Annotated in this window: 72 protein-coding genes, 1 tRNA gene and 2 pseudogenes; 43 read left to right on the forward strand and 32 right to left on the reverse strand. The window is 55.4% G+C overall.

All coding sequences use genetic code 11. The annotated features are described in order from the left end of the window. The first annotated feature begins 649 nt into the window (after positions 1 to 649). Positions 650 to 1,957, forward strand: a complete 1,308-nt coding sequence (locus QPL96_RS15385) for an acetyl-CoA carboxylase biotin carboxylase subunit family protein (protein ID WP_303288193.1) — start codon at positions 650 to 652, stop codon at positions 1,955 to 1,957. Positions 1,958 to 2,122: 165 nt separating this feature from the next. Beyond that, on the forward strand, positions 2,123 to 2,962 hold the full coding sequence (locus QPL96_RS15390) for an ABC transporter substrate-binding protein (protein WP_303288194.1): 840 nt from the start codon (positions 2,123 to 2,125) through the stop codon (positions 2,960 to 2,962). A gap of 37 nt (positions 2,963 to 2,999) precedes the next feature. Here QPL96_RS15390 and QPL96_RS15395 read toward each other — a convergent pair whose 3' ends face one another. The 3 genes from QPL96_RS15395 to QPL96_RS15405 are packed head-to-tail and all read right to left on the reverse strand — an operon-like array spanning position 3,000 to position 4,743. After that, the gene (locus tag QPL96_RS15395) at positions 3,000 to 3,617 is read right to left on the reverse strand and encodes an ATP-dependent zinc protease (RefSeq protein ID WP_303288195.1); all 618 of its coding nucleotides are present in this window, start codon (positions 3,615 to 3,617) and stop codon (positions 3,000 to 3,002) included. Then, the gene (locus tag QPL96_RS15400; protein ID WP_303288196.1) at positions 3,614 to 4,189 is read right to left on the reverse strand and encodes an ACP phosphodiesterase; all 576 of its coding nucleotides are present in this window, start codon (positions 4,187 to 4,189) and stop codon (positions 3,614 to 3,616) included. Before QPL96_RS15400 ends, QPL96_RS15395 begins: the two co-directional genes overlap by 4 nt. 23 nt (positions 4,190 to 4,212) lie before the next feature. Further along, positions 4,213 to 4,743 carry an outer membrane beta-barrel protein gene (locus tag QPL96_RS15405; RefSeq protein WP_303288197.1) on the reverse strand — a complete coding sequence of 177 codons (531 nt, stop codon included), beginning with the start codon at positions 4,741 to 4,743 and terminating at the stop codon, positions 4,213 to 4,215. A 252-nt stretch (positions 4,744 to 4,995) separates the two neighbouring features. On the opposite strand from QPL96_RS15405, the gene QPL96_RS15410 reads away from it, so the two are divergent. After that, the gene (locus QPL96_RS15410; RefSeq protein WP_303288260.1) at positions 4,996 to 6,408 is read left to right on the forward strand and encodes a TrkH family potassium uptake protein; all 1,413 of its coding nucleotides are present in this window, start codon (positions 4,996 to 4,998) and stop codon (positions 6,406 to 6,408) included. Between the two features lie 87 nt (positions 6,409 to 6,495). Here QPL96_RS15410 and QPL96_RS15415 read toward each other — a convergent pair whose 3' ends face one another. The 4 genes from QPL96_RS15415 to glgC all read right to left on the reverse strand — a co-directional run bounded on the left by QPL96_RS15415 (position 6,496) and on the right by glgC (position 11,434). Next, positions 6,496 to 6,852 carry a PilZ domain-containing protein gene (locus tag QPL96_RS15415; RefSeq protein ID WP_303288198.1) on the reverse strand — a complete coding sequence of 119 codons (357 nt, stop codon included), beginning with the start codon at positions 6,850 to 6,852 and terminating at the stop codon, positions 6,496 to 6,498. A gap of 91 nt (positions 6,853 to 6,943) precedes the next feature. Next, complete coding sequence (malQ, locus tag QPL96_RS15420) at positions 6,944 to 8,455, reverse strand: 4-alpha-glucanotransferase (RefSeq protein ID WP_303288199.1); 1,512 nt, start codon at positions 8,453 to 8,455, stop codon at positions 6,944 to 6,946. Continuing rightward, positions 8,452 to 10,179 (reverse strand): glycoside hydrolase family 57 protein, encoded by a 1,728-nt coding sequence (locus QPL96_RS15425; RefSeq protein ID WP_303288200.1) that lies wholly within the window; start codon positions 10,177 to 10,179, stop codon positions 8,452 to 8,454. The genes malQ and QPL96_RS15425 overlap by 4 nt, the downstream gene beginning before the upstream one ends. Then, positions 10,169 to 11,434, reverse strand: a complete 1,266-nt coding sequence (gene glgC / locus QPL96_RS15430) for a glucose-1-phosphate adenylyltransferase (protein WP_303288201.1) — start codon at positions 11,432 to 11,434, stop codon at positions 10,169 to 10,171. Before glgC ends, QPL96_RS15425 begins: the two co-directional genes overlap by 11 nt. A gap of 189 nt (positions 11,435 to 11,623) precedes the next feature. Between glgC and glgB the strand changes: the two genes are divergently transcribed. From glgB to glgP, 3 genes are read left to right on the forward strand one after another with little or no spacing between them, the layout of a single operon-like run. Beyond that, entirely contained in the window at positions 11,624 to 13,510 is a 1,887-nt protein-coding gene (gene glgB / locus QPL96_RS15435; protein WP_303288202.1) for a 1,4-alpha-glucan branching protein GlgB, read from the forward strand. After that, positions 13,507 to 14,970 carry a glycogen synthase GlgA gene (gene glgA / locus QPL96_RS15440; RefSeq protein WP_303288203.1) on the forward strand — a complete coding sequence of 488 codons (1,464 nt, stop codon included), beginning with the start codon at positions 13,507 to 13,509 and terminating at the stop codon, positions 14,968 to 14,970. The genes glgB and glgA overlap by 4 nt, the downstream gene beginning before the upstream one ends. A gap of 31 nt (positions 14,971 to 15,001) precedes the next feature. Then, a complete protein-coding gene (gene glgP / locus QPL96_RS15445; RefSeq protein WP_303288204.1) occupies positions 15,002 to 17,554 on the forward strand; it encodes an alpha-glucan family phosphorylase in 2,553 nt (850 codons plus the stop codon). 18 nt (positions 17,555 to 17,572) lie between these two features. On the opposite strand, the gene QPL96_RS15450 is transcribed toward glgP, so the two are convergent. Together QPL96_RS15450 and QPL96_RS15455 are read right to left on the reverse strand one after the other, a co-directional pair. After that, complete coding sequence (locus QPL96_RS15450) at positions 17,573 to 18,232, reverse strand: alpha/beta hydrolase (RefSeq protein ID WP_303288205.1); 660 nt, start codon at positions 18,230 to 18,232, stop codon at positions 17,573 to 17,575. A 36-nt stretch (positions 18,233 to 18,268) separates the two neighbouring features. Continuing rightward, complete coding sequence (locus QPL96_RS15455; RefSeq protein ID WP_303288206.1) at positions 18,269 to 19,465, reverse strand: 1-acyl-sn-glycerol-3-phosphate acyltransferase; 1,197 nt, start codon at positions 19,463 to 19,465, stop codon at positions 18,269 to 18,271. 216 nt (positions 19,466 to 19,681) lie between these two features. Here QPL96_RS15455 and recQ point away from each other — a divergent pair, with 216 nt between their 5' ends. The 5 genes from recQ to selD all read left to right on the forward strand — a co-directional run bounded on the left by recQ (position 19,682) and on the right by selD (position 26,854). After that, complete coding sequence (recQ, locus tag QPL96_RS15460; protein ID WP_303288207.1) at positions 19,682 to 21,550, forward strand: DNA helicase RecQ; 1,869 nt, start codon at positions 19,682 to 19,684, stop codon at positions 21,548 to 21,550. A 258-nt stretch (positions 21,551 to 21,808) separates the two neighbouring features. Next, a complete protein-coding gene (locus QPL96_RS15465; protein WP_303288208.1) occupies positions 21,809 to 23,329 on the forward strand; it encodes a bifunctional GNAT family N-acetyltransferase/carbon-nitrogen hydrolase family protein in 1,521 nt (506 codons plus the stop codon). A gap of 173 nt (positions 23,330 to 23,502) precedes the next feature. Beyond that, positions 23,503 to 23,901: a hypothetical protein gene (locus tag QPL96_RS15470; RefSeq protein WP_303288209.1), complete on the forward strand. Its 399-nt coding sequence runs from the start codon at positions 23,503 to 23,505 to the stop codon at positions 23,899 to 23,901. A 41-nt stretch (positions 23,902 to 23,942) separates the two neighbouring features. Beyond that, positions 23,943 to 24,578, forward strand: a complete 636-nt coding sequence (locus tag QPL96_RS15475) for a helix-hairpin-helix domain-containing protein (protein WP_303288210.1) — start codon at positions 23,943 to 23,945, stop codon at positions 24,576 to 24,578. After that, entirely contained in the window at positions 24,578 to 26,854 is a 2,277-nt protein-coding gene (gene selD, locus QPL96_RS15480; protein ID WP_303288211.1) for a selenide, water dikinase SelD, read from the forward strand. The genes QPL96_RS15475 and selD overlap by 1 nt, the downstream gene beginning before the upstream one ends. Here selD and senB read toward each other — a convergent pair. Beyond that, entirely contained in the window at positions 26,851 to 27,837 is a 987-nt protein-coding gene (gene senB, locus QPL96_RS15485) for a selenoneine biosynthesis selenosugar synthase SenB (RefSeq protein ID WP_303288212.1), read from the reverse strand. The genes selD and senB overlap by 4 nt on opposite strands. A gap of 175 nt (positions 27,838 to 28,012) precedes the next feature. On the opposite strand from senB, the gene QPL96_RS15490 reads away from it, so the two are divergent. The 4 genes from QPL96_RS15490 to QPL96_RS15505 all read left to right on the forward strand — a co-directional run bounded on the left by QPL96_RS15490 (position 28,013) and on the right by QPL96_RS15505 (position 31,749). Beyond that, the gene (locus QPL96_RS15490; RefSeq protein ID WP_303288213.1) at positions 28,013 to 28,888 is read left to right on the forward strand and encodes a putative selenate ABC transporter substrate-binding protein; all 876 of its coding nucleotides are present in this window, start codon (positions 28,013 to 28,015) and stop codon (positions 28,886 to 28,888) included. Continuing rightward, positions 28,888 to 29,538, forward strand: coding sequence for a phosphonate ABC transporter ATP-binding protein (locus tag QPL96_RS15495; RefSeq protein WP_303288214.1), 651 nt, complete (start codon positions 28,888 to 28,890; stop codon positions 29,536 to 29,538). The genes QPL96_RS15490 and QPL96_RS15495 overlap by 1 nt, the downstream gene beginning before the upstream one ends. A 16-nt stretch (positions 29,539 to 29,554) precedes the next feature. Continuing rightward, complete coding sequence (locus QPL96_RS15500) at positions 29,555 to 31,021, forward strand: ABC transporter permease (protein WP_303288215.1); 1,467 nt, start codon at positions 29,555 to 29,557, stop codon at positions 31,019 to 31,021. 158 nt (positions 31,022 to 31,179) lie between these two features. Next, entirely contained in the window at positions 31,180 to 31,749 is a 570-nt protein-coding gene (locus tag QPL96_RS15505) for a hypothetical protein (protein WP_303288261.1), read from the forward strand. Here the strand turns inward: QPL96_RS15505 and QPL96_RS15510 are convergent. Next, positions 31,742 to 32,053, reverse strand: coding sequence for a hypothetical protein (locus QPL96_RS15510; protein ID WP_303288216.1), 312 nt, complete (start codon positions 32,051 to 32,053; stop codon positions 31,742 to 31,744). The genes QPL96_RS15505 and QPL96_RS15510 overlap by 8 nt on opposite strands. A gap of 228 nt (positions 32,054 to 32,281) precedes the next feature. Here QPL96_RS15510 and QPL96_RS15515 point away from each other — a divergent pair, with 228 nt between their 5' ends. The 5 genes and pseudogenes from QPL96_RS15515 to QPL96_RS15535 all read left to right on the forward strand — a co-directional run bounded on the left by QPL96_RS15515 (position 32,282) and on the right by QPL96_RS15535 (position 35,518). Continuing rightward, positions 32,282 to 33,202 carry an ABC transporter ATP-binding protein gene (locus QPL96_RS15515; protein WP_303288217.1) on the forward strand — a complete coding sequence of 307 codons (921 nt, stop codon included), beginning with the start codon at positions 32,282 to 32,284 and terminating at the stop codon, positions 33,200 to 33,202. A 26-nt stretch (positions 33,203 to 33,228) separates the two neighbouring features. Continuing rightward, entirely contained in the window at positions 33,229 to 33,990 is a 762-nt protein-coding gene (locus tag QPL96_RS15520; protein ID WP_303288218.1) for an ABC transporter permease, read from the forward strand. A 14-nt stretch (positions 33,991 to 34,004) separates the two neighbouring features. Then, positions 34,005 to 34,505 (forward strand): DUF192 domain-containing protein, encoded by a 501-nt coding sequence (locus tag QPL96_RS15525; RefSeq protein ID WP_303288219.1) that lies wholly within the window; start codon positions 34,005 to 34,007, stop codon positions 34,503 to 34,505. Between the two features lie 264 nt (positions 34,506 to 34,769). Then, positions 34,770 to 34,895: pseudogene (locus tag QPL96_RS15530) on the forward strand (transposase); the annotation flags it as partial. A 317-nt stretch (positions 34,896 to 35,212) separates the two neighbouring features. Beyond that, positions 35,213 to 35,518, forward strand: a complete 306-nt coding sequence (locus tag QPL96_RS15535; protein WP_303288220.1) for a hypothetical protein — start codon at positions 35,213 to 35,215, stop codon at positions 35,516 to 35,518. 105 nt (positions 35,519 to 35,623) lie between these two features. On the opposite strand, the pseudogene QPL96_RS15540 reads toward QPL96_RS15535, so the two are convergent. Then, positions 35,624 to 36,865, reverse strand: a pseudogene (locus QPL96_RS15540) (DUF4158 domain-containing protein); the annotation flags it as partial. 209 nt (positions 36,866 to 37,074) lie between these two features. Here QPL96_RS15540 and QPL96_RS15545 point away from each other — a divergent pair. The 5 genes from QPL96_RS15545 to QPL96_RS15565 all read left to right on the forward strand — a co-directional run bounded on the left by QPL96_RS15545 (position 37,075) and on the right by QPL96_RS15565 (position 38,879). Continuing rightward, a complete protein-coding gene (locus QPL96_RS15545; protein WP_303288221.1) occupies positions 37,075 to 37,623 on the forward strand; it encodes a recombinase family protein in 549 nt (182 codons plus the stop codon). Between the two features lie 61 nt (positions 37,624 to 37,684). Further along, positions 37,685 to 38,005 (forward strand): hypothetical protein, encoded by a 321-nt coding sequence (locus QPL96_RS15550; protein ID WP_303288222.1) that lies wholly within the window; start codon positions 37,685 to 37,687, stop codon positions 38,003 to 38,005. Continuing rightward, a complete protein-coding gene (locus QPL96_RS15555; RefSeq protein ID WP_303288223.1) occupies positions 37,987 to 38,160 on the forward strand; it encodes a hypothetical protein in 174 nt (57 codons plus the stop codon). The genes QPL96_RS15550 and QPL96_RS15555 overlap by 19 nt, the downstream gene beginning before the upstream one ends. Before the next feature lie 9 nt (positions 38,161 to 38,169). Continuing rightward, positions 38,170 to 38,586: a type II toxin-antitoxin system YafO family toxin gene (locus QPL96_RS15560; RefSeq protein WP_303288224.1), complete on the forward strand. Its 417-nt coding sequence runs from the start codon at positions 38,170 to 38,172 to the stop codon at positions 38,584 to 38,586. A 2-nt stretch (positions 38,587 to 38,588) separates the two neighbouring features. Further along, the gene (locus QPL96_RS15565; protein ID WP_303288225.1) at positions 38,589 to 38,879 is read left to right on the forward strand and encodes a hypothetical protein; all 291 of its coding nucleotides are present in this window, start codon (positions 38,589 to 38,591) and stop codon (positions 38,877 to 38,879) included. Positions 38,880 to 39,005: 126 nt separating this feature from the next. On the opposite strand, the gene QPL96_RS15570 is transcribed toward QPL96_RS15565, so the two are convergent. After that, positions 39,006 to 39,797 carry an enoyl-CoA hydratase gene (locus QPL96_RS15570; protein ID WP_303288226.1) on the reverse strand — a complete coding sequence of 264 codons (792 nt, stop codon included), beginning with the start codon at positions 39,795 to 39,797 and terminating at the stop codon, positions 39,006 to 39,008. A gap of 292 nt (positions 39,798 to 40,089) precedes the next feature. On the opposite strand from QPL96_RS15570, the gene QPL96_RS15575 reads away from it, so the two are divergent. Further along, positions 40,090 to 40,233: a hypothetical protein gene (locus tag QPL96_RS15575; protein ID WP_303288227.1), complete on the forward strand. Its 144-nt coding sequence runs from the start codon at positions 40,090 to 40,092 to the stop codon at positions 40,231 to 40,233. Positions 40,234 to 40,267: 34 nt separating this feature from the next. Here QPL96_RS15575 and zwf read toward each other — a convergent pair whose 3' ends face one another. From zwf to QPL96_RS15595, 4 genes are all read right to left on the reverse strand, one after another. Next, on the reverse strand, positions 40,268 to 41,680 hold the full coding sequence (gene zwf / locus QPL96_RS15580) for a glucose-6-phosphate dehydrogenase (RefSeq protein WP_303288228.1): 1,413 nt from the start codon (positions 41,678 to 41,680) through the stop codon (positions 40,268 to 40,270). 1 nt (position 41,681) lies between these two features. Then, entirely contained in the window at positions 41,682 to 42,701 is a 1,020-nt protein-coding gene (gene gnd / locus QPL96_RS15585; protein ID WP_303288262.1) for a phosphogluconate dehydrogenase (NAD(+)-dependent, decarboxylating), read from the reverse strand. Positions 42,702 to 42,812: 111 nt separating this feature from the next. Beyond that, on the reverse strand, positions 42,813 to 44,459 hold the full coding sequence (pgm, locus tag QPL96_RS15590; protein WP_303288229.1) for a phosphoglucomutase (alpha-D-glucose-1,6-bisphosphate-dependent): 1,647 nt from the start codon (positions 44,457 to 44,459) through the stop codon (positions 42,813 to 42,815). Continuing rightward, complete coding sequence (locus tag QPL96_RS15595) at positions 44,456 to 46,558, reverse strand: glycogen-debranching protein (protein WP_303288230.1); 2,103 nt, start codon at positions 46,556 to 46,558, stop codon at positions 44,456 to 44,458. The genes pgm and QPL96_RS15595 overlap by 4 nt, the downstream gene beginning before the upstream one ends. Positions 46,559 to 47,059: 501 nt before the next feature. On the opposite strand from QPL96_RS15595, the gene QPL96_RS15600 reads away from it, so the two are divergent. The 10 genes from QPL96_RS15600 (at position 47,060) to QPL96_RS15645 (ending at position 55,086) form a co-directional block, all read left to right on the forward strand. After that, the gene (locus QPL96_RS15600) at positions 47,060 to 48,391 is read left to right on the forward strand and encodes an integrase family protein (protein WP_303288231.1); all 1,332 of its coding nucleotides are present in this window, start codon (positions 47,060 to 47,062) and stop codon (positions 48,389 to 48,391) included. After that, the gene (locus QPL96_RS15605) at positions 48,388 to 48,987 is read left to right on the forward strand and encodes a hypothetical protein (RefSeq protein ID WP_303288232.1); all 600 of its coding nucleotides are present in this window, start codon (positions 48,388 to 48,390) and stop codon (positions 48,985 to 48,987) included. Before QPL96_RS15600 ends, QPL96_RS15605 begins: the two co-directional genes overlap by 4 nt. A 164-nt stretch (positions 48,988 to 49,151) precedes the next feature. Next, the gene (locus tag QPL96_RS15610) at positions 49,152 to 49,346 is read left to right on the forward strand and encodes an AlpA family transcriptional regulator (protein ID WP_303288263.1); all 195 of its coding nucleotides are present in this window, start codon (positions 49,152 to 49,154) and stop codon (positions 49,344 to 49,346) included. Next, complete coding sequence (locus tag QPL96_RS15615; protein WP_303288233.1) at positions 49,343 to 49,528, forward strand: hypothetical protein; 186 nt, start codon at positions 49,343 to 49,345, stop codon at positions 49,526 to 49,528. The genes QPL96_RS15610 and QPL96_RS15615 overlap by 4 nt, the downstream gene beginning before the upstream one ends. Further along, entirely contained in the window at positions 49,515 to 49,877 is a 363-nt protein-coding gene (locus QPL96_RS15620; RefSeq protein WP_303288234.1) for a hypothetical protein, read from the forward strand. The genes QPL96_RS15615 and QPL96_RS15620 overlap by 14 nt, the downstream gene beginning before the upstream one ends. A gap of 106 nt (positions 49,878 to 49,983) precedes the next feature. Next, positions 49,984 to 52,230, forward strand: coding sequence for a phage/plasmid primase, P4 family (locus tag QPL96_RS15625; protein ID WP_303288235.1), 2,247 nt, complete (start codon positions 49,984 to 49,986; stop codon positions 52,228 to 52,230). Between the two features lie 216 nt (positions 52,231 to 52,446). Then, positions 52,447 to 52,671, forward strand: coding sequence for a hypothetical protein (locus QPL96_RS15630; protein WP_303288236.1), 225 nt, complete (start codon positions 52,447 to 52,449; stop codon positions 52,669 to 52,671). A 133-nt stretch (positions 52,672 to 52,804) separates the two neighbouring features. Next, complete coding sequence (locus QPL96_RS15635; RefSeq protein ID WP_303288237.1) at positions 52,805 to 53,179, forward strand: hypothetical protein; 375 nt, start codon at positions 52,805 to 52,807, stop codon at positions 53,177 to 53,179. Between the two features lie 253 nt (positions 53,180 to 53,432). Beyond that, a complete protein-coding gene (locus QPL96_RS15640; RefSeq protein WP_303288238.1) occupies positions 53,433 to 54,563 on the forward strand; it encodes a phage major capsid protein in 1,131 nt (376 codons plus the stop codon). A 235-nt stretch (positions 54,564 to 54,798) separates the two neighbouring features. Continuing rightward, a complete protein-coding gene (locus QPL96_RS15645; RefSeq protein WP_303288239.1) occupies positions 54,799 to 55,086 on the forward strand; it encodes a hypothetical protein in 288 nt (95 codons plus the stop codon). A 202-nt stretch (positions 55,087 to 55,288) separates the two neighbouring features. On the opposite strand, the gene QPL96_RS15650 is transcribed toward QPL96_RS15645, so the two are convergent. Further along, positions 55,289 to 55,525: a hypothetical protein gene (locus QPL96_RS15650; protein WP_303288240.1), complete on the reverse strand. Its 237-nt coding sequence runs from the start codon at positions 55,523 to 55,525 to the stop codon at positions 55,289 to 55,291. A 251-nt stretch (positions 55,526 to 55,776) separates the two neighbouring features. Here QPL96_RS15650 and QPL96_RS15655 point away from each other — a divergent pair, with 251 nt between their 5' ends. After that, a complete protein-coding gene (locus tag QPL96_RS15655) occupies positions 55,777 to 57,111 on the forward strand; it encodes a site-specific integrase (RefSeq protein ID WP_303288241.1) in 1,335 nt (444 codons plus the stop codon). A 70-nt stretch (positions 57,112 to 57,181) separates the two neighbouring features. Here QPL96_RS15655 and QPL96_RS15660 read toward each other — a convergent pair whose 3' ends face one another. Both QPL96_RS15660 and QPL96_RS15665 read right to left on the reverse strand, forming a co-directional pair. Beyond that, positions 57,182 to 57,514, reverse strand: a complete 333-nt coding sequence (locus QPL96_RS15660; protein ID WP_303288242.1) for a hypothetical protein — start codon at positions 57,512 to 57,514, stop codon at positions 57,182 to 57,184. A 449-nt stretch (positions 57,515 to 57,963) separates the two neighbouring features. After that, a complete protein-coding gene (locus tag QPL96_RS15665; protein WP_303288243.1) occupies positions 57,964 to 58,581 on the reverse strand; it encodes a hypothetical protein in 618 nt (205 codons plus the stop codon). A 336-nt stretch (positions 58,582 to 58,917) separates the two neighbouring features. On the opposite strand from QPL96_RS15665, the gene mobC reads away from it, so the two are divergent. Further along, positions 58,918 to 59,277, forward strand: a complete 360-nt coding sequence (gene mobC / locus QPL96_RS15670; RefSeq protein ID WP_303288244.1) for a plasmid mobilization relaxosome protein MobC — start codon at positions 58,918 to 58,920, stop codon at positions 59,275 to 59,277. Positions 59,278 to 59,290: 13 nt separating this feature from the next. Next, positions 59,291 to 61,084 carry an LPD7 domain-containing protein gene (locus QPL96_RS15675; protein WP_303288245.1) on the forward strand — a complete coding sequence of 598 codons (1,794 nt, stop codon included), beginning with the start codon at positions 59,291 to 59,293 and terminating at the stop codon, positions 61,082 to 61,084. Positions 61,085 to 61,120: 36 nt separating this feature from the next. On the opposite strand, the gene QPL96_RS15680 is transcribed toward QPL96_RS15675, so the two are convergent. The 4 genes from QPL96_RS15680 to QPL96_RS15695 all read right to left on the reverse strand — a co-directional run bounded on the left by QPL96_RS15680 (position 61,121) and on the right by QPL96_RS15695 (position 66,726). Continuing rightward, complete coding sequence (locus tag QPL96_RS15680) at positions 61,121 to 63,586, reverse strand: N-6 DNA methylase (RefSeq protein WP_303288246.1); 2,466 nt, start codon at positions 63,584 to 63,586, stop codon at positions 61,121 to 61,123. Between the two features lie 171 nt (positions 63,587 to 63,757). Beyond that, on the reverse strand, positions 63,758 to 64,579 hold the full coding sequence (locus tag QPL96_RS15685) for a RepB family plasmid replication initiator protein (protein ID WP_303288247.1): 822 nt from the start codon (positions 64,577 to 64,579) through the stop codon (positions 63,758 to 63,760). 1,004 nt (positions 64,580 to 65,583) lie between these two features. Then, a tRNA-Leu gene (locus QPL96_RS15690) sits at positions 65,584 to 65,670 on the reverse strand. Positions 65,671 to 66,105: 435 nt separating this feature from the next. Then, positions 66,106 to 66,726 carry a class I SAM-dependent methyltransferase gene (locus QPL96_RS15695; RefSeq protein ID WP_303288248.1) on the reverse strand — a complete coding sequence of 207 codons (621 nt, stop codon included), beginning with the start codon at positions 66,724 to 66,726 and terminating at the stop codon, positions 66,106 to 66,108. A 465-nt stretch (positions 66,727 to 67,191) separates the two neighbouring features. On the opposite strand from QPL96_RS15695, the gene cydD reads away from it, so the two are divergent. Both cydD and cydC read left to right on the forward strand, forming a co-directional pair. Then, positions 67,192 to 69,030, forward strand: a complete 1,839-nt coding sequence (cydD, locus tag QPL96_RS15700; RefSeq protein ID WP_303288249.1) for a thiol reductant ABC exporter subunit CydD — start codon at positions 67,192 to 67,194, stop codon at positions 69,028 to 69,030. After that, positions 68,954 to 70,510, forward strand: a complete 1,557-nt coding sequence (gene cydC / locus QPL96_RS15705) for a thiol reductant ABC exporter subunit CydC (RefSeq protein WP_303288264.1) — start codon at positions 68,954 to 68,956, stop codon at positions 70,508 to 70,510. The genes cydD and cydC overlap by 77 nt, the downstream gene beginning before the upstream one ends. On the opposite strand, the gene QPL96_RS15710 is transcribed toward cydC, so the two are convergent. After that, complete coding sequence (locus tag QPL96_RS15710) at positions 70,507 to 71,748, reverse strand: trans-acting enoyl reductase family protein (protein ID WP_303288250.1); 1,242 nt, start codon at positions 71,746 to 71,748, stop codon at positions 70,507 to 70,509. The two genes, cydC and QPL96_RS15710, sit on opposite strands and share 4 nt — an antisense overlap. 34 nt (positions 71,749 to 71,782) lie before the next feature. Further along, positions 71,783 to 72,199, reverse strand: a complete 417-nt coding sequence (locus QPL96_RS15715) for a hypothetical protein (RefSeq protein WP_303288251.1) — start codon at positions 72,197 to 72,199, stop codon at positions 71,783 to 71,785. A 206-nt stretch (positions 72,200 to 72,405) separates the two neighbouring features. Here QPL96_RS15715 and QPL96_RS15720 point away from each other — a divergent pair, with 206 nt between their 5' ends. Together QPL96_RS15720 and QPL96_RS15725 are read left to right on the forward strand one after the other, a co-directional pair. Then, a complete protein-coding gene (locus tag QPL96_RS15720; RefSeq protein WP_303288252.1) occupies positions 72,406 to 72,735 on the forward strand; it encodes a hypothetical protein in 330 nt (109 codons plus the stop codon). Between the two features lie 12 nt (positions 72,736 to 72,747). Further along, positions 72,748 to 73,224, forward strand: a complete 477-nt coding sequence (locus QPL96_RS15725; protein ID WP_303288253.1) for a hypothetical protein — start codon at positions 72,748 to 72,750, stop codon at positions 73,222 to 73,224. 10 nt (positions 73,225 to 73,234) lie between these two features. On the opposite strand, the gene QPL96_RS15730 is transcribed toward QPL96_RS15725, so the two are convergent. The 6 genes from QPL96_RS15730 to QPL96_RS15755 form a co-directional block, all read right to left on the reverse strand. Continuing rightward, entirely contained in the window at positions 73,235 to 74,074 is an 840-nt protein-coding gene (locus QPL96_RS15730) for a putative RNA methyltransferase (protein ID WP_303288254.1), read from the reverse strand. Between the two features lie 111 nt (positions 74,075 to 74,185). After that, a complete protein-coding gene (locus QPL96_RS15735) occupies positions 74,186 to 75,259 on the reverse strand; it encodes a hypothetical protein (RefSeq protein ID WP_303288255.1) in 1,074 nt (357 codons plus the stop codon). 135 nt (positions 75,260 to 75,394) lie between these two features. Further along, positions 75,395 to 76,483, reverse strand: coding sequence for a hypothetical protein (locus tag QPL96_RS15740; protein WP_303288256.1), 1,089 nt, complete (start codon positions 76,481 to 76,483; stop codon positions 75,395 to 75,397). Then, the gene (locus tag QPL96_RS15745) at positions 76,480 to 78,930 is read right to left on the reverse strand and encodes a hypothetical protein (protein ID WP_303288257.1); all 2,451 of its coding nucleotides are present in this window, start codon (positions 78,928 to 78,930) and stop codon (positions 76,480 to 76,482) included. The genes QPL96_RS15740 and QPL96_RS15745 overlap by 4 nt, the downstream gene beginning before the upstream one ends. A gap of 381 nt (positions 78,931 to 79,311) precedes the next feature. After that, positions 79,312 to 79,824, reverse strand: a complete 513-nt coding sequence (locus QPL96_RS15750) for a toxin VasX (RefSeq protein WP_303288258.1) — start codon at positions 79,822 to 79,824, stop codon at positions 79,312 to 79,314. Beyond that, positions 79,821 to 81,011, reverse strand: a 1,191-nt coding sequence (locus QPL96_RS15755) for a type VI secretion system Vgr family protein (RefSeq protein WP_303288259.1), incomplete at its 5' end; no start/stop codon positions are given. The genes QPL96_RS15755 and QPL96_RS15750, both read right to left, overlap by 4 nt.

The raw sequence follows: 81,011 nt of genomic DNA on the forward strand, positions 1-81,011 counted from the left end.
GAGTCAGGCAGCCTGCCAGGGTGGCAGCTTTGCCGTGGAATCAGTGGCAGCTTTCGCGTGGAATGGGTGGCAGGCTTCGTCTGGAATCAGTGGCAACCTTGGTCTGGAATACGCAGGCTACAGGCCAATCCAGCAAAAACCCATGAACTAAAAGATACAGTGCGTGACGTTTAACATAATATACATTATGCGCAGTTGTGGGTGTTTCAGCGCCGGCACCGCCCCTGAGTTTGTAGACGTCCACAATTCGCCGGGAACCGTAGCTATCGTCGCTGCTTTGAGCGGACCTCCTTCACGGCAGCAATCATCGCCTCGTGCCTGGAATCCGGCAGCCTGTCGCGTTGACGCTGGCATATCTTTCTCCGCTTTCAGATGCACAGGTGTAGGCGGCTACCAGAACCTGCAGTCCAACAAGCAAATGATTCCGGGGGCTTTCGTTTCTATTTGTAACCAGACCGACTATGTTGATAGGTGGGATACACGTGACCCGCGATATCCCGCCGGGTGAGAAATTCACGAACTTAAGTGTCTCGCCTCGCCCCGGAGTCACTCAATCCCCTGTAAACGACACTGCCTGAAGGCTCCGTTTACCCGGTGCGCTCGAATGTCTGCGCAGTTTTCCCGGGTTAACCAGCAAGGAGAACATCGAATGTCGATAACATCAGAAAAGCAATTACCCCAAGCGGTTGAAGCCTGGCTCGATCCGGACATGGACTCGGTTAAAGGGACTGAAACCCCCAAGAATCCGAACAAAGGCTATATCGCCCTGCTTGGCTGGAGCGTCAATGCTATCAAGGCGGCGCAAAAGTTTGACCGCCGCTACATAGTCGTTGCTCCGGAGTGGGCTACGGATTTCTGTACCGCAAACAAGATACCTTTCATTCCGTGGGATTTTATCCGGTTGAATGATCGGTCCCTGGAGATTGCCGAAAGGCTGAAGGCCGAAGGCGTTGATGTCGCCATACCGTTATTCGAGGAAACCGTCGAGTGGTCAGGGGCGATTAACTCTGTCCTCCTTAACAACCCTCGCATGTACGGGCAGTCCATCCTGTTTCGCGACAAGGCTCTGATGAAGCGGCGTGCCCAGCTTGGCGGCATTCGCGTCGGGATTTTCGAAGAGGCGCACGAGAAAGAGGACATCGTCCGCTTCATGAAGCGCGTCAACCAGACGCTGCTGAAACTTGATGGTGACCCGGATGATCCGATTCACGTCAAGGCCTTCGACAAGGCCGGCTGCCTCGGTCACCGAATGATCCGCACGGTGGAAGAAATTGACAACATTCCTGCGGAAGAATATCCCCTGCTGATGGAAAGTCACCTCAGTGGCTGGGAATTTGCCGTTGAGGCCTGGATCCACGACAGCAAGATCAAGTTTCTCAACATTTCTGAGTATGTAACGCTGGGCTATTCGGTGTTCGTGCCCGCTACCGAGCAACTCGAGAGCTGGCGTAACGCGATCACCAAGCAGATCGAATTGCTGATCAAAACGTTCGATATCCAGTTTGGCCTGATTCACCCCGAGTACTTCGTCACTGCAGACGGCGAAATGTATTTTGGGGAAGTTGCCTATCGCCCGCCCGGGTTCAAGGCTTTCGAGCTTATCGAGCGGGCATACGGGTTCAACGCCTACCAGGCTTCCATGCTGGTATTCGATCCTAAAAGCACCAAAGAGGAAGTGGATGGCTTCTTCCCCCGCGAAGTGGTCGATGCGAAGGGCTACGCAGGTTGCTTCGGTGTGTACCCGCGGCGTCGAGTGGTCAGCAAGCTGGAAATGCCCAAAGAAACGATTGAGCATCCCTATTTCGAGTCACACGAATTGCATGAACCGACAGAAGAGACCGTTCCTGACCGGTCGGCCTTCGGTACTCATTGGGGTCTCGTATTCTTCTTTGGTGACGATCCCATCAAGATGCGGGACCTGCTGAAAGCTCAGGAGGATCTGGACTTTTACGTCTAGAGGCTCGTTGAAGGGTTCAGTTCACTAAGGGCGCATCTGTCAGGATCAGAAATACTCAGACTCCAGATCCTGGTGGGTGCGCCCTGCATTCCTGCCGGCTCGCTCTTCGAAGTAGGCGCTGTAGTCTAAACTTAAGCTTAACCACAGCTTGAGGCACTGCCGATTATGAGGCGCGGATGGTTCTTCGTATTTCTGATTGTGCTTTTTTCCACGGTGCTGCACATTCCGATAACCCGAAGCACGGAAACTGTTCGTATTACGACCGGGGACTGGCCCCCCTATCTGGATAAAGATCTTCCGGGTGGTGGATTTCTTGCACGGATCATCCGGGAGTCTTTTGCGATTGAAGGAATTGAAGTCAGGTTTTCTTACTTCCCCTGGTCCAGAGCGCTGGCCCTGGTTCACTCACCAGATTATGAAACATCTGCGGTGTGGTCCTGTACTGAAGATAGAAGCCGGGAGTTCGTGTTCTCTGCGGCCCTGATTCCTTACGGATGGTATTTTTATTACCGGGCCGGACAACATTTCGACTGGGAAACCTTGACGGATCTTCAAGGTATGACCGTCGGACTTACTCAGGATTACAGCTATGGGGAGACATTGGCCGACGTCATCAAAAGCGGGCTCGTTTACGGTGATGTGACAACCTCCGATCTTGCCAATTTAAAGAAGCTACTCCTGGGAAGAATCGATCTGTTCCCGATGGACCCTGTGGTAGGCGAGACTATGATTATGCAACAATTGGGGCCTGTTGCGGCATCCCGGCTCACTTTTCACCCGAAGCCCGTCAGGACGTCGTTCTTTCGTTTGCCATTTTCAAGGAACGACGACAAATCCGCCCGCCTGATTCAGGCGTTCAACAAGGGCTTGGCATCACTACGAGAGAGTGGTCGATACAAAGCCATCATTGATGAGGCGCTGGAGGCGTTCAGTTCGCCCAAGGCAGAAGCTATTCTTCGGGAAAGGCTCGCAAGCTGGGAAGAGCACCCCGGTCCCTGCGATTGAGATTTCTTCTACTCCGGCCTTCGCACACAGAATCACATCAGTTGAGTTCCTCAAGCACGTTTGCCTGATGCTTTTCGGCCAGCTCTTCCAGCGTCATGTACTCGCACTCCCGTTTGGCAAGAAATGCGTCGGCGGAGTCCACCAGGATGTTGTCATCGCGCATGAAGCGCCGGCCCAGGAGTACCGGGTAGGAAAACTTGCTCCGGTCGGTCAGTGAAAACTGTGTTTCATGGGGGGTGCCTGCAATGCAGAATTCCATACGTACCACGTATCGCCTCTGGGAAGGCGCGCCTTTGCGTTTAATGAGGACCGTTCGTTCTATCGGCCGCTCAAGCTCCAGGGTGATATCCTCATGGTCCAGTTCGCCCTCGGTTGGCTGGTCTTTGTGATCACCCAGTGGAATCTGAAAACTTACCCATTCCTTGCCGTCTTTATCGAACGGTTCGACGTTAACAGCGTGGAGAGACGAGGTTTTCGCGCCGGTATCCAGGCGGGATTTAAGGCGGAGGCTGGTGTCTTGCAGAACCACCCATTCGACATAACCAAGGGCTTCCGGCGGACGGCTGTCGCTGTTTTCGCCCGGATTCGCTGAATACAGAAACGTTGAGAAACAGAGCAGCGCTGTGGTTAGCCCTGCCTTGTTTATAAATCTCATTCAATATCTCCTGCAAATTCCTGTAAATTTGGGAAAAAAGAAAGAAAATGTTGTTCCAGCTCTGTCTCATTCCCCCGGATCTCAATGATGATGCCGGCAAAGTTGTTCGGGAAGCGGATTCGTCCGGCAACCCGATCCAGGGCATAGCCCACACTCTGCAGATCCCTATAGGCCCCGAACCAGTCATGCCAGACCATTCTGCGAGTTACCCGGGCCATGGGTGCAGGCATCAGATGCTCGTGTTGCTGCAACTCCTGGTAGATCCGGTGAATAAAGGGCTCCCGTTCAATATCGCTGAATTGGCTCCAGTGTTTGAGTAGGAAATGGTCATAAAGGATATCAAGGGCAACACCGGCGAAGCGCCTGCGCTGCCGGGAGAAAACCCGTTTGCTGGCAAGTACGTCCGGATGCTGGTCGGTAAAACTGTCGACAGCCCGGTGGTGGCGAACGCCCTGCCTCACCGCGTCCGGGAGTGCCGAGAGATCGACACCCCGGGAAAAGTCGCCGAGGATGCTGCCCACCCGGGCTTCGGGTGAATCAGGCGCAAGAAATACGTGAGCCAGATGGTTCAAGCGGTCTCCCCGGTGATCGGGTCTCAGAAGTTGAACTGAATGCCAACGCCCAGACCATCGATTTCGGTATCGTTATTTTCATAATAACGCATATATTCGAGGTTGCCGGACAGGTTCGGTGCGAACTCCATATTCATCCCGATGCCGTAGGAAACGTCGGTTTCATCCTCGGTTGCCGTGCCAACTTCGATTTCGACCCGGGTGAAGCCAAGAATGGCATAAGGCGTAATCGGAGACTCGTTGACCAGGTTAAACGTGGCATAGCCGCCGAAGAAATTGTCCAGCGAAAAATCCGCTGCGCCAATCCGGTCATCATCCACCCCGAAACCACCCCGGGCTTCGATACCCAGAAATGGCGTGGCCATCACGCCGACCTTGGCTGAAAGCGTGCCCACATTGGCATCGGCGCTACCGCTTTCAAGGTTGATGAAGGTGTAATTCAGGCCGGTATAGAGGCCGCCAACGCCTGATTTGTAGATATCCTGGGCGCCGGCAGTGCCGGCAACTGCCAGGCCAGTCGCAAAAAATATGGCGAGTGAAGGTGCGTGCTTCATTATGGTTTCTCCTTTGCCGGAAAATTCGGTGCAGCAACACTGAACTTGCATCAGGCTCACGACATTTGCCATCGGAAAAATCCGCATTTACCCGATATTTACAATGATTTAATTTGCCGGTAATTCTGCGATCAGCCCGGTGTTACCTTGCGGTAACGCGAAGCCACAGGTATTCTGACGCCGTCTCCCGGTATCAGCTGGCCCGAGCATCCATTGAGAAATCTTTACCCCGTTATTTTTATAGTCAGCGTCATGTTTGTGCTTCTGAGTATTTTCATGACATTGCCTGTTATTTTGCTTGCCGGCTCCGAAACGCCAAACGCCATGGCGTTTGCGGAATCGGCGGCTATTACCTGTGCCCTGGGGATTCTGGGTATGGGCCTCAGCTACCGAAAACCACGGGATCTGAAACCAAGGTACATGTTCGTGCTTACGGTTTCGTCCTGGTTTATTATTGCGCTGCTTTCCTCTCTGCCTTTTTACCTGAGTGCTCTGGATATTTCCGCCGCAGATGCGTTTTTTGAGGGCACATCAGGCATTACCACTACGGGTGCAACAGTGCTCAGTGGTCTGGATGCAATGGATAAGGATCTGCTGATCTGGCGCTCGATCCTGCAGTGGATTGGTGGTATCGGGATCATCGGTATGTTCGTTGCGGTCCTGCCGTTTCTCCGCGTAGGCGGTATGCGTCTGTTCGCCACGGAATCTTCGGAGTGGACGGATAAGGCCTTGCCTAGAATGAAGACACTGAGCCGGGGCCTTCTTTTTGTCTATGTGGTGTTCTCGATTATTGCTGTGGTGACTTACTGGGTTTCCGGCATGACACTGTTCGATGCGTTCAACCATGGGCTTACCAGCATTGCAACGGGCGGTTTTTCTACCTCCGACATGTCCATGGGCAAGTTCAGTGATCTGATCTTGGTGGAAGCCACCTTTTTCATGATCATTGGCAGTCTGCCTTTCTTCCTGTTTGTGCGGGAGCTGCACGGCCAGCACGGCGTACTTTTCCGGGATCAGCAGGTCCGTCTGTTTCTGACGATTCTCTTTCTTGTTCCTTTACTGCTGACCCTGTACCGCTGGACGGTTTCGCCTGTGCCGTTCCATCCGGTCCACGACTATGCAGCCACTCTGTTTAACGTAACCTCTGTCGTAACAACCACCGGCTACGCCTCCGAGGATTATTCCGCCTGGGGCCCACTGGCGTTTGTGCTATTTTTCTTCCTGATGTTCGTGGGCGGCTGCTCAGGTTCCACCGCCGGTGGTATGAAGATTTTCCGGTTCCAGCTGTCGCTGATCATTCTTCGGGAACAGCTGATGCGCCTGCTGCACCCCCGTGCGGTGCTTACCCGGAAGTACAATGGTCGCTCTGTGAGTGATGAAATCATCTCTTCGATGATTGCCTACACCTTTATTTTCCTGCTTTGCCTGCTGCTGATAACGGTTGCCCTGGCGGCCATGCAGCTGGATTTCGTAACGGCGCTGTCCGGTGCCCTGACGTCGCTCACTAATGTTGGCCCGGGCCTCGGTGACATCATTGGTCCGGCAGGGAATTTCGGGCCGCTGCCAGATGCCGCAAAATGGGTGCTATCGGCAGGCATGCTGATGGGCCGCCTGGAAATCCTGAGTGTTATAATAATGCTTGCGCCGGCGTTCTGGCGCACCTGAGGGTCATTTTAGCGAGAGTATAGTTCCACCGCAGGTCCAGTACCAGCTGAAACAAACCGTTCAGGGATTCCGGCAAGGACCGCGGTGTTAGGCTTGCCGGTGAACCGGAAAATAGTTCATTGGCACAGGGTGTTTTTTCAGCCACCAGATTAACGAGGAGACGGTGAAGCTGTTGTTCTCAACGCCCTCAAAATCCACACCGAGCCCCTTATCGGATTTGCGCACAACATGGGCTTTAAGTCTTCGCGCCTGCTTTTCCTGTTTGTCTGGAAACCGAAATTCGAGTTCGACGGTCTGGTTTAACTGCACATCGGTGTAATCTGTCGCAATGAAGAGGCCCCGCTTTGAGGCGTTCCGGACCTGACCGGTTGCCACAGGCATTCCGCGTTTATATACCAGCAGGCTGAGCTTTCCATGTACGCGTTTACTGAGTCTGTGTTCCATGTTCCCTCCCCAAGTGACTGATCAAGACCGCCAATTGTTGAAAACTGCCTGTACTTATATCGGACTCTTGAGGGCGACTCTTTGATGTTGATCAAAACACAGTCAAGCTCATGGGAGGCGCCCATCGTCCATGTTGCCGAACCGAGTCGGCAATAATCCTAGACAGCTCCTTTTTGCAAAGATTCCAGTCCAGTTGCCATATCCAGTTATTCACCACGGTTCCCGGCGTGTTGAACCGGGCCTCTGTTCCAAGGCCCATAAAATCCTGCATGGGAACAATGGCCAGCGAGCACACGGATCGGAAAGCCGCGTCAATAAGGGGCCACGGCATGCCCTCTCCTGTGGTTCCCAGATAATCGTTAACGTACCTGCGGGTATGGTCGTCAAGGCTTTGGTACCACCCAAGGGTGGTGTCGTTATCGTGGGTCCCCGTGTACACGATATCCCGTGCATGATGATTGTGCAGCAGGTGCGGATTATCCGGGCTGCCGTCAAAGCCGAATTGCATCACCGTCATCCCTGGTAATCGGAACCGTTTGCGTAGCCCTTCCACATCGTCACTGATAACGCCAAGGTTTTCGGCGACGAGGGGCAAGTCGGGGAACCGGGTGAAACAGGCGTCGAGAAAAGGGGCGCCGGGGCCGGGTGCCCAGTAGCCATGCCTGGGTTCTGGTGTTGCTGCCGGAATCTCCCAATAGGCCTGCAGGCCACGGAAGTGATCAATTCGGATCAGGTCAAACAGGTGGCGTTGGCTTTCCAGTCGCTCCAGCCACCATTGGTATCCATCGGCCGCCATGGCCTCCCAGTTGTAGAGCGGGTTGCCCCAGTGCTGACCTTCAGATGAGAAATAATCCGGCGGTACGCCGGCAACCACCGTGGATTCACCCCGTTCATCAAGCTTGAACAGGTGTCGGTTAGCCCAGACATCGGCACTGTCATGGGCAACGAAAATGGGGATGTCACCAAACAGTAAAACGCCCTTTTCCCGGGCGTGGTTTCGCAGCGCCTGCCATTGGTAATGGAACAGAAACTGCTCGAACCGGATCCGTGCGAGCCGGGAGCGGTTCTGGTCAACAAAGTCACGCAAGGCTCCCCTATCCCGGTCTTTCAGCGGTTCCGGCCATTGCAGCCAGCCCGGTGAATCCTGAATCTCCCGAATCGCCCAGAACAGGCAGAAATCGTCCAGCCAGTAATCGTTGGCTGCCCGGAAGCGTTGATAGGCAGCCCTGTCGAGTCCATTCCTGCCACCACCATCGCTGCTGAAAAAGCGCTTCGCAGCCAGGGTAAGCAGGTGGTGGCGAACTTCGGGCGCGGGCTGCGACAGTTCCCGGTCTGCCAGAAGACCAGTCTCGACGAGTTCATACAGGTCTATGAAGTCCGGATTGCCGGCATGGGCACTCAATGACTGATAAGGCGAGAGATCCCGATGAGTTGGCCCGATGGGCAGTGTTTGCCAGATGCTCAGGCTGCAGTCCGCCAGGAAATCGGTAAAGGTGCGGGCGCTTGCGCCAAGAACCCCCCAGGATCCTGGCAGGCAGGTTGGATGAAGCAAAACACCGGCCCGCCGGGTACTGAAAAGATCATCGGAGTTGCTCGAAGTCATACCGGCTTATCCGCTTCGTGCCCCGGCCGCATGGTGCCTCCCCGTGCCGGTTCCCCACTGCCCTGGCTTAACTGCTGGAACACCGACGGCGGGGCCGGATAACCGATCATCTCATACAGGTTCACCAGGTGCCGGCGGTACAGGTGTTCAAAGTCACTGACGATCTGGGCCGGGTTATAATCCCCGAACCACCAGAACCAGTCAGAGCCCTCGCAGATCGCCAACTGTTCTTTCGCAGACTCTTTCTGCTCCGCATTGAGACTGCCGTTATCCATTGCCCGATCATAGTGATTTTTTGCCTCGCAGAGCAGATCCCAGGCACGGTTTTTGTCCGGGTCGCCTATCCAGGTGGAAAAGGTGCCGTAAATCCAGCTTCCGGCCACAAGGTGCGGCAGACGAATGGGTTCAGCAATCGGGTGTGCGACCAGTTCGCTGTAGGTGGTCAGTTTCAGTTTTGGGTGATGCGCAAGTACCCGGTAGAGCTCATCCAGAAAATGAAAGCCATTCTCCGGGTAGTATTCCCATGCGTTCTCCCCATCCATGATGACGGAAATAACCGGCCGGGACTTGCCCCGGGCTTGCCCGGCGATGGTTTCCATGTGATAGACCAGGTCGCCAACCGCATCTTTGGCGTGCCAGTCGGCGTAGGTGAAGCCGATCAGATCGGACAGGCCATCGTCCCGGAAGTAAACGGTTACCGGGGAATCACCGAAGGTGTACGGCTGGTGAATGCCGGAATCCGGCAGATCGGGATTCTCTTCCCGTGCCCGGTTGAGGCTGTTGTGAGCCACCGAATCGCCGCTGGCGGTCCAGTGGAATCCCTCGTTACCCAGCAGGCCCAGTGTGGTCTGGCTGAGGCCGCCTTCGGACGCCCAGCAGCCTGTGGGCTCAATGCCAAAAAAGCGCTGGAAAACCGCTTTTGCCTTCTTCAGTTGCCAGCCGGCCCGCTCTTCACCACCCGGGTAGTGGCTGTGTTGGGGTAAAGTGATCTCCGGCATGGCCTCCCTGGCGGATCCCAGGTCCAGCAGCAGCGGCAGCATGGCGTGGGTATAAGGGCTGACAGACAGTTCAACCTGACCTTTCTGGGCCAGGTGCCGGTATCTCGGCCCGATACCGGATAACACATCGAATATCACATTCAGCAGGGCCCGGCGGTCATCCATTGAGAAATGTTGGCCCTTTTCCTGAAGGCTCCGAATGCAATGGTTTTCACGGCGCAGGGTTTCACCCATCCACCCCAGGTGATACCAGACCAGCAGATCCGACAGGAACCGGCTGGAAATATATCGCTGCAGTTCCGGCTTTTTGCGAAAGACATCGGCCAGCTCAGCCAGCCGCGCATACGCTGGGTAGCGTCCGATAATACGATCCGGATTGGCCCGCAGGGATTTCTCCATCAGGCCCAAAAACGCCGGTGTGCCGGTTTCGGGCAGTTCCTCCGCTACCAGTGCCGCGAGCAGTGGGTCACCGATCTCCCCGGCGCCATGGCGCCATCGCTCAATCTGAATGAGGTAGGTTTCAATCTGCTCAAGCAGAACCGGGGCGAAGTTGACCACGGCTTTTGCCTCCGGCTCATGCTCCAGGTGGGCTGCCATATCACTGTAATCCTTGATGGTGTGCAGATACACCCAGGGAAACAGGAACTGGCCTGTGCGCATGTCCTGATAGGAAGGCTGGTGCATGTGCCAGCAAAGCACCACCGGGGTTTTCGTGTCAGAGGCCATGAGGGTAATCCTGCCCGAGCATCTCGGGCGTGATCAGCACAATACCTTTGGAAGAAACATGGAACCGCTTGCGATCCTCTACTTCATCAAAACCGATGCGTGACCCTTCCGGAATGTGGCAGCCACGATCAATCAGGGCATTGCGGATGTGGCAGTGGCGGCCAATCTTTACGTCCGGATAGATTACCGAGTCTGAGATATCACTGTAAGAATGAACCCTAACCTGCGAGAAAAGCAGTGAATGTCTCACCATCGCACCGGAGACAATGCAGCCCCCTGCAACCATGGAATCCACGGCTGTCCCCCGCCGATTCTCATCATCGAAGATGAACTTCGCCGGCGGCAATTGCTCCTGGTACGTCCATATAGGCCAGTGGGAATCGTAGAGGTTCAGTTCAGGACTGATGCCAATCAGCTCCAGGTTGGCCTGCCAGAGGGCGTCAATAGTGCCGACATCCCGCCAGTACGCGGGCTTGTTGCTTACCGGGTCCCGGAACGGAAAAGCCGCCACCCGCAGACGCTTGATCACAGAGGGAATAATATCCTTGCCGAAATCGTGGGATGAGTCGCCGTTCATCTTGTGATCGCGCATCAGCTCATCGAACAGTACCTGGGTACTGAACACATAGATGCCCATGGAAGCCAGCGCCCTGCCAGGCTGGCCGGGCATGGATTTGGGTTGTTCCGGCTTCTCCACGAACTCAGTGACCCTGAGTTCATCGTCGACCGACATCACGCCGAACGCCGAGGCTTCATCAATGGGCACCTCGATACAACCCACGGTGATATCGGCGTTATTCTCAACATGGGCGGCCAGCATGGTGCCATAGTCCATCTTGTAGACATGGTCACCAGCCAGGATTAGCACGTATTCCGGGGCGTGGCTGCGGATGATGTCAAGGTTTTGCAACACGGCGTCGGCCGTTCCCTCGTACCAGGAGGTTTCGATGCGCTGCTGGGCAGGCAGCAGCTCAACGAATTCGTCCAGTTCACCTCGAAGGAATCCCCAGCCGCGCTGGATATGCCGGATCAGGGAGTGAGATTTGTACTGGGTGATCACTCCAACCTGGCCAATGCCTGAGTTGATGCAGTTCGACAGTGGGAAATCGATGATCCGGAACTTTCCGCCGAAGGGAACCGCCGGCTTGGCCCGCCAATTGGTGAGATCATGAAGGCGGGAGCCCCGGCCTCCGGCAAGCACCAACGCGAGAGTTTGGCGAGTAAGGCGACTGACGAAACGCTTGGCCGTTTGCATGGTTGCTTCCCTGAAGAAAAATTTCCTGTGACCGGTCGTTCAACCGCAAGGGGTTTTACGTTTTTGGCGTCTGTAATTATATTAGAACACTATCATGGAATTATGACGTAAACTTGTTTGAGGTCATTTTTTTTAACAGGCTCAATAACGTCAAATGGAAGCTCCATCTGGTTAGGACAAGCACGGTCTATGGATAGTCCAACGCTCAGCGAATTCGATCTTCATCTCTTTGCCGAAGGCAGGCACTGGCACATTTACAATGTACTGGGCGCTCACGTCTGCAAACGCCGGGGCGCTGAGGGAGTCCGGTTTGCGGTGTGGGCTCCCCAGGCCAAAGCGGTCAGCGTTGTCGGAGATTTCAATCACTGGGATGCCAGCACCCACGGCATGAGCCTGCATGAAGGCATGGGGGTATGGTCATGCTTCATTCCCGGTATCGGCACCGGAACCCTCTATAAATTCGCCATAACCACCGATAAGGGTATCCAACTGCTGAAAACCGACCCCTATGGCCAGGCCTTTGAGCTGAGGCCTGCCACCGCCGCCGTGGTGACTGAGCGTGGCCACTTTGGCTGGGGAGACGGAGACTGGATCGCCCGGCGGGGCCAATGGAACTGGCAGGACTCACCGATTTCAATCTACGAGGTACATGCCGCCTCCTGGCGCCACCACGGCTCCGGGCGTTGGCTGACCTACCGCGAGCTTGCCGACCAGCTCATTCCTTACGTGCTGGAATTGGGCTTTACCCACATCGAACTGCTGCCGGTTACCGAGCACCCATTGGATGAGTCCTGGGGCTACCAGACCACCGGCTACTATGCGCCGACCAGCCGGTTCGGCACCCCGGACGACCTGCGCTATCTGGTGGACCAGTGTCATCGCCACAACATCGGCGTTATTCTGGACTGGGTGCCCGGCCATTTTCCCACCGACGAGCATGCCCTCGCCCGTTTTGATGGCAGCGCGCTCTACGAGCACGAAGACCCGCGCAAGGGCCAGCACCAGGACTGGGGCACGCTGATCTATAATTACGGCCGACATGAGGTCCGGAATTTCCTGATCGGCAGCGCCCTGTTCTGGCTCGACGCCTTCCACATCGACGGTTTGCGCGTGGATGCGGTGGCTTCAATGCTGTATCTGAACTACTCCCGCAAGGAAGGCGAATGGTTGCCGAATGTCCATGGTGGCCATGAGAATCTGGAAGCCATCGAGTTTCTGAGGGAACTGAACCGCGTTTGCCAGAGCCGTTTCCCGGGAACCCTGGTCTGTGCCGAGGAATCCACTTCCTGGCCACGGGTTACCCGCCCGCCGGAAATCGGCGGCCTCGGCTTCAACCTGAAATGGAACATGGGCTGGATGCACGACACGCTGGATTACCTCCAGCAGGACCCTGTTTACCGCCAGTACCACCATGACAAACTGACCTTCGGCCTGCTCTACGCGTTCACCGAGAATTTCCTGCTGCCACTGTCCCACGATGAAGTGGTCCATGGTAAAGGCAGCCTGATCAACAAGATGGCGGGAGACGAGTGGCAGCAGCGCGCCTCGTTACGATTACTGTTCACCTACATGTACGCTTATCCCGGTGCCAAGCTGCTGTTTATGGGCGGCGAATTCGGCCAGCGCCGGGAGTGGAGTGAATCACGGGAACTGGACTGGTCGCTGCTGGCCTATCCGGAACATCAGGGCCTCAAACGCCTGGTGCAGGATCTCAACGGCCTCTATCGCCGGGAAGTGTCGCTGCACGGCGAGTGTTTCAGGCCTGAAGGCTTTGAATGGATTGACTGCCACGACTCACCTCAGTCCGTGATCAGTTTCCTGCGCAGCGTCAAAGGCGAAACCTCGGTAATTGTGGTCAATTTCACGCCGATACCCCGGCATTACTACCGCATCGGATTACCCCAGGGTGGGACCTGGCTTGAAATCTTCAGTTCAGATTCCGAGTACTATGGCGGCAGCAACCTGGGCAACCCCTTTCCCATGGCGGCGGACGAACAACCCTGGATGAACCGCAACTGGTCACTGGAACTGACTCTGCCGCCACTGGGCGCGATTGTCCTGAGGCCGGCCTCATGATCCGGGTTCTGTTCGCCACCAGTGAAGTCTACCCGCTGGTGAAAACCGGCGGTCTTGCCGATGTCTCAGCCAGCCTGCCAGAGGCACTCTGCCGGCTCGAATACGATGTCCAGATTCTGTTGCCGGGGTATCCGGATGCCCTGGAAGCCGCCAGAAAAGCCGGTTCCCGAAGAAAGTCCCGGTTCCAGCTCGGGCAATACAATGTCAGCCTCTGGCAGACCCGGCTCCCTGGCACGGCGGTAACGCTCTGGCTGGTGGACTGTCCGGCCCTGTTTGACCGGCTAGGAAACCCCTACAAAAACGATGACGGAAAAGACTGGTGGGACAACGCCCATCGATTCGCGCTGTTTGCCAGAGTCGGCGCCATGATGGCCACGGGCGATGCCGGGGTCACCTGGAAACCGGACCTGGTTCACTGCAATGACTGGCAGACCGGGCTTATTCCGGTCTTTATGGAACCCTGCCAGGATCGGCCGGGCACCGTTTTCACGATCCACAATCTCGCCTACCAAGGCATTTTCTCTCACGAAACCTTCCGGGCCCTGGGGTTGCCGGATTCACTCTGGCGGCTGGACCAACTGGAATTCCACGACCAGTTGTCCTTCATCAAGGGCGGCCTGGTGTTCAGTGATCGCATTACCACCGTCAGCCCCGGTTATGCCCGTGAAATCCAGACCCCGGAATTTGGCTGTGGCCTTGACGGCCTGCTCCGGCACCGGCGGGCGGCGTTAACGGGCATTCTCAACGGCATTGATACCCGCGTATGGAATCCGGAGGAAGATCCCGAGCTTGCCTTTCACTACGGGCGGGAACACCTTAAGAACAAAGCCCAGTGCCAGGCCCGACTTCAGCAGGAACTGGGCCTTGAGGTCAACGGCCGACCGTTGCTGGGGTTTATCGGCCGGCTGGTAGAACAAAAAGGCGTGGACTGGCTGATTGCGGCGATGCCTGAATTGCTGGAACAGGGCTGCCAGTTTGTGGTTCTCGGATCCGGTGAGGCCCGCTACGAGGAAGCCCTGAAACTGATGGCGAGGCAATGGCCAGGGCAGATGTCCCTGACCCTCGGTTACGATGAGGGGCTATCCCACCGAATCACCGGCGGTTGCGATCTGTTCCTGATGCCTTCCCGGTTCGAGCCTTGCGGTCTTAACCAGATGTACAGCATGCGCTACGGCACGGTTCCCGTGGTGCACGGGGTTGGCGGTTTATCAGACACTGTAAACGACCCGCAGGAAGTCGGCATCGACAAGGCCAACGGCTTCCGGTTCAGTGAGGCCAGCGTCCCGGCACTTCTGGGAGCGGTCAACCGTGCACTGGCGTATTTCAGCCAGCGCAAACAGTGGCGCCGGTTGCAGCAAAATGGCATGGCAACGGACTATTCCTGGAAGCGGCGGGCCCTCGATTATGGTGACCTCTACCGGAACATTCTGAAAGAACGTCAACTTCAACCGCAGGATTAGTGGGAGCCTGTGCCCGCTGGAGACAATCAACATGCATAAAGCGACGGAATTCCGACTTGAGGCCCACCCCATTATTCCCGAGGCGCTGGAGCGTCTTGAAGAGCTGGCCAACGATCTGTTTTACAGCTGGGATCACGGCGTTCGCAGCCTGCTCGCCCGGATCGACCTCCGGCTTTGGCTGAAAGTTGAGCATAACCCAAAGCTGTTTCTTCGCCGGGTGGCCCAGGACCGGCTCGATGAGGCTTCGGAGGACCGGGCATTCCTGGCCGAATACCGCCGGGTACTGAGCAGTTACGATGCCTACCTTGAAGCAGGTCCCGGGCCGGAAGTCACCGAAAAGCTGGATCCGGAAAAGACGTTGGTGGCCTACTTCTGTGCCGAATTTGGTTTCCATGAGAGCTTCCCTATTTACTCGGGAGGCCTGGGCATTCTCGCGGGCGATCATTGCAAGGCCGCCAGTGATCTGGCGTTGCCTTTCGTGGCTGTTGGCCTGCTGTACCAGCAGGGGTATTTCATCCAGAGTATCGACGCCCTGGGGCAGCAGATCGCCCGGTACCAGTCCCATTCCAGTGATGAACTGCCGATAACGCCGGTGGAAAAGGACGGCGAAGTGCTCAAGGTGTCCGTGCCTTTCCCCGGCCGCAACGTGGTTGCGCGGGTCTGGGAAGCCCGGGTCGGTCACATCCGTTTGTACCTGTTGGATAGCCACACAGAGGAAAACAGCCCCGAAGACCAGGAACTGACTCTTCAGCTATACGGAGGCGACGAGTCCACCCGGATCAGCCAGGAGATGCTTTTGGGCATCGGTGGAACCCGGATGCTGGAGGCATTGGGCCTGAAACCGACGGTGTGGCACATCAACGAGGGTCATGCTGCGTTCCAGATTCTCGAACGTTGCCGGCACATCATGGCCTCGGGGCTGAATTTTGAAGCCGCACTGGAAGCCGTTGCCGGCGCCACCCTGTTCACCACCCACACGCCTGTAGCAGCCGGCCACGACATCTTCCCCAGGGATCTGGTTCACCACGCCCTCGGGCATTACCTGGAGGAATCGGGGCTGGACTTCGAAACGGTATTTGCCCTGGGGGCCAAAGCGCGCGGTGACACCTTTAACATGACCAGCCTGGGCCTGCGGGGCTCACGTTTCCACAACGGTGTCAGCCGCATCCACGGTGGCGTGGCCTCTCATATGGAGGGGGATATCTGGCCCCAGGTGCCGGCGGAAGAAAACCCGCTTGGCTACATCACCAACGGCGTGCATGTTCCCACCTTTCTGGCGCCGGAATGGTCCAGCCTGTTCGATATCCAGGCCCCCACCTGGAAGAGTGAGCTGAGAAACCAGCAGTTCTGGGAATTTATCGATCAGATTCCGGATTATCACTACTGGAGTGTGCATAAAGCCCTCAAGCAACAGATGGGCGAGTATATTGTCCGCCGCCTGAGACGCCAGCACAAACGCAACGGAACCGGCCATTCGGTTACCGACAGGATGACCCGGCAGCTGATTTCTTCGGAAAAAGACACCCTGGTGATCGGCTTTGCCCGGCGGTTTGCCACCTACAAACGCGCCACTCTGATCTTCTCCGACCTTGACCGGCTGGAGCGAATTCTCACCAATCCGGATCGCCCGGTTGTTCTGGTTTTCGCCGGCAAGGCCCACCCCCGGGACAAGCCCGGCCAGCGCCTTATCAAGGTGATTCACGATCTTTCCATGCACCCCTCGCTCATGGGGCACCTGATCCTTCTGGAGGATTACGACCAGGCCATGGCGAGACGCCTGCTCAGTGGCGTGGATGTCTGGCTGAATACGCCGGAATACCCAAAGGAAGCCAGCGGAACCTCCGGTGAAAAAGCCGCTCTCAACGGTGCACTGAATCTCAGCGTGCTTGATGGCTGGTGGGGTGAAGGTTACGACGGCAAGAACGGCTGGGCGATTCCGCCCAGGGACACGGAGCTGGATGCCGAATTCCGTAACGAAGAGGAAGCCCGGGATCTGCTGGATCTACTGGAGCTTGAGGTGGTTCCGCTCTATTACGAACGGGTCTCTCAGGGCTTCTCGAAGGGCTGGGTAAAACGCTCGAAAACCTCCATGAAAACGATTACACCCCGATTCAACAGCCAACGCATGGTGATGGATTACGTCACCAACTATTATCAGCCGGCCTCAAGCCAGGGAGCCCTGCTGATGGCCGATGGTGGCAAGGTGGCCACCAGGCTGGCGGACTGGAAAGCGAAGGTACGGCAGGCGTGGCCGGGTGTTGAATTACACGTGGTGGGCTGTGTTGAGGCTCGCTGCCCCCACAACGACACTGTTGAGCTCCGGGTGGAGGCATTACTCAATGGCCTGGGCGCAGACGATGTGCGGGTCGAATGCCTGGTCAGCCCGGAGTGCACGGGAACCCACGAGAACCCTGGGCCAGGCAGTTTCTTTCTTGAAAAAGAAAGTGAAGCGGATGGCAGGACGGTATTTGTCGCCCGGGTCCGGCCTCCCTACCCCGGGCTCCAAACCCTCAGGTTGCGGATGTATCCGCATCACGAGGCGTTAACCCATCCGCTGGAAATGGGCGCCATGCTCTGGGTCTGAGCCCGTGCATGGCAGGTCTTACAGAACGTGCCGGCGGATGAAGCGGCCAATATCCAGCACTTCCTCGAGGCACACACTGTGCTCCATGGGGAAGGTCTGGTACGTCGGGCTGTAGCCCATGTTTTTCAGGGTTTCGACGCTGCGCACACCCAGCGATTCCGGCACCATCGGATCGAAAGTGCCGTGGTACACGCTGATGGGAACATTGGCATTCGCCTCTGAACGCTGAACGGAATCCGCGGTGGCGAAATAGGTGGATAACGCCAGAATGCCACCGAGGCGTTCCGGGTAGCTGAGCCCGAGCTCGTAGGCCACCGCCCCGCCCTGGGAAAAGCCGGCGATGATAATCCGGTGGGCGGGAATGCCCTTTTCGATTTCCCGTTGCACCAGTTTGCCGACAGCCCTGGCCGATGCCATCAGCTGTTCGGTATCCACCACCCGGTCGATGTCCATTGCCCTGATGTCATACCAGGCCGGCATGGTCATCCCGCCGTTGATGGTGACCGGCAGGTTGGGGGCGTGAGGGAAAATAAATCGCACCGCCGCATCCTCCGGCAGGCCAAGTTCAGGCACAACCGGCTCAAAGTCGTGGCCGCTGGCGCCAAGGCCATGGAGCCATATAACGGCCGCAGTCGGGTTTTTCCTGGTCTCGAGTTCAATATACTGAAGATCTTGCACTGGACTACCTCTTGTCAGAAAAAAAGTAAGGCCGGGTCATTCGGAACCGTTGTTCTTCCCGGCGTTGGCTTCAAGGGCCGTCACCACCGGATTGGCATACATATCCAGCAGGTAGGGTCGAATCGCCGGGTCACAGGCATCCAGGCGCCGCTCCATTTCCGCCTCGGCCGCCTCCATTTCCGCTGGCGACCAGGTTTCAGCGGTTACCACGGCATCGCTCACGGTATCGGGTATGGCGTGGGCCCCGGGGTGGAGTCCTCGCTGCTGATAAGCCACCAGATTTGAGGCATGAAGGTGATAATTGGCGTGCATTTCCTGGTCTATCCGGGCTGCAAGGTCCTTTGGATTCTCCGGTGAATCATGGATGGGAGCACCAAAATGCACGTGCACATGGCCCTTGAAGCCGGTCAGGCCCCTCATGATCTGTTCGGTGTCCTCACCTTCGCGCTTGATGTATCTGCCGGTGCGGGCCCGGGCTTCCAGTTCCTGGGCCTTGTCGGCATCGCAAGGGTCGTATTCGTAGGCAATGGAGACAGGCACAATGTGCAGCCGGTTCATGGCCTGCGCAAAACTGAGTCCGCTTTTCTTGCGGCTCATGTAGAACATTTTGACGATGGCCGGATCGGTGCAATCAAGGCCATCCTTGGCACGGCCTTCACGTTGCGCAATCCAGATACTGTGGTTAGTTTCGATGCTATGGTTGATGAAACCGGAGAGGGTGATGTAGGCGTCCCGCATTTCCCGCGGGCTGGTCATATTACGGCGTACGACAAAACTCTTGTTCAGCCGCATCATTTCGGCAAATACCGGGTTTGCCAACAGGTTGTCGCCAATGGCAATCCGGGTGGTGTGGAAACCATTCTGGAACAGCAGATAGTTTACCACCATCGGGTCAAACACAATGTCCCGGTGGTTTGAAATGAACAGGTGGGCGCTGTGTTTGCTAAGGTTTTCCAGACCACTGGTGGTTACCCGTGTGGTGGTGTTGTCCACCAGTTCACCAACGTAGCCGGAGAGCCCTGCCTGCAAGTCATCGATTCGACTGTAATGGCCGAAATGGCTGGCCAGCCAGCGGCGGGTAAACACCCGCAGGATGGCAGGCGCCCAGCGGGCAAGAGTTGGTGACTTGAATCGACCGACCATATCCAGAAATTCCTGATCATTGACCAGGCGGTGAATAGCAGCGCCGGTTTCTTCGTCCGAATAGGGACGGATGGCATCAAATTCCTGCATGGAAACCCTGTTATTATCAGTGTCTGTCACAGTATGGTGTGAACCGGTGGTTAAAAACGCGGTATTGTAGCGTTTCTTCCACCACTTTGCCTCCATCCGGACACCCGGTTTGCTGGCCAATCGCCAGGGTTATTCTGATATCATTGGCCACCGTGCCGAACAGGGCATTTTACCCGCACCAAAACACCGGCTCCCTGCCGGCTAACCGGTTACCCTATGTATCTTGATCAGGACTTCGAACAGCTTTCCGCCGAACGCCCCACCTCTTCAGGCCGGGATCCGGAACAGGTTCTGCACGAAATCTTCGGTTATGAAACCTTCCGGCCGCTGCAGGGTGACATTATCCGGGAAGTTTCGGAAGGCCGGGATGCCCTGGTACTGATGCCCACCGGGGGCGGCAAATCGCTTTGCTATCAGGTTCCGGCCCTGGTTCGGCCGGGAACGGCTATCGTCATCTCGCCGCTGATCGCACTGATGCAGGACCAGGTCGCGGCCCTGAAGGAATTGGGCGTAAAAGCCGCATTCCTCAACTCCACCATGGATTTCGAGCAGGCCCGCGCCACCGAATACGCGCTGATGACCGGCGAACTGGATCTGCTTTACTGCGCCCCGGAGCGGCTGATTCAGCCACGCACCATCGAGCTGCTGCACAATGCCTCCATCGCTCTGTTTGCCATTGACGAAGCCCACTGTGTTGCCCAGTGGGGCCACGATTTCCGCTCCGATTACCTGCAACTGAGTATGCTGGCGGAGGCTTTTCCCGGCATTCCACGGATCGCACTGACAGCAACCGCCGATGAGCGCACCCGCAGGGAGATTGCAGAACGGCTGTCGCTTACCACGGCAAAGCACTTCGTCAGTGGTTTCGACCGCCCCAATATTCAATATCGTATCGCACCAAAGACAAACGCCAGCAGACAGTTACTGGATTTCATTAAAGCAGAACACGAAGGTGACTGCGGTATTGTCTACTGCCTTTCCCGCAACAAGGTGGATGCCACGGCAAAAACCCTCACCCAGAAGGGCTACACCGCTCTGCCCTACCACGCCGGGCTTTCAGGTGAGCAGCGGGCTCATCACCAGGAACGGTTCCTGCGGGAAGACGGTGTCATTATTGTCGCCACTATTGCCTTTGGCATGGGCATTGACAAACCTGACGTACGCTTTGTAGCCCACCTGGACCTGCCGAAAAGCCTGGAAGCTTATTATCAGGAAACCGGACGGGCCGGACGCGACGGCAAGCCCTCCACCGCCTGGATGGTCTACGGCTTGCAGGATGTGATCAAGCTGCGGCAGATGCTTGAGGGTTCCCAGGGCAACGACCAGTTCAAGCGGGTAGAACGCCAGAAGCTGGATGCCATGCTGGGCCTTTGCGAAGTCACCAGTTGCCGTCGGCAGGTGCTTCTGCGCTACTTCGGCGACCAGCTTGATGCACCTTGTGGCAACTGTGATACTTGCCTGAACCCACCGGAAACCTGGGACGGAACCGTTGCCGTGCAGAAGGCGCTGTCCTGCGTATTCCGCACCGGCCAGCGCTTCGGTGTGACTTATCTGATTGATGTGCTCAGGGGCTCGGAAAACGAACGCATCCTGCAGACGGGACACCATCAGGTATCGACCTATGGGATTGGAACCGAGCTCAGTGTTAGCGAATGGAAATCGGTATTCAGGCAGTTGGTGGCAAACGGTTACCTGCGGGCAGATCGGGACGGCTATGGCGCGTTGCAGCTAACCGAACAGTGCCGACCCTTGCTGAAGGGTAAGCAGGCCATCAAGCTGCGTAAAGACCCGGTGGCCAAAAAAACCTCAAACCGCTCCGCCGGTGGCCGCGCCAGTGCACCGGTAAAAGACCAGGTCACCGACCAGGCCGGCTGGGAAGCGCTGCGAGCCTGCCGCAAGGCCCTCGCGGACAAACAGGGCGTGCCTCCCTATGTGATCTTCCACGACACCACCCTGCTCGGCATGCTCGAGCGCAAACCACGCACGCTGGAAGAACTTGCGGAAGTCAGTGGTGTGGGCGCCGCGAAGCTCGGGAAATACGGCGAGATTTTCCTGGAAACAATCGCAGGCCTGGATAGGGCCTGAGGTTCAGGCCTCAGCGTTGAGCCCCTTCTTCCTTACCCGATAATGCGGTTAACCGAGGAGTTCAGCTCCTCCGTTACCGAGGTTGGTAAGAAGGTGGGGGTGCGGAAAAGCGGCGGATAGGACACCCTGCAGGAATTCATGTCCGTTAAATCTTGTTTCGGCCCATTATGCGAAGTCTTTAGCGGCTTCTGATAAACTTTCACAGTATTGGGGGTTCAGCCCTTTTTTCTCTTTTTATTTGAACGGGAGCCAAACTGAATGGCCCATGAAGAACTGCATCTTAACCTCCGGAATCTGAAGCTTGAGGACTATGGCCAGCTTCAGCAACTGATGGACCGGGTCTACGATGACATCGGGGGTGCCTGGCCCAGGGAAACCATAAAGGCACTGGTAGAGCAGTTCCCGGACGGGCAGATCTGTATTGAGGAAAGCGGGCAACTGGTGGCGGTAGCGCTTACAGTACTCGTGAAGTACGAACGGTTCAGTAACCCCCACACCTACGACGACCTGATTCTCCGGAACGAAAAAATCTGGCATAACTCCAATGGCGATTCGCTGTACGGGCTGGATGTGTTCATCCACCCGGAATACCGCGGTTATCGCCTGGGCCGTCGGCTCTACGAAGCTCGCAAAGAGCTCTGCCGTTCCATGAACCTGCGGGCGATTCTCGCAGGCGGGCGTATCCCGAACTATTTCAAGTATGCCGAGCAGTACTCACCGGAAGAATACATTCAGCGGGTGGACCGCAAGGAAATCTACGACCCGATCCTGAGTTTTCAGCTCTCGAACGATTTCCAGGTTACCCGGCTGATGCACAAATACCTGCCGGAGGACGAAAAATCCCTCGGTTACGCCACGCTGCTGGAGTGGCGGAATATTCTGTATACTCCGCCCTCGTCGATTCTGAACGTTAAAAAAACCCAGGTTCGCCTTGGTGCCGTTCAGTGGCAGATGCGTGAATTCACCTCCGTGGAGGAAGTGCTGAAACAGGTGGAGTACTTCGTTGACGCGCTGTCTGATTACAAGAGCGACTTCGCCCTGTTCCCGGAATTTTTCAACGCGCCGCTGATGGGCCTGACTGACCAGATGGACCAGACCCGGGCCATTCGTTTCCTGGCCGGGTTTACCCAGCAGTTCCGGGAAGAAATGTCTGAAATGGCAGTCAGTTACAACATAAACATCATCACCGGCTCCATGCCGCTGATTGAAGACGACCGGGTGTATAACGTCTCATACCTTTGCCACCGTGATGGCCGGGTAGACGAGCAGCGCAAGATCCACATCACGCCCCACGAGCGCCGTGACTGGGTCATTGAAGGTGGCAACGAGTTCAAGGTGTTCGAAACCGACGCCGGCCGGGTCGCCATCATGATCTGCTACGACATCGAGTTTCCAGAGCTTGGCCGTATGGCAGCGGCCCAGGATGTAGACATTATCCTCGTGCCCTTCTGGACGGATACCAAGAACGGTTATCTGCGTGTTCGTCACTGTGCCCAGGCCCGGGCAATTGAAAACGAGTGTTATGTGGTAATCACCGGCAGCGTCGGTAATCTGCCGAAAGTTGAGAACCTGGACGTCCAGTATGCCCAGTCCTCCGTATTCTCGCCGTCTGACTTTGCCTTCCCCCACGATGCGGTGATGGCGGAGACAACGCCGAATACCGAGATGATCATGTTCTCAGACATGGATCTGGAAAAGCTGATGCTGGTGCGTAACGAGGGGTCCGTTACCAACCTGAAAGACCGCCGTGTTGATATGTACGAACTGAAAAACAAGTGATTTTGCCCGAGCAGCCAGACCAGGCTGTTGAAAAACTGCCTTAGGGGGGTATCGTATGGCACTGATGGCGTTGCAAAACCAAAAGTCAGTGTCTATTGTTTAATCAATATCCAACCTGCCTCCCAATGAGGCAGCTTGCTGTGGATACGGAAATCACCAGAGAACCTGAATCCATGAATGAAGCATTGCCGGATCTTGTCGCCCGTTTCCGAGTCAGGCGGGGCCTTTTCAAAAAGGAGCTTGTCGAGGCTTTCCTGTATGAACTGGACGGCTACGGGTGTGTTATGAAAACCGACAAAGTATTCAACCCGGGCGATACCCTGGTGCTGGATCTGATCATGGATATGCCGTTTGACAAGATCCGTGCCGAAGGAATGCCTGGCCTGGTGACTGAGCGCAGAAAGCATTGCAGCAATTTCTTTTATTCCATCGATTTTGTGGAGCTCGACTCCAACGGAAACTCTTCCCCGGCTGAGAAACTTCGCAGGATCCGGGAAGTGCTGTCCAAAAAGCAGTCGCTCAAATCACGTCGTTCCTCAGGCTCCGTGCCCGGTTTCCGGCAAATGGCCTGACTCTTGATTGTTGTTGAAACCCGTCCGTAAGGAGACATTACATGGCGAAGAAAGCCAAACAGAACGTTGATAAGATCGTCAAAAAGGTCAATAAAGAGTTTGAAAAAACCTCTTCCCAGATTGAAGGCCTCGTCAACGATGCATTAAAGCAGTTCGACAGCCTGCAGAATCAGGTTCAGGAACCGGTGCGCAAGCTGCTGAAGGAAATCGACGAGCTGCGCGACCGCGAGATGAAACGGTTCCATGAGGAGTTCGAGCGTCGCCTGAACGAATTTCACGAACTGCAGAGCAACATTCTGGAGCGGCTCGGTGTCGCCTCGAAAGAGGCGGGCGCCGGAGTGAAGAAGCTGACCGATGAAGTCAGCAGGGAAGCCAGCACCGCAGCCAAAAAAGCCGCGCCGAAGAAAACCACCAGGACACCTGCCAAGAAGTCCGCTGACAAGAAACCTGCTGCCAGAACAGCACCTGCCGCCAGGGCCGCGAAGCCGGTGGACAGGAGCGATCTCACCCAGGTCAAGGGCATCGGGCCGGCAACCGCGAAAAAGATGAAGGATGCGGGTATCACTTCCATCGATCAGATTGCCAACCCCTCGGAGGCAGACCAGGAAAAGCTGAAGGCCTTCTCAAACATCAAGGGATACAGCCAACTGGCCGCTGAAGCAAAAAAAATTAACTGATGCGAACGCCTGACCAGCCTGTTTTACGGGACATCGTCCTAGTTGGCGGCGGGCACAGCCACGTCGGGGTGCTGAAGCGGTTCGCCATGAACCCGGTCCCCGGCGTGCGCATCACGCTTATCTGCCGGGATACCCACACCCCCTACTCCGGCATGTTACCCGGATATGTAGCGGGCCATTACAGCTACGACGATGTCCATATCGACCTGAGTCGACTGGCGGAATATGCGGGAGCCCGTTTTTACCGGGCCGAGGCCACCGGCATCGACCGTGATCGAAAACGGGTTATCTGCCGCGGCCGCCCGGATGTGCCTTACGATATTCTCGCCATCAATATCGGCTCGTCTCCATGGGTCAATGGCGTGGAAGGTGCCTCAGACCATGCGGTTCCGGTGAAGCCGATTACCGGTTTCAACAACCGCTGGCTCGCCCTGCTCTCCCGCATTGAAAACCACAAGGGGCCGCTTACCGTGGCCGTGGTTGGTGCCGGCGCCGGCGGTGTTGAGCTGACCCTCGCCATGCAGTTCCGCCTCAGGAACGAGCTGAAACAGAGGGGCAGGGACCCAGGGCAGCTGCATTTTCACCTCTTTGACGCTGCGGACGACATTCTTCCTACCCACAACCCGAAGGTTCGTAAGGTATTTCGGAAAACGCTGTCTGAGCGTGGTGTGAAAGTTCATCTGGGTGCCCCTGTCACCAAGGTTCAGCAAAGTCTTCTGGTTACTGAATCCGGTGAAACCCTGCAAACCGACGAGGTACTCTGGGTAACCCGGGCCGGCGGTCCGGAGTGGCTGAAGCAAACGGGCCTGGCCCTGGACGATGGCCTTTTCCTTCGGGTTCGAGACACCCTGCAGGTGGAGAACGACGACCGTATTTTTGCCGCTGGCGATATCGCCAACGTAACCAACCATCCCCGGGAGAAAGCGGGTGTGTTTGCGGTGCGGCAAGGGCCACCCCTGGCGGACAACCTCAAACGGCTGGCAACCGGCAAAAACCCGAGGGACTTCTATCCGCAGAAGAAATGGCTGGCGCTGATCAGTACCGGTGACAAGTATGCGGTGGCCTCCCGTGGCAATATGCAGTTTGATGGCGGCTGGGTTTGGCGCTGGAAAGACTGGATTGACCGCCGGTTCATGAAAAAGTTCAACGAATTGCCTCCCATGGAGGATGAATCGGAACTGCCGGATACGGCGGCTGCCCAAAACCCTGAGGAAGCCTCCCAGGCCATTTCTGCCGTGGCCATGCGCTGTGGCGGTTGTGGCGCCAAGGTCGGTAGTACCGTTCTTTCCCGGGCCCTGGGGGAACTCAGGCCCATCGAACGGGACGACATCGTTATCGGCCTTCACGCTCCGGATGATGCGGCGGTTCTGAAAGTGCCGCCGGGTAAAGCGGTGGTCCATACCGTGGACTTCTTCCGCGCCTTTATTGACGACCCCTACGTATTTGGCAAGGTTGCCGCCAACCACAGCCTCGGCGATGTCTTTGCCATGGGCGCCGAAGCCCAGAGTGCTACGGCAGTGGCCACAGTTCCCTATGGCATTGAATCCAAGGTTGAAGACGTGGTTTACCAGATGATGTCGGGTGCGGTGGAAGTGCTGAACGAAGCCGGCTGTGCCCTGGTGGGCGGCCATACCGGCGAAGGCAGGGAGCTGGCACTGGGGTTTGCGGTAAACGGCCTGATCAATCCGGAATACGTGATGAGCAAAGGGGGATTGAAAGCCGGAGACGCGCTGATTCTCACCAAACCCATCGGCACCGGAACGCTCTTTGCCGCCCACGCCCGGTTGGCTGCCAAAGGCCGCTGGATCGACTCTGCCCTCGCCTCCATGATTCAGTCCAGCAAGGCCGCAGCGGATTGCCTGAGAAAGTTCGGCTCCAAAGCCTGCACGGATGTGACCGGTTTTGGTTTGCTCGGGCATCTGGTGGAGATGACCAAACCGTCTGGCGTCGATGCGGAGCTGCACTTGTCAGCCATCCCGATTTTGCCGGGCGCCGGGGAAACCGCAGCCGCGGGCATTCTGAGTTCGCTGCAGCCGGCCAATGTCCGGTTGCGACGGGGTATCCGGGATCAGGAGAAGTGGGTCAACCATCCCCGCTATCCGCTGATTTTTGATCCCCAGACGGCCGGCGGCCTGCTCGCCAGCGTCGCTGCCGACAAGGCAGAGGAATGTGTCCGGGAGCTCAAAGCGTTGGGCTATCCCCACACCGCCATCATTGGCCGCGTCACGGCTCAGGACGAAGCCGGTCCCATAGAGCCTGTCTCCCTTCGGGATTAACTCCTCTCTGAGCAGCGCCGCACCGCCAGGGTCAGCGCCCGCTCCAGGGATGCCTGCTCCTTTTCCGGTACAAAACGCCCGGCCAGTTGGCTGACCTGCGCTTTCAGGACTGCCAGAAATTCCGGATGCTGTTCGGCACGGTAAAGCAGGTCTGCCAGGGCCCGCTCATCCTTCACGGGAAAATAACCGGGATATTCTTTGCCAAGCAATCCAATATTCCCGGGGATGCCTGAGGCGATCACCGGCAGACCGGCCCTGCAGGCTTCCGAGACAACATTGGCGCCCCCCTCCATCACTGAACTGATCACCATCAGTTGACTGTTTGCCATCAGTTGCCGGATTTCATCCTGCTCCAGTTCGCCCAGCCAGCGGAACCGTGGGTTCTGCTCCACTTCCCGCTCGGCCATCTTCTGCCACTCCCCGTTGTGGGGCTTGCCAGCACAGAGGACCCGGATTGTTGAATCGTTCGGCAGCAACCTCGCTGCATACGCGGCCCGCAGGGAATCCTTTTCCTCTCTCAGGTGGCCAATGACACACACGCCGAACCCTGCATTCGCCTGGGCGGGCTGCGGTAAAGGATAGACTTCAGACCCCGCCGCTGACTGGCAGAGCGTGACCAGTTTGGTGGCAAATTGGGCGGGAATATCGTTTGCGACCAACTCATGCAGCCCGATCAACGCATCCGCTTCCATTATGGAGTACAGCGTGTCCTGCGGAAACTCCTGCTGGTGCCGGTAAATGTCGGTTCCGGTAAGCGCGACGATCAGGGGCTTTTCCGGGCGGGTTTTTCGAAACTGGCGAATCGCCCGAACACTGCGCCAGGCGTGCAAAGCCACGAGGGCATCACAGGGCTCCCCCCGGTATTCCGTAACCACAGAGACCCTGTGCCCGACATTTCCCAGCAGGGATTTCCAGCGCTCTGCCGTGGCACGGTTGCCCGCTTTTGATCCAGGTTCTGCTGGAGTAATTATGATTATCTTCATGCGCTCGCCTGGGATTGACTAAGTGAAAGATTAGGCGCGGGCTCCTGAGCCAATCAAATCCGGAAATCGTATAGCTGTTCAGAGTTGACGTAAATCAGGGTATCCTGCCGGACACCAGGGAACGTTGATCTCACTCGCCGTAAGCCCAAGCTGTCTATCAGAACGAGGAATCCCAATGGCTCTTAATCTTATACGGAAATTGATGATTTCCAGCCTTTTCTGTTTTACCGCAACATCGGCGTTCGCTGAAACCTTTGTGTTTACAGCCATACCCGATGAGGATGAAACCAAACTGGTGGAGCGCTTCAAGGGCGTTGCGGATTACCTCTCCGGTGAACTGGATGTTGAGGTCCGCTACATCCCCGTTAAATCTTACGCCGCCGCGGTTTCCGCGTTCCGCAACAATCAGGTTCAGCTGGCCTGGTTCGGCGGGCTGTCCGGTGTTCAGGCGCGTCGCCTGGTGCCGGGCTCCGAGGCGATTGCCCAGGGCGTGGAGGATGAAGCGTTTGAAACCTACTTCATTGCCAACACCAGCACCGGTATAGGGCCTGCAGATGAGCTTTCCGCGCTGGAAGATGAACTCCGGGGCAAAACCTTTACCTTCGGCTCCAAGGGTTCCACCTCCGGCCGCCTGATGCCTGAATTCTATATCCGTGACGTGTTTGGTGCCCAGCCGGCAGATTTCTTCTCCCGCGTTGGCTTCAGTGGCAACCACACCCGTACCCTGCGTCTTGTCGAAGCCGGTACCTACGAAGTGGGCGCCCTGAACTTTCAGGTTTGGGAAAAAGAACTGGCCGAGGGCAACATCAACACCGACGCGGTTAAGGTCATCTGGACCACGCCTGCCTACCCGGATTATCAGTGGACCATTCGCGGTGACGTCGACGAACGTTTCGGCGACGGTTTCAAACAGCGCGTCACCGAAGCGCTTCTCAACCTGAACGATGAGAAACTGCTTGAGAGCTTTCCCCGCTCCGGTTTTATTCCTGCATCGAACGACGATTACGAACCTGTTCGCAAGACTGCGGAAGAGATTGGAATCCTTGATTGATGTCAGGCTTTGAGCTAACGGGCCTCACGGCCTCTTTCGGTGGTAAGCGGGTTATTGGCCCGCTCTCACTGAGGGTTCAACAGGGTGAAAAGGTCGCCCTGGTTGGCAAGAGCGGTGCCGGCAAGTCCACACTCATTCGTTTGATTCACGAACGAGTTGATCGCGAGTCTTCTCTGGTCCCCCAGGATCTGGGCCTGGTGAATGCCCTGCCGGTATTCCATAACGTGTTTATGGGTCAGCTCGACAAACATTCCGCCTGGTACAGTGTGGTTACCCTGATACGCCCGTTTTTCCGGGACCGCGAAAAGGTTCGCGAGATTCTGGAAGCGCTGGGTATGCCGGAAAAACTCTGGATGCCGGCCGCTTCACTCTCCGGAGGCCAACGCCAGCGTGTTGCCATTGCCCGGGCTCTGTATCGTAACGCGCCGATGCTGCTTGCTGACGAGCCAATTTCCGCCCTCGACGGCCCCATGGCTCATCTGGTGATGGAGCTACTCAGGCAACGATTCGACACGAGTGTGATAGCACTTCATGATGTCGAAATGGCTCTGAAGTACTGCAACCGGATCGTCGGAATCCAGGACGGACAGGTGGCCCTGGATGAAGCCAGTGACCGCCTGAAGGCAGCCGACATCATGTTTCTTTACTAGGGAAACGGCCAGTTACATGTTTTTTTCGCCAACGGTTCGCACCAGCCTGATCTTTCTTGCCATCGCCCTGGTCGGACTGCTGTTTGCTGACATGACCATTACGGCATCGAATCCCTGGCGGGACCTCGGCAACTTCTTTCTTGGCGTGATCACTCCGAATTTCTTCAGCAGCGAAGGGTTGATGACCGCGCTGCTGAGAACCGTCGCCTTTGCCTTTGTGGGGGTGGCACTGGGTGGCGTTTGCGGGTTTTTACTGTCGCTGGTTTACCGCTTCCTGCCTGTCCGGATATTCTGCGCCTTTATCCGGGCCATCCATGAGCTTTTCTGGGCACTTATTTTCCTACAGTTTTTTGGATTTCATCCCCTTACCGGGGTGCTGGCGATAGCCATTCCCTACTCCGGGATTTTCGCCAAAGTCTATTCCGAAATCCTGGATGAGGCGGACCCGGAACCCGGCCGTCTGCTTCCGCCGCGCACCGGGGTTATCGCGGCGTTTCTCTACACCCGAATTCCCGATTGCTGGGTGCAGTTGCGGACCTACACCGCCTACCGCCTGGAATGCGGCCTTCGTTCCAGCGCCATTCTCGGGTTTGTTGGCCTGCCCACACTCGGCTTCTACCTGGAATCTTCCTTCTCCCAGGGGCTCTACTCCGATGCCGGAGCAATGCTGATCCTGTTTTACGTGTTGATCGCGACCATGCCTCTTTGGGTACGGCAGAAGCTTTTGCCGGTTTATGTCCTCGGTGCTCCATTCTTTCTGGGCGAAGGTCTGCCCATTGTCTGGGGTAACGTTGAACGATTTTTCACGGAAGACATCGTACCCAGCCCCCTGAGAAACGGCGAGGGGCTCGCGGGCCTGGTTCCCTGGATCAATGACCTGATGATCAACGAAGCCATGCCCGGCATCTGGAATACCGTGATACTGACCCAGATTGCCCTTGTGGCCACCGGCATACTGACCCTTCTGGCTTTCCCATTGATCTCCAGTCATTTCGGCGGCCCGGTCCGGCGCACCTCTGGACATGTTTTCCTGGTAATCGCGCGTTCTACACCGGAATACATCCTGGCCTATATTCTCCTGCAGCTCTGGGGGCCATCCATGCTGCCGGCAGTGGTGGCACTGGCGCTTCATAACGGCGGCATCATCGGCCACCTGATCGGCCGGCAGACCAATTCCATACACCTTCGTCCGGACGCGCCTAGTGGTTTCAACCGTTACAGCTGGGAACTGGTTCCGCGGGTCTACCGATCTTTCCTTGCGTTTCTTTTCTACCGCTGGGAAATCATCATGCGGGAAACCGCCATTCTCGGCATTCTTGGTATCTACACGCTGGGCTTCTATGTCGACAGTGCCATCCAGAACATCCGGTTTGACCGGGCCATGATCCTGATCCTGATCACCGCCCTGCTGAACGTCGGCATTGATGCCCTGGGCCGTCACATTCGCAGGAAGCTGGCCCTGCAGACCATGCCAACCTGCTGATTGGCCAGCTTTTCATGGAATACCCGCTGCGATCCCCGTCACAGTTCCGTCATTTGAGTCAATCCTGGGCCCGGATATGGCGACAGGTTGGCGGTATTGAGCAGATACATACCGTTACAATACCCTCACCTTTTGCATCATTCCGAGTTCTGGTGACCATGGTTGACGGGCTGATTCTTCTTACTCAGGTGGGGCTGCTGGCTCTGCTTCTTTTACTGGCTTTCCGGATGTCGGCGCTGGTGCGCGCGGAACCCGTTAATTACACGTCTCTCGTCTGTATGGGTGAGCCCCACGCCGCTGACCGGGCAAGTTTACGACAGCATTCGTCCAGACCTGTTTCAGATCGGGCTCAGCTGATCACCCAGTTGCATATCCTTGCCGGCTTGCAGGAGCGGGATTGCAGGGTAAACGGGTTGGACCTGTCGGCGGCACCGGAAACAGTGCGGGCGTATGCCGCAGCGTGGCTGTATGGTGCCGGATGCGCACTGAGCGAAAAATCCACCCGCCATTCCGGGGCGCTGGCCCGCGTGGTCGCCCAGATCGCAAGCCGTAAGGCCGGCATCCCACAACCGAAAGCCCTCCAAGCGATAAGCACATTAACTGGAAGCACCGTACTGCTGGCCTGCTTCCGGGCGGGACTGGAAGGTGCGGAATTCTGGCAGTACAACCATTACGTACCGCCTACATCGAGCCTCTACGAGGCCATTACCGCCAACGCGTTTATTTAGCGACCTGCCCCGGGGCGGTTTCAAGCACCCAGTCAGTGCCCAGGGCAACCGGTTCTGCGTGGTTCTGTTCGTCGGCCCGGCTACCGGTAATCTCCGGGTGTGCGAACCCGCCATCATCGGTATTGGCCATGCTGTCCACATCCACGGAACGGACCATGTAGGTAACGCCGCCGGCCCGTACTTTCGCCCGGTGGGTCAACCCGAAGACAAAACGGCAGTAATCGAGTTTCAGCTGAACCAGATCCTGCTCAGCCTTGCGGATTTTCCTCAGCAGTACCTTCTGAACACTATCTCCGTAATCCATCACGTGACCCCTGACATTGGCAATTTCGCCATTTTACACAATCCTGACCGCTTGTCAGCCAGCCGATTCCCGGTTTGCAGCTCTCTTCCTCGTACCATAACCCCACCCTGAATGAACCAGCAGGTATTATGGTGGTTTCTCCTTCCAAGGCAAAGGTTTCTAAACTGGCGCCAGTCATGAGAAAATACCGCGCCTTCAATTGACCCACTCTGACCACAGGACACGCCCGTGCAGCCGGATATTTCCGTTAAGCACCTAAGCAAGGTTTATGATGACGGCTTCCAGGCCCTGAAAGACATCAATCTGGACATCAAGCGTGGCGAGATCTTCGCCCTGCTCGGCCCCAATGGCGCCGGCAAAACCACGCTGATCAGTATCATCTGCGGCATCGTCAACCTCTCTTCCGGCCAGGTACAAGCCGCCGGTTACGACATCGTCAAAGACTACCGCAAGGCCCGGGAAACCATTGGCCTGGTACCCCAGGAGCTGAATACCGATTCCTTCGAGACCGTCTGGAATGCGGTGTCTTTCAGCCGTGGCCTGTTCGGTAAGCCACCGAAGCCGGCACACATCGAGAAAGTGTTGAAAGACCTGTCCCTGTGGGAAAAACGCAACAATCGGATCATGTCCCTCTCTGGCGGCATGAAGCGCCGGGTGATGATTGCCAAGGCCCTCTCCCACGAGCCACAGATCCTGTTCCTGGATGAGCCCACCGCGGGCGTTGACGTGGAATTGCGCCGGGACATGTGGGAAATGGTCCGCAAGCTCCGGGACAACGGTGTTACGATCATCCTCACCACCCATTACATCGAGGAGGCCGAGGAAATGGCGGACCGCATCGGTGTGATCCGGGATGGTGAGATCATCCTGGTGGAAGACAAAGCCCAACTGATGACCAAACTGGGCAAAAAGGAACTCCGGCTCCAACTTCAGCAGAAGCTGGACAAGATGCCCGGCGAACTCATGCTGGAGCCCGTGGAACTGTCGGGCGATGGTTACGAACTGATTTACACCTTCGATTCCCAGCAGGAACAGGCCGGCGTGGCCCGACTGCTTCGCACACTTGGCGACCTTGGTATCGAATACCGGGACCTGCAAACCCGGGAAAGTTCCCTCGAAGAGATTTTTGTCGGCCTGGTGCACGAATAGGCCTGCAGGCCCATTGGAGAAATGGCATGAACCTTTACGGTATCCGCGCAATCTACAATTTTGAAATGGCCCGCATGAAGCGCACGGTGATGCAGAGCGTGCTTTCGCCGGTGATCTCCACCTCCCTGTACTTTGTCGTCTTCGGCTCGGCCATTGGCTCACGCATGGGCGACATCAACAACATCGCCTACGGTGCCTATATCATTCCCGGCCTGGTAATGCTGTCCCTGCTGATGCAGAGCATTTCCAACGCCTCCTTCGGCATCTATATGCCCAAGTTCTCCGGCACCATCTATGAGGTGCTCTCGGCGCCGGTGTCCTACGTGGAAGTGGTGCTTGGCTACGTGGGTGCTGCCGCCACCAAGTCAGTTATCCTGGGGCTGATTATTCTGGCAACCGCAAAATTCTTTGTGGATTACGACGTGCTGCATCCCTTCTGGATGGTCTCCTTCCTGGTGCTCACCTCGATCACCTTCAGCCTGTTTGGATTCATCATCGGCATCTGGGCGGACGGGTTCGAGAAACTGCAGATTGTACCCATGATGATCGTAACGCCGCTGGTATTCCTTGGCGGTACTTTCTACTCCATTGATATGCTGCCGGAAACCTGGCAAACCATCAGCCTGTTCAACCCCGTGGTATACCTGATCAGCGGCTTCCGCTGGGCGTTCTATGGTGTGTCTGACGTCCATGTGGGCATCAGCGTGGGCATGACCCTTGTATTCCTGACCGCGTGCATGACAGGCATCTGGTGGATTTTCAGAACCGGCTACCGGCTGCGCTCATGAACCCGGGAATCAGCATGTTCCGCACGCTCAAGCACTGGGCGATACTTGCAGCCGGTTCCGCAGCGTATGGCTGCTCCCCGGGCGTAGCCGCGCCCCAGGAAGGCCTGCCGCTCATTGATGCCTGCTATGTCTCAGAGGCAGGCTCCGTGCCCGTTCAACTGGAAGTGGCCAGCACCGCGGAACAGCGGCGAAAAGGATTGATGGGACGAACCTCCCTGGCGCCGGATGCCGGCATGCTGTTCGAGTTCCGGAAACCGAGAGACGCCGGTCACGGCTTCTGGATGTACAACACCCTGATTCCGCTGGACATCGCCTACCTGAACCGGGACGGGGTGATTGGCAGTATCCGCCAGATGGTGCCCTGCGGCTCAGCCAGCGGTTCCGGGTGTCCCAGCTACCCGGCGGGAGTGCCTTTCATTAAGGCAGTGGAGATGAACGCCGGGTTCTTCCGGGAGCGAGGTATCCGGCGCTACGACAGGCTGTACCTCGGCAAAAACAACTGCCCGGCACCCTAGGAGTCTGCGCGGCAGAAAATCGCACCGCTGCGATCACCCCACTTCCTGGTGAGTATTTCCAGACAGTTGTACAGAAGGCTGCGTTTGGCACGAAACGGTCGCAACATGAAGGGCAGATAGTTATTGTCCGCATAGACCAGATGTTCCTCGCATTCGTCCAGCCACTCCTGACGCTTGTCTCCGACAACGGCCTAAAGCGATTGCCAGGGATTTGGCTTGGCCTCCATGGCGGTCAACACGTCTTCCAAGCAGGCCGCCAGATAGGAGCGGCTGCGCGACTGTGAGGCAGATGTCCTTCGCTTCCTGGACGACCCGGCGATCCCGTTTACCAATAACCAGGGTGAGCGCGGCATCGGCATGCTCAAGGTGCAGCAGAAAATCTCCGGCTGCTGTTAGCGGCTGCCAGAACCTGCGCATATATAACCTATATAGGTTAAAGCCAATCCCAACTGGTAAATTCGATATGCGGTGTGACAGAAACACCGAATGACTCCCAAGCGTGAATGCGGTAGCATTCACTCAGAAAACAGCCAGGAGCAGGAGGCTCCTTGGCGATGGAATCAAAGAGGCACAAGGAGTGTCATCGGATGGTGCATCCAACGTCCCCCCGGCCAGCCCCTTCAAGCCCTCAAGGCAGGCACCGCGCAACAGGACGACTCGAACACAGTTGTCTGGGCGGTAAGCCACCCTGCGTCTGGCACGATCTGATGGTTGAAGTTCATGGCAAGAGCCACCCCACCACCCAATCGCTGGTGGTCTGGGAAAAGGCCGGTGCCGAAGGCACTGAGAACGCCAATCCCCGTTTGCCAGAGGGTGAGCTGGACCACACCGGGCTGAACAAGCGTCCAATCAACCGGCTGCAAAGTGACTTCAACCTCCGCTATTACCGCTGCCAGCAGATCAAACGACTGCTGCCGCATCCGATTGCGTTCGACGGTGCCATGGTGGGTGTTACACCGAATGACCGCCCGGTGTTGGGGTTTGAAGTCCAACGGAACGAAAACGTACGCTAAGGCCATTCCTCCAGCTCCGATGGTTGCTTCAGTGGTCTGAGCTGACCATTCAGCACCTGCTCTGCCAGGGTAAACGAGTAGTGACCCAGCATGTTCACATGCTTAAGTCGCTTTGCCGGCCGGAGCCGCTTTGAACTCGATATCGCACAGTAATTTCGGCAAGAAGCGCCTGACCCGGCCATACTGCTCCACCATTTCATCCTGAAAGTTATTATCGTAGGGTCGTGCGAGCTCATGAACAGTGGCAATGGATTCCGCCAGTTTTTCACGCGGCATTTTGGCGAAGATGGCTGATCTCAGCAGTTCATCTTGCATACGTTCATTGAGTATCAGGGCGCATACCTCCGCCAGGGCCAATGCGGATTTATCCAGATCTTTCAGTGTTCGCAGTCGTTTTTTCTGGCCCAGCTTTTTCGCCTCACCGGCAATATAGGTAATCAGTAAATCCAGAACATCCAGGGCCTCATCGAGGGCAATGGTTTCATACGCCTTGGCGAACGCAACCAGGATGGCGGTGCGTTTGCTCTCCGGCATACGGGCTATTTTGTGCATGGAAATCATACCGGCGTGACGAGCGATATTTTTAAAGCGCACTGGCGGGATGCCGGTGAAATCCAAGTCGTGCATGCCGAATGCCTTCAGCTCCCGATAACGATCAACCGCTTCGTTAAAGGCCGGACCACTGATAGTCACCGGTCCTTTGCGGTACCGGTCAAAGCGGGAAGTTCGCGATCCCTCCGGAACCTGAAGAAGCGTTTCCAGCTTGCCGACCTGCTCCTGCGTCGGCAAAACCGACAATCGTTGCCACAGCCGATTTGTGGACCGCTCCCGTACCTCGGAAATCAAGCGTGTCAGCGTGGTGGCTCCAGGCAGCAGAATCTTGTGTTGTATCAGCCACCCGGTTGCCAGATCAAACAGCAGGCTGGGCCGCTCGTTGCTGATCCAGCTACGCGTGTAGAGTAAGCGGCTCAGTCGAAATGACCATGGCCATGTAAACTCCCGGTACTGATATTGTGTTCGGATCTGCGCTGCGTGCTCACGTCGAGTGGTATCCCGTTGTGCATAGGTGGACAGAATCCCTATATCCGCGATGCCAAGCTGTCGGGCAATAAACCATTGCACGTTGATCGGCACTTGTGACAAATCGGTGAGGAAGGTTCCGAGGAATCGAACACAGCCAAGCTGCAAGGCAACACCGAAACGGTTTTGATCACCGCGCCGTTGAAGGAGAAAGGCAAGGTCGGCTCCATCCAGATGAAAGTAGCGGGCCAACTGCACTTCATTCGGTTCGCCCGTGAATTGCCCATAGCTGGCTTTCTGTTCCGAGGTTAAAAAATCAACGGGCATGTATTCCCCCAGCCAAAATAGCTTGTCAAATTTGTCGGTTCTTCCGCAAGACCGAATAAAATTGTGCAAATCGCGAGCGATTGCAGTGTCTAATAAATTATAACTTTGTGGACATCATAAAATGACCAGCATAAACTGTCTATTAAATCGTTAAAACATCGCTTAGTAGACAGCTGGTCTACAAATCGATTTAGGAGACATTTTTTACCATGAGACTCTTTGGATATGCCCGTGTTTCCACCAGTCAGCAGTCCCTCGATGTGCAGGTGAAGGCGCTTAAGGCAGAGGGCGTCCGTGCAAACCGGATTTTTACCGACAAGGTGTCCGGCAGTCATGTGAACCGCGAAGGACTTCAGATGCTCCGGCTCAAGGTGGAGGAAGGTGATGTCATCCTGGTGAAGAAACTGGATCGGCTTGGCCGCGACACAGCGGACATGATCCAACTCATCAAGGAGTTCGACGACATGGGTGTGGCCATCCGATTCCTGGACGATGGGATCAGCACTGAAGGGACTATGGGTAAGATGGTTGTCACCATCCTGTCAGCCGTGGCCCAGGCCGAACGCCAGCGCATACTGGAGCGCACCAACGAGGGCCGCCTGGAGGCTAAGGCCAAGGGCGTCAAATTTGGGCGCAAGCCCACAGTGGATAAAGCTAAAGTTCGCGCTCTCCACGGACAAGGAGTCGGCGCTACGGAGATTGCTAGGCAATTGAAGATTGGCCGGTCAACCGTCTATAAAGCGCTGGAATTGGGCTAAAAATAGAGCTATACTCAGCCCAATAGTTGGCCTTAGTGCGAAGCTTGATAGAGAGGTGGTTATGTTACAGAAGGTCATGTGTGGATACACCACACCCATTAGCAAATTCAAATCCAATCCTACCGCTGTTCTGGCAGAAGCGGAAGGTGAGGCTGTGGCAGTATCGTCCCATAACGAGATCCAATTCTATGTGGTACCGGCTCATCTCTATGAGGAGATGATCAACTTCGTTGAGTTCAAGCAACGCGGAACCACGGAGCTAAAAACCGCTCCGGCCAAGTTCAACCTGACCGAAGACATGGTTGAGGGGATGACGGATAAACTTAAGAACCTTTCCGATGATGACTTGGGAGAATTTATTGAATGCGACAGCAATACATAAAAGGCGGCGATAATAAACCGTTCGTGATCGTGGAAGACGAACGTAACGATGAGAACACACCGAAACCTGACAATGCCAAAAACCTGCATCGATATGAAGGTCAACTGGATAAACTGAGTCAGGCAACCAAAAATACTCTCAAGAAGAAAAAATAGCGGGCGGCAATGACAAAGGTTCGGTTATTTCAAAGCAGGCTCATTATTGACACGCTTGGAAAAGCGGCTGCCGATGACTTGCTCGACGACTTCAGATTGTATAAAGAAAAAGGCATTTTACCGGCAACCTTTGGCCGGGATGCGCCCTATGATTTCACGCACAATCGCCAATACGTCCAACTGCAACACATCCATATCAAACAGGATGGCAAGCAATTCCCGTTGAGGCTGGTTCAGTTTCACCGGAAATCCGATTACGTCCTGGTTTATTGCCCTGGCTTCTTTGACAGCAATACCTACTTACTGATTACCGTGATCAAGCACTGGAATTACAAAAAGCCTGACGAGATAGAAGGTACTGACAAAGATCCCAATCTCATGGCCAAGCTCGAAAAAATTGCCGAAGGCTTCCGGGAGAAGTTCTGACGATGACCGAAGAAGAGCTCGATAAGCTGATGGAAAACTACGAAACCACGGACTTACTGGACGTGATTAACAACGGGCCATTCCATCTCCGAGATGACGTTTTCTCGTTACATCACTTTGCCATGCAGGTTTGCAACCACGGTGATACCAGCAGCGCAATGGAAATGTTCGAGCTTGCCGAAGAGCTTGAAAGCAAGCTCGATGATGAAATTGAGAACATGGAACGTCTACGGGATCAGATCTCCAAACTGTTGGAGTTAAAGCCAGCCAGCCTTGATGACGAAGAAATATGACCAGCAAAGACAATGTTACACCATTCGGACCATAAAGCCTTCCTATAGCTTAGCGTACGTTTTCGTTCCGTTGGACTTCAAACCCCGAAGATGGCCTGCGGAATCGGGTGCTCGGATATGCAGACCTCAGCTGTCTTTCCATTCCGGCTTGCGTTTCTCCAGGAACGCACAGATACCTTCCCGGGCATCGTTCGCCATCATATTGTCCGCCATCACCTTAGAGGTGTACTCGTAGGCATCGGCCAATGGCATTTCCAGTTGCCGATAGAACGCCTCCTTGCCGATCTTCAGGGTATGACCCGACTTTCCGGCAATGGTGCGGGCCAGCTTGTAGACGGCTTCATCCAGAATCTGCTCATCCACCACCTGGTTCACCAGCCCCAGGCGCTCTGCCTTCGGCGCGCTGATCAGCTCACCGGTCAGTAGCATTTCCATCGTATGCTTGCGCGACACATTCCGCGACAGGGCCACCATCGGCGTTGAACAGAACAGCCCGATATTCACCCCGGGCGTGGCAAACCGCGCGGTATCCGCCGCCACCGCAAGATCACAACTGGCCACCAACTGACAGCCCGCCGCCGTTGCAACGCCCGCCACCCGGGCAATCACCGGCCGGGGCAGATTCACGATCTGCTGCATCACTTTGCTGCACTGGTTAAACAGTGCCAGCTGAAACTCATGGCTATCGAACTGTTCCCGAACCTCCCGAAGATCGTGCCCGGCGCAGAACACGTTGCCATGGGCCGCCAGAACCACTACCCGTGTTTCAGAATCCGAGGCGATGGTCTCCAGCTCTTCGGACAATGCCTCCAGCATGGCCATCGAAAGGCTGTTTTTCTTATCGGGCTGGTTCAGCGTAAGCGTGGTAATGCCGTTTTCGCTGTACTTGTGGACCAACGGTTCCGATTGTGCTGTCATGACTGCTCTCCTGTTCGAGCCCTTATACGTGGCAGGGGCGGTCCGGAAGCTTTTCCCAGAATCGTGCGGAGCCATGGATGGCGGAGCCGAGCGCACAGGTAAGTATTTACAGCGTATTTTGGGAACAACTTCCGGACCGCCTTCTCCGAAGTCCAGGTTCCAGTATTGCCGAGACAGCCTATACTGTCGAAGCGACTTTTGGAGGGTCCCCGGTTTTCGGCTGTAGGGTTGTTACCGGCCGCCGCTGCCCCTAAAGTCTGTAGCAACGCCAAAATACCGACAGGAGCCATTCATGTGGAAAACGATCATTATTAAAGCCATTCTCGCCATTGCTATTATCGGAGGCGGCATCATGGTGATTATCAAGGATGACCCGGCAACCCCAACCGGAGACATCAATCGCATCCAGCCTCTGCCGGAGCAGAACGATCCGTAGACCGTGTTCCGACTGGTTATTGCTGCCTCTGCAGTCATTTCCCCGCTTTCACCGGCACCGGATTGTACCAACTGCCGTCTGCCGCAATAAGCGCGTCTGCGGCTCTGGGTCCCCAACTACCCGGTTGGTACGCCAGGGTCCGGTGATGCTTCGTCAGGACAGGATCAAGCACCGCCCAGGCAGCCTCGAGACAGTCCTCGTGGGCGAATAATGCCCCATTACCGGCCATGGCGTCCCCCAAAAGCCGCTCGTAGGGCGATTCCTCTTCCGGCTGTTCGTCCTGCAGGCAGAGTTCGTGCTGTTCCCCGGTGAATTCCTTGCCTGCGCGCTTGACACGTGCGGCCAGGGCCACGGCGGAGCCCGGTGACAGCCGGAAGCGCAGATAATTGGCCGGACCGGTTACAGGCGAAGAATCATCGAACAGTCGCTGCGGCGGCGGCTTCAACTCAACCACAACCTCGGCCGCCGTGGTGGCCAGACTTTTGCCCGCGCGCAGATACCACGGTACCCCCTGCCAGCGCCATGAATCTATATACAGCCTCAGGGCGCAGAAGGTCTCGACATCGGACCCCTTTGCCACGCCCTGCTCCTGACGGTAACCGGCGTACTGGCCGCGCACCAGGTCGTCGGGCGCCAGTGGGCGCATGGCCCGGAACACCTTGTACTTTTCTGCGTGCGCGGCGTCAAAGTCCTGATAACCCGGCGGCTCCATGGCCAGCAGTGCGAGGATCTGGAACAGGTGGTTCTGGACAACATCCCGCAGCGTGCCGGCGCTTTCGAAAAATGCGCCGCGCCCCTCCACACCGAAATCCTCGGCCAACGTGATCTGCACGCTGGCCACGTGGTTGCGGTTCCAGATTGGCTCAAGGAAGGAATTGGCGAAGCGGAAATAGAGGATATTCATGATCGCTTCTTTGCCAAGGTAGTGATCGATGCGGAAAATCGCATCTTCGGCAAACACCGAGCGCAGCACGCGGTTGAGTGCCCGCGCGGACGCCAGGTCGCGTCCGAACGGCTTTTCGACGATGACACGAGCCTGCCCGGCCAGACCCGCAGCGCCAAGCCCCTGGGTGACTGTCTCGAACAAGGAAGGCGGAATAGCCAGGTAATGCGCCGGCCGCCGGGCCTCGCCCAGCGTTTTCTTGAGCGCCGTGAACGTACCCGGCTCGTTGTAGTCGCCACTGACGTAGCCGAGTAGGGAGAGCAGTCGGTCAAGGGCGGGTTTGTCGTCGATCTTGCCGGATGCCGCGATGGCGTCCCGGGCGCGCTGGCGCAGTTGCGTCAGGCTCAGCCTGGAATTCGCGACGCCAACCACCGGGGCGTCGAGGGTGCCGCGTTTTGCCATTGCGTAGAGCGCTGGAAAGATCTTCTTGCGGGCAAGGTCACCGGTAATGCCGAACAACACCAGCGCATCCGCCGGCGGTGTGTGGTCGGGACTGGTATCCACCTCAGTGCTCCTTTTTCTTTTCATCATGGCCACCAAACTGCTTTCGCATCGCAGACAGCACCCGGTTGGCATAGCCGGCATTGCCTTGCGAGGCAAAGCGCCCGAACAGCGCGGCGCTGATGACCGGCGCTGGCACGCCCTCGTCGATAGCCGCCAGTGCGGTCCAGCGCCCCTCACCGGAATCCGACACCCGCCCCGAGAAGCCGCTGAGATCAGCATCCTCCAACAGCGCCGCGGCCGTCAGATCGAGCAGCCACGACGCCACCACGCTGCCGCGCCGCCAGACTTCCGCAATCTCAGGCAGGTCGAGCTCGTACTGGTAATACTCGGGGTTGCCCATCGGCGCAGTCTCGGCGTCACTATCATGCACACGCTTGCCGGCGTTGGCGTTATGCAGGATGTTCAGGCCCTCGGCATACGCCGCCATCAGGCCGTATTCGATGCCATTGTGGACCATCTTGACGAAGTGTCCGGCGCCGTGGGGACCGCAGTGCAGGTAGCCCTGTTCAGCGGTAGTGCCGGGCTTGTCCCGGCCGGGAGTACGTGGCGCCGTGCCCATCCCCGGCGCCAGCGTGGCAAAAACCGGATCGAGGTGCCGGACGATGTCCTGCTCGCCACCGATCATCAGGCAAAAGCCACGCTCCAGGCCAGCGACGCCGCCGCTGGTTCCCACATCCACATAATGCACTCGGTTCTGCTGCAATTCGGCCGCGCGCCGGATATCGTCGCGGTAATAGGAATTGCCGCCATCGATGACGATGTCGCCCGCTTCGAGCAGCGGCGCCAGCCGGGACAACATCTCATCCACGGCTGTCGCGGGCACCATCAGCCAGACCGTGCGCGGCGGAGTCATGCGGGCGACAAGATCTTCCAGCGACACCGAGCCGACGGCGCCTTCGTTGGCAAGTGCTCCGACGGCGTCCGGGCTGCGGTTGTACACTACGCATTCGTGCCCTCCCCGAAGCAGGCGCCGCACCATATTGCTGCCCATACGTCCCAGGCCTACCATTCCGATCTGCATCTTCAATCTCCTTTGTTCCGGTATCGCCCGCCGCGCATCGCAGGCGCTGGTGTAAAACTGGTCGAGCTCGTCTGACATGATCACTCCCGAACATGGAGTGTTGAGCGCGCGTCATTGGTCCGCCAGCGCGCGATCAATGATGGCTTGCGCCTCGCTCAGCAGGCTGCGCAGGTGGCCTTCGCCGCGGAAGCTCTCCGCGTAGATTTTATAGATGTCCTCAGTGCCGGACGGACGTGCGGCGAACCAGCCGCTCTCCGCCACGACTTTCAGACCGCCGATGGCTTCGCCGTTGCCGGGCGCATGGGTAAGAACGCTGTGTATTTTTTCGCCCGCCAGTTCCGCGGACGTGATCTGCTGAGGCGAGAGCTTCGCCAGCCTGCGTTTTTGCTCCGGGGTCGCCGGCGCCTCAACCCGATCATAAACCGGTTCGCCGAACTCGCGCGCCAGCTCGCTGTAAAGCTCACCGGGATCGCGGCCCATCTTTGCAGTTATCTCCGCCGATAGCAGCGCCGGAATAATACCGTCTTTATCTGTCGTCCAGACACTGCCATCCAGGCGGCTGAAAGACGCACCCGCGCTTTCTTCACCGCCAAAGCCCAGCGAGCCGTCGAGCAGGCCATCCACAAACCACTTGAAACCAACCGGCACCTCGTACAGTTTTCGGCCCAGCTTCGCGGCCACGCGATCAATCATCTGGCTGCTGACCACCGTCTTGCCCACCGCCGCCGCCTTGCTCCACTCCGACCGATGCTGGAACAGGTAGAAAATGGAAACCGCGAGGTAGTGGTTGGGCGGCAGCAAGCCTGCACTGCGCGTGACGATCCCGTGCCGGTCATGATCAGTGTCGCAGGCAAAGGCGACGTCGTAGCGATCCCTGAGGCCGATCAGGCCCTGCATCGCGTAGGCTGATGACGGGTCCATACGGATCTGGCCGTCCCAGTCAACCGTCATGAAGCGGAAGGTCGGATCAATGGCGTCGTTCACCACCGTCAGATTCAAACCGTAACGCTCGGCAACCGGTCCCCAGTAGTGAACGCCGGCACCTCCCAGCGGATCCACGCCCATGCGGATGTCCGCGCTGCGGATCACATCCATGTCGATTACGTTGCCGAGATCGCTCACGTAAGCGTTTAGAAAATCGTGGCGGTGGGTGGTACTGGCGCGCAGTGCCTTCTCGTAAGACACTCTTTGCACTCCATCAAGCCCGTTTTCCAAAAAGATATTGGCCCTGGCTTCGATCCATCCGGTAACGTCCTTACCCGCCGGCCCGCCGTTGGGCGGGTTGTACTTGAAGCCGCCGCTGTCGGGCGGATTGTGTGACGGCGTGATGACAATGCCGTCCGCCAGTCCGCTCGCGCGTCCGCGGTTGTATGAGAGAATGGCGTGAGAAATCACCGGCGTGGGCGTGTATTCGCCGTTCTCGGCAAGCATGACGTCCACCCCGTTGGCCGCCAGCACCTCGAGCGCGCTGGCACAGGCGGGCTCGGACAGCGCGTGCGTGTCGATACCCAGGAACAGCGGCCCATCGATATCCAGCCGTTTGCGATAGTCACAAATAGCCTGGCTGATGGCCAGGACATGCCCTTCGTTGAAGCTGTTTTCAGACGACGAACCGCGATGCCCCGAGGTGCCGAACGCCACCCGCTGCGCCGGCACTGAGAAGTCAGGCCGACCGGTATAGTACGCGGTCACCAGTTTTGGGATGTTGGCCAGCATCGCCGGCAATGCGAGTTTTCCTGCCAGAGGATCTGGTTTCATGACACTCCCCCTCTTTCCCGGTCACGAACCAGCACGACCACGGTCCTGGCCGGCACGCGATAATGCATCGACGGCAGCGGGCTTTCGGTGCCGGGTTCGAGAAAGTCGGATGGGCTTTCGAGGCTGGTATCGATCACGCGCCGCCAGGTGTCAGCCTCCCCCTCCTGTATCTCGAACGTCAGTTCCTCCCACCAGGCGTTGATCATCACGTAGAGGTCGTCATCCTGCTGTGATCCGCCGCGCAGGGCAAAGGCGAGGCTGCGGGAATCATCGCCAAGGTCGGGGTCCCGGCCGACCCCGTACCAATGGACATCCTCGCGCCAGAACCGGCTCCGCGCCAGCGACGGATGCGCCTTGCGAAACGCGATCATCAACTTGAAAAAACGGAATATGTCCGGGTTGGCGTCCAGCCGGCGCCAATCGATCCAAGCCGTTTCGTTGTCCTGGTTGTAAGGGTTGTTGTTGCCGGCCTGTGTCTGCATGAACTCGTCCCCGGCACGGAACATGGGCGTGCCGTTCGACAGCAGCAGCAGGCAGCAGAAATTCCTGATCTGCCGCTTGCGCAGCGTCATGACGTCCGGCGGCACGCCCTCGTCGCCTTCCCAGCCACAGTTCCAGCTGTGGTTTTCCGCCATGCCGTCGCTGTTGCCGTGGCCGTTGGCCCAGTTGCGCTTCTGGTTGTAGGCCACGAGGTCGTAAAGAGTGAAGCCGTCGTGCGAGGCGACGTAATTGACACTCTGATGGGGATGATAGGCATTCATCCGGTCATCGGGGAACAGATCGTCGCTGCCGTACAGACGACGCATCAGGGCCGACACCATGCCGGGATCGCCCCTGACGAAGCGACGGAGATCGTCCCTATATCTGCCGTTCCACTGGCAGGCCATGATGCCCGGGAACGCCCGGCCCAGCTGGTACACTCCGGCGGCGTCCCAGGGCTCGGCAATCAGGCGCAGCTGCGCCAGATCCGGGTCGGAGGCCATGTCGCTGAGCAGCGGCACGTCGTTGGCGTTGACCGAGCCGTCCGCTTTACGGGTAAAGAGGGAAGCCAGGTCAAAGCGAAAGCCGTCGACGTGCATCTCGCGGGCCCAGTGACGGGCGCTGTCCATGATCATCTTGCGGACGGCGCGGTTCGACGTGTTGAGCGTGTTGCCAGTACCGGAAAAATTTTCGTAGGGTGCGTCCGGCCGGTCCGCCATCAGATAGTAGGTGCTGTTGTCGATCCCCTTGTAGCTATAGACCGGGCCCATGTGATCACCCTCGCCCGTGTGATTGTAGACAACGTCGAGTACCACCTCGATATTCGCCTGGTGCAGCGCCTTGATCGTGTCGCGCAGCTCGTTGTGTTGCGCTTTGACCGTATGGTCGCTGAGATAGCCATGGTGAGGGGAGAAAAAGTTCAGCGGCATGTAGCCCCAGTAGTTGCCGTCGGCAGGGTCGTACTGGAACACCGGCATCAACTCCACCACGGTGACGCCCAGATCCTTCAGGTACGGGATCTTCCCCACCAGGCCCGCGAATGTTCCGCGTGCGTCGTCGCTGACACCGGAGTTGGGATTCCTGGTGAACCCTCCCACGTGCAGTTCGTAGATGACGGTGTCGGCCTCGTGCCGGGGGCGATGGTCACCTTGCCAGTCGAAATCCTCGCTGTCGCCGTCAAGCACGCCCAGCGGCGCCTTGCCCGCGTTCGAACCAGGCCGGGCGGCGGCGAGCCGGTCGAAGCACGGGGGGAAGAACACCGACTTGGCATAGGGGTCGAGCAGGATCTTCTCGTGATCGAACGTGTGCCACTCGAAGCGGCCGTCGGGCCTGGGTCCCTCGACCCGATACCCGTAGTAGGCCGCACCCTTCACTGATGTAAGCGGGATACGGCAATGCCAGACCCGGCCCGTTTTGTTCCTGAGGTAATCAAACCGGAATTCGAATACCGGATTGGCCACATCGCTCTCGGTGTAGAGTAGCAAGGTGACGCTCTTCGCATGTTTGGAGTATAGCGCGAAGTTGAAGGCACCTTCTTTTTCTATCCTGGTCGGGCCCAGGGGAAAAGGCAGCCCCTCGGTCGCCGCCCATCGGGATAATGCTGTCTCTGGCAAAGTCATGTTTCCCCCGATCTCACTTTCATCCCTGAACTGCTAATGCGATACACCACGTACTCGATGAGGGTACAGCTCGCCAGCGACAATCGCCAGACCTCTGCTGGGTTTCGCCGCCCGCTCCATGGCAGCTCTCGCCCGTCCTGGAGTCGCAATTCAGGCATGGCAGTACGCCGCGCATGGGTTTATCGACGATAATTCCGGAGCGAAGTCCGGGCAAGACGGTGCGCAAGCACCTACCGTTCGTTCGGACCACCGCGAAAATATGGTGCCCGGAGCCGGAATCGAACCGGCACGGCCTAGCGGCCGAGAGATTTTAAGTCATTAATGCCCGCTTTGAACAGTTTTTATCAACACGTTATGTATCAATAACCCTTCCTTTAAAAACAACTGGTTAGTAGTATTCTATCCCTAGTGAGCTTGAACAGCTTTTAACCATTTTTGAATTCATCTGATACATATTTGATACATAAAACGCGGTATGTATCAGATTCGAGGGGGCCAGCCATGACAGAGAAACGGACCAGAGCGCCAGCAGAAAAGCGGAAGCTGAACAAAAAGACGTTAGCCACATTGGAGCCCAAAAACGGCAAACAGACGCCCTACTGGGACACGGACCAGCCCGGCTTCGGCGTCCGTGTGAGTAATGGTCGCCTGGTAGACGGCGTGCGCGAATATGGTTACACGTTTTTCTGTCAGGGCTGGCTTCGCGGCCGTCTAATCAAAGTCACGATTGGAAAGCACCCCACCATTTCCCCAGATGCAGCCCGCAAAAAGGCCCGTGAATACTTGGGCAAAATGGCCGCTGGGCAAGATCCACGAATCGAGAAGGAAACCCGCTCCGGTTCCGCCACGTTCGGGGAAATGATGCTGGGCTATGCCGAATGGTTGGAACAACAGGGCAAAGTATCAGCGGGCATCGTCAAGCGTGAAATCGAGAACGACATTCAAAAGCCCTTCAAACGGATCTGGAACAAACCAGCCAACGAAGTCACAACAGACGACTGCGACCGGATCATAGAGAAGCTGGAAACCGCCAAAAAGCCACGGCAGGCCGACAAGATCCGCAGCTACATGAAAACCGCATTCAGGAAAGCGATAAACGCCCGCAGGAAGCGCCGCTTTCCGGACGGTCTGAAGCTGGCGGACGTTAAGACGAACCCCTGCAACGATATTGAGAAAGTAGCCGGATCAAGTAAGGCCAGAGACAGAGCGTTAACGCTGGCAGAGTTCCGCGCCTACTGGTCACACGTAAAAGAACAGCCGGAGCCGCGCCGCTCGCTGATGATGCTGCACGTTCTGACGGGCGGGCAACGCCTGGACCAACTAGGCCGGGCCACACTGGCAGATATAGACCGGGACGCCCCTTCCCTAACCCTGCTGGACTACAAAGGCCGCAGAATAGAGCCTCGCCGCCACACGGTCCCACTGTTACCCGAAGCTGTGAAAGCAATAGACCGTATTACCGGTGCCGGTGAATTCGTGTTCAGTTGCGACGGCGGCAAGCGTTCAATCTGTAACAGTTACATGCGGGACGGCGTGGCCAAAATTGAAAAGGAAATGGAGGAAGCGGACGAACTGGAAAATGGGCATTTCACGCCCGGATCTATCCGCGCCACGATTGAAACCCGGCTGGCTGCGAAACCTTACCGCGTGAGTTCGGACGTGCTGGGCCAGCTACTCAGCCACGGACTAGGCGGCGTTCAGGCCCGGCATTATCAGCACCACGACTTTTTCGAGGAAAAGCTAGAGGCACTGGAAATGCTGCAACGCATGGCAGAGGGCCTGCCGGAACCGTCCGCACAGGTAATCCCGTTCGACAGAGAGGCCACAGCATGAAACCGACACGCGTTACGATCAAAAACCTTTTCGCAGGATACGCCTGTGCGGGGATGGACCCGCAACACTTCTACGAAAACCTGAACGAAGAACAGCGAATAGGCGCCCAACTGGACTTTATCGAAGCCCGTGCCCGCCTGCTAGCCACGCGGCCGAATGACGGAAAAGACGGCGTGCCTGCTAACGTACAAAGGGACGCAAAACGGCTCTACCGGTCTGTTCAGCAAGCTGTAGCCGCTATGAGTCAGGACCAGATGATTCAAGCATGCGGTTTCATGCTCGAGGCAGGCGTAGCAATGCAGCAGATCAGCACGCAGCTTGCAGTGGCGCAGGCCCTGGACGTTACCAAGAAACTACAGGAAAACGAAGAGCATATTTTGCGCGGTCGTAAAACAGTAGGAAGTGCCAGCAAAGGCGGCGACAGTAAAAACGAACCTTGGAAGGAAATACGCCCTCTTTTTCAGCCGTACATAAACGGCTTGTATCAACGAAACCCGCACCACAGCTACGCGGAACTGCAGCGGAAAGCAGCCGAACATTTCCGCGTGTCGATAAGCATGGTCAAAAAATGGACAGAAAACCCCTCTAAAATGTGATTCAGAATAGGTCACGTGCCGGCCACGTGACCGGCACCGCTCCGAGATAGTGAACCCGACTTCAAAGCAACGAGGGTTCAATCATGCAAACCACCACTTACTTAGAATCAGCCACCCCCGACAACACCCCGCCACAGAATCCCGCCAGCGGGTACACAGTAGAAATGCCGAAGCTGTGGGATCAAAAGCTACTTGCTGCATACCTGGGCAAATCTGAAGCCTGGTGCGAGCGTGCCAGATGGGCCGGTGACGGTCCGCGATTCCTGAAACTTGGCCGTCACGTCCGATACCGCGCCGATGATGTTCTGGCGTGGATTGAAGAAAACGCACACACCTGCTCCGGAGAGTCTACAGCATGAACCGCTATCAGGAACTACTCGACGAAATCCGCACCTGCCGTGTTCTGAGTGAAATTGTGGAGGAACAGGACGTAACGCCAGAACAACGGCTCGCTGAAATGCGGGACCGCCTGGCACGGGCGGAACGGCTGGCTCTGGAACTGAAGAACTCCGGGAGGGCTGCAGACGATGAGCGGACATAAAAAAACCCTTGGTAGCGGGCAACTGGCCAAGGGCTCATTGATCAAAGCTTGCACAACGAATAATAGCACAGCGTCTGACGCACTGTTAGAAGCAAAGCGACGTTTTAAGGCGCTCGGCGGGCTTTACAGCCAGTGCACGCGGGCCTTGATGGTCCGGGCCGATACGGCGGAAGCTGCAAACGCTGTTGTGAAATTCGTGGAGGAATACGACCGCGCGGCAAAAGCCCTGCACGACGGGCGAGCGCGGGCCGCTCTGCGGCACATGCAGCGCGCTGTTAAGCGTGCCGCACACCTGAGAGACCAGCAAGACCGGATCCAGATACTTCAGGGGGTGAAAGATGCGCATTGAAGCACTACGCACAGCCCTCGCTCCGGGCGGCCCGTTCGCCAAGATGGGACAGTACCGGCAGTTCTTATGTTATCGGCTCGAACCATCGAAGGACCGGCCCGGTAAGATGGACAAGAAGCCCGTAAGCCCCCACACCGGCCACATCTGTGACCACACTGACCCGGCGAACTGGGGCACATTCGAGGAAGCGGCAGCCTGTACGGAAGCGGGCCGCGCGGATGGTGTGGGCTTCGAGTTCACACAGAACGACGACCTGTGGTTCCTGGACATAGACGACGCCTTGCACGGCGGGCAATGGTCCCCGCTGGCTTGCGACTTGCTGGCGCGCCTGGCTGGCGCCGCTGTTGAAGTATCCGCCAGCGGCAACGGCCTGCACGTGTTCGGGTCTGGCCCAGTTCCGCCCCATGGCTGCAAGAACGTGGCGCACGGCCTGGAACTCTACACAGGCGGGCGGTTTGTCGCGCTCACCGGTGTGCACGCTAGCGGATCCGCAAGCTGGCGGAATGATGCAGCCGTGGCCCAGCTTGTGGCTGACTATTTCCCGCCCGGAACAGAACAGACCGCCGACGGCTGGACCGATGAGCCCTGCCCGGAATGGGACGGCCATACGGACGACGGCGAGTTACTGCAACACGCCTACAAGTCCAAAAGCGCCGCCAGTGCGTTCAGCAACCGCGCCAGCTTCGCGGATCTGTTCGAGGGCCGGGAGGAAGCGTTAGCCGCGGCGTACCCTGACGACTCCGGAACGCGCCAATACGACGCCAGCAGCGCTGATGCTGCACTGGCTCAACACCTGGCGTTCTGGACGGGTAAGGATTGCGAGCGTATCCAGCGCCTTATGATGCTGTCCGGGCTGAGACGGGACAAATGGGAGCGGGCCGATTATCTGCCCCGAACCATTCAAGCCGCGTGCAACCGTTGCACGGACGTTCACAAGCGCCGGACTGCAGCAGAGCGACCACAGCAAACAGCGACGGCCCGGACCACGGTCGATTTTCCGCTGTCCGTAGAATCAGAAATGACGCTCTGCAACCGTCCCGCCCGCTTGGTTCGCTTTAATGGCATGTGGCTGACCTGGGAGAAAGGCGGGCACTATCGGGAGTATGACGAGGAACTGCTACGGGCCGAAATACGCGCGAACTGTGGCTACAACCTGAGACCCACGACGGTTAACGCCTCGCTGGACGAACTGAAAGGCGCTACAGGCGTGGACGCCTACGGCAAGGAACTACCGGACTGGATCAACAGGCCCGAAGGCGTCCCGGACGCGCAGGGGCTGATTGTCTGCCGTAACGGCGTGCTGGATCCCGACACGGGCGAACTGTTCCCGCTGTCTGATGATCTGCTGACGTTCAATGCCCTGCCGTTCGACTACGACCCGCACGCGCCGGAACCGCAACGCTGGATCAGCTTTATGGGTGAAGCGTTCGACGATCCCGAAGCCGTGCACGAGCTTCAAAAGCTGTTCGGCTACTGCCTGACCCTGGATACCAGCCAGCAAAAGATATTCGCCATTATCGGCCCGAAACGCTCTGGAAAAGGAACCATTGCACGCACGCTCCGGCAGCTACTCGGACCCATGAACGTAGCCGGCCCGTCGTTTTCTTCACTGGGGCGCCCGTTCGGCCTGGAATCCCTGATTGGTAAAACCCTGGCGATTTTTCCGGATGCCCGCATGGGCCGGAACACAGACAAAGCTGTGGTTGCCGAGCGCCTGCTCAGTATCAGCGGGGAGGATGCGCTGGACGTTGAACGGAAGCATAAAGGCGACTGGCACGGAAAACTCGGCGCCCGTGTGCTGATTCTCTCTAACGAGGTTCCCGTGCTGGGCGACGCGTCCGGCGCTCTGGCATCCCGTTACGTCGTCTTTCACATGCCTCACAGCTTCTACGGCCGGGAGGATCCGCACCTGTCCGACAAGCTCACAGGGGAGCTACCCGGGATACTGAACTGGGCTTTGCAGGGGCTGCGGAACCTGAAAGCAGAGGGCCGGATTGTTACACCGCCGTCCGCCCGCGAACTGATCGAAGAAATCGACGCCTTGGGCTCACCAATTAAGGCGTTCGTCCGGGATTGCTGCACTGTCTGCCAGACCGGTGACGTTGGAAAGGACGAACTCTGGAACGCGTACCGGAAGTGGCACGCAGAGAACGGAATTCCCGGCCATGCATTTTCTAAAGAGATTTTCAGCCGACAACTGAAAACCGCTTTTCCTGGTCAGCTTCGTGAATATCGTCCGCGTTCTGCGGTCCAGGTTAGCCGTCCACGACGCTGGACCGGCATTGATCTGGTTGATCCGACTTTTACGGATTTGTCCGCTTCGTCCGTGTTCGGGTCCGGGGTCGGTCCATGATTGGTCCAGGTAGCGGTCCAGGCTGGAACCCTTGGGACGCTTGGCTTGGTCCAGGTAGTCCAGGGTATTTACTTAAAAGAATCGAAACAACATTACGACTATAGCGCACAGGTACAGAGGTATACGAGAACGCATATATAGCAGTGCAATGCGCTCTAACCCGGACCGCCCGGACCGCTGGACCAGAACTGTGAAAACAAACGGGAGCAACGAACCATGAAAACCAATCAGCAACTAACCGCAGCGGCTGCAGCGCTGACCGAAAACGCCCTTGAGCTATCCGACGATGTGGCCGAAGCGGCAACGCTGCTACTGGCGTCCGCTTATAGCCTTGTCGTCGCACGGTACGGACACGAACAGGCCGAAACCTGGCTCAAGGCACAGGCCCAACTGAAGCCGCTAGATCCGCCGCCGTCGTGCCCCGGCAAAGGGCTGCACTGATGACGGGAACGAACCGCCTGTGCCGTTCTGAAGCCCACGGGGGGCAAATCAAAGTAATTCCCCTGTTACCTGGGGCCGTAGCGGGCAGCACGAATTCCGTATCCCCATTTCCACATTCACGGAGGGCATAACAATGCCGAGACCAAGAAAACCCGCAAAGATCCAGGAAATAAGCGCCTGGAAGAAAAACCCACAGCGCCGCCGGGAGGAATTTGAACCTGTGGACGACGTAGGCAAGGCGCCGCAGTGGCTCGCTGTGGAATACGAAATCTGGGAAGAACTGGTAGCCATGTTGCCGCCCGGTATTCTCGGGTCGTCCGACCGCGTAGCACTGGAGGCCCTGTGTAAGCTGATATTCAAGATGCGCCATGACTTCGACAACATGAGTGCGGCGCAACTCGGACGGCTGGAAAACCTGCTGGGCAAGTTCGGGCTAACGCCTGCCGACCGTTCCCGCGTCATGGTTCGGGGAAGCGAAAAACCCCGAAACCCGTTCGACGGCATGTGATCGGCCCTTATTGTTCATAACGTCAATAAAAACAATGGTTTACATTATTTTTGTAAAGTCGTAGAGTCATTTTTAACCGGCGTTGATTCATGGACGCCAGCCGCAAGCAGGGGATCTGTGAAGCGGCGACTCTGCGCCTTTGGGAGAAAGTGCCAGAGCGGAACCGGGGGCTGTCTGCGGGATGCTGGCGGTACTTCAGAGGTTCACCACATGAAGCCAAACGATTATGTGTGACTGACTGAGGTACAAGACGATGAACGAACTACACCGAGAATTGCGGGAAGGTCTGAAAGGGCTGGAAGAAGGCATTAACACCAAGTTCGACGAGCTCCAAACCAAGACCACCGAGCTAGAGCGCGACCTTAGAGACCTGTACCAGAAAGGTGGCTCATCTGCCCCGTTGCCAGGCGGACAGCAGCGCGTTAGCTCTATTCGTGAAGCCCTGACCAAATCTGCGGGCCTGGCCCGGATGCAGAAGGAAGGCTCCAAAAACTCTGATCCTATCGACCTGGGCCTGTCCATTAAGGCGCTGACCAGCCTGCAAGGCTCCGGTGGTTCCCCGGCTGAAGGTATCGACGTTCAGCCGGAGCGTGAAGGCGGCCTTTTCGGCTACGCCATGCGCCCGCTGACTCTGTTTGATGTGATGCCGATCCGCCCGATCAGTAGTAACCAACTGACGTTTACTCGCATGAGCGGCTACAGCAACGCAGCGGCTGGCCAGGGCGCGGAAGGTACGACCAAGGCAGAGCAAACCATTGATCCGGGCCTCATTACCGCCCCTGTGGAAACCATTGCCGTTTGGCACGATGCGTCAAAGCAGGTTCTGGACGATGAACCCGGCCTGGAATCCACCATTGCCATGCTGCTGACCCACGGCGTACGCGAGAAGGCAGAGCGCCAGATTGTGAACGGCGCGGGCAGTTCGTTTGAAATGTCCGGCCTGATCACAGACGGCACTGCGTTCGTTCCAACCGTCGCCCCAATGGCTGACCGGATCGGGCAATGCGCGGCGACTATGGGTAACAGCGGCTATCTGGCCAATCTGGTTATGCTGAACCCGGTGGACTGGTTCACGATCCGCTCTGAACGTGCAACTGGCGGTGATGAGCAGTACGTCGGGCCAGGCTGGGCCGCGCCTGCCTCCCCGGCAGTCTACGGCGTGCCGGCTGTGGCGTCCGCTGCCGTTCCGCAGGGAACCGCCATTGTGATTGATACCCGGTTCGTGAATCTGCTGGACCGCCAGCAAACGACCGTGGAACTCAGCCGCGAAACGGGCAACAACTTCAAGCAAAACATCGTGACCGTTCTGGCAGAACTCAGAATGGGCCTAGCGATCTACGATACGGCAGCCGTGCAGGTAATCGACCTGACCAGCTCGGTCTGATCTTCGTGACCGCGAGCCCGGCGCGGTAATACCGGGATGCGTCGCCACTTACGCAAGCAACTATGTGGCAGCCGGACCAGCCGCGCCGGTCACCTGAAAAGCGGATAGGCCCTTCCTCCGGGCCGGTTCGATTCGCCTCACCGAAGCCAGGCCGTCCGGCGAGCCTGGCGGGGAATCGGACAGCCGGGGCCGCCCTTCGGGGCGGTCTATTTTTCCCTTCCCGGAGTGCCTCGTTATGTCTGCACTACCTCCAGAAATTGAACCCACACTTTACGACCCTGCCAACATGGACAGCTATCAGCGCATGTGGCGCGCTGCACTGGCTAACCTGCTGGGAGACGCCCGCGCGTATTGGGTAAACAGGAAATACCAGCCCGGCGCGAATCTGTCGGATCTGTCCGAAGCGTTCGATGATGTAGTGGCGTGTGGTCCGATCACACGGCGGTTTGCCTGGTGGAACGGTTTAAATGCTGAATACGTGAGCGAGGCGTTTATTCGGTGGTGTGAGGATTCACACGAATAACCTACCGTATGCCTGATAGCGGTAAAGCGATATTCAAGTAGTCGGCCACTCCATACAGGAAAAGGATTGCTGCACCGACCGCAAGCGTGCTCACGAAGCGCCATAAAGCGTTTCGTCGGCCTTGAGCATTCTCAACTATGCGGAGTTGCTGCATTTCATTTGTTTGGTAGGCATCCCTCTGAAAGATAAAACCGAGTCCCGATCAGAATTCCCTATAAAACTCCTGCTGTACCAAATCATTCTCGATTAGCTGTTTTGTTAGAGCCTCAGCAGTCATATCTTTCCGATCTGCATGTTTGTAGGCTTCATCTACGGCGTAACGTATACACTGCTCAAATCGTTTGGCCAACAGTTCTTGATCGACAGCTTTATCTCGGATTTTCAGCGGACGGATATTGGATCTAATTCTTTCAACAACAGATTCGCTTTGTTCTGGCATACGTCCTTTGCTCCAGACAGCTTCAGTGAAGGGGGCGTCAGTCTCTCCTGACAGTCCCACCATTTCCGGCAGGTGGCGCGACCGCTTGGCAATCCTTGCGAGCGGTTAAAAATAATGGTGCCCCGGGCCGGACTTGAACCGGCACGCCATGCGGCAAGCGATTTTAAGGCCGTGTGCTCTACTATTATTTGCGATACACTTCAAAGGCTTGCTTGCCTTTGGTTTCGCCAGTATACAGCGGAGTATACAAAATGACTGCTTCGAACTACGAAAAAATAGCGGATGGCTTGGCAATCTACAAGCCCAAAAAATCACCTTTCTGGTGGTGTCGAGTCAGAATCGACAACCATCCCGGCCTCAAAGAGCTGCGAAAAAGTTTGAAAACCGAAGACCGCTACGAAGCCATTTTCAGGGCTAAGAGCATCGTTCAGGAAGCCAAAATCAAGCAAGAGCATGGCATAGACCTACTGGACAGAAAACCCTACATTCATCAGCTCATCCCGCGCACTGTTAAGACGATCAGGGACAAGCGCCCGTTTAAGCACAACTACAAGGTCTACATACGGTTTTTGGAAAACCACTTCCTACCCTACTTCACCAAGCACAAAACCCGTGTAGACGAGCTGACACGCTTTGTCGTTGAAGATTATTTCAAGGCCAATGCCGATATCCATCAGTCCCAGACGCAGATCAACAACACAAAGACCAGCTTCAAGTATCTCTTTGAGCAGGCGATCCGTGAGGGATTCATGCAAGAGCGTGACGTTCCAGCCATGCCCCGCGTGAAACGGGGCTCAGAAAAGGCTGTCAGGGACTTTTTCTCAGCGGAAGAGCTGGCCACAATCCTTCACAGTTTTCCCGAATTTATCCGAGCATCCCGCAAAGCGGTGACGGCTGAAAACCGTTTTCTCATGATGCTCAGCTCTTTCTTTTTGATCGGCAGCGGTGCCCGCCCCGGCAGTGAAGTGCAAACCCTACGCTGGCGTGATTTGGAAATTATAGAAAAAGATGGAATTGAAATTCTGACTGCCGTTATTCGTAAAGGCAAGACAGGCTACAAGCAACGGCGTATTGTTCTTGATCAGGATGCATTCTCAGCTCTGCAATGGGCCATCCGATATTCCATACAGAAAGAGCCCATTAATGAAATACTTGATAGTTTATACATTGCCACATTTCATCCCCCTACAACAAAAAATCCAGATATTTTTGAATCATTAAAAGACATTAAAAAACATTATTCTGACTGGGTAATCTTTGATCGCTTAGATGGGAAAACCGTTGAATTCAATAAGCCATTTGACCGCTATTTAAATTATTTACATGATAAAAAATACATTGATAGCATAAGGAATTTTACGCCCTATTCTTTCAGGCACTCTTACATAACAATGAAGCTATTAAACCATGAAGGCGCTGAAAAGTGGACAGTTGAACAAGTTGCGCGTCAAGTAGGCAATAGCTTGCAAATGATCGACGATTATTATCTAAAACTTGAAAGTGTCGATAAAGCCTTCAACTTTGCCTACTATCACAAACTAAGACAGCAAAAATTAGAGGAAAAAATTCCTTCTATCGAAAATTAAAAGGCTTGCCGTTGACACCTAGTTAATATTTTTTATTTCATCAAACTAGATCGCCGCCTTCGGGCGGCTTTCACTTTCCTTCTTTTAATTTTCTGAATTCTTCTTGTTGTTTTCTGACCATTTCTCGCATCGACTCAACTGATTCGCCAGTATAGGCTTTTTCGAGGTCGTCTCTCATCATCTGCCAAGCCTTTCTATTCTCATCCTCTGAATAGCTGCGAGCTGCATTCATTTTACCTACAGTAATCCGAAGCCACTGGGAATTATAAAGCTTTAGCGGATCATATTTTTCACGAAAGTCCAAGTAAACGCCGGGGCTAAATTCACGCCCCGGCCTTCGTTCTTCTTGCAGAAGCTCTTCAACGGTTTGGGGCTTTCGGTAGCGATATCGTCGGGCTGTCATGAAGCTTCTCCAGTTTTAGGCAAAATCTTACCAAAACACCAAAAAATCGGAATAGGCTCCACCCTAACCCGATTAATAATCGATAACGAAATCATAAATTGCAGGTAGTGACAATGCTAACAATATACAATTAATCACGCAAATACATTTGCACGTATTTTAAAGAACAAAATATTTTAAAATATTACGTGGTCAAATCGGTCAATTAAGGCGAGTTTATCAAAGACTCGATGCCAAGTTTGCTCAAATCTACGACCATCGGAATTTCCGTCCAATCGGTTTATTTTCGCCCTCAAATAGAATTCTGTAATTTTCAAGGAACTCCCATTTTTGTTCCTTCTCTTTCATTTTCGCCCACAAAGCCCAGAAAAATAAAATCCAGAGCGAGTAATCCTCGAAGAAAGTTTCTTCAGAAAAATGATAGTTAATATCCAGTTCAAACTCTTCGATTATCTCCTCAACCTCCTCCGAGTATTCTTCTTCCCAAGTAAGGCCGAGCCATCGGAGAAGGTCTCGGGCTTTTTTGGTGACCACCCTTGCTTCAATAAACCCTCTGCTGTCGAGAAATCCATCTCGTCTACTACCCTGCCCGAGTTAACATCGAAGACGAACGCTTTGGCCTCTTGTGCCAGCTCGGGGAAATCATCATCAGAAAAGCGTTTTGAGTTAAGTTTTTCAGCCACCTCTTCGGCTCTTATACCCCAAGTGTCAACAAGGATTTCATCTTCAACGACGAATGGAATTAGAATTCCATATTCGCATTGCTTTTTGTCAAATCCTATGAAAATTCGTTTCTTCCAATCCTTACCCATTAGCTTTGGGTATTCCCTGCGTAAATCCTGAACAATCGTTTTGAGATAATTTTTAATATCATCCATTGACCAGTCTTTTGTTTTTACTTCGAAAAACTCAGCCGCTTTTTCATCATTTAAATAAAATGCTCTTTGTTGGCCCAAATATCCAATTTCGAGCGGGCTTTCCAAGCCTATTTTTTTGGTAAAGCTTTCACCTATTTCCAAACAGTCCTCAACTACATCTTCAACTCCTATAATTTTCATCTTTAACATAAACACCTCCATTACGGGTTATTTATATTTGATATATCATGTTTTGTATTTAAGTCAAATTTCTGCATGATTGATCAATTATTAAAATATGGTATCTTTAAATAAGTGATTTGGTAAATCACATAAAAATAAACTGATAACTAAACATTGCGAGTTATGCCTTGTTATCCCCTATGGGATAACACCAACCAAAACCTACCGGTTTAGTTGGGCGGCTCACTCGCTCTAAGTTGTTCCCTGCGGTCGCCAACTTAGAGATGAAAATGCTTCCTTCGGTCGCATTTTTAAACAAAAATGGTGGTTTTGGTTGATAAAAATAACAATAAACGAGGTTTTATGAACGATGAAAAAAGGAGAAGGAAACGAAAGATTCAGTTCTATTTGAGCGAAAATGAATACGAAAATTTCGTTCAAAGTGAGGTTGATTCTGGCGAAGTTAACCGCCGAGAGTTCGTGCTTAATGCAATAAGAAACGCTGAACAAAATGGCGCGTTTAAACCGAAAAAAATTGTCGTCCCTGACAATTTAACTGAGGCTGTTTTTCAAATGAAACAGATTGGAAATAATGTCAATCAGATTGCTTTCAAATTGAACGCATCTGATCGTCTTCACATTATAGACTTTGAAAATCTCAATGAGGCATTAAGAGCAATTTCAGAGTTTCAGGATATTGCAAATAGGATAAAAAAAATCTAAACGATGACAGCTAATGATAATAAAAATCAGTCATACAGGGGAGACAAAACCGCAGGCAAGGAAAGCAATTGAATACATACTCCGACCTAAAAATGGTCAGGGAAGAGCTGATCGCATTCTAGCGGTTCAAAGCAATAGCAACCTACCCTATATTGTCGCAGTTGAGCCAGAAACCTTTGCCCATTTTCTTTCTAATCAGATAGAAGAAACGTTCTTGCATGAGAACAAAAAGCCTCAGAAATTCCTCTATGACCACATCATTTTTTCGTATGCCAAAGACGACAAATTGACCCCGGATCAGGCCGTTGAGAGAGCCAAGGAAGCGTTGCTTGATTACTGGAATCAGAGCCGAAAAAAGAAGCGCAAGAAGCCTCTGACGGAGCTACCGATGGATTACATGTTGGCGGCTCAAAATGACACAAAAAACGGCATTCTGCACGTTCACGGCATCGTTGGCCGAAGAGACAGCACCGGCTTCTATAACAACCACTCCCAGAACTACAAAACCTTGCGTTCAATCGCCATGGGCATCGAGGACAGGTATGGCTACAAAGCAACCCAGAAGGTAGCAAAGAGCAAAGCTTTCCCAGCCAATCACAAGGAATGGCAGGACGTAAGCAAGGGCAATAAAAACACCAAATTCCACGTCAGGAAGTGTGTTGAGCGAACCATAAAAAAATCGGCAAACGTCAAAGAATTCATGGAATTGATGAAAATGCAGAGAATCTACGCAGTGCCAAACATTTCCAGCACCGGCAGGATGAGTGGCTTTAAATTCCGCCACGAAGGAGAGTATTTCACCGCTTCCCAGCTCCACCGTTCGTTTGGCTGGGCCAATATTAGCAAACAGCTTGATTTTGACCCCAGCAGAGATATTGAAATTTTAAAACGAATGGCTGAGAAGATGGCCGAGGTTGCCGAGAAGGTAAATGACAACGGCAACGCACTGAGCTGCATTGAGAGCAAATCTAAGGGTAAAAAAAAGTTTGATAACCGTTACGCCCTGCACCGCATTATGAGAGCTGATGAGGGCGGCGTGTATCGCTATTCGCGCTTTGACCGAGTGGCATTCCGTGACCATGGCTCCCGTATCAGTTTTGAAACAACCACTGACACCGCTGTAAAAGCTGCCCTTCAACTCTGTGTTGAAAAAGGCTGGACAACAGTTGTGCCCAGTGGAAGCGCCGAGTTTAAGGCTAAAAGCTGGCTTCACGCTCAGGCTATGGGATTGACATTGAAAGGCTACGAGCCAACGGCTAAGGACATCCAGAGTCTGCGAGAGCAATACGGGATCGAATATCAGGCTATAACATACCCCTCGACAGGCAAAGTTGAGAAGCCATCGAAGTCCCACCAGCCAACCATCGGCGAAAGGGCAAAGGCCAAGCATAAAGATGCAGCGCCCGTTGAGTCACCGTCAAAACGACTTTCTGACAAGCAACAACGCCTTGTTGAGTCAATGCGCAGAATGGCAGCAAAAGCCGAAAAGAACCGCCCTCGCGGACTATTTGATGAGTATTTCGACCGATTACAGGTTGTGCTTGATAAAAAGCACAAGCAAACCGGTGTGGAGGTCAAACCAACACCTGTTCAGTCTGGTAGATACATTACCAAGGCAATGATTGCAGATGGTCACTCCCCGGATCTTATCTACTCAGAACTATGTAAAAACGGCGGCTTTGATGCTGAAACCGCTGAAAAATTGGTCAGGGCAACGTTGGACGACAATGAGAAGGTTAAGCGTCAGTATGAGGCACATCGAAGAAAATACAGACCAAAGCCCCGGAAGCCGACGAGGTTCACGTAAAGACATAGCCACCCGAAGGTGGCTCAAATCTTTTTATTATTTGCCCGCGTCAGGGTGCTTTTCAGCAGTAGATAAGAACGTATTGTATTGAATCCGCTTCCTAGCAACCAGATTCTTCATGTATTGCTCCATATATTCGAAATCTGGCTCCCCTTCTTCCGTCACCGGCAACATTATTTTTTCCCGACTGATCCGCTTGTCGTTAATTTCCCGGTTGAAGTTATATTTTTCGGACAGCCGATTTGTCAGCGCTGCAATGAATAAATAGATGTATTTGCTAAATTCATTGTTCGCTAGATGGGTTACGTGATCACTGGCAACGAAGCTGTATGGATGATAAAAACTTGACCCTACACTGCCGCTATTCGCAACAGTCAGACAGTCTGAGAAAATCCGAACGCCGGTATTATTCCCGATGAAATTATCAACGCCGTTATTGAGTGAGGTCGAGGAAATGTAGGGCATTTTCCCCGGCACCTGATTATCTTTCTTCAAGCGTTTACCGCGCTGCACCTCTTTGAAAATGCTCTTCAGGAAGAACTCTTCCCAATCTTTTTCAACCAGATCCTCTATCTCTTCTTGCGTCACGTCGTGCCAGCTCAGCCCTTCAAATAAATAGGATCTGTTCTTTACGATCATGAGATATTCAAAGGCAAGAAAGTCGGTAATTACCGCTTCAAACTCCCTTTCAGTGGGCATCATGTCATTGAAGTAGTAGAAACTGTGCAACCATTCATCGTCTTTCTCGATGGACGTTTTCACGCAAAAATTGGTTGCCGCTTCTATTCGGTCAAACCAGACATCGAGCAGGTGTTGTTTTCTGTCTTTGGCCTGCTCAGTCTCAACCAGACCGATATGCGGATTGATTTTGTAGCCATCTTCCCGGAAGTCGATGAACCGGCATTCCTTGCCTTTCGGGTGTGGCTCATTGGCTGTAAATATCGCTATACAGGGCAAAGTTCCAACGCCGTAGAAGGTATCGCTGTTCAGCGTAATCACACCCTCTAACGTGTGTTTTTTCAGGATATTGCCTTTAATGGCCTTTTCATCCGATGATTTCCCGGTCATTGACGATTGAGGCACGATAACTACCGCACGGCCACCCTCGGTCAATGAGTCCAGCAGATGCTCTGTGAAGGCAATTTCGTAAAGGTCAGGGTTCTTCTTGGAGCCTTGCGAATACGGCGGGTTCATCATTCCAACCGTTGCGCCGTTAAGCTGGATCTTACTAGGGCTCTCTTTCAGAAAGTTGTGATTGACCAAGTTGGATTTCCCATCACCCCGCAAAATCATGTTCGTGGTAGCAATGGTGAACATGTAGGGTTGCAGTTCCAGCCCGTGAAGCTGCTTTTGACGAATGTTCTTTTTCTGCTCATCGGTATCCGCCTGAGCAATCATGTGGTGCATAGCGGCAATGAGAAAGCCCGCTGTGCCCGCGCACGGATCGAAGACGATATCATCGGGCTGAATGTCCACCAATTCACAAAACAGATCCGTTATGTGTTTCGGAGTCAGAACAATGCCGAGGGTCTGGCCATCCCCACCCGAGTAGGACATAAACTCGCCGTAGAACCGTCCCAGATAGTCCTCAGAAGAGCTAGTGTAGCGAATACTCCTATATATCCGCTGGTTCAAAAACTCGGTGAAATGCTTCAGAGGGGTCTTGCCGAGCGTGGTATTAATTTCGTTCAGGATTTGAGTATCTTTGATAATCGCAAATTGGCTCAGGATTTTATCACGCTTAACATCAGGCCGAACGTTAGAGCGCTTGAGGTTCGATGCAATGGCTTTGAAGATTTTGTCGCCATCGGTGCTAACGGTGTCATCGCCAACCAGATCATCAGTGGAAAAGTTTTTGTATTCGGACTCCCGAAGGGCTAGCAAAATACCTGATACGACAAGCGGCTTGTCTATGTCTTTCAAATTGCCGTAGTTGCGCAAATCTTCGTGAAGCTCTGCGGCATCCTTCAGAATTTCATGAAGCTCTTTATCGTGATCGGTTTCTTCTTCCAGAATTTCTCTGGTGTAATATTCTTCAATATTTTCTTCATTGAATGAAATGAAGGACTCTACATCAGGCAACTCCCGGTAGTATTCAGTTTCATCAATGAAAATCGGGCTAATATGGTGCTGCTTTTCATCGCCAGATATACCAAAGGCGATAATCTTATTATAACTCGTGTTTTTGGCTAAATGCTTGCCATAAAATAAAGCACCATTCACGGCGCAGTCTTTTACGTCCTTCACAGCCGCGCTGATCGTGTCACCCTTGGTTCTTTTCACATGTTTGGCAACGTCCGCTTTGTTTTCAATAATCAACAGGAAATCTTTAACAAGCCCGACAAATTCGGGGAAGCCGACCTTGCCCGATCCAGCCTTTGACGCAGTTTTCAGAGCGTCATTGATTTCTTTGATAGAGCTTCCTTGTGGTTCAAGTTCAATGCCTGCTTCTTTGAGAAGGCCGTAAACCCAGAAATCTGTTTTTGCTTCTTTTTTTGCCATTTCTGAAACCACTTACCTAGTTGATTGATTTACTTCAGCTTTGTGCCTTATCGCCAAAGCATGCACCAAGCCAAAGCACGCGCTAAACGGGCGCGATTTTACCACACCTACCAGCCTCGGTCTCTAGTTTTAATTGATTGATTTTTATACTAAAAAGCCAGCCGAAAGTGGCTAAAAGTCAATGTCATCAACAAGCCAGTCACCGTTAGCATCATTGATTTCGATCTCGCTAAAATCGGTAAAATCATCGCTTAGGTCTGGAAGCTGATTTGCAATTTGTTGAACAGCTTGCTGTGGCTTTTCTGACTCTGGCTTCTCCTTAAACAATAAGGTAAAGCCAATTATTCTTTGACCTTCTTTTATTGGTTTATAATCGAAATAAAGATCTGAATATTTGTTGATATCCTTTTTTGCTTGATCAAGAACCTTTCTCTTTAAATCGTTTACTTTTGAATACTTTCCGTCAATACCAAGTATGTTTTTGAGGTCGCTAATTCGGAAATTCAATGCCGTTTTCGATGGGATTACCTTTATTATCAACTCGTAAATCCTTATTCCGTAGATCGACTCCATATTTCTTACATTTAAAAGTTTGTAACTTGTAAAGTTCCTTTTTAGACTTGTGATATGGTTAATTACTTCCGGTGAAAATGCCAGATGCACCATTCCTTTATCTTTATGATAGCCGACTTCGCTAACCCATCGACTTTCAATCACAAAACCATTTGATTTTAATGTGAAGCTCCTTTGATATAGTTTTTTCGAAACATTTTGCAGAACTTTATAAACATCAACATTCTTTCTTTCTTTAAATAGCTGCCTGAATTCGCTGGCCGTTATATAGAATTTTTTGTTCGACAATAATCCACCGTCCTCCAAAGGATTTACTTTGCTTATGCAGGCCAAGATTAAACGTTGTTCTTCTGCTGTCAGAAAGTAGCTGGCAGACATTAACTGATTTGATTTTGTTATCGATACTGATTTATTTTTCATTGCATTCACCTCATTGATTTTTTAACACGCTAAAAAACAATGTCAAGAATACACAAAACGACTTAGGTCAATGAATTTCGGCATACGCAATAAAAAAGTTGGATTTCGATAATTTATTGACGCGAAAAATAAAAGTATTTTTATTAAACGGAATTGGATACCGGATTTTCGGCAACCGTAAAAAGGTCGCATCTAGCCATAAATAAGTCGCCGTCAACCATAAAAACGTCGCCAGTTACCACAAAAAAGTCGCACCTAAATCCCTGTGTGCCGCGCCAGTCATGGCCTAGCGCGAATCCCTCTAAACAAGTAATCTAAACAAGTACTTCAAAACAAGTATTCTAAACAAGGTTTTTCTTTTCTTTTTTGTCAAACTTTTTTCTTTTAATTTTCTCTGCAATAAAATCGAACATTTTTTCACACGAAACTCAGGAACGATAAGAAAATTGTTCTGAGGAAGAGATATTATAATATGATTTTGTTTTAATATTAAAAATTGAATTTATCCGAGGGTGTGAGATTATTTAAATAAACCACTAGAAAAATATTAACTGGACATCGTAAGGCCCCTCCTCACCTAAATAATGAAAAATATACTGTCAAATTTTTGCTTTTTAGCGTGTCTTTTTTCTTCGTAGGGTAATTGTATACCTACTATCAAAATACACCCGATAAAGGGCAATATTTTTGGTTTTTGCAAATTTGATTGAATTTTTTCCGATTCGTGATAAATGTTTATTAGTTAAAAATAAAAAACTCGATGGACAATTTACTATTGATTTTGATGGTTCAAGCGTTGGCGTTAGGGCTTTTTGTTCAGGCAGGAAATGATGACAACACAAAAAAAGTCGCTTCAGAATCGTTATGGTTTGGGTTGTTGGCTGGGGCGTGTCTTGGTGTTTGGCTTTGGTAAAGCTCGCTGGTGTGGTGTCAGTCTCTCCTGACAGTCCCACCATTTCCGGCAGGTGGCGCGACCGCTTGGCAATCCATGCGAGCGGTTGAAGTGGTACCGGGAGCGGGACTTGAACCCGCACGACCTATCGGTCTCAAGATTTTAAGTCTTGTGTGTCTACCAATTCCACCATCCCGGCGTTGATCTTTCGACCCGCTTTATACAGGTTTTTGGATGCTAGGGCTAACCCCCAAAATTCAAGAATAAGTATACAGCAGTATACAATTTTTTTCTATGCTCTTCCAGACAATAAATCCCTTTATTTTTCAATGGTTAGATGGATTTTTTGCATAGAGACGTTGAATTTTAAGTCGCTTGTGTCTACCAATTTCACCACCGGGGCCTTTAAATTCAACTGATACATATTCGATACATACTGAATTTTCGAACATTGTAACCAGTTGTTTTGCATACCTTTCCTTCGTTGCTCCGTCTTGATTTTAAGTCTCTTGTGTCTACCAATTTCACCATCCGGGCATTCGGAGGGAAGTTTTGAAGTGCGGAATTGTATAAGGGCGCGTGTGGTAACGCAATTCGGATTCTACCCAGCACCTCCCCGGTGCTGGCCAGGCCTCTACGGACTTATCGCCCTGCCCTTGTAGATGTAGCCGGCGATCTTCGGCGCCTTGGGAATATAGAGGTTTTCAAGCTCCAGGATTTCGAAGCCGGCTTGCCGGATCAGGTCGGCGATGTTTCGGTTCAGGTGGCAGCCGCCAGCGAGTTTTTTCCAGCCCGGAGTGATTCGGTGTTGCCATTTTCGGGTGCTGTCGTGAGGTGATTCACCGTGTTCCAGGAACAGGAGTTCGCCGCCGGGTTTCAGCACCCGCTTCATTTGCTGGAGGGCGGCGTGCCAGTCCGGGATGGTACACAGGGTAAAGGTGAGCAGAACGGTGTCCACGGAGTGGTCTTCCAGCGGGATTTTTTCTCCGGGCAGCTCCAGCCATTCCACTTTGACCGGAGAGCGGGCGAGATTGGGCTGGGCCTTGCGGCGCATACCGCCTGAGGGCTCAAGGCCGTACACAATCTCTACCTGGTCGGGGTTATAGAATTCCAGGTTGAGGGCGGAGCCCATACCCACTTCCAGCACCCGGCCCCTGGCGTGGGGTACTACCTGGCTGCGCAGTTTCATCACCTGGCCCATGGAGCAGGCGCAGTCTATGATGTGTGGCAGTATCCGGTCCTCATAAAAACTCATTGGTGTGCCCTTACTTGTTTTATATCAAGGGGTGCGACAACCTGCCCTATCGGCTTTGCCGCCATGTTTAGTAGCATGACAGTCAGTAGCATGACAGTCACCTGCCGGTAATAACAACACAACAAAATGAGCTAAGGCGGCGGCTGAACGGGCTCACTGAGACCGTCTATTTTGATGTGAACGCTACCGGAGGGTTCCATGGAACTTGATCCTCTCATCTTACCGCGAATCCAGTTCGCTTTTGTGGTGTCATTTCACGCCATTTGACGGTATGGCATTGTTCACACTGATCGGCTTTATATCGTTGCGTACACTCTGGTGCTCTCCGCCACCACTCGCCCCGGTGCTGTTTGAATATGCCGATGATAACCAAACCGACCCAGTCAGGGAGGTCGCTGATTATGGAGCTGATTTATCTGCCCCTTATCCGGGTATTCATTACCTGGCTGACAGGACTGCCACTAAGTGGCTGAGCCACGGGCGAGCGGTGGCGGAGGCAGGACTTCCGCCACCGACCAGAAGGCCGTCAGGGGGTGGCTCGCCCGGCTGGCCCGTGGCAGCCGCTTCTGGATCTGGAGCGCCGTTGCTGCCGGCACGGTTGCCGGCGTTGCCACCATTATCCAGATGATTCTGCTGGCCCGGATTATTCACCTGGGCATTATTGATGAAGTTCCGGTCGCGGAACTCACTCCCTTCTTTCTTGGTCTGATCCTGGCCCTGGCGGTGCGTGCCCTAGGCCAGGGCTTTCAGACCCAACTTGCCGCCCGCTGCAGTGAGCAGGTGCGCCGGGATGCCCGGCGGCAGATTCACAAGCACTGGCAAGCCACTGGCCCGGTTGCGTTGGACCAGCCTTCAGCCGGCACCCTCGCCCGGGAATGGATAGATCATGTTGAGGCCCTGCACGGCTACTTCGCCCGCTTCCTTCCGCAAATGGGCCTTTCGATAATTGTGCCTTTGATGATTCTGGCTCTGGTGTTCTGGCTGGATTGGCTGGCAGGGATCTTTCTTGTGCTCTCAGCCCCTTTGATTCCGGTTTTCATGGCCCTGGTGGGAATGGGCGCGGAAAAGGTGAACCAGCAGCATTTCGAGACCATCAGCCGGCTTTCCGGGCAGTTCCTGGACAAGGTTCGCGGGCTGACAACCCTGCAGTTATTTGGCCAGACCGCCGGTGCCGCCGAGCTTATACGCCAACGGTCGGACCATTACCGGCGTATCACCATGAAAACCTTGCGAGTCGCCTTCCTGTCGTCCGCAGTGCTGGAGTTCTTCGCCTCGGTTGCCATCGCTGTGATTGCGATCTATATCGGGTTTGGCCTGCTGGGTTACATCAGCTATGGCCCTTCGGCGGAGCTGACGCTATTTTCCGGGTTGCTGATTCTGTTGCTGGCTCCGGAATTCTTTCAGCCGCTGAGGACCCTCTCCCAGCACTACCATGACCGTGCCGCGGCTATGGGAGCCGGCGCGGAGATCCTTGCGCGCCTGAGCAGGCCGGTGGGCAGCCATTGGTCGGTTGACCTGGCAGACGCAGCCGCCATAAGCGATGTGATTGAGCTGAATTCGGTATCAAAGGTATTCGGGACTGACCAGCAGGTTCTGAAGGAACTGTCGCTGACAATCCGACAGGGCGACGTTGTTGCCCTTACCGGCCCTTCCGGTGGCGGGAAATCCACCCTGTTGCACCTGCTGGCCGGCTTTTTGGCACCGGACACCGGTACAATCCAGTTGTTCGGCCAGGCTCCCGGCAGTTTCCGGTTTGGCTGGCTGGGACAGAAAGGGTTCCTGGTTCAGGGCACATGGGCGGACAACCTTCGGCTGACCACGCCGGACGCCTCTGATATTGCCATTGCAACTGCCCTGCGCAATGCTGGCATGGGCCCCCTGCTGGACAGTCGGAAATACGGAATTCACAGTGCGGTGTCCGAAGACGGTCACGGCCTTTCCGGCGGGCAGGCGCGGCGCCTGAGCCTGGCCCGTATCTTCCTGGCCAATTACGATCTGATCCTGCTGGACGAGCCCACGGCGGGTCTGGACAGCGACAGTGAAGTCTTCGTTCTGGAAGCGCTGCACAAACTGGCGGTGGCCGGCAAAACCCTGATCTTCTCTACCCACCACCAGGCCTTGCTCACGCTGGCAAACCGGATTTTGCTGGTCTCCGGCGGGGAGGTGCGGGATGCGCGACCTGAAGCCGTGGCTGAATCTCATCTTCAAGCGCCCGGGGCGTCTGGTTGTGGGCGGTTTCCTGATCCTCGCCACCCTGCTCTCCGGCATTGCCCTGCTCGCGATTTCCAGCTGGTTTATCACTGAAACGGCGCTGGTAGGACTCCTTGTAGCTGCCGGAGTTGGCGCTACCATCCATCTGTATGTGCCCGGCGGGGCCATCCGGCTCTTTGCGGTATCCCGCACGGTGTTCCGGTATCTGGAGCGGGTGTACAACCACGATACGGTGTTGCGCTTGCTGGCCGACATCCGGGTGGCGCTGTTCCGGGGACTATCTCTCGCGAGCCGGAGCCACAGAAGTGGGCTGACGGGGGCCCAATGGCTTTCAAGGCTGACCACCGATGTCGATTCCCTGGACACCCTGTATCTTCGGCTGATCGCACCAACCGCACTTGCTGCGCTGGTTTCCATACTGGTCGTGATGCTGGCAGCGGTGCTCTTTGATATGCAGGCAGCCATGCTGCTGGGCCTGATACTGCTGGTGACGTTCCTGATCGCTACCATCGGCGTTTATCTGCGAACCCGACACCTCTCAGCCCGGCAGAGTGACCGGCAGGAAGCCCTGCGAACCGCCGTGGTTGAACACATCGAGGGTTTTGCGGAGCTGACCGCGGCGGGAAGAACCGGAAAACATGCGGCCTGGTTGATGCGCCAGGCTCATCAGGTAACCTCAGAGCAGGCTAAGGCAGACGCCCGCATTGGCTGGCACCTGGCCGGTGCCCACCTGTTGATCAACCTTTCTGCCGTTTTCGCACTCTGGGCCGGTTTTGCCCTGTATCGAGCCGGCACATTGTCCGCACCGGTGCTGGTTCTTTTGCCGATTGTCCTGCTTGGACTGGCGGAAGTCTACACCGTGCTACCGGATGCATTCGGCAAGCTGGGAGCTACCGTGGCCTCGGCCCGGCGTCTGAACCGGGATTGTCGGGCAAACGAACCGGATGCTGATTCGGGCACGGTTAACCTGCCGGCAGGCACTGCGCTTATGGCGAAAAACATCACGGTAAAACATGAAGGTTACGCGCCACTGTTCAAACATTTCGAGCTTCAGGTCCAGGCCGGCGAGCGACTTGGAATCCTTGGTCATTCCGGTAGTGGTAAGTCTTCCCTGGCGGATACCTTCGCCGGTTTGCTGCCCTTACATGGCACATTCGCATGCCTGGATCGCGTTTATCTGACCCAGCAAACCGTACTGTTTGAAGACACTCTGAGAGCAAATCTGAAGCTGGGCTCCCCGACAGCCAGCGACACCGACCTGTGGGGTATTCTGGAGCAGGTGGAGCTGGCGGAGCGGTTCGCTTCGGAACCGGACCAGCTTGACACCTGGCTGGGATGCGCGGGCAGCCGGCTGTCTGGTGGTGAGGCCCGACGGGTGGCGCTGGCGCGGGTATTGCTGAACTCTGCCCCGCTGGTGATTCTGGATGAGCCGTTTACCGGCCTGGATGCCGAGACCCGTGCTCGAATAGCAAAACGGATGGACGGTCTTCTGGATGGGAAAACGGTGATCAGCCTGGCACATAGGCCGGATGCCCTTCCGGGCACCGACCGCGTGATTCACCTGAGTTGCTAGCGGGTTTCGACCACCTCAAAGGTCAGGCCGGCTTTGCTGGTCAGACGCTCCATCAGTTTGCCGTCCAGCAATGACGCCGGGGTCCAGAAACCGCCGGGCTGGTCTGCCGGAATATCAAAAGCCAGGCACATCCCCGCTTCGCCCAGCATCTTGCCGGTGGAACCGTAACCCGGGTCCCGATCACCGGTCACCCTGGTGATGATGGTTTTGCCATCCTCGGTCCGGCCCGCAAAACGCAAATCGTAGAATCCGGATTTCTGGGCTTCCGGGCTTGGCCCTTCGCCGGGCTGAGGCACGAACTTCTCCACCAGCCAGCGGGTAGGCTTGATGGCAGAGGCAGTAAGGAACGCTGCCAGGCCACCGGTGATGGCGTAGGCGGCCAGTCGCCCCTTGGTTCCGCTGCCGGTCATCATTGCTTCGTCGTAAGTGAACTCCCTGCCGTACCGGGCATCCTGTAGCGCGTTCGAGCGATGCACCACCCGAGTATTGATGGCGCCCATCACAAACGGCGCCAGCCAGACGTTGAAGGTCTTGTCGAACTCGGCGCCCCTGAGGCTGGGCTGACGGATTTCGGAGCGGTGTTCCGGTGGGCAGATGGAGAATGGGTTAGCCAACTCTTTCCGCAGCTTCGGGTCTGCCGCCGCTTCCTTTGCCACGTTCATCATGGACGCCACAGTGCCGCCGGAGAACTCTCCTTTGGCTACCTTCACCCTCATGCGAACATCGCAACAGGGCGCACCAAAAACCTGCTCTGCCTGGTTTTGCAGGAACCAGACACCCATATCGGACGGAATGGAGTCGAAACCGCAACAGTGAACAATGCGTGCGCCAGAGGATTTCGCTTCGCCCTCGTAGCGTTCCACCATCTTGCGGATCCACTGCACCTCGCCGGCCAGGTCGCAGTAGTCGGTTCCGGTGCGCACACAGGCCTGCACCAGCGGCTCACCGTACAGAGCGTAAGGGCCTACGGTAGAAATGATGACACGGGCCTGTTCGCACATGACCTTGAGGGCTGGCTCATCGGAGGCATCGGCGAGAATAACCGGCAGATCTTTCGCGGGCTCGCCCAATCCGGATTTCAGGGTGTTCAGTTTGCTCTCCGAGCGCCCGGCAATCGCCCACTTCACCGATTGACCCACTCCGTAGGTGTCGAGCAGGTAACGGGTAAGAATCTGACCAACAAAACTGGTGGCACCAAATACCACCAGATCGTAAGTCGTTTCCGCGGATTTAGTCATTGGTCTTCCTTAGTCGGAACTGTTGATTGAACGTTTATCGAAGGCCCGATGGCGCTTTTGCACCCATCAGGCGCATGAACAGGGCAACACCCAGGCCCCAGAAGCCGTTGAGGAGAAGTCCGCCTACCCAGGTCTGGGAGGACACATCAAGCCCTTTGAGGGGGAAAACCACCAGCATGGCGACTGCCGTGGGGCCGATTGCCCCCGCAATGACATGCCCCAGCCAGAACTTCACCCCGGCCAGGCGGCCAAGAATGAGCCATAGCGCCATCCCCCAGAGGCCGCCAAAGAACGCCAGCGATACAACGGCCGGAACACCCAACGGTGGCACCGGAGACAGGTTGAAAGGTGCCTTGGGCACCAGGTCACCCAGCCAGAACAGCGTGAACAGGCCCTGATGGAACACCAGGGTTGCAAGAAAACCACTTACAAACGCTTTGAACCAAATCATGAACAATCCTCCGTTAGCAGGAATAGTCGACCTTAACTCGTTGATTTAGTCTGGCTCACTGTGCAACCTCAACCGATTTTAGCAGGTTTGAACGCCGTTCCACTTTCCCTTCCCTACCGGCAAAACCGTCGTCACGGCCAATCGTTTGTCACACTCTATCAGGCACACTGCCAGGCAGTGAACAGAACGATTCCCGGAGGTCTGAATTGATCATCTTTCTTACGGTACTCAGCATCCTGCTTGTCCTGTTCAGCGGCTTTGTCTGCTGGCAGGTTCTGGAACAGCGTAAAGTGATTGCCCGAATGATGGAGAATGACAATATCGCAGATTCAGCGCGGGAACCGGAGCTGGTTATTACGCTGCGGGTGCTGGATCCGATTGCCCTGGCGAAACGGGAATCCCGATCTGCCCGGGTACTTGCCGACAAGCTGCCGGTGATGGTGCGGAAGATGGTGTATCAGGAAGTAATGAAAGAGCTTGAAGAAGAGATGACAGAACGCCAAATTGATGTGGAAATGCAGATCGAGTATCGATAGGAGGGTACTGCCATGATCACGAATGCCATTGTGTCAGCTCTGCTTTTCCTGGCTTTGGGCGGGCTCTGTGTCGCGTACTGGCAGCTGCTGCTCTGCCGGCGTGAAGCCCGGATTCTTAACTCCCATCGCGTGGCTGCACACAGCGCCGTCCAGAAGAGCCGGATGGACCTTCTGGAGGTCCGGAATCGCGCCAGATTGCTGGAGGACTCTGTCTCAGGTGGTGCCAGCGCCGTTGAGAAACTTCACAAGGCGATTTCCAATACCACTTTCGGGCTGATTGATCTGTTCTCAAAAGATGAAGAGTTCCGGCAGACCGCCCGTAAAGCACGGGCGACTCATGATCAGACCAGCCAGCAGATCTATCGAACCGTGCGCACCACTAACAAGGCTCTGCACATTCTTGCGGATACCCTGATCATCGGCAAGGCGGAAAAACGACTCGCTTCCTGCAAACGCGGAGAGGCACCAGATTCAGATGAGAGTCTGTGAGTTTCTGCGCTTAACACGTTTCGAAGCGTTTCAGAATAACGTCGACCGTCACGTCCAGTGACTCGAGTGCCGCTGCCTTCTCAAGCCCCTCAGAGGTGGCCCGGTATAGATGCGGAGTCATGGCCAGCAGATCGGCAATGCTGTCGCGGTCTGGAAGGGGGAGCGCAAATCGTACCACGGTCGAATCCAGCTGGCGGAAACCCTCGGGCGCAGTGCTCTCATTGTCTGCCGGCGGCTTCAGTTCGGGGTAGATGATCTCGCGCAGCTCCCGGAGATGGTCCTCCCCGGAATCCACTTGTATAACCTGCCCACCGGCCTTCAGCACCCTGGCGAATTCGCCATAAACCGGAAAACCGAACAGGCAAAGCACCAGATCAAGCGATTCCGACAGTACCGGAAGGTTTGCGTTGCTGCCGACCACCCATTGGGTTTGTTTATCCTGCTTTGCCGCTGCCAGGACCGCCCACTTCGAGATATCCACGCCAATCATCGCAAGGCTTCGGTTACCGGCGATGTTCGGAAGTAGTCGAAGGTAATAGCCTTCACCGGAACCGGCGTCCAGTACCGAGGCAACGCCTTCCGTGGGCAGCGCCTGTAGCGCCAGATTGTTAACGGCGTCGGCGATCTTTGCGTAGAAACCGGCCTTGAGAAACCTTTGTCGGGCCGCCACCATTTCCTTGCTGTCACCGGGGTCCAGAGTGCGTTTCTTCTGAACCGGCAACAAATGCACATAGCCCTGCCGGGCAACATCGAAGCTGTGCCCGTTTTCGCACCGCCAGGTCTTTTCGCTGGGGGTGAGCGAACACCCGTCCAGTGGGCAGGCTAACGCATCAAAGGGCATCGTGGTCATGGTTTCTCTATCCGGTTCAACAGTCGGGGCCGGGTATCATAATAGGCGTTTCAGCAAGAAAAAACTGATCAAAGGCAATTCGTTGACCAGGCACGTTGATACGACAGATAGTCAAACAGGATAAGCGTCTTGCGGGCGAAATTCCCGGTACGCCTGCATGGAGACCTTGCCCAACTGCGGTGTCAGCTTGCAGGTGCGTTTACCCCAGGGATACTCCGTCTGTCGTTTCAGCCACTCGGCGCCTTCACCCTGTTTCCAAGCGTCCAGGTCCAGGTCCCGCCAGAACCGGGGATTCCGCCCGGTGCGATGGTCATGCTCCGCCGTTACGGGGTCCAAGTGGCGGAAGGGCTCCAGCCTTGGCACATCCGGCAATGGTTGGGAAACGTCCATGTACCGCTGAAGCATGTCCCACAGGGCCATGACTTCTTCCTTGCTTGGCTCAATCCGGCTCAGGGACGTCTGGCTGAACTGATTGCCGGTATAGCGATGAACGAACATCAGGCGATAGAAGATGCCGCCATGCTGGACCACACGCTCCACGTAGGCGTCGAACTCCTCGAAGGGGGCGGTCAGTTTTTTGCCGCCCGGCAAGGCGAAGCTGACCTCGCCTGTTTCACGGTTGAAGGCGCTTTCGCCGGCCTCCAGCCCCCGGTCCAGGAGTTTACCCAGTAGTTTGTCGAAGGGGCGGAGTAACAGGGCGAAACCGCACATGACCCAGGGCATGGTTTTAATGAGGACATAGAAGGAGATTGGCATCCAAACAAGAACGGCAAAGAGCATAACCAAGAAAAAAATAAAATCGTGTATATCTACCACCAGTTCATAAAAACCGTAGTAGAACAACATCCCTCCACCGACCAAAACTACACCACCCCAAACATAAGGTATCAACAGCAGCAATGCAGAAAGACCGATAAATGTCTTACCATTGAGAAAACGAATCTGTCGGTGGTTCCACCACCATTCCCCAGAGGCAAAGTCACCCGGATTGTTTTGGTCCTGATGCTTGACGGCGCCTAGTTCTTCACACACCCGGTGGTAAGGCTCGATACCGGCGTAGTCACACACAGGTTGTAGGTCTTCACCAAGTTGTTCGCGTTTTGTTGGTGACTCCGGCAATTCCGGAATCTGATATGCCCGGAAACCGGTTTTCACCTGGCGATGTGTTTGGTCATTCTCACTCACATGTCTACCTCTTTCCCGATCCTCCAGTTCCGGAACCCCCGGCCTTAAAGCTGGCTCTGCATCCGCGCTTTTTCCAGTACTTTTTGGCCCGGCTAAAAGCGACTGAGCATCTGCGGATAATAAACGGCTGGTCTTCTATCCTGACGTTTCCACTAATTCCCCTAGGTCTCCCGCACAAGCTCTCTTTGCCCTGTAGGCATCCATCGAAATCTTGCCAATCTGCGGTGTCAGCTCGCAGGTGCGTTTACCCCAGGGATACTCCGTCTGTCGTTTCAGCCACTCGGCGCCTTCACCCTGTTTCCAAGCGTCCAGGTCCAGGTCCCGCCAGAACCGGGGATTCCGCCCGGTGCGATGGTCATGCTCCGCCGTTACGGGGTCCAAGTGGCGGAAGGGCTCCAGCCTTGGCACATCCGGCAATGGTTGGGAAACGTCCATGTACCGCTGAAGCATGTCCCACAGGGCCATGACTTCTTCCTTGCTTGGCTCAATCCGGCTCAGGGACGTCTGGCTGAACTGATTGCCGGTATAGCGATGAACGAACATCAGGCGATAGAAGATGCCGCCATGCTGGACCACACGCTCCACGTAGGCGTCGAACTCCTCGAAGGGGGCGGTCAGTTTTTTGCCGCCCGGCAAGGCGAAGCTGACCTCGCCTGTTTCACGGTTGAAGGCGCTTTCGCCGGCCTCCAGCCCCCGGTCGAGGAGTTTACCCAGTAGTTTGTCGAAGGGGTGGAGTAACAGGGCAAAGCCGCCCATAATCCAAGGAGTAGTCGTAACGATTAGATATATCGATAATGGAATCCAAGCCAAACAGAGAATGAAAACAACAGAGAACTTTAAAAAAAACGGGAGATCAATTTCGTCAGAAAAGTACATTAAATAGTACCCACCACCCCCAAATAGTAACGTTCCCCAAATATAGGGCGCTGCCAACAGAAAAAAAGATAACCCAACAAACGCTTTACCGTTGAGAAATCGAATCTGACGGTGGTCCCACCACCAGTCGCCGGGCGCTAAATCATCCGGAGCGTTCTGATCCTGATGTTGGATAGCATCTACATCTTCGCAAACCCGGCTATATGGTTCGATTCCTGCGTAGTCACCAACAGGCTGAAGGTCCTCGCCTAGCCGTTCGCGTTTCGCGGGAGGATCTGGCAAGTTCGGAATCTGATCGGCCCGAAAACCGTCTTTTCCATGGCTGTTTTTTTGGCCGTTCTCACTCACACCGCGACCTCTTTGACGGTCCAATAGGGTACTGGCTCGTTTTCGAATGGGTTGAAAACCCGGCGCTGTTTATCGGGCAGAGCGCCGTGACGGCTGGACTCAAATGGTTCGTAATCATCAAGCACTGGCATAGGGATTCTAAACGCGCCAAATTCACTTTCGATGCGGGCTTGCAAGACCACCCTTAGATTGATTGTTCGTCTTTTGCTATGACCAAACGTTCTGACCTCACCCCCAGCAAGATTTCGTTCGACGAGAAAATGCACTGCGTTATCTTCCGGTACGACAACCCAGTTTGTAATTCGCTTCAACGGGGTGTTTCGGGTCAGATTGAATTCATCGACCTGTCCGACGTGTGTCTCCATTGTACTGTGGGTATATTCCAGTTCCTGGATCCCAAGCCTTAAGTCTCGCTTCTCACTGCCAGATTTGTCCGGAGGTTGTTGCCCCAGTTTAAAGCGGCTGACCAAGGGAGAGCGCACCGTCACCCTGTAGTCGTCCGGGGACGGTTTGTGTCTCGCAAACATCGCCTGTTCCGTACCACTCAAGTCACCATACCGTTTAGCGGATACCGTTACCGGGGATAGCTGGCTGAGCAACTGCGGATAATAGACAGAATCGTTAGCAGGCAGTCCCTCGTGGGCGGGCCCCGCGCCCAGCGGGCCCTGTTTCAGCACGCGCTCTGTCTCACTGTCGGTGGCTATGGCTGCGAATACGCTACCACCCAGCACAACGCCGAGGCCAAATAGCGCCCAGCCCCAACCGGGTACCGCGAGTAATCCGGTCAATAATGGCGATGCCAGGAAGACGCTGCCGCCGGCCACAGCCAAACCATGCCCAAGAGCAGCATCCATATCACCACGGCTGAGACTGTTGCGACAGTCCCAGGCGCTGACTCCCACCATTACGCCGCCCGCAAAGAAGTTAACAAGCCCCATAAAGCGCACAATTGTGCCAGCTCCGACGTTCAAAAGCCGTTTCTGGATAGAAGTGCCGATCAGTGGCACTGACTTGATCTCAAAAAGGGGTCTTAGTACTACCTTTGTGACCAGCTTGCTATCGGCCGAACCGCTTACGACGTGAAGCTTCATCAATGCTGCAGAGAGGTCTAAACTAGCCCCTACAAGTTTAGTGAGGTAAAACCCGAGTTCTCCGGATTTGTTTTGTCTCAAAGAACACAACTCCGAAACAAGATTATACGCCGCCAACCCCACCAACACTCGCGACAACCCCGGCCCATCCGCAAACCCCTTGGCTTTCTTCGCCCAATCAATTCTCAGCGCACTGAATTTCCGGGCTTCCGGGTGGTCGACGGGCAGAACAAACACCCAGGTATGAGCGGCTGCCTTCACCAGGGCTTCTCCGCCTTCATCAACCAATCGGCCGGGGCTGGTGGAGGCCACCCGGCTACCCGCCGCGTCTGTTCTGTCTGCAAACAGGTAGTCATTGCGCCGGGTCAGGGCTTCGCTTTTGCGGTCTTCATCGGTAAGACCGAACGAGATGCCATTACCGTGGACACCGACGATGCTGTAGCGAGTAAGATCAACCTCCCCCCGATGCATTACCTGCAATTCCCCTCCAAGGTTGGGATCCGCGATATCAGCCGCTTCTTTGACGGACGTGAACACGCGGTCGAGCTTGATGGCACCCAGGTTGCCACTCTGGCGCAATCCTTCAACAGCCTTGAGTACAGCAGCGCTCCAGCCTCCCAAGGCTGTTTGAACCATTCCCGCAGCGGTGCCTCCTGCGCCGCTGGGAACGGCGGACGAACCATTGCCCGGATTGGAGCCACCTTCTTCCTGCGTCAGTTGCTGGGCCAACATGCTGATGGACGACAGGCCCGCTCCGGTCAGGCGCTCCTCCGACAATGTATTTTGATCGCCCGCGAGTTCCCTTAATCGCGCCAGCAAGGGAGGGAGTTCACGGTCAGACTTTGCCCCCTCAGCGAGGGCGTCGATGAGCGGGTTTTTACCAAGGCCCCGCTTGAGCAGCCGTGACAAACTGCCTGGTGATTTCAGGCCGTGGGCATTCAGCACGCCGGGGAGTTGTTGTGTCAGGTTCAACAGATCGGCCTGGAGTGCAAACGCTTCGCAGGGCCCCAGCCCGGTGTGGTTGAGGTAGTCGTCACAAACGGCGTCGAATTCTCCGCTGTTGACCAGTTCTTCCAGCATCTCCAGCTGGGCAGAGATTTCCTCGAGCGCCTTCTGGCGCTCGGAATGATCGAGAACCTTGTGGAGTTTATTTCGGTCCACTGCGGCTCGGAGCGTCTCAATCTGGTCGTCAGAGGACTGCGTGTGTGGATCGAACAGCGCCTGGCGTATCAACGTGGCGGAATGAATCAACGGTCGGTTTTTCAGGGACAGGTCGATGGCATCAAGGTAATGCAGGGCCAGGTGCAACTGCGCCAGGGCATGACGCAGGCGGAACAGCGGGTCAGGAATGGCCACGCACACGATGGCACTATGCGCCCTGGCTTCGGCCAGGGTATCGTCTGACGGGTTTGCCTTCAGGGTCAGGTCGGGCGGTGCCACATCGCTGCCTTCCTCAGGCCCTGGAATCCAGCTCCACCGCTGCACCAACCGGGAAACCAGCTCTCCTTCGTTTGGGCGGGTGAACGCCGGGGTAAATGCCGATGGGTCCTGCAGCATCAGTTCGATGCCCAGGTCCCTTGGCCTCAGGTTGGGGACGGACCGAATGCCCGCAGCGGGAAAGCCGCTGTCGAAGGTCAGGCTGTCCTCGTTGCTGGCTGCCCAGGCAGGGGCGATGGATAAGGCTCGTTTCTCCAGAACCGCTGGTGTGCCCTCGAGCTTTTCGATGTAGGCCCAGGGTCACTGGATTTCACTAAAGGCTATCCGGCATTCAGAAAGTTCGAAGCGATTCTGCAGAAAAACCGGCATCAGGAAGTCGGTCACGGATTTTCCCACCGGCGAACGGCGGTCGGCTTTTTGCTGGCGGGCGGGGGTCAGGTCGATCTCGCTGAGGGTGCCCTCGGAACTGACTTCGAATTCCCGCCAGAGTGTCTGCCCCCGGAAGACATAGAGGTAACCGGGGCGCAGTGTGGAAACAGCCCGTCCACCAAACACGGTCACGCCGCTGACTTTGATGGGGCGCTTGCGGTGAATTTCGGCCACCGGGCACACGCTCAGCAGGGTATTGCCGAGTTCGCCTTCTGGCATTTCTTCCAGTGGTGTCCAGTCCTCCAGAACCGGCACGTTGAAGGTACCGCCCTCCCGGGTTGGGACGGCGATCACCATCCCTGCAGGCTCACCGGTGTCGTTTTCGGCCCTGAGGCGAATTGTCTTTTCCAGTTTTTCAGGTTTGAGAGTGAAAGATTCGCTCATACCGTCTTGCTCTTCCCTGAGGTTGATGTGCTTTTCAGTGCGCCCTGCTCACTGTCCCGGCCCTTGACGTCCGCCAGCCGGTCCTGTCCGCCCTCCCCTCTAACCGGAGCTGCTTGGGTTGGGCGGCTCCGGGTTTGCCTTACCTGGCTGGTGAGGGCTGTTGTTGCAGGCACGGAGTCCGGTCCGGCGCTGGTTCGGGTGCTGGTTTGCCTCAACGCATCCTGCCTGACCCGGGCGCCTTTGGCTGCGTCGATGAGGTCGGGCATCTCCGGCACCTGAGCTGAAGCGCCGGTCCCACTCCCAGGCCCACCCCCGGAATTCAACTTCACCATGGGCCCGGACACGGTCACACCGCTGGGGTCCACCTTCACAAAGCTGCCACCGGCCTTGAGGGTGACTTCCGCGCCCGCTTCGATCACGATTTTCATACCAGCCTTGTGGTGGATTTCGCTGCCGGCTTCGATGAGCTGGTTCTTGCCCTGTTTGCTGTGGTGGCTGCCGTTGGCGATGAGGCTGAAATCACCGCCGATGGATTCCCGTTTCTCGCCATCCACGGTGCTGTGGTCGTTGCCCTTGATATGGCTGAATTCGTCCTTCGCTACCGTGCGGTGGCTATCGTTTTTGATCACTTCGGTGCGGTTGTTTTCAGTCAGCAGATCCAGGTCTTTCTGGGCGTGGAGGTAGATCTGTTCCTGGTCCGCTTCGTCCTCGAACCGCAGTTCATTATTGCCCTCACCCTTGTGGGTCTGGGTCTTGAGGGTGGTTCGGGTTTTGTGTTCCGGCAGCGCGTAGGGCGGCGTGTTGGCTGCGTGCCAGGTCCGCCCGGTAATGATAGGCTGGTCCGGGTCGCCGTCCAGGAAGGAGACGATGACTTCATGGCCGATTCTCGGAAGTGCGATGAACCCGTACTGTCCTCCCGCCCAACCCTGGCTGACTCTGAGCCAGGCACTGCTGTGTTCATCATTCTCGGAATGGCGATCCCAGGGGAATCGGACTTTCACCCTGCCGTACTGGTCGCAATGGATTTCTTCGCCTTCCGGGCCGGTTACGATGGCTATCTGGGGGGCGTCCATCACGGGGCGGTGCATGGCCTGTGAGCGCCACCTGCGGTCCGCCGGGATCGCGTTGAATGCGTTGTGGTAGGTGGTAGAGCCACTGCCCCCCTCTTCTTCCAGGGCCTGGGGCTG

Source organism: Marinobacter sp. SS8-8, assembly GCF_030540945.1.
Taxonomy (GTDB): domain Bacteria; phylum Pseudomonadota; class Gammaproteobacteria; order Pseudomonadales; family Oleiphilaceae; genus Marinobacter.

What these genes read in the sequence shown, in the direction of transcription:
- QPL96_RS15650 (WP_303288240.1), bottom strand. Translation starts at nt 55,525, where the DNA reads ATGCCAGAACAAAGCGAATCTGTTGTTGAAAGAATTAGATCCAATATC.
- QPL96_RS15510 (WP_303288216.1), bottom strand. Translation starts at nt 32,053, where the DNA reads ATGGATTACGGAGATAGTGTTCAGAAGGTACTGCTGAGGAAAATCCGC.
- QPL96_RS15555 (WP_303288223.1), top strand. Translation starts at nt 37,987, where the DNA reads ATGCGACAGCAATACATAAAAGGCGGCGATAATAAACCGTTCGTGATC.
- QPL96_RS15710 (WP_303288250.1), bottom strand. Translation starts at nt 71,748, where the DNA reads ATGACTAAATCCGCGGAAACGACTTACGATCTGGTGGTATTTGGTGCC.
- QPL96_RS15545 (WP_303288221.1), top strand. Translation starts at nt 37,075, where the DNA reads ATGAGACTCTTTGGATATGCCCGTGTTTCCACCAGTCAGCAGTCCCTC.
- QPL96_RS15535 (WP_303288220.1), top strand. Translation starts at nt 35,213, where the DNA reads ATGGTTGAAGTTCATGGCAAGAGCCACCCCACCACCCAATCGCTGGTG.
- glgB (WP_303288202.1), top strand. Translation starts at nt 11,624, where the DNA reads ATGGATAGTCCAACGCTCAGCGAATTCGATCTTCATCTCTTTGCCGAA.
- QPL96_RS15640 (WP_303288238.1), top strand. Translation starts at nt 53,433, where the DNA reads ATGAACGAACTACACCGAGAATTGCGGGAAGGTCTGAAAGGGCTGGAA.
- QPL96_RS15635 (WP_303288237.1), top strand. Translation starts at nt 52,805, where the DNA reads ATGCCGAGACCAAGAAAACCCGCAAAGATCCAGGAAATAAGCGCCTGG.
- QPL96_RS15600 (WP_303288231.1), top strand. Translation starts at nt 47,060, where the DNA reads ATGACAGAGAAACGGACCAGAGCGCCAGCAGAAAAGCGGAAGCTGAAC.
- QPL96_RS15695 (WP_303288248.1), bottom strand. Translation starts at nt 66,726, where the DNA reads ATGAGTTTTTATGAGGACCGGATACTGCCACACATCATAGACTGCGCC.
- QPL96_RS15385 (WP_303288193.1), top strand. Translation starts at nt 650, where the DNA reads ATGTCGATAACATCAGAAAAGCAATTACCCCAAGCGGTTGAAGCCTGG.
- QPL96_RS15675 (WP_303288245.1), top strand. Translation starts at nt 59,291, where the DNA reads ATGATAATAAAAATCAGTCATACAGGGGAGACAAAACCGCAGGCAAGG.
- QPL96_RS15415 (WP_303288198.1), bottom strand. Translation starts at nt 6,852, where the DNA reads ATGGAACACAGACTCAGTAAACGCGTACATGGAAAGCTCAGCCTGCTG.
- recQ (WP_303288207.1), top strand. Translation starts at nt 19,682, where the DNA reads ATGTATCTTGATCAGGACTTCGAACAGCTTTCCGCCGAACGCCCCACC.
- QPL96_RS15475 (WP_303288210.1), top strand. Translation starts at nt 23,943, where the DNA reads ATGGCGAAGAAAGCCAAACAGAACGTTGATAAGATCGTCAAAAAGGTC.
- glgP (WP_303288204.1), top strand. Translation starts at nt 15,002, where the DNA reads ATGCATAAAGCGACGGAATTCCGACTTGAGGCCCACCCCATTATTCCC.
- QPL96_RS15725 (WP_303288253.1), top strand. Translation starts at nt 72,748, where the DNA reads ATGATCACGAATGCCATTGTGTCAGCTCTGCTTTTCCTGGCTTTGGGC.
- gnd (WP_303288262.1), bottom strand. Translation starts at nt 42,701, where the DNA reads ATGCAGATCGGAATGGTAGGCCTGGGACGTATGGGCAGCAATATGGTG.
- senB (WP_303288212.1), bottom strand. Translation starts at nt 27,837, where the DNA reads ATGAAGATAATCATAATTACTCCAGCAGAACCTGGATCAAAAGCGGGC.
- QPL96_RS15685 (WP_303288247.1), bottom strand. Translation starts at nt 64,579, where the DNA reads ATGAAAAATAAATCAGTATCGATAACAAAATCAAATCAGTTAATGTCT.
- glgC (WP_303288201.1), bottom strand. Translation starts at nt 11,434, where the DNA reads ATGCAAACGGCCAAGCGTTTCGTCAGTCGCCTTACTCGCCAAACTCTC.
- QPL96_RS15620 (WP_303288234.1), top strand. Translation starts at nt 49,515, where the DNA reads ATGAGCGGACATAAAAAAACCCTTGGTAGCGGGCAACTGGCCAAGGGC.
- QPL96_RS15625 (WP_303288235.1), top strand. Translation starts at nt 49,984, where the DNA reads ATGGACAAGAAGCCCGTAAGCCCCCACACCGGCCACATCTGTGACCAC.
- mobC (WP_303288244.1), top strand. Translation starts at nt 58,918, where the DNA reads ATGAACGATGAAAAAAGGAGAAGGAAACGAAAGATTCAGTTCTATTTG.
- QPL96_RS15465 (WP_303288208.1), top strand. Translation starts at nt 21,809, where the DNA reads ATGGCCCATGAAGAACTGCATCTTAACCTCCGGAATCTGAAGCTTGAG.
- QPL96_RS15390 (WP_303288194.1), top strand. Translation starts at nt 2,123, where the DNA reads ATGAGGCGCGGATGGTTCTTCGTATTTCTGATTGTGCTTTTTTCCACG.
- QPL96_RS15680 (WP_303288246.1), bottom strand. Translation starts at nt 63,586, where the DNA reads ATGGCAAAAAAAGAAGCAAAAACAGATTTCTGGGTTTACGGCCTTCTC.
- QPL96_RS15550 (WP_303288222.1), top strand. Translation starts at nt 37,685, where the DNA reads ATGTTACAGAAGGTCATGTGTGGATACACCACACCCATTAGCAAATTC.
- QPL96_RS15470 (WP_303288209.1), top strand. Translation starts at nt 23,503, where the DNA reads ATGAATGAAGCATTGCCGGATCTTGTCGCCCGTTTCCGAGTCAGGCGG.
- QPL96_RS15395 (WP_303288195.1), bottom strand. Translation starts at nt 3,617, where the DNA reads ATGAGATTTATAAACAAGGCAGGGCTAACCACAGCGCTGCTCTGTTTC.
- QPL96_RS15665 (WP_303288243.1), bottom strand. Translation starts at nt 58,581, where the DNA reads ATGTTAAAGATGAAAATTATAGGAGTTGAAGATGTAGTTGAGGACTGT.
- QPL96_RS15525 (WP_303288219.1), top strand. Translation starts at nt 34,005, where the DNA reads ATGTTCCGCACGCTCAAGCACTGGGCGATACTTGCAGCCGGTTCCGCA.
- QPL96_RS15655 (WP_303288241.1), top strand. Translation starts at nt 55,777, where the DNA reads ATGACTGCTTCGAACTACGAAAAAATAGCGGATGGCTTGGCAATCTAC.
- QPL96_RS15560 (WP_303288224.1), top strand. Translation starts at nt 38,170, where the DNA reads ATGACAAAGGTTCGGTTATTTCAAAGCAGGCTCATTATTGACACGCTT.
- QPL96_RS15425 (WP_303288200.1), bottom strand. Translation starts at nt 10,179, where the DNA reads ATGGCCTCTGACACGAAAACCCCGGTGGTGCTTTGCTGGCACATGCAC.
- QPL96_RS15595 (WP_303288230.1), bottom strand. Translation starts at nt 46,558, where the DNA reads ATGACTTTGCCAGAGACAGCATTATCCCGATGGGCGGCGACCGAGGGG.
- QPL96_RS15570 (WP_303288226.1), bottom strand. Translation starts at nt 39,797, where the DNA reads ATGACAGCACAATCGGAACCGTTGGTCCACAAGTACAGCGAAAACGGC.
- QPL96_RS15500 (WP_303288215.1), top strand. Translation starts at nt 29,555, where the DNA reads ATGTTTTTTTCGCCAACGGTTCGCACCAGCCTGATCTTTCTTGCCATC.
- QPL96_RS15410 (WP_303288260.1), top strand. Translation starts at nt 4,996, where the DNA reads ATGTTTGTGCTTCTGAGTATTTTCATGACATTGCCTGTTATTTTGCTT.
- QPL96_RS15750 (WP_303288258.1), bottom strand. Translation starts at nt 79,824, where the DNA reads ATGAGCGAATCTTTCACTCTCAAACCTGAAAAACTGGAAAAGACAATT.
- glgA (WP_303288203.1), top strand. Translation starts at nt 13,507, where the DNA reads ATGATCCGGGTTCTGTTCGCCACCAGTGAAGTCTACCCGCTGGTGAAA.
- QPL96_RS15490 (WP_303288213.1), top strand. Translation starts at nt 28,013, where the DNA reads ATGGCTCTTAATCTTATACGGAAATTGATGATTTCCAGCCTTTTCTGT.
- QPL96_RS15575 (WP_303288227.1), top strand. Translation starts at nt 40,090, where the DNA reads ATGTGGAAAACGATCATTATTAAAGCCATTCTCGCCATTGCTATTATC.
- pgm (WP_303288229.1), bottom strand. Translation starts at nt 44,459, where the DNA reads ATGAAACCAGATCCTCTGGCAGGAAAACTCGCATTGCCGGCGATGCTG.
- QPL96_RS15610 (WP_303288263.1), top strand. Translation starts at nt 49,152, where the DNA reads ATGCCGAAGCTGTGGGATCAAAAGCTACTTGCTGCATACCTGGGCAAA.
- QPL96_RS15520 (WP_303288218.1), top strand. Translation starts at nt 33,229, where the DNA reads ATGAACCTTTACGGTATCCGCGCAATCTACAATTTTGAAATGGCCCGC.
- QPL96_RS15645 (WP_303288239.1), top strand. Translation starts at nt 54,799, where the DNA reads ATGTCTGCACTACCTCCAGAAATTGAACCCACACTTTACGACCCTGCC.
- QPL96_RS15730 (WP_303288254.1), bottom strand. Translation starts at nt 74,074, where the DNA reads ATGACCACGATGCCCTTTGATGCGTTAGCCTGCCCACTGGACGGGTGT.
- QPL96_RS15615 (WP_303288233.1), top strand. Translation starts at nt 49,343, where the DNA reads ATGAACCGCTATCAGGAACTACTCGACGAAATCCGCACCTGCCGTGTT.
- QPL96_RS15630 (WP_303288236.1), top strand. Translation starts at nt 52,447, where the DNA reads ATGAAAACCAATCAGCAACTAACCGCAGCGGCTGCAGCGCTGACCGAA.
- malQ (WP_303288199.1), bottom strand. Translation starts at nt 8,455, where the DNA reads ATGACTTCGAGCAACTCCGATGATCTTTTCAGTACCCGGCGGGCCGGT.
- QPL96_RS15405 (WP_303288197.1), bottom strand. Translation starts at nt 4,743, where the DNA reads ATGAAGCACGCACCTTCACTCGCCATATTTTTTGCGACTGGCCTGGCA.
- QPL96_RS15505 (WP_303288261.1), top strand. Translation starts at nt 31,180, where the DNA reads ATGGTTGACGGGCTGATTCTTCTTACTCAGGTGGGGCTGCTGGCTCTG.
- QPL96_RS15495 (WP_303288214.1), top strand. Translation starts at nt 28,888, where the DNA reads ATGTCAGGCTTTGAGCTAACGGGCCTCACGGCCTCTTTCGGTGGTAAG.
- QPL96_RS15455 (WP_303288206.1), bottom strand. Translation starts at nt 19,465, where the DNA reads ATGCAGGAATTTGATGCCATCCGTCCCTATTCGGACGAAGAAACCGGC.
- selD (WP_303288211.1), top strand. Translation starts at nt 24,578, where the DNA reads ATGCGAACGCCTGACCAGCCTGTTTTACGGGACATCGTCCTAGTTGGC.
- QPL96_RS15660 (WP_303288242.1), bottom strand. Translation starts at nt 57,514, where the DNA reads ATGACAGCCCGACGATATCGCTACCGAAAGCCCCAAACCGTTGAAGAG.
- QPL96_RS15565 (WP_303288225.1), top strand. Translation starts at nt 38,589, where the DNA reads ATGACCGAAGAAGAGCTCGATAAGCTGATGGAAAACTACGAAACCACG.
- QPL96_RS15715 (WP_303288251.1), bottom strand. Translation starts at nt 72,199, where the DNA reads ATGATTTGGTTCAAAGCGTTTGTAAGTGGTTTTCTTGCAACCCTGGTG.
- QPL96_RS15605 (WP_303288232.1), top strand. Translation starts at nt 48,388, where the DNA reads ATGAAACCGACACGCGTTACGATCAAAAACCTTTTCGCAGGATACGCC.